Raw genomic sequence first — 111,732 nt, forward strand, 5'->3', positions numbered from 1 at the left:
AGGACGAGCTGGCGCTGGTGATGCCCGACAACTCCGAGCGTCGCCGCCGTCAGCAGGAGCTCGACATCCGCGTCATCATGGGCAACCCGCCCTATGCCGTGGCCCAGCACATCGACTATCCGCATCTCGACGGGCGCATCGCCGAGACCTATGCCGCCCGGTCCAGCGCAACCAACAAGAACGCGCTCTATGACAGCTACATCCGCGCTATCCGCTGGGGTGCCGACCGGTTGGGTGATAGCGGCGTGCTGGCTTATGTCAGCAACGGCGGCTGGGTCGATGCCAACACCGCCGACGGGATGCGCAAGTCGATGGCCGACGAGTTCTCATCGATTTACATCTTCCACCTGCGCGGCAACGCACGAACCTCGGGCGAACCCAGGCGCAAGGAAGGCGGCAACGTCTTCCAGGAGGGCAGCCGCGCCCCGATCGTCATCACCCTGTTCGTGAAGAACCCGCAGGCCGAGAAGCAGGGCCAGATCTTCTTCCACGACATCGGCGACTACCTGTCGCGCGAGGACAAGCTGAAGATCGTCAAGGACTTCCGCAGCATCCGCGGCATCACCGACAGGAAGGGCTGGCAGGAGGTCATCCCCGACGACCACGGCGACTGGCTCAAGCAGCGCGACGACAGCGTGTCGGGTTACATCAGCATCGGCGACAAGAAGGATAAGACCTCAGCGGTGCTGTTCGAGACCTACTCGCGCGGAGTGGCGACCGCACGCGACGCATGGTGCTTCAACTCGTCCCGCAAGGGGCTGGAGCGCAACATCGAGCGCACCATCGACTACTACAACGACCAGTTGGCGAAGTTTGAGGCATCGAGTCTGTCCGGTGCCACAGTTGCCGCCGACGAGTTCATGCAAGCCTCACGGAACAATATTTCATGGACGGCGGCGATCAAGACGCGGCTGGAGCGCCGTCGCTCGCTCGATGCGTCAGAGGGGGAGTTTGTTGGCGCGACGTATCGTCCTTTCATGCGTCAATGGCTTTACTACAGTGCCACCTTGAACGAACGGCGCTATCAGCTTCCTGCAATCTTCCCTGAAGACAAGATTGAAAATCGCGTCATAGCTGTCCCTGGTCTCAGTTCGAGAACCGAGTTTACGCCATTGATGGTGGCGAACATTATAGACCTGAACTCTGCCGACGGAGGTGTGCAATGCTTCCCGCTCTCCCTTTATGACCAAGAGGATGCGACCCCAGAGGGGGACCTCTTCGCGGTGATCGAGGACGACAAGCCGGCCTACCGCGCTCGCCACGGCATCACCGACGCCGGCCTCGCGTATTTCCATGCCGCCTATCCAGGCGAGGCGATCACCAAGGACGACATCTTCTACTACACCTACGGTCTGCTGCATTCCGAGGACTACCGCCGCCGCTTCGCCGACAACCTAAAAAAGGAGCTGCCGCGCATCCCTTGCGTGAAGAAGGCTGCCGACTTCCGGGCCTTCGTCGATGCCGGCCGCCGTCTGGGTGACCTTCACGTCAACTACGAAAGCGTCGAGCCCTATCCAGTGACGCTCAAGCAGGGCGACCTGTCCCTTGCCACCATCGACGATCCGGTCAAGTTTTTCCGCGTCGAGAAGATGGCCTTCGGCAAGGGCAAGGACCGCTCGACCATCGCCTACAACAGCAACATCACCCTGATCGACGTGCCGCTCGAAGCTTACGACTACATCGTGAACGGCAAGCCCGCGATCGACTGGGTGATGGAGCGCCAAGCCGTCAAGATCGACAAGGACAGCGGAATCGTCAACGATGCCAACGACTACGCAAACGAGACCTTCGGCGACCCACGCTACCCCTATGACCTGCTCCGCCGCGTCATTACCGTCAGCATCGAGACGATGAAGATCGTTCGCGCCCTGCCGCCCTTGGAGATCTAGAATTGAGCGAACTGAAAACTCTGTTCAAGCGCGTCGAGTATGATCTGGACGGTCTGCTTCACTTCATCGACCTCGGCGACATCGCGCTGCCCGATATCCAGCGTCCGTTCGTCTGGAGCAACGCCAAGGTGCGCGACCTTTTCGACTCGATGTATCGTGGCTTCCCGGTTGGATATTTCCTGTTCTGGGAGAACGCGTCCGAGGGCGCGACCAAGCAGATCGGTGTGGGTCTGAAGCAGTATAAGCAGGCATCTCGCCTCGTCGTGGACGGCCAGCAGCGGTTGACCTCGCTCTACGCAGTATTCCGCGGTCAGAAGGTGCTCGACGCGAACTACAAGGAACGTCAGGTCGAGATCGCGTTCCGGCCGCGCGACGGCAAGTTCGACGTGACCGACGCGGCTATCAGGAAGGATGTCGAGTGGATTCCTAACATCTCGGACCTGTGGGCCAGCGGCAAGTCCTCGTATTCCCTGGTCAACCACTACTTGAAGCAACTGCAAACCAAGATCGAGCTTTCCGAAGACGATCGTGAAGCCATTGCCCACAACCTCGACAGGCTGTTCGACCTTCGGAAATACCCGTTCACCGCGCTTGAGATCGCCTCGACCGTGGACGAGGAACAGGTCGCTGACATCTTCGTCAGGATCAATAGCAAGGGCGTGCCGCTGAACCAGGCGGACTTCATCCTGACGCTGCTCTCGGTGTTTTGGGAGCGGGGCCGACGAGATCTCGAAACCTTCTGTCAGGCGTCGCGAACGAAAGCCACGATCGGCGGCAAGGGATCACCCTTCAACCACCTGATCGACCCCGACCCGGACCAACTGCTTCGTGTGTCGATCGCCTACGGGTTCGGCCGTGGACGTCTTCAGAGCGTATATCAGATCCTGCGAGGCAAGGACGCCGAGACAGGAGAGTTTCTGCCCGAGAAGCGCGATGAGCAGTTCGAAGTCTTGAAGGCCGCGCAGGCCGAGGTGCTGAACCTGACAAACTGGCACCAGTTTCTCAGCGCGATCATCGGCGCCGGCTTCCGTAGCTCCGAGATGATTTCTTCCAACAACGCGCTGCTCTACGCCTACGCCTTCTACCTAATGGGCCGAAAGCGGTTTGCGGTGCCCGAGCATGTTCTCCAGAAGCTGATCGGTCGGTGGTTTTTCGCGACGTCGCTGACCGGGCGTTACACAAGTTCACCCGAGACCGTGATGGATGCCGATCTCGCCCGATTCAGGACGATCAGAACCGCCGACGATTTCTGTGCGACCCTTGACGACTTCATGGCGAGCAACCTGACGAACGACTACTGGACCATCACCCTTCCATCCAACCTCGACAGCTCCTCCGCACGCAACCCCGAGCTTTTCTGCTACATTGCGTCGCAGAACCTGCTGGGGGCACCGGTGCTCTTCTCGCACAAGTCGGTGCGAGACCTGATAGACCCGGCACTCCAGACGAAAAAGAAGCCGCTCGAACGGCACCACCTGTTCCCGAAGGCATATCTCAAGGGGATGGGTGTCGAGGACAGGCGCCTCGTCAACCAGATGGCGAACTACGCGCTGCTCGAGTGGCCGGACAATATCGACATCAGCGACGGTGCTCCTGCGACTTACTTTCCGCAAGTCGCGTCCCGGTTCGGCGAAGCGGCACTCAGCAGGATGATGCGCGACCACGCGATGCCCGAGGGTTGGGAGAACATGGCCTATGACAACTTCCTAGCATCGCGTCGACGGCTTATGGCTGCGATCATTCGTCAAGGATTCCTGCTTTTGGAGCAAGGCAAGGACAGCCATGCCCATACCTGACTATGAGACCTTGATGTTGCCTGTGCTCCAGCTATTCGGCGGAGGAGCGCGCAATGTCGCGGAATGTGTGCCTCGACTGAAGATGGAGTTCGCCATCACAGATGACGAAGCCGAGGAACTCCTGCCAAGTGGCCGGGTCACGGTCCTGCAGAGCCGAGCTCACTGGGCGCGCACATATCTGTCGAAGGCCGGACTGCTGGAAAGTCCGAAGCGCAACCAGCACGTGATTACAGAAAAAGGGCGGGAAGTGTTGGCATCGCAACCGACGCGGATCGACAACAATTTCCTCGACAGCTTTGAGGGCTTCCGCGACTGGCGGGCGAGAGCATCAGCCGCGGACGTCGCGTCGGATCAGCCGATCGAACCGGCAACCATAATCCGCCTGAACCCGGAGCCAACTCAGATCGAGAGCAGGCAGACGCCGGAGGATGCGATGGCCGCAGCCCACAAGGTCATGAACGCGGCGCTACGCGACGACCTGCTGGCGCTGCTGCAGACGATGGACCCGATCCGGTTCGAGCGCCTGATCCTCGATCTGCTCGGAGCGATGGGCTATGGCGGCGGCGATCTTGGCAATGGGCGCATGACCCGCGCATCTGGTGATGGTGGGATCGATGGCATCATCGACGAGGACGCGCTCGGCCTTGACGCCGTCTACATCCAAGCGAAGCGCTACGATCCGAGCTACAAGGTCGGACGACCAGACCTGCAGCGCTTCGTGGGCTCGCTCACGGGCGAGGGAGCGAGCAAGGGGGTGTTCGTCACCACCTCGGACTTCTCCCGTGACGCGGCCACATATGTCGATCGGGTCCAGCACCGCATCCGGCTGATCAATGGCCAGAAGCTGGCTGCGTTGATGATCCAGTATGGTGTCGGCGTCCGCGCGCGCAGCAGCTACACGATCCATACGGTCGATGAGGACTACTTCGCTGAAAGCTAGGCCTGTCCAACCGTCACCTCACTGCGATCGTAAATAAGCCGCCCAGTCTGTCATCATCTTTCTACGTTTCGCCAGCATGTCGCTTCGACGATAGGCACGTTCCACCGCGCTACCCACTTTATGTGCCAAGGCGAACTCCGCGAGATCGCCAGGGTAGTCGGTCTTCTCTGCGACCCAGTCTCGGAAGGTCGAACGCAGGCCATGTGGCACGGCAGGTCGCTTCGAGACCGGGTCGATCCAGCCGGGCTGTCCGTTCGCGGTCGCGCTTCCCTGCATGCGCTTCATGACAGCGGCTATTGTCATGTCAGACATGGGCTTGAGTTGGTTCGACGGAAAAATGAGCTCCGTTCCGACCATCTTGGGCAGGTCTTTCAGCAGCTCGAGCGCGGGCTGCGACAGGGGGACTCGGTGCTCACGCCTCGTCTTCATGTGGGCGGCCGGGACGATCCACATCTGCTCTTCGAAATGGATTTCTGACCACTCTGCCTTTCTGATCTCGCCCGACCTTGCTGCGGTCATAATGAGAAACTGTAGCGCACGAGCAGCAATGCCCTCGCGCTGTGTAAGCGCAGAATACCAAGCAGGGGTATCGCGGACCCGAAGCGCAGGCCGGTGGTCCTTGATGGCATTTACCTTGAAGGAAGGCATCAGCTCCTTGAGGTTGCCCTTCCAGCGCGCAGGGTTCTCGCCGCTGCGCATTTCGTTGACCGAGGCCCAGGAGAGCACAGCTTCTAAGCGGGATCGCACGCGAGTCGCAGTCTCGTGTTTCGACTGCCAGATCGGATCGAGAACCGCCTTTATGTCGGCCACATCGACCTCCACGAGCCGCTTTTTTCCGATAAGCGGGACCGCATAAGTTTCGAGCGTCGAGCGCCACTGCGCTTGGTGCTTGACGTTGCTCAGGGAGTCGAGTTTCCCGCTCATCAGATATTGCTCTATGGTCTCGGCCATTGTGAGCCCCATCTTCTGCTCAAGGACAAGTTGCCGACGGGCCTCCTTTCGCTCCTCAACTGGATCAACGCCACTTCTGATCTGCTCGCGCGTTCCCCTTGCCGCCTCTCTCGCGGCAGCAAGGGACACGTCGGGAAAGCCACCGAGCCCGATGTCGCGGCGCTTACCATTCACCGTCGACCGCAAGATCCAGGATCGACCATCGCCATCATTAATGCGAAGGTGAAGTCCGGGCACACCGCCAACCGCGTGAAACCCCGGCTCGACGAGGCGTTTCACCTCGATTGCTGACATCTCCTTGACCCGCCTCGGCATGCTCTACCAACATCCTTACCAACGAAAATGTTGCCATTGGATACGGTTCCGTGCAACGGGATGCAAGATGGAACGCAGTAAATGTTCACTAAAACAACAAGATACCTATGGAAAAACTTCAGGGTGCGGTCGGCTGCAACAGTCGGAAGGCGGACTTCGTCTCCGCCACCTTTCAACACCGCTAGCGCTTGATATTCCGGATGGGTCAGGCTTGCTCAAAATGGCGGTGGTCCGGTTACTTCCTGCCGGGATCAATCGGAGAATCTGTCTCGTGACTGGGCGCAATAGTCCCACATGAGCCTTCGCTATCCACTGACACTGTCGTCCCGAAAATTCAGATCGCTTGCATCGGTGCTTCGCCCGGTCGGATCGGCCCTCATGCCAGGGAGCGTCCTACCCTTGCGTACCGCGCCAGAGCGGGCTGTCGTGTCGCTTGGGACGCCCGTCCCGGCAGCGCCAAAAGGAAACCGGCCGCATGCTGTGGCATGCGACCGGCCGGGTTGGCGTCGGCGTGCAGACGCCGGTCGGAGGCCCGCGCCAAGGGCGCGGGCAGTTCCGGTCAGTTCTTGGCGCGGATCTCGGCCAGCGATTTCTGGACCGCGTCGACGACGTCGGCGCCGATCTCGGCCTTGTGCTTCTCGTAGACCACTTGCGACTTCTCAAGCATGCGGGCCTGTTCTTCGGGGGTGATCGTATTGAACTTCAGGCCGGCCGCCTCGACCTTCGCGAGCGAGGTCTTGTTCAGCTCCTGAATGACCGAGCGCTCTTCGTCACGGCCGACCGCGGCGCAGTCACGCAGGGCCTGCTGCTCTTCGGGCGCATAGGTGTTGAAGATCGCCTTCGAGAACAGGAACAGGAACGGCGTGTAGGCGTGCTTGGTCTCGCTGACGTAGTTCTGCACTTCGTAGAACTTCGAGGTGTCGAGGGTCACATAGGGGTTTTCCTGCGCGTCGATCGCCTTGGTTTCCAGCGCCGAGAAGACTTCGCCGAAAGCCATCGGGGTCGCGTTCGCACCGAAGTTCGAGAAGGTGTCGAGGAAGATGTTGTTCTGCATCACGCGCAGTTTCAGACCTTCGAAGTCTTCCCATTTGGTGATCGGCTGTTTCGAGTTCGAGACGTTGCGGAACCCGTTTTCCCAGTAGCCGAGGTTGACGAGGCCCGCCGCATCCAGCTTTTCGTTCAGAAAGTCGCCGAACTCGCCATCCATGACCTCATAGGCTTCCTCGTTGCTGCGGAACAGGAAGGGCAGATCGAAGACGCCAAGCGCCGGGACGATACCGACCAGCGGCGAGGAGGAGGTCACGACCGCTTCCTGCACGCCCGAGCGCAGGGCCTGCGTGGCCTGAAGGTCGCCGCCAAGCGCGCCGCCCCAGAAGCCGGTCATCTTCATCTTGCCGCCGGTCTTTTCGTCCAGGCAGACCTGCATGGCCTTCATGCCGTTGTTGACCGGGTGATCTTCGTTGATCCCGTTCGAGACGCGGAAGTTGCGGTCCTGAAAATCGGCCAGTGCCGGGGTTGCCGCCCCGAGCAGGGTCGAGACGAGAAGGGCGGCCTTGATTGCAGTGCTTTTCATTTGGTTTCCTCCCAGGAGATGGAAAAGCGAAGATGGAATGGTGTCAGTAGAGCCAGCTTGCCGGGACCGTCACGATCTGCGGGAACAGGACCAGCAGGAACAGGACGAGGGTTTCGGCGATCAGGAAGGGCCAGACACCGGTGATGACCTTGCCCAGAGGGATCTTGCCGACGCCGCTGACGACGTTCAGGACGACACCCACAGGCGGGGTCAAGAGACCGATGCAGCAGTTCATGATGAACATGACGCCGAAGTAGATCGGGTCGATCCCGGCCTTGACGACGATCGGCAGCAGCACCGGCGTCAGGATCAGGATGGTTGGCGTCAGGTCCAGTGCCGTGCCCACGATCAGGATCAGGACCATGATGGCGAACATCAGCAGTTTGGGGTTGTCGATCAGCGGCTCGATATAGCCCGTGATCTCGTTCGGGATATTCGCGGCGGTGATCAGCCAGGCCGACACCAGCGCGGCGCAGACGAGGAACATGATCGCGGCGGTGGTCTTGGCGGCCGAGAGCAGCACCTTGGGCAGCTCGGAGGGCTTCAGTTCGCGATAGACGAACATGCCGACGAACAGTGCGTAGAAGGCTGCGACGACGGCGGCTTCGGTGGGCGTGACGACGCCCATCTTGATGCCGCCCAGGATGATGACCGGCATGCCAAGCGCCCAGGCCGCGCGCGCCGCCGAGCGGCCGCGATCCGGCCAGCTGGCTTTCGGCAGGCTTTCGATCTTGTCCTTGCGAACGACCAGCAGCCAGGTGACGAGCAGCGACAGGCCCATCAGCACGCCCGGCACGATCCCGGCCATGAACAGCTTCGAGATCGAGACGTTCGCCGAGACGCCGAAGACGATGAAGGCCATCGAGGGCGGGATGACCGGCGCAATGACGCCGCCTGCAGCGATGAGGCCCGCTGAGCGCGGCACGTTATAGCCAGCGCGCGCCATCATCGGGATCAGGATCGCGGCCAGCGCCGCGGTATCGGCAGCAGCCGAACCCGAAATCGAGGCCATGATGATCGCGGCGACGATCGCCACGATGCCAAGGCCACCCCGGATATGTCCGACGCAGGCAATCGAGAAGTCGATGATGCGCTTGGAGAGTCCGCCCGCGTTCATCAGTTCGCCCGCCAGGACGAAGAAGGGGATGGCCAGCAGCGTGAACGTGTCTGCGCCGATCATCATGTTCTGGGCAATGATCTGGGTGTTGAACATGCCCATATAGGTCATGAGCATGACGCCGCAGAAGATCAGCGCAAAGGCGACCGGCACACCGATGGCCATGGCCCCGATCAGGGAAGCGATAAAGACGATCAGGGTCATACTGCGCGCTCCGCGAGCTCTTCGACGCTGTGGAATTCACCGGCGAAGGCGGCGATCTCGGCGTCGGTGATCTTGCCGGTCAGCAGCCGGACAAGGCGCTCAAGCGTGATCAGGATGATACAGGTGGCTGTGAAGATACCGGTTCCGTAGACCCAGGACATCGGGATGCCCGAGACTGGGGCAAGCATGCTGTTATTGATCGGAAGCTGTTTCCAGGTCCCGACAAACAGCACGCCCGAGCAGCCGATGATCATGAGGTCGGACAGCCCCATCATAAGCATGCGACCCTTGCGGCCGAGCATGGCGACAAAGGTTTCCATGCCCATGTGCAGGTTGTGGCGATGGGCGACGACGGCACCGATGAAGGTCAGCCAGACGAAGAAGAAGCGCGAGAGTTCTTCGGTGACAGGAATCCCCGAGTTCATCGCGTAGCGCATGACCACGTTGACAAAGACCATCAGCGCCATGCCCCCGATCAGGAGGATCAGCACACCGTCCAGAACGCGGTCGAAAAGCTTGATTGCGGTTTTCATCAGATCTTCCCTCCCAGTCCGCGCTTCACCAGGTTGCGCATCAGGTCACGGGTGCCGAAATCCCATTCCGGGCAGGCATCCGACCGGTCGACCCAGTTCACCAGGCTGCCAAGGCGCGGGGTCGAGATCTCGACACGGTCGCCGATCTCGTGGGTAAAGCCCTGGCCCTTGCCGCGGCGGTCCTTGACCGGGGCGAACATGGTGCCAAGGAACAGCACCGCGCCGTCGGGATACTGGTGCGAGCGGTTACGCATCTGCCCGACCAGATCGGCGGGCTTGCGGCTGATTGCTTCCAGCGGGCTTTCGCCGGTCATCTCGAAGCCGTCCTCGCCCTGAACCAGCAGGGTGACGACGACCTTTTCGACCACGTCCAGCGTAAATTCGCCGTCGAACAGGCGGATGAAGGGACCGATGGCGCAGGACGCGTTGTTGTCCTTGGCCTTGCCCAGCAGCAGAGCCGAACGACCCTCGACATCGCGCAGGTTCACGTCATTGCCCAGCGTCGCGCCAAGGATGGTGCCGTCCGAGCGTGTGACCAGCACCACTTCGGGTTCCGGGTTGTTCCATTCCGAGATCGGGTGCAGCCCGACCTTGTCGCCGCAGCCGACCGAGGACATGGGCTGGGCCTTGGTGAAGATCTCGGCATCGGGGCCAATGCCCACTTCCAGGTATTGCGACCACAGGTTCATTTCCTGCAGCAGCGACTTGACCTGACGGGCCTTGTCCGAGCCGGCCTGCACGCCACGCAGGTTTTCCCCGATGACGGGGGCCAGACGAGCGCGGATTTCCTGGGCGCGGCCACTGTCGCCGCGTGCCTGTTCCTCGATCACGCGTTCCAGCATGCTGTCGGCAAAGGTGACACCCGCGGCCTTGATCGCCTGCAGGTCCACCGGCGCCAGCAGCCGTCCGGCGCTGCCATCCAGGAATTCGTCAAGATGGCCAAGCCGGGGCAGATCCTCGGCGGCGACGCGCGCCAGAAGATCCGGGGTTTCCAGCAGCCCCGAGACGGTGGCGGAAATTCCGCTCAGATCGAAAACATCACCATTGCGCAGAATGACCGGGCAGGGGCCTTCGGCCGCCTGCGACCAGACCCGTCCGACCAGGACCGCGCGATCGGCGTCATCGGGCAATATCCCGACCGCCTTCAACGCTTGAGTTGAAGTCAAAGCAAACCTCCCTCCTACGCGGCGCCTCCGTGCCGCGTTGACACATGCGGTGTCAGACAACCTTATGACCGGATAACTAGCCGCCGAGCGACTTTCTGTCCACCGTCAAAGCAGAGTCGGGTAAAATTCGCTTAAAACTATGATTGTATTATGATTTAATTGTAAAACCGCAGGGCAAGGCCGACTCGTTGCGCCGATCCGGTCAGGTGAAATCGCATGGCCTGCCGTGCGGCAACCGGATCGCGGGCCCGGATCGCGTCGCGGATGGCGGTGTGTTCGGTGATGGTGATGGCCCGGATTTCATCAGGCATCGTCTGTTCCCGCGCCGCGATGATCACATGCCCGACCCGGTCCGCGATCGCGCCGATGAATTGAGGGAAATACTCGTTCCCGGTCGCCTGCGCGATGATGCGGTGGAAGTCCAGATCGGCGGCCACACCTTCGGTATTCCAGTCAAGCGGCAGGGCGATGCGGGCAAGCGAGTCGTCCAGCTGGATCAGGTGTTCGGCCCGGTGATGTGCCGCGGCGATCCCGGCGGCCTCGATCTCCAAGGGTACGCGAAGCTGGAAAAGGTCGCTGAAGGCGTGCTTGTCCATCCGCTGGCCATCCTCCAGCCGGATATGGCGGAACTGGCGCTCGACGACGAAGGCGCCGACGCCCTGGCGCGTCTCGACCAGTCCTTCGTTGCGCAGCTGCGCAATGGCCTCACGCACCACAGTCCGGCTGACGCCAAAGCTTTGCGCCATCGCATGCTCGGTCGGCAGCTTGTCGCCGGGCTTCAGCGCGCCGTCGTGGATCCGCTGCGCGAATTGCTTGGCAATCCGCGTCGGCAGATGCGTGTTGCGTTCGATCTGTTCCATTCCCTGCTGCATGTTTCGCCTCTCCCCCCTGCCTTGCCTTGTTCCCGTGACGGATCAGCGGGGATCAAGCTGGCAGCCGGGATTCATCCGGCCGTCCGGGTCGATCCCGCGCCGGATCGCCAGCAGAAGCTGGCGCTGCGCCTCGGGCAGGCGGGCTTCGAAATCGGGCTTCTTCAGGCGCCCGATGCCGTGCTCCGCACTGATCGACCCCTTATAGCCATCCAGAACCGTATTCACGATCTTCTTCGCCTGCTTGATCTGCGGATCGATGCTGTCCGCACCCAGCGAGGTGTCAGGCATCACGTTCAGGTGCACGTTTCCGTCGCCGACATGGCCGTAGGACACGCTGACGCAGCCGGGCATGTCTCTGGCGATCGCGGCTTCGGCCTCGGCCACGAAATCGGCCAGCTTCGACAGCGGGACCGAGACATCGGTGCGCAGGTGCTTGCCACGGCGGGCCTGACCCTCGTTCATGCCTTCGCGGATCAGCCACAGGTTCTGGGCCTGTTGGCGGGACTGGGCGACGACGCCGTCGATCACCAGCCCGTCCTCCATGGCGCCCTCCAGGAAGCGCGCCATCAGGTCGTCGATATCGACCAGACCGGAGCCCGAGATTTCGACCAGCGCATAGGCCGGGTGGCCGGTATCGATCGGGATCTGCAGGCCGGGAATCCCCTCCTGCGCCAGTTGGAAGGCCAGCGGCGGCAGGAATTCAAAGGCCGACATCAGGTCGCAGCATTGCTGCCGCGCGCGCCGATACAGCGTCATCACGTCCGGCAGGCTGCTCAGTGCCAGAAGCGCGGTTGCGACATGTTCGGGGCGGGGCAGTAGCTTGACCGAAACGGCGGTGATGACGCCCAAGGTGCCTTCGGCGCCGATGAACAGCTGCTTCAGGTCGATGCCGCGGTTGTCCTTGCGCAGTTGCGACAGCCCTTCGAAGACGGTGCCGTCGGGCAGTACCACCTCCAACCCCAGCACCAGTTCCCGGGTCATGCCATAGCGCAGCACGTTCACGCCGCCCGCATTGGTCGAGACATTGCCGCCGATCTGGCAGCTGCCCTGCGCGCCAAGCGCCAGCGGGAAAAACAATCCGGCTTCCGCGACGGCTTCCTTGAAAGCCTCAAGGACGACGCCAGCCTCGACCACGGCCGAGAAGTCCTCGGCGTCGATCTGGCGGATGCTTGTCATGCGCTCAAGGCTGAGAACCACCTGCCTTGCGGGTTGGTCGGGCACGCCGCCCAGGACAAGGCCGGTCCGGCCACCCTGCGGGACCACGTCCAGCCCCAGCGCAGCGGCGGCACGCATCACCGCCGAAACCTCGTCGGTGCTGCGGGGGCGCAGGACGGCTATCGCGTCGCTTTGCACATCGCCATGCCAGTCGCGGCAATATTCGTGCATCCCTTCGCCGGTCAGGACGATCTGCGGATCCAGCATTTCGGACAGGCGCTGCGCCAAATCCTTACGCCCGCCTTCGCCAGTGGCAAAGCCGGCCGCTTCCAATTGTCGATCCATCTCGCCTGACCCCTCCGGTCGTCCGTCGTGAAAACGACTTGCATCATACAGAGATCAGGTTATCAGACAACCAGATAAATCCGCCCCGGCATGTCGCCGCTGCGGTCTTCATTTTCGGGGGGAACCGGAATGCATATCCTGATCATTGGCGCAGCCGGCATGGTAGGGCGCAAACTCACGCAAAAGCTGGTCGCGGACGGCGCGCTGAACAATCGCCCGCTTGAGGCGCTGACCCTTGTCGACGTGTTCGAGCCGGAAGCACCCGCGGGCTTCACCGGCAAGGTGACCTGCCTGACCGCCGATCTGTCCGACGCGGGCATGGCCGAGCGCCTGATCGCGACCCGCCCCGACGTGATCTATCACCTTGCCGCGATCGTGTCGGGCGAAGCCGAGCTGGACTTCGAAAAGGGCTACCGCATCAACCTGGACGGCACCCGCGCGCTGTTCGAGGCTATCCGTCTGGCACAGAAGGAAGACGGCTACCGCCCGCGCGTGGTGTTTGCCTCGTCCATCGCCGTGGTCGGCGCGCCGCTGCCCTTCCCGATCCCGGACGATTTCCACACCACGCCCCTGACCAGCTATGGCACACAAAAGGCGATGAGCGAACTGCTGCTGGCCGATTATTCGCGCCGCGGCTTCTTTGACGGCATCGGCATCCGCCTTCCCACGATCTGCATCCGCCCCGGCAAGCCGAACGCGGCGGCCTCGGGCTTCTTCTCGAACATCCTGCGCGAGCCGCTGGTGGGGCAGGAAGCCGTGCTGCCGGTCCCGGAATCGATCCGCCACTGGCACACCTCGCCGCGTTCGGCGGTTGGCTTCATGCTGCACGCCGCCGGCATCGATGTCGATCTGGTCGGACCGCGCCGCAACCTGTCTATGCCAGGCCTGAGTGCCACGGTGGGCGAGCAGATCGAGGCGCTGCGCCGCGTCGCCGGGGACAAGGCCGTGAACCTGATCCGCCGCGAGCCGAACGAGATGATCATGCGCATGTGCGAGGGCTGGGCGCCTGGTTTCGAGGCGAAGCGCGCCCGCGAGCTGGGCTTCACCGCCGAGTCGAGCTTTGACGAGATCATCCGCGTCCATATCGACGAAGAACTGGGCGGCAAGCTGTGACCGACGGGAACATGAAACGCATCGCGTTTCTGGGAACCGGGCTGATGGGCGCACCGATGGTGCGCCGTCTGCTTGCGGCCGGTTTCCCGGTAACGGTCTGGAACCGTGCCCCTGAAAAGGCGCAGGCGCTGTCCGCCGATGGCGCGACGGTGGCCGAAAGCCCAGCCGAGGCCGTCGCCGGAGCCGAGGTCGTCTTCACCATGCTTTCGGACGGCCATGCCGTCCGCGACGTCCTGTTCGCGCGCGGCGTGGCCGAGGCGCTGGCACCGGCTGCGGTCATCATCGACACGTCCTCGATCGCACCGCAGATGGCGCGGGAACATGCCGGGCAATTGGCGGAGCTGGGCTTTGCCCATGTCGACAGCCCCGTCTCCGGCGGTGTCGTGGGCGCCGAGGCCGGGACGCTGGCGCTGATGGCGGGCGGTGATGCCGCAGTGATCGAGGGGCTGGCGGATGTCTTTGCCCCGCTGGGGCGCCTGACCCATGTCGGCCCTGTCGGTGCGGGGCAGGTCTGCAAGCTGGCGAACCAGCAGATCGTCGCCGTCACCATCGGTGCGGTGGCCGAAGCGATGATGCTGGTCGAAGCGGGCGGCGCGGATCGCGCAAAATTCCGCGATGCGATCCGTGGTGGCTTCGCCGAAAGCCGGATCCTTGAACTGCATGGCGGCCGCATGGTTACGCGGAACTTTGCCCCCGGTGGCCCGTCGCGCCTGCAACTGAAGGATCTGGATGCTGTCGCGGTGCTGGCCGAGGCGACGGGTTTGACGCTGCCCTTGACAGAGACCGTCCGCACCGAGTTCACCGAGTTCGTCGCCGCCGGAAATGGTGACGCGGATCACAGCGGCTTGCTGCTGCATCTGGAAACGATGAATGCGGGCGCCCCCGCACAGGAGAGCAAATGACGACCGGTCATCAGCCACCTCGCCGCCTGCGTTCGCAGGACTGGTTCGACAACCCCGACCATGCCGACATGACGGCGCTCTATCTTGAGCGGTTCATGAACTACGGCACCACCCCCGAGGAGCTACGCTCGGGCAAGCCCATCATCGGGATCGCGCAATCGGGCAGCGACCTGAACCCCTGCAACCGCCACCACCTGGATCTGGCCAAGCGCGTGCGCGACGGCATCCGCGATGCAGGCGGGATTCCGATCGAGTTCCCCTCGCATCCGCTGTTCGAGAACTGCAAGCGTCCGACCGCCGCGCTGGACCGCAACCTTGCCTATATGGGTCTGGTCGAGCTGCTTTACGGCTATCCCTTTGACGGCGTGGTGCTGACCACCGGCTGCGACAAGACCACGCCCTCGGCGCTGATGGCGGCGGCGACGGTGGATATTCCTGCTATTGTCCTGTCGGGCGGGCCGATGCTGGACGGCTGGCATGATGGCGAGCTGGTCGGTTCCGGCACCGTCATCTGGCGCTCGCGCCGGAAATACGCGGCAGGCGAGATCACGCGCGAGGAATTCCTTGAGGCGGCGCTGGATTCGGCCCCCTCGGTCGGCCATTGCAACACGATGGGCACGGCGAGCACGATGAACGCGATTGCCGAGGCGCTTGGCATGTCGCTGACCGGCTGCGCCGCCATTCCCGCCGCCTATCGCGCCCGTGGCCAGATGTCCTATCGCACCGGCCGCCGCGCCGTGGAACTGGTTCTGGAAGACATCCGCCCCTCGGACATCCTGACGCGCGAAGCGTTCCTGAACGCGATCCGGGTGAACTCGGCCATTGGCGGGTCGACCAACGCGCAGCCCCATATCATGGCGATGGCCAAGCACGCGGGCGTCGATCTGCGCCCCGAGGATTGGCAGGCGCATGGCTATGACATTCCGCTGCTGGCGAACGTCCAGCCAGCCGGTGCCTATCTGGGCGAGCGCTTCCACCGCGCCGGCGGCGTCCCCGCGATCATGTGGGAATTGCTGCAGGCCGGGAAACTGAATGGCGATTGCCCGACGGTCAGCGGCAAGACCATGGCCGAGAACCTTGAAGGCCTTGAGGCGACCGACCGCGAGGTCATCAAGCCCTATGCCGATCCGATGATGGAACGCGCGGGCTTCTTCGTCCTCAAGGGCAACCTGTTCGATTTCGCGATCATGAAGACCTCGGTGATTTCCGCCGACTTCCGTACCCGCTACCTGTCGGAACCGGGCCGTGAAGGGATCTTCGAGGGCAAGGCATTCGTCTTTGACGGCTCGGAAGACTACCATGCCCGCATCAACGACCCGGAACTGGGGATCGACGAGCGGTCCATTCTGGTCATCCGTGGCGCGGGTCCGCTGGGCTGGCCGGGCTCGGCCGAGGTGGTGAACATGCAGCCGCCGGATCATCTGATCAAGCGCGGCATCACCAGCCTGCCGACCTTGGGCGATGGGCGTCAATCCGGGACAGCCGACAGCCCCTCGATCCTGAACGCCTCGCCCGAAAGCGCGGCGGGTGGCGGTCTGGCATGGGTCCGCACCGGCGACGTGATACGTCTGGACCTGAACGCGGGCACCTGCGACATGCTGGTCGATGACGCCGAGATCACCCGCCGCAAGGCTGATGGCATCCCGGCCGTGCCGCCGTCGCGCACCCCGTGGCAGCGCATCTACCGCGAGACGGTGACGCAGCTTGAGGATGGCGCGACCATTCGCGGGGCCGAGGATTTCCAGCGCATCTCCTCGACGCCGCCGCGCCACAACCACTGAAACCGGCAACGACGCCGCCCCCTTCGGGCGGCGTCATGCCTTGCGCGGAAGATGCCGCCTCAGCGCCGGTCGCGGCCCAGGGCGAAGGCGCCGGGGCCGGTCGTGACCAGCATCAGGAAGACAAAGCAGAACAGGATGGCCGCATCGCCGCCATTGGCGACCGGGAAGAAGCTTTTGGGCGCGTGCACCATCCAATAGGCAAAGGCCATGTGACCGGCCAGGATGAAGGCCACGGGCCGCGTGAAAAGTCCCAGAACGATCAGAATCCCACCGCCGAATTCGAGAATGCCCGAAAGAAGGGTCAGGCCAGAAAGCGTCTCGGGTCCGGGAATGGGGAAGCTCAGAATTTTCTGCGTGCCGTGTTCAAGATAGAGCAGGCCGGCGATGATCCGCAGAAGTCCGATGGCATAGGATTGCAGGCTGTTCAAAGTGCTGACCATGAATGGTCCCCGCATGAGGTTGGCATCATAGCCAGTCAACCGCCCGATTCCGCAAAAATCAAGCGTCCCGCGTACAAGCGGGCACACGGAAGTCGATGGAATCCAAATGGAAACGCCGTGACAGAGGCCGCATCCGCGGGCCAGCACCTGTCGTTCCACCCTGTTCAAGCCCGCGCACGCCGGAACACGAGACCCTGCTCTGGGTGAAATCCGCATTGCGGCTGGCGTCCACAGGTCTAGGTCCGCAGCCCTGTTTTCTTGCAGAGCGCGAACATGACCACCCATGCCGAGGACCTGCCCGTCGTCGATTTCCTCGAAGGGCAGGGCTATGATCCTGACAAGGCCGAGGTTACCGTTTCGATCGACGACCGGTATATCGCCAATGACCAGGACTTGGATGGCGACGGGAATCCCGCTGCCTATATCACGTCCCGCCGCGCCTGACGCCCAGGATCAGGCAGGCGCGGCAGCGGTTTGTCATGCGGATCGCTTGCGCCCGCCGGGCAGGCCCCGGCAAGCCGCTGCGGATCAGGCGTTGAACAGGAAATGCAGGACGTCGCCGTCCTTCACCTCATAGGACTTGCCTTCGACCCGGAACTTTCCGGCTTCGCGTGCGCCCGCTTCGCCCTTGTAGGTGACGTAGTCGTCATAGGCGACGGTTTCGGCGCGGATGAAGCCGCGTTCGAAATCGCCGTGGATGACGCCCGCCGCCTGCGGGGCCAGCGTGCCCTGATGGATGGTCCAGGCGCGGGCTTCCTTGGGACCGACGGTGAAATAGGTCTCAAGCCCGAGCAGCTTGTAGCCCTCGCGGATCAGTCGGTCGAGCCCGGCCTCGTGCAGGCCCATTTCCTCAAGGAACATCGCGGCTTCGTCGGCGGGAAGCTGGCTGATTTCCTCTTCGATCTTGGCCGAGATCACGACATGGCCCGCGCCCTGCTCGGCGGCCATCTGCGCCACGCGCTCGGACTGGCTGTTCCCCTCGGCCGCCTTGTCTTCCTCGACGTTGCAGACGAACAGGACCGGCTTCGCGGTCAGGAGCTGCAGCATACCCCAGGCCTTCTGATCCTCGTCATCGACCTTGACCGTGCGGGCGGGCTTGCCGGCCTCAAGCGCGGACTGCGCCGCCTTCAGCAGCTTTTCCTGAGCCACGGCTTCCTTGTCGCCGCCTTTCAGCTTGCGCTGGATGTTGGCCAGCCGACGCTCGATGCTTTCGAGATCGGCGATCATCAGCTCGGTCTCGATGGTCTCGGCATCGGCGATGGGATCTACGCGGCCCTCGACATGGGTGACGTCACCATCCTCGAAGCAGCGAAGGACATGGGCGATGGCGTCCACCTCGCGGATATTGGCCAGGAACTGGTTGCCCAGGCCCTCGCCCTTGGACGCGCCCTTCACCAGCCCCGCGATGTCCACGAAGGTGATGCGGGTCGGGATGATCTGCTTGCTGCCCGCGATCGCGGCCAGCTTGTCCAGACGCGCGTCGGGTACCGCGACCTCGCCGACATTCGGCTCGATCGTGCAGAAGGGGAAGTTCGCGGCCTGCGCGGCTGCGGTTTTGGTCAGCGCGTTGAACAGCGTCGACTTGCCCACGTTCGGCAGCCCGACGATCCCCATACGAAAGCCCATGATGCACCCCTTTTCCCGGAAATCTCGCGCCTTTTATGGGCGGACGCGCCCCAAGTCCAGTGCGGGCCGTTGATCTTTACCGGGCGTTGGGGATAACGCTGGACGGCGGAACGAACTGGCTGACGGGGACCGGGGAAAAATGAGCAGAATCGACGACACCTTCGCACGGCTTGCCGAAACCGGCGGCAAGGCATTTGTCGCCTACATGATGGGCTGCGATCCCGATTTCGACACCTCGCTTGAGATCATGCGCGGCCTGCCGGATGCGGGCGTCGACGTGATCGAGCTGGGCATGCCCTTCACCGATCCGATGGCCGATGGCGCGACCATCCAGGCCGCCGGCCAACGCGCGCTGGAGGCGGGTGGCAGCGTCTCGCGCGTGTTCGACATGGTGCGGGCCTTCCGCGCGGGGGACGATCGCACGCCGATCGTGCTGATGGGTTACTACAACCCGATCTATGCCCGCGACGGCGGGGTTGACCGCTTCATCGCCGAGGCGGTCGAGGCGGGCGTCGACGGCCTGATCGTCGTCGATCTGCCCCCCGAGGAAGACAGCGAGCTTTGCCTTCCTGCCAACAAGGCCGGGATGAATTTCATTCGTCTTGCGACGCCGACGACCGATGACCAGCGCCTTCCCGCAGTCGTGCGGAACACCTCCGGCTTCGTCTACTACGTCTCGGTCACCGGCATCACCGGAGGTCCCGCCGCCAATGCGGCCGAGGTCGCACCCGAGGTTGCGCGCATCCGCGCCGCGGCCGGGCTGCCGGTCGTGGTCGGCTTCGGCATCTCGACCCCCGAGGCCGCGGCGGCGGTCGCAAGCGTCGCGGATGGCTGCGTCGTCGGCTCGGCGATCGTGCGCCTGATCGGCGAGCGCCGGTCGGTGCCCGAGATCCTGGGCTTTGTCTCGGATCTGGCCAAGGGCGCGCATTCCGCCGCCTGAGAACGGGTCGTTCGCGCCGACCAAACACCGGGTTGCGCGCGGGGGCCGTGGGCAAGTCCGTTCTTCGTGCTAAGTAACCTGCACAAGAAACGGAGATTGCCCATGCCTACCCTGTTCTTCCATGCGGGCGCCTGCTCGCTGGCGCCCCATATCGCGCTGGAGTGGATCGGCGCGCCCTATCAGGCGGTGCCGGTCGAATTCGGCTCTCCCGAGCTTCTGGCGGTGAACCCCGCCGGTGCCGTTCCCGCCCTGCGCGAAGACGATGGCTGGCTGCTGACGCAATGCGGCGCGATCCTGCATCACCTTGCCCGGATCCACCCCGAGGCGGGTTTGGGTGGCGGCGACGATCCGCGTGCACAGGCCGATCTGGACCGTTGGTCCAGCTTCTTCACCGGCGACCTTCACCCCGCCTTCTTCCCGCTGTTCATGCCGCAGCGCTACACGACCGGCCGCGAAAAGGCCGATCTTGAAGCCGTGCAGGAAGCGGGTCGCAAGCTGGTCCGGCGCAAGCTGGCGCTGCTTGATGACCACCTGAAAGGGCGGGAATGGGTGCTGGCGCAGCGATCTGTGATCGACGCCTATGCCTTCCCGATGATCCGCTGGGCGGCAAAGCTTCTGCCCGAAGGCATTTCCGGCTGGGCCAATGTCACGGCTCTGCATGACCGCATTGCCGCCGACCCGGCGGTTCAGAAAGTCCTGGCCCATGAGGAGGGCCCGAAAGGAGAATAAACCATGACAACCGGCATCCACCACGTCACCGGCATCACCCGCCGGGTCCAGGCCAATGTCGACTTCTATGCCGGCTTTCTGGGCCTGCGGCTGGTCAAGCGGACCGGCGGGTTCGAGGATGCCGAGCAGCTGCACCTGTTCTATGGCGATGCGCTGGCCTCGCCCGGTTCGCTGGTCACTTTCCTGGTGTGGGAAGACGGCGCGCCGGGCCGGGTCGGGCATGGTCAGGTCTCGGAAATCGCGCTGGCGGTTCCACCCGACAGCATCGGGACCTGGCTTGTCCGCGCGATGACCGCACACGTCCCGGTCGAAGGGCCGACCCGTGAATTCGGAGAGACGGTGCTGCGGCTGAAAGACCCTGACGGGGTGACCGTGAAGCTGGTCGGCATCGACCTGCCCGCGGCCGCGCCCCTGCCGGATCCGCTCGCGCCGACGCGCCTGCGTTCGGTCACGCTGATGACCGAGAAGCTCGCGGATTCAGCGGCGTTCCTGGGGCAGTTCGGATATCGTCCCGGCACGGTCGAGGGCGCGGTCCGGCGCATGGTTTCGGACACGGACGTGATCGACATCCGCGACGGCTCGGGCTTTTTCGCGGGCATTCCTGGGACCGGAATTCTTGACCATGTCGCATTGCGCGCCGTGGATGCGGATGCGGTCCGCCGGATGCGTCTGGCATTGAAGGACACCGACGTGACCAGCGTTCACGACCGGAAGTATTTCCTGTCGCTTTACGTCCGTGATCCCGCTTCGATCCTGCTGGAATATGCGACCGACGGTCCCGGCTTCACCCTGGACGAGGCGCCCGACCAGTTGGGCACCACGCTGTTCGTTCCCCCCCAAGACGCGGCCCGGGCCGAGGATCTGCGTGTCCTGCTGCCGCAATTCGCCCTGCCGGGCGAGGAAAGGAGTCCCATGCGCGACCTGCATTTCGTCCACCGCTTCCACCGACCGGAAAACCCGGATGGCAGCACCATCGTCCTGCTGCACGGGACCGGCGGGAACGAGACCGACCTGATGCCGCTGGCCCATCGGCTGGCCCCGAACGCCACGCTGCTGGGGGTTCGCGGACGGTCCACCGAAGAGGGGATCAACCGCTGGTTCCGTCGTTTCGATGCCGTGACCTATGACCAGGAAGACATCCGCGCCGAGGCCGAGGCCTTTGTCGCCTTCATCGAGGACGCAGTGCGGTCCTATGGCCTTGATCCCGCGCGGATGACCTATCTTGGCTATTCGAACGGTGCGAACCTGATCGGTGCGATCTTGCAGCTTCACCCGCAGGCGATCCGCAGCGCCATCCTGCTGCGGGCCGTTCAGGCGCTTGAAAACCCGCCGGAACCCGCCGAAGGGGCGCTTGCCGGGCATGGGGTGCTGATGCTGAACGGGGCGCGCGACATGTTCGGCCGGATGGCACCGGCCTTGGAACAGGCGCTGCGCCGTGGGGGTGCCGAGCTGGACAGCCGCACCCTTGCCGCGGGACATGAGCTGTCCCCCGACGACCTGACCCAGGCCAGCGCCTGGCTGGCCTGACCGGCCCGCGCCCGGATCCTTCCGGGCGCGCCACCCCGGACAGGATTCGGCAACCTTTCGCGTCGCCGGGGTGTTTCCAAAATCCGAACATGGCATGTCATTCGTGGCGACTTGCCGAAACGCGGCACCCGCAGCAATCTGCACCCCGGAAGTGGTTGACCTGCCATGAACCATGCTCAGGAAAAGAGGATTGGGAAGATGAAGAAACCGCATATCGCCGTCATCATCGGTTCGACCCGCGCGACGCGATTCGCCGACAAGCCCGCGGCCTGGCTGTTCGAGAATGTCTCGAAACGCGAGGACATGACTTTCGAACTGGTCGATCTTCGGGACTACGACCTGCCGTTCTTCAACGAGGTGGCGTCGAACGCCTGGGTTCCCTCGCAGGATCCCCGGGCCGTGAAATGGCAGCAGAAGCTGGCAGAGTTCGACGGGTATCTTTTCCTGACCTCGGAATATAACCGCTCGATCCCCGGCTCGCTCAAGAACGCGCTGGACCAGGCCTACAAGGAATGGAACCGCAAGCCCGCCGCCATCATGGCCTATGGCTCTCTGGGCGGTGCGCGCGCGGCCGAGCATCTGCGCACCATCGCGATCGAGCTTCAGATGGTCCCGGTCCGCAGCGGCGTGCATCTGGGCGGCACCGAGTTCTTCAAGGTCTCGCCCCTGGGCGCGAATGGCGAGATGTCCGAGGTCGACGGCGTCCTGCAGCCCTCGCTGAAAGCGACGCTGGACGATCTGCTGTGGTGGTCCGAGGCCACGATCGCGCAGCGCGCGAAATCCGCCTGAACGGGCCAGTTCGGGGCGGTGAATGAACCGCCCCGGAACCCGGCATCGATCGGCGCTAGTTGACGATGAATTCGGCGTGAAGCGCGCCTGCGGCATGGACCGCCTTCAGGATGTCAATCATGTCGCGCGGGCGGACGCCAAGGGCGTTCAGTCCGGCGACGACCTCGGACAGGGACGATTCCCCGCTGACCTCGGCGAAGCCGATTCCCGGTTCCTGGGTGATCTCGGCCTGGCTGCGCGGCACGACGACGGTGTCCCCCGGCGCAAAGGGATTGGGTTGCGAGACAATGGGGGCTTCGCGCACCCGCAGCGTCAGGTTCCCCTGAGACACCGCGACATGTGAAATGCGCACGTCCTCTCCCATCACGATCGTGCCCGAGCGATGGTCGATGACCACGCGCGCCGCGATTTCCGGCTCGACGGTGATGTTTTCGATCTGGCCGATCAGGCGCGCCGGATTGACCTTGCCCAGCACGGTGGAGTCGATCTCGATGGTGCCGGAATCCAGAAGGTTCGCCAGTCCGCTGCCCAGGTTGCGGTTGATCGCCGCCTCGACCCGCGCGGCGGTGGTGAAATCCGGGTTGCGCAGCGCAAGGCGCAGGCTGGTCATCTGCGAAAAGTCGAAGGCCACCTCGCGTTCAACGCGCGCGCCGGACGGCACGGTTCCCGTCGTCGGCACGCCCTGGACGACCGAGGCTGCCTCTCCGCTTGCCTCGGCGCCTCCGGCCAGAACCGAACCTTGCGCGACGGCATAGATCTCGCCATCGGCGGCGTTCAGGGGTGTCATGACCAGCGTGCCGCCCAGCAGGCTTTTCGCGTCCCCGATCGCGGCGACGTTGACGTCGATCTGCGATCCCGCACGGGCGAAGGGGGGCAGGGTGGCGGTGACGATCACTGCGGCCACGTTCTTGGGGCGAAAGGCATCCTCGGTGACGTTGACGCCCAACCGCTCCAGCAGGCTGGACATGATCTCCTCGGTGAAGGGGGCATTGCGCAGGCTGTCGCCCGACCCGCTCAGCCCGACGACCAGACCATAGCCGACCAGGTCGTTCCCGCGCACCCCGTCCACATTGGCCAGATCCTTGATGCGCACGGGCGCGGCCCCGGCAGCGCCGGCCCAAACCAGAAGCCCGATCAGAAGCCAGGCGAGCCGCATCACAGATAATCCGCCAGGCTGAGCTTCGACAGCCGCGCGGTAATCGCGTAAAGCGTCTCGATCTGGGCCTCGGCCTCCTGCAGGGCGGTCGCGGTCTCATAGGGATCGGCGGCGATCAGGCCATTGCGCGCGACCTGCAGCGCCGAGCGTTCGGCCTGGTTCGAGGTGATGGCCTGCGCGACCTTCTCCTCGCCGACGCCGGTCAATGTGCGGGCCTCGGTCAGGTCCATCTCTCCCTGCACCAGAAACCCGCCCGCCGCGCGGGACAGTTCGCGCCGGGTGCTGTGGTCCAGGCCGCCGGCTTCCGCGGCATAGGCCATGATCGCGAACCCTTTCAGCGCGGCCCGCAAATCCTGCGAACTGGCGGTGATCGGCGGCGCTATCCGTGTCTCGGGGCTGATGGCGATGGCGGCATTGCCCGTGTCATTGCCAAGATAGCCGGTGTCGGCAAATCCGCCGCCCCCCGCGGGGGCATCGAAATAGGCGTCGATGCCGGCCAGGATGTCAGCCGCCGTGGTCGCGCCGCCGACGGCAGCCGAAATCTGCGCCATCATCGCATCATAGCCGACGACCGGCGCCTGCTCGGTCCGGCTTCCGGCAAAGACATAGCGCCCCGCGACCGCCGAGTTCAGGGAGTCGATGACCGCCCGCAGGTCGCCCGGCGCCTTGTTCAGATAGACATTCAGCGAGGCTTCGGACGACACCAGCGCATCCGACAGCAGCACGGTGCCGGTGGCGCTGGCGCGCGACTGGATGTTTTCCAGCCCGGATTGCGCGGCGCCCAGAAAACTTTGCGCCTCGGCCAGGTTGCGGGCATGCGTATCCAGCAGCGTCAGCCGGGATTCGATCTGGGTGATCCGGCCAAGGTCGCCCCCCAGCGCCTTGGGAATGTCGGCCTTGACGCCGGTCGCGGATTCCTCGGACAGGGTCGCCACCCGCGCCTTCAGCGAGGACTGGCCAAGGCGCATCTGGAAGGCACGCGAAAGGTCGCTGATCGAATTGAAATTGGTCATCACAGCCTCAGGATCTGGTCGAGCATGTCGTTGACGGTCTGAAGCACCTTTGCGTTCGAGGCATAGGCGCGTTCCAGGGACAGCAGCCCCTCCATCTCGCTGTCGGTATCGACGCCCTCGGCCAGCAAGGTCGTGCGCAGGGTGTCGGAATGGGTCTTGTCCTGCAGGGCCGTCGCCTCGCTTCCCAGCCGGAAGGTCGAGGCGCGCGACACGATGTCCGTGGCCAGCGTCAGCATGGTGCGGGGCGTGGTCGACATCGCGGCCGAAGCTGGGGCGCGGTTTTCCGACAGCGCCGTCGACATGCGCAGCAACAGGCCGCTTTCGCCAAGGTCGCCCGGACCCGCCGCGTTTTGCCCGGCGCGAAGCCGCCACAATTCGCCGCCCCGGTCGGGGTCATAGGTGTCCGAAACCGCAATCCGCCCGGCAAACCCCGTTTCGTTCGCTGGGTCCAGATCCGCCTGCAGGTCGCTGAACAGACCGTGGCCCCCGCCCAGTGTCGCATCGACCGCCGGATCGGCAAAGCGGTCATAGAGTTCGCGCGCGAAGCCATCGATCTGCTTCTGGTACTCCGGGGCAAGCTGGTCGCGGATCTGGAAATTCGCCCCGATCGAGCCGCCGGCAAGGACCGCCATCTCGCTTTGCGAAAGCGCCTTGCCGTTGATCGTCAACGTCCCAAGCGCGCCGTTCTCGACGCTCATGTCGGCGGTGACGCGCCCGGCCGCTGCGAACCCGATCTGCGCCGGGGTCGTCCCGTCCAGCAGGGTCGCGCCCCCCTTGGTGAACAGTGCGACGCGGCCATTTTCTCGCGTGACCTCGACCAGGGGAACGATGCCGCTGATCTCGTCGATGGCCGCCTGTCGCGCATCCATCAGCGATGACGGATCGCCGCCCTGCGAACTGGTCACGGTGATCTGCCGGTTCAGCGCCGCGACGCGTTCCAGTGCGGTGTTCAGCTTGTCCACATCCGAGGCGATGGCCTTCTCAGCGCCTGTCCGGGCGTCCTCGATACCCTGAGACACGTCGCCGATCTTGGCGGCCAGGTTGCGCGCGCTGTCCAGCACATCCTGAAGCCGCACGTCGCTGTCCGGTCGAGATGTCGCCGCCGCGATGGCCGCGTCAAAGGCGGTCAGCTGGCTTGTCAGCGAGGATGCGTCATCCGCAGTGCCGAAGTTGGCCTCGACGCTGGCATGGAATGTCGCCAGCGTTTCCGACCCGGTGGCGCGGGCCAGCGCCAGGCGGTTTTCGGCCAGAAGCCCCGCATTGACCATGCGCTGGACGCCGTCGATGGCCACGCCGCCGCCATTCGCCGCGTAAAGGCGCGAGGACAGCTCCAGCTCTCGCCGGGCATAGCCCGAAACGGATTTGTTCGAGATATTGGTCGAGACGACCTCGGTCCCGCGCGATGTCGCGGCGAGGCCGGAAAGGGCGTTCGAGATCGCCGATGAAAGGCTCATGCCGTTGCTCCTGTGTCAGTCCGGCGGTAGTCAGCGCTTGATGTTGGTCGTCTCCTGCAGCATCTCGTCGACGGTCTGGATGATCTTGGCATTCGAGGAATAGGCGCGCTGGGTCTGGATCAAGTCGGTCAGCTCGGACGCGACATCGGTGGTCGAGCTTTCGCGCGCATATCCGGCGACCGAGCCGGTCGGACCGTCCCCCGCATTCCACAGGAAGAACGCGCCCGAATCCTTCGAGATCTTGTAGGTCTGGTTGTCCAGCGCGGTCAGGCCGTTCGGGTTGGGCACATCGACAAGCGGGACCTGGTACAGGATGCGGGTCACCCCGCTGTCATAGGTGCCGTGCAGATAGCCGTTCTCGTCGATTTCCACTGCCGTCAGCACCCCCGCCGCGGTGCCGTTCTTGGTGATGTTGGTGGGCGAGAAATCGGCGCTGATCTGGGTCAGCCCGCCGGTGCCGCCGGGCGCTCCGATATTGATGGTGATCGGGCCATGCGCGGCGTTGACGGTCAATTCGCCCGTGGTGGGGTCATAGGCGCCGCCACTGAGCGTCGTTACCGCCCCTAGGGGACCGCCGGGGGCGTCGTTGAAATCCAGCGTATAGGATGCGACCAGGGATTCGTCGGCCGGGGTAGCCGGGTCGTCGAAAGTCGCGGAATCTCGCACCTCCATCGTCCAGCTATTGGACCGCCCGGTACCCGAGGCGCCGACCGTCGGCACGAAGCTCATCGTCAGGGAACGCGAGGCGCCAAGGTTGTCGTAATATTCGATCGAGGTTGAAGAGGTTGTTCCCGCGCTTCCGCCCACCGTCGCCTCGGCGGGAAGGTTGAAGCCGACGCTGATCCGCGTCGTCGGCTCGGCATAGGTGTCGTTCACGTTCAGGACGATCGGTTGCAGCCCGGCGGTGGAATCGCGCGCCATCGTCGGGATGGTGCCGTCGCGGTTCGCGGGCCAACCCAGCAGCACCAGTCCCGAGGACGTGCGCAGGATCCCTTCGGCATCGGTGCGGAATGCGCCGGTGCGCGTCAGGGACAGCGGCACGTTCCCGGTCTGAAGCCCGTCCAGCTCGGACAGGTTCATGACCGGCAGCATCCCGCGACCGGTGATCGCGATGTCGAGGGGATTGCTCGTCCCGACCAGGCTGCCGCGCTGATCGACCACGCGGCTGGATTGCGACAACACGCCCCCCGCCGAATATTGTCCGCCACCATTCGAATTGCCGATCACGACGCTTTCGAATTCTGTCGTGACGCGGCGATAGCCATAGGTGCTGGAGTTGGCGATATTGTCCGAGATGCCCGCCAGCCGGGCCGAGTTTGCGGACAGGCCGGACACGCCGGCGGCGAGGGCGGAGGAAATCGACATTCTGGATCATCCTGTCTGAGTCGAACTGGTTCAGTCTGTCCGGCGGCGGGTTAAGATCGCCCTAATCGCCGGGAAAAGTGGCGGGTCATCTGAGTAAAATCACTTCGATGCGGTTGTTCTCGGGATCCATCGGATTGACCGAACGGTTGCGCCGGTCCGCCAGCGCGGTGACACGCTGGATCCGCCGCGCCTCGGTCCCCGCGCCTTCCAGAAGGTTGCGCACGGCATGGGCGCGGGCATCCGACAGCGCCCAGACCGGAGAGTGGATCAGCAATTCGGGATAGGACCGGACATGGCCCGAGATCGCCAGCTGGTTGCGGACGCGGCCCAGGACACCGGACAGGATTCCGGCCAGGTCGCGCAGGGCGGGACTGGGCTGGGCACTGTCATCGATAAAAAGCGGCTCGTCCAGCAGGTCGGTCAGCTCGATGACCAGCCCTTCGTCCGTCATCCGGGTGACGACGTGTTTCAGCAGGTTCTGGCGCTGCATGGATTCCGCGCCGCGCCCGGTCAGCTCGTCCTGGACGTGACGGGCCATCGCGTCGAAAGCGGTCTCGTTCGGGTTTCCGCCCTTGATGTCGCGGGACGAACCGATGCCCTTGCCCGAATTGGCATCGGCATCCTGCAGGTCGCCGCCAAAGGGACCATGAGCGCCGCCCTTGGTCGATTGCACGATGGTGGGGTTGAAATACTCGGCCAGACCCTGACGCTGCTTTTCCGTGGTCGCGTTCAGCAGCCACATCAGCAGGAAGAAGGCCATCATCGCCGTGACGAAATCGGCATAGGCGACCTTCCAGGCCCCGCCGTGATGGCTGCCGCCGCTGCCGCTGCGGTCGCGGATCTTCCGGATGATGATGGGTGCGCCGCGTTCTGCCATGGCCAGTCCCTTGCCGCTGTTCCCTGTTGGTCTAGGCGCGTGGGGCCTAAGATCGGGTTAACGGATCAAATGCCGCGCATTCGGGGCGGTGCCCGCTGCGCCTTGCAAGGCGCGGGGCATCCCCTATTCTGGGCGGATGCAGATCGAAGGCACATATGACCTGACAAGCGGACGCGGGCTGATTGCCTGTCCGCGTTGCGACGCGCTTCATGTGGAACATGACCTTCATGCCGGGGAAACCGCCCGCTGCGTGCGCTGCAATGCGGTTCTGGCCAGCCCGCGCGCCGGGGCCTTCACCCGGATCATCGCCCTGTCCTTCACCACCATCGTCCTGATGCTGGCGGCGGTGTTCTTTCCGTTCCTGCGCATCTCGCGTTCGGGGTTCGGGAACGAGACATCGCTTTTCGACGTGGCACTGGCCTTCTCGCACGGGCCGCTGATCCCGCTGACGGTAGGGCTGCTGGGGGCAATCGTCGGCCTGCCGGTGCTGCGGGCCTGCCTGCTGGTCTATACCCTGCTGCCGCTGTCGCGCGGGCGGCCCCCCCGCGCCCATGCCGTTGGGGCCTTTCGCTTGTCCGAAACGCTGCGGCCGTGGTCGATGGCCGAGATCTTCGTGATCGGGACCACGCTTGCCCTGGTCAAGGTCGGCGGGCTTGCGACCATCAGCTTCGGGCCGGCCTTCTGGGCATTCTGCGCGCTGATCCTGGTCAACGCGGCCAGCAACGTCTTTACCAGCGCCACCACGATCTGGGACGCGATCGAGGATGGCGGGGCGCATACCGACGGGCGCGAACTGCTGAGGGAGCGGCCGGAATGAACGACAGCCCGACGAATCCCGGCCATGACCACAATGCCGAACATGACGCGCCGATCCTGACGGCGCATCGCGCGGGGTTGATCGGATGCCGCGGCTGCGGTCGTGTCTGGCCCGCGGCCGAGGAAACCTGCCACCGCTGCGGCGCGGGGCTGGTGCCGCCCGATCGACGTTCGCTGAATGGGGTCTGGGCCTGGCTGATTGCGGGCTTCATCTTCTATATCCCCGCGAACCTGTTCCCGATGCTACGGACCTCGACCTTTGGAGGGCTGGCGGGAAGCAGTGAATCCACGATCTTCGGCGGCGTCCTGGAACTGCTGCATTACGGCAACTGGTTCGTCGCCGCCGTTGTCTTTACCGCCTCGATCATCGTGCCCATCGGCAAGTTCATCTCGATTGCCTGGCTTGCCCTTGTCGCGGGGCGCCCCGCCACGGTTCATGACGCGCATCGCCGCCTTGTTCTCTACGAGGTGGTCGAATTCATCGGGCGCTGGTCGATGATCGACGTCTTCGTCGTGGCGATCCTCTCGGCACTGGTCCAGCTGGGATTTGTCGCCTCGATCCATCCCGGACCGGCGGCGGTCGCCTTTGCGCTGTCTGTTGCTTTCACAATGCTTTCTGCGCAAAGCTTTGACCCAAGACTGATCTGGCGGGGGCTGCCGCTGCGAAGCCGCAAGGACCAAGACCACCTATGACCGACACACCCCCGCCCGCCGAGCCTGGCCCGGCGCTGAAACCGGCCGAGCCTGTGCGCAAGACCGCGGCCCGCGCCGTGCGTGCAGGATCGTCGCTGATCTGGCTGGTTCCGATCATCGCGCTGATCGTGACCCTGGGGGTGGGTTGGAACGCCATCGCCAGCCGCGGCACGCTGATATCGGTGAACTTCAAGGATGCGACCGGGATCACGCCCGGGGAAACCGCGCTGAAGTTCCGCGAAATCACGGTGGGCAAGGTCGAATCCGTCCGCTTCACCTCGGATCTGCAACAGGTCGAGGTGAATATCCGCGTCGACAAGGATCTGGCCCGCTTCATCGACAGCCAGTCCCAGTTCTGGATCGTGCGGCCACAGGTCTCGGCGCAGGGAATTTCGCGCCTGGACACCGTTCTGACCGGATCCTTCATCGAAGGATATTGGGACGGACAAGCCGATGAGCAGCAGACCGAGTTCCAAGGCCTGGAAAAGCCGCCCTTGACCAGCTTTGGCGCCAAGGGAACCTGGATCGTGCTGTCGGCCGAGCGGTCGCGGGGCATGACCGACGGCGCTCCCGTCACCTTCCGCGGCTTGCAGGTCGGGCGGATGCAGAACCTGCGGCTGGCCGAGAACAACGAAGGCGTGCTGGCCGATGTCTTTGTCGCCGCCCCGCATGACGCGCGGCTGACCAGCAACACGGTATTCTGGGATACGTCGGGATTCTCGATCTCGTTCGGGGCGCAAGGTCTGGCAGTCAACGTGAACTCGCTGGCCTCGTTGCTGCAGGGCGGGGCCGAATTCGCGACCCTGACATCAGGCGGTGAGCCGGTCGAGAATGGCCATGTCTTCGCGCTGCAACCCAGCGAGGCCTCGGCACGCGAGAACCTGTTCATCGACGCGGCCAACGTCCTGCGCCTGACCATGCTGATCGACGAATCCGTCAAGGGGCTCGAGACGGGCGCGAATGTCCAGTACATGGGCCTGACGGTCGGACGCGTCACCGACCTTGCGTCGCGCACCGTCGACGGCCCGAACGGCGAACGGATCCAGCAAGAGGTGACTCTGGCCATCACGCCCGAACGGCTGGGCCTGTCCGGCGATGTTACGCGCGAACGCGCACTGGACTTCGTGGCCGAGCAAGTGGGCAACGGGCTTCGCGCGCGCATTGCCAGCGCCGGGTTCTTTGGCACCTCGCTTGAAGTCGAACTGGTCTCGCTGTCCGACAGCGCGCCCGCGGAACTGGATCGCGACGCCAAGCCAAATCCGGTCATCCCGACCGCGCCGGGCGAGATCTCGGACTTCTCGGAAACGGCGCAGGGCTTCCTGTCGCGGGTTGGCAACCTGCCGATCGAGGAGGCGCTGAAATCCGTCACCGACATGATGAACTCGATCACCTCGCTGGCCAGCAGCGAAGACACACGGGCCATTCCGGGCGCCCTGCGCGGCACGCTGGACGACGCCCGGACCACCAGCGGCGAGATGCGCCAGATCGCGACCGAGCTGCGCGAATCCGGTGCGGCGGGTCAGCTTCGAAAGATGATCGACGAGGCTTCGGCCGCGGCCGAGGCGGTCAAGCTGGCCGCTGCCGATGTCCCCGCCATGGTCGAGGAAATCGACAAGGCCGCGACCTCCGTGGCCGAAGTCGATTTCGCCGCCCTTTCCACCGAGGCGCAGGGAATCCTGAAGGATGTCCGCGCCATGATCGGCTCGGAGGACGCCGCGCAGCTGCCGCGCAACCTGTCCGACACGCTCGAGGCGGCATCGGGGCTTCTCAATGACCTGCGCGACGGCAATGCCGCCGGCAGTCTGAACGAGGCGCTGAGTTCCGCCAAGCTGGCGGCGGACAGCATCTCGGACACCGCCCGGCAGCTTCCGCAGCTGACCGCGCGGCTGGAATCGCTGGCAGCGCGGGCGGAGAGCGTGATTGCGGCCTATGGTGACCGCTCTGCCTTCAACACCGAGACGATCAATTTGATGCGCGAGATGCGGCGCGCGGCCAATTCCTTCGCCAACCTGGCCCGCACCATCGAACGCAATCCACAAGCCTTCATCCTGGGACGATAAGATGCGCCACCTTTTGATCGCCTCTGCACTGCTGGCTGCGCTGGCCGGCTGCTCGAATGGCGAAAAGACCGCCCGCTACCTGATCGACCCGCCGGCTTCGGGCGAGCGGTTGCCGAACCGCCTTGGCACCGCCGAGCTGAGGGATGTGTCGCTGCCCGAATACGCCTCGGCGGGTGAGGTCAGCTGGCAGGGGGTGGATGGAGCGGTGCGTTCGAACACGCGCCAGCTTTGGGCGGACCAGCCGCAGCGCGCCTTTACGCTGACGCTGGCGCGGGCGATTTCGGACATGTCGGGCGCGACGGTCATCGCCGAGCCCTGGCCGCTGGCCGAGCCCCCGCGCCGCACCGTCGAGGTCCGGGTGGAAAAGGCTCTGGCCCAGTCCGATGGCAGCTTCCGGCTGAGCGGGCGCTATTACGTTGCCGACTCTGCGGCTGGTGGCGCGAACCACGCACGCAGCTTCGACATTTCGGTCCCGATGGGCGTGCAGGGCGACAAGGCGGGTCCCGCGACCATCGCGCGGGCGCAGTCGCAGGCCATCGCGCAGCTGGCGCGCCAGATCGCGACCTTGGGCGGGGCGGGAAATTCGCTGCGCACTTCGCAAGCGGCACCGGGGCGGATCGACGACATCTTCTCGCAACCGCTGCCGCCTCTGGACGGCAGCTGAGGGGTCAGCCCGCCGCCGGGTCGAACTGGCCAAAGCGGCCCGCGGCAAAGACCAGCGGGTGATCGCCGGGTCCGGCGACGGTGACCCGCAGGACGCGGCCGATCATCACCGTGTGGTCGCCCGCATCATGGGCGGCGTGGCTTTGGCAATCGAACCGCGCGGCGGCACCGGGGATCAGCGGCACGCCCTGTTCGCTCAGCCCGTGGGGGAGGCCCTGGAACTGAAGCCCGCCACGCGTGAAGCGCAGGCAGGTGTCAAGCTGTTCGGCCCCCAGGATATGCACCGACCAGAAGGGCGCATGCACGAAACCTTCGTGCCGGGCCGAGGCTTTGGCCGGGCACCACAGCAGCAATGGCGGCTCCAGCGAGACGCTGGTGAAGCTGTTCACCGTCATGCCCATCGGACCGGCATCGCCCGTGGCGGTGACTACCGTGACGCCGGTGGCAAAGCGCCCCAGCGCCTCGCGCAGCAGGCGCGCCTCGGCGGTCGCGGGATGAAAGGTGATTTCGTCCGCGAGCCGGTCGCGGGTCGCGGGAGGAATGCGGCTCATGCGCGGAACCCTGTCATCTGCGGTCGCCCATTCATAGCCGCGCCCCGGCAGGTCATCAAGCCGAGCCAGCCGGGCCGAGCCCCGCGATCATCTGGCGGTGCAGGCCGGGTGGCGCGACGACCAGCCCGTCGCACAGCGCACGGGCAGTGTTGAACCGCAACGGGCGTCCCGAAAGCTCTGTCGCAAGGCAGCCCGCGCGCTCGGCGATCAGGCTGCCCGCGGCGATGTCCCATTCCCACGCGGCCCGTGTCGACAACGCGGCGTTGAACTGGCCCTGCGCCACGAGGCACAGCCGCCATGCGAGCGAGGGGCGGAATTCCCGCCGCACCGGCGGAACCACTCCGCGCCAGAACACCGGGTCGAGGCTGGGTTTCCCGGTCAGCACGCGTGCCCCGTCAAGCGCACTGTCCGCCGGGGTCATCGGTTTGCCGTTCAGCAGGGCCGGTCCTTCGGAATGGGCCAGATAGGTCAGGCCGCGCGCAGGCAGATGGACCACCGCGGCCGTGATCCGGTTCCCGGTGGCGATGGCCAGCGAATGCGAAAACCCATCCTGCCCGGCCAGGAAGGCACGGGTCCCGTCGATCGGGTCTAGGATGAAGCAATGTTCGGCGTCCAGCCGGGCGGGTTCGTCCGCGGATTCCTCGCTGAGCCAGCCGTAATGTGGCCGGGCTGCGCGCAGCACCTGTTCCAGATGCGCATTGACGGCGAGGTCGGCCTCGCTGACGGGGCCGGCGCCGTCGCTTTTCTCCCAAGCCTGGGGATCCTTGCGCCAGAACCGCAGGGCGATTTCCCCTGCCTCGCGCGCGGCATCGGTCAGCAGGTCCAGGTCACTCGCCGGCAACGGTCATCCCTTCGATCAGCAGACTGGGCACCCGGGAGGCGCGCCAGTCGCGGACGTCATTGGCGGCGGTCAGGCGCATCAGCATGTCGCGCAGGTTGCCCGCGATGGTGCATTCGTTCACGGCATGGGTGATCTGGCCATTCTCGACCCAGAAGCCGCTGGCCCCGCGCGAGTAATCTCCGGTCGTCGAGTTGATCGAGGCCCCCAGCATCGACGTCACCAGAAGGCCGCGACCCATGTCCCGGATCAGGTCTTCGCGGCTTTTCTCTCCGGGTGTCAGCACCAGGTTGGTGATGCCGGGCGAAGGCGGGCTGCCCGCGCCACGCATTGCGTTCGCGGTTGATGGCATGCCCAGCTTGCGTCCGGTCGCAAGGTCAAGCGTCCAGCCCTGCAGGACACCGTCGCGGACGATGGCACGCGGGGCGGTGGCCAGCCCCTCGGCGTCGAAGATGCGCGATCCGCCCATGCGCGGCAGATGCGGATCTTCGATCAGGTCGAAACCCGGCGGCAGGACCGCTTCGCCCAGGGCATCGCGCAGCCAGCTTGCGCCGCGCGCGACGGCCGCACCATTCGCGGCCGAGACCAGATGTCCTATCAGGCCCGAGGCGATGCGTTCGTCATAAAGGATAGGAAATGCGCCGGTCGGAGGCTTGCGCGCGCCCCGCCGTTCGACCGTGCGTTCCCCCGCCTGCCGCCCGATATCCTCGGGCGAGGGCATGTCGGATCCGTGGACCCGGCTTTCTCCGGCCCAGTCCCGCTCCATCCCCGTGCCTTCGCCCGTGATCGCGATCGCCGACAGGCCATGCCCGCTGCGGGCGACACCGGCGGAAAAGCCGTTCGTCGCCGAAATCCACATCCTGCGATGCGAGAAAGAGGCACCGGCAGCCTCGATCTTGGAGATACCGTCCACGGCCAACGCTGCGGCTTCGGCCCGCAAGGCGGCGTCCTGCAGAAACGCGGGCTCGGGTTCGGGGCCGTGGTCGAACAGGTCCAGCCGCGTGCTGTCGGTGTCGCGGGTCAGCTCGTCCGGCTCGGCAAGGCCCAGCGTGTCATCGACCGGCGCTTCGCGCGCCATCGCGACTGCGCGCTGGGCCATGTCGCCGATGGTCCGCTCGGACCGGTCCGAGGCCGAGACGCAGGCCTGGCGTCCGCCCAGCAGCACGCGCAGCCCGATCTCGACACCCTCGGCGCGTTCGGCGTGTTCCAGTTTGCCCGCCCGCACGTCGACCGAAACCGCCGCGGCCTCGACCGCCACGGCATCGGCCTGATCCGCCCCAGCCCGGCGCGCGGCCGCCAGAAGCTGCTCTGTCAGGGACTGAAGGCGCGCGAATTCGGACATGGTCTCTCCTCGGGTCGACGGCGGCGGCGGAATGCCTTGCGCCCCGGACGGGCCGGGGCGCGGCAGGATGGCGTTGTGGCGCCGGACTTACTTGATCTGCTGCCCGTTGGCAAAGATCGCGCCGCCGTCCTTGAATTCAAGTTCGGTGGTCAGCTTGTCGTCGCTGCCCTCGACGGGTTTGGCGAACATGGCCAGCATCATGCGCACGCCCATCATCTGGTCCTGAGGGATCAGGCCGATGCTGCCCAGCTTGTCGAGCAGGCCGTTGATCCCCTGGAACTCGGCATGAACCTGGCCCACAGGGGCATCCATCGAACCGGATTCAGGCGTCTTCAGGCTGCCGGTGGCGGTTGCGCTGGCGCCGAGCAGGTTCAGCGCGATCTGGTTGATGTCCAGCTGGACGGGTTCGAAGCCCGAGGGTTCGGCGCTTGTTTCATCGTCCATTTCGTCCATCTGGGCCTGGGCTTCGGCGTCATCGGCGGGGGCGTCGGGCGACATGCTTTCGGCGGTGGCGTCGTCGGTCGCATCCGCCGGGGGCGTCTCGTCGCCGGTATCGGGCTCGGGCAGGGCGAAGAGATCCGTGGTGACCTTCATCAGCCCGCCCAGGTCGATTTCAAGCGAAGCCGGGTCGCGCGGCAGCTTGGCTTCGGGGTCGAACATGTTCCAGATCGCATCGCCCAGCGAAACGCCTTGCAGCGAATAGGCGAATTTGAACGGCTGCGGCGCGTCCTGCTGGGTGACCGGAAGCTGCATGTTGAAGCTGCCGCTGTTCACCGCATAGTTGATCGGGAAGGGCAGTTGCGGCGAGGTCATGTCGAACTGCATCGCGTCCGAACCAAGCTGATAGCCCATGCCCGCGCTGGACAGCGTGAAGCTGCCGTCGAAGCCCTTGCCGTCATATTTGCCCGCGCCGCTGCTGGGCTGGCCGCTTTCGTCAGTGCCCGAGAATTCGAAGGTGGCGTTGACCGCCCCCGCCTTCATCCGACCGTCCATCGCCAGGCCCGCCTTCAGCGCCTCGCTCATCTGCTCTTCCAGGTTGGCGATGCCCTCGGGCGCGGTCATGCTGCCATCGCCCTCGATCCCGTCCATGCTGCCCGCGAATTTCACGCTGCCTTCTTCTTCGTCGCTGACATCGCCGCTGAAGGTGACCTTTTCGGTCTTCAGGTCATAGTCGTATTTCGCCGGATTCCCCGACACGACGTGGAAGTTGCCGGTCGAGTTCTGCAGCGCGAAGTTCATCGGCAGCGGGCGTTCGTCGCCGTCGCTGGTCATCGTGGTCAATGCCAGCTCGATCGTCGGGTAGTTGAAGGCGTGGGTCATGTCCTCGGGCGCGCCCGAAGTCACCATGCCGTTCCCCGGCAGTGAGACTTTTACCGGGATCGTATAGGTCCCGCCTTCGGGCTCGGCGCCTTCCAGGGTCAGGTCCATGTTGTCCGAGAAGACGGTCTTGACCTTGCCGTCGCCCTGGCCGGTCAGCAGCGCCTGCGGCAGCTTGACCTCGACCCGGCCGGTTTCAGGACCGCCCGCGATCAGGATGTCGCGCACGGTCAGCGTGTCGCCGGACATGTCGCGCCCGCCCTCGGTCACGGTGTAGCCCATGGACTGATAATATTCGACCCAGGACTGCCAGACCTGTTCCGGGGTGACGTCGGCAAAGGCGGGCGTGCCGATGGCGGCAAGGGCCAGGGCAGAGCTTGTCAGTTTGCGGAACATTTCATTACCTTTCATGGGCGGAGCAAGTCATCGTCGAAGCAAGGAAAGAACATTTGCCTTGGGTTGTGCCATAGCATGCGCGGGGCTCCAAGGAGTGTTGGCATGATCTTGAGCGATTTCTCGGACGGTTTGGGGCGGATCACCATTTCGCGCCCGGACAAGGCGAACTCGTTGACCGGGGCAATGCTTGCCCAACTGACCGGGGCTTTTGCCGCAATGGCCGAACGGACCGATCTGCGCGCGGTGGTCCTGACCGGCGCGGGGCGGGTGTTTTCCGCGGGCGCCGATCTGGACGAGGCACGGGCGGGGCTGGCGCTTTCCCCGGAATGGGAACGGCTGTCGGCCCGCGTCGCCTCGATGCCCTGCCTGACCATCGCGGCCCTGAACGGCACGGTCGCGGGCGGTGCGATGGGAATGGTGCTGGCTTGCGACATCCGGCTTTGCGTGCCGGGGGCCAGCCTGTTCTATCCGGTCATGCGGCTGGGTTATCTGCCGCAGCCAAGCGATGCGCGCCGACTGTCGAAGTTGGTCGGACCGTCGCGGGCGCGGATGATCCTGCTGGCGGGACAGAAGATTTCGGCCGACGAGGCGCTGGCCTGGGGGCTGGTCGACCGGCTGGTCGCCCCCGAAACGCTGCTGCCCGCGGCCGAGGCGCTGACGGCTGATGCGCGTGTCGCACCAGCCGGTCATGTCGCTGCGATCAAGGCCCTGATGGCCTGACCCGTTGCCTGGCCGTTCAGGCGTAGGCCGACTGTCGCGAGAAATGCTGGCACAGCATGTAATAGACGACGGCGCGATACTTGTTACGGTTGGCGCTGCCGTATTTCGCGACGACCGCGTTGATCGCATCCATCAGCTCGGGGCTGTCGCCCAGTCCCAGCTTCTTGATCAGATAGTTCTGCTTGATGCGCTCCAGCTCGGCCGGATCCGAAGCCGCGACGGTTTCCGCATCGCTGTTATAGATCGATGGCCCGCATCCGACCACGACCTTGGTCAACAGGTCCATGTCCGGCGCGGTGCCCAGTTTGTCCTTCATATCGGCTGCGTATTTCGCGATCAGGTCGTCCCGTTTGCTCATGGTGCATCCCCCGAAATGTGAACTTCCGGGGGAAAGCCTAGCGGGACGGGGCGAAATATCAACCGCAAGCATGGGCTTGCCGGTCGGCGCGGCCCGTCAGTAGCGGTAATGCTCGGCCTTGAACGGCCCTTCGGGGGTGACGCCGATGTAATCGGCCTGCTCTTTCGACAGGGTCGTCAGTTTGACACCGATCCGGTCCAGATGCAGGCGTGCGACCTGCTCGTCCAGATGCTTGGGCAGGATATAGACGCCGGGCTGGTAGTCGTCGCCCTTGGTCCACAGCTCGATCTGCGCCAGCACCTGGTTGGTGAAGCTGGCCGACATCACGAAGCTGGGATGGCCGGTCGCATTGCCAAGGTTCAGCAGGCGGCCCTGCGACAGCAGGATGATGCGGTTGCCCGAGGGCATCTCGATCATGTCCACCTGGTCCTTGATATTGGTCCACTTGTGGTTGCGCAGCGCGGCGACCTGAATCTCGTTGTCGAAATGGCCGATATTGCCGACGATCGCCATGTCCTTCATCTCGCGCATATGCTCGATGCGGATGACGTCCTTGTTGCCGGTGGTGGTGACGAAGATGTCGGCCGATGCGACCACATCCTCAAGCAGCACGACCTCGAAACCGTCCATCGCGGCTTGCAGCGCGCAGATCGGGTCGACCTCGGTCACCTTCACGCGCGCACCGGCGCCGCGCAGGCTGGCCGAAGAGCCCTTGCCGACATCGCCATAGCCGCAGACCACGGCGACCTTGCCCGCCATCATCACGTCGGTGGCGCGGCGGATGCCGTCGACCAGCGACTCCTTGCAGCCATACTTGTTGTCGAATTTCGACTTGGTGACGCTGTCGTTCACGTTGATTGCCGGGAAGGGCAGCAGACCCTTCTTGTGCAGGTCGTAAAGACGGTGGACGCCCGTGGTGGTTTCCTCGGACACGCCCTGCAGGGCCTCGCGCTGCCGCGTGAACCAGCCCGGAGACTGCGCGAGGCGCTTCTTGATCTGGGCGAACAGGAATTCTTCCTCTTCCGAGGTAGGGACGGCGATCAGGTCGGTTTCACCGGCTTCGACACGAGCGCCCATCAGGACATACATGGTCGCATCGCCGCCATCGTCCAGGATCAGGTTCGCGGTGCCTTCGCCGAACTGAAAGATCTGGTCGGTATAGGACCAGTATTCCTCAAGCGTTTCGCCCTTGATGGCAAAGACAGGAACGCCGGACTTGGCGATCGCCGCCGCGGCGTGATCCTGGGTCGAATAGATGTTGCACGACGCCCAGCGGACCTCGGCGCCAAGCGCGGTCAGCGTCTCGATCAGCACGGCGGTCTGCACGGTCATGTGCAGCGACCCGGCGATGCGCGCACCCTTCAGCGGTTGGGTCGCGCCGAACTGGGCGCGAAGCGCCATCAGGCCCGGCATCTCGGTTTCGGCGATGTCCAGTTCCTTGCGGCCGAAATCGGCCAGGCTGATGTCTTTGATGATGTGATCGGTCACGGCAATGCCTCAAGAATGGGTGTTTGCCGCGCCATAGCATTTGCAGGCATTTCCTGCAAATGGCGGGTCAGCTGTTGAGCCCGACCTTGACGAAATAGGTCTGGGGACTTTCGCCCGAGTTGAATCCGATGCCCGAGGCGATGATGCAGCTGGTGGCGTCGGGACGCTCCAGCACCACGGTCCATGTGCCCATCAACTCGGATCCCCACAGCGCAGTGTCGCGGGAATTGGTTGCGACCTTGTGTTCGTCGAATTCGTCGCGCAGGGCGGACTCGATCTCGGCATTGCGGTCGCACCAGGGCTGGCCGGGACCGGCATCGGCCGAAACCGGCAGCGAGCGGGCCATTTCGCGCACGGCGCGCGGATCCATGCCCGCTACGGCGGACCAGCCGCGCGGGTTGCCGGCGTTTTCTTCGCGCGGGGTGATGGTGGCGCCAGCCTGACCGGCGGGCAGCGCGACAAGCGCGGCAAGAGTTGCGGCAAGCAGGCTGCTGGTCATGGAGTTCGGCATGGTTTCAACCTTTCGATTTCGCGGCGATCCCAAGGAAGAAACACGACGGAAGCGAGCCGGGTTCCGGTCTTTCCGCATGGTCCCGGTGTTGTGAGCGCTAGCACCACCGGCGGCGATCTTCTAAAAGGACCGGGACAACAGGGGGAAAGGAATCCGCGATGGCGATCTTGCTGGCAGATGTGGGCGGCACCAATGCAAGGCTGGCGCTGGCGCGTGCCGAAGGCATCATGACCGGCAGCATCTCGCGTTTTCGCGGCGAGGATCATGCCGATTTCGACCAGGTCGTGCGCCTGTTCCTGGAACGGCAGGGCAATCCCCGGATCGAGGCCGTATGCGTCGCGGTGGCCGGTCCCGTCTCGCAGGGGCAGGCGCGGTTGACCAACCGCGACTGGGACTTCAGCGAAGAGCGGTTGCTGGCGCTGACCGGCGCAGGACGGGCACGACTGATCAACGACCTGACCGCCCTGGGGTATGCCACGCCCGCGCTGTCGGGCGACGCGGCGGGCTTCTTGCGGCAGGCGCCCACGGATGGCGCGCGCAATGGCCAGCGGCTGGTCGTCAACGCGGGCACCGGCTTCAATGTCTGCGCGGTCAAGGTTCTGCCCGGCGGCGGCATCGCCTGCCTTGAGGCGGAAGAGGGACATACCCGGCTGCCCGTCTCGGTCGCCGTTCCGCTGGCCGAGGCGCTGGGCGACAAGGCCCGCGCCTTTGATTCCGTCGAGGAACTGTTTGCAGGCCGCGGCCTTGCGCGGCTGCATGCCGTTCTGCACGACCTTGCCCCCCAGCGCGCCGAAGAGGTCGTCACCGCCGCCGAGTCCGGGGATGCCGCGGCGGTCGCGACCTGCGATCTTTACGCCAGGCTGTTCGGGCTGATCTGCCGCGAGCTGGCGCTGCGCTTCATGCCGATGGACGGGATGTTCCTGGCAGGCAGCGTGGCCCGCAGCGCGACGCGGCGCATGCCGCTGTTCGAGGCCGCGTTCCTGTCCGATCCGCTGATGGCGCAGATCCCCGCCGCGGTTCCGATCGGCGTGATCCTGGATGACATGGCGGCCCTGCATGGCTGTCTTGCCGCAGTTGGGTGAACATCCGCCGATCACGGGTGCTTGACACTGGCTTTTGAGGGCTCCTCCTGCAAGACTGCCACGAAAGCCAGAGCAGGGCAGGTGGAATGGGACGGATTTTGAAGGCTGGCGCTGCCGCGGCAATCATGCTGGGGGTGGCAACGGGGGCTGTGCTGGCCCAATCCGGCAGTTCTTCATCCGCATCCTCATCACCCTTCTCGGGCTTGTTCGGCCGCAAGGACAATAACGAAGGCTCGGCCGTTGACCTGAGCTTCCAGATCGGTGGCCGCGACGACGACATCCTGCCCGCGGTGCGCAATACCTCGCTGCTGCTTGGCGCGCAAAAGGACGGGCGCGTCACGGGACAGGACATGCTGGCGGCGGCGCGTGGTGATTACGCGCGCATTTTGGGCGTCCTTTACGACGAAGGGTATTTCTCCGGGATCATCAATATCCGGCTGGACGGGGTCGAGGCTGCCTCGATCGCTCCGCTTGATGCACCGCGGAGCGTGCGCAAGGTCGAGGTCGTGGTCGATCCGGGACCGCGATTCCGCTATAGCCGCGCCGATATCGGTCCGGTTGCGCCGGGGACCAATATTCCCCACCAATATCGGACGGGCGAAGTCGCGCGCACCGGAGACATGAAATCAGCCGCAACCACGGCCGTCGATGGTTGGCGCAATGTCGGCCATGCCAAGGCTGCTGTCGCGCAGACCGATATCGTTGCCGATCACGCGACGAATCTGGTCGACAGCCGCATCATGCTGGCCCCCGGCCCGTCGCTGCGATTCGGCCAGCTTAGTATCCGCGGCTATCAGCGCATGGATCCGCGCCGCCTGCGCAAGATCGCGGGCTTTCCCGAGGGCGAGCGCTACGATCCCGAAGAGCTGGAGGACGTGCGCAAGCGTCTGCGGCGTTCGGGTGTCTTTTCCGCGATCACGCTGACCGAGTCCGATTACATCGGCCCGAACGACACGCTGGATGTCGACCTGCTTGTGGTCGAACAGAAGCTGCGCCGTTTCGGGGGTGGTTTCGAATATTCCAGCGTCGAGGGCTTCTCGCTGACCGGCTACTGGCTGCACCGCAACCTGATGGGCGGGGGCGAGAGACTGCGCATCGACGCCAGCATCGAGGATGTCGGCTCCAGCACCTCGGGCACGGATTATCGGCTGGGCGCGCGGATCGACCGTCCGGCGACCCTGCATCCGGATATCACCGGCTATGTCATGGCCGAGGTCAGCAGCGAGCAGGAAGAGGATTACGACCAGCAGGCCGGTACCTTTGGCCTTGGCTTCACCTATCAGCCCAGTGACGAGCTGACGGCGGATATCGCGCTGCAATTCCGCGCGCTGCGGGTCGATGACGATTCCGGACGCACGAACTTTCGCCTGTTCGCATTCCCGATGTCGGTCACATGGGACAAGCGGGACGAGCCGACAGATGCCAAGCGCGGATACTGGCTTTACGGCTCGGCCACTCCCTTTGTCGGGTTGCAGGACGAAACCGGGTCGGGCGCGCAGCTGATCGGGGAAAGCCGCGGCTATTACAGTTTCGGCACCGATGATCGGGTGACGCTGGCGGGGCGGGCGCGGCTTGGCACGGTGCTTGGGCCCGAAATCGACGAAGTGCCGCGCGACTACCTGTTCTATTCGGGCGGTGGCGGCACGGTGCGCGGCCATTCCTTTGAATCGCTGGGCGTGAACGTGATCCGCGGACCCGGCGGCACGGTCAAGACCGGCGGTATGAGCGTTGTGACCCTGACGGCCGAGACCCGCTATCAGATCCGCGAAAAGATCGGTCTTGCCGTCTTTACCGATGCCGGTCGCGTGTGGGAGGAAAGCGGCTTTTCGGGAAGCAGCGACTGGCAGGCCGGGGCAGGGGCGGGCATCCGTTATCGCACCCCGATCGGGCCGCTGCGTTTCGACATCGCAGTGCCCGTCGGCGGCGGCTTCGAGGACGACGACGACGATGGCGGCGTTCAGGTCTATATCGGGCTGGGGCAGGCATTCTGATGAAATTGCATGATCTGACCTTTCGCATCCTGCTTGGCATCTGGCTGGCCACGACGGTTCCGCTTTGGGGCACCGCGCAGGAGGCCGAGCCCGACAGCGCCGCCGAGATTTCCGAACAGGTCGAGGATGACCGCGGCTTCATCACGCGCTTCCTTGAGGAAAAGCTTTCCGGCGCTGGTCGCCAGGTGGTGCTTGAAGGGTTCCGCGGTGCGCTGTCGTCCAGGGCGACCTTTACCCGCCTGACCATCGCCGATGACCAGGGCGTCTGGATCACGCTGGAAAACGGGGCGCTGCAATGGCAGCGCTCGGCCCTGCTGGGCCGTCGCGTCCAGATCGAGGAGCTTTCGGCAGAACGCGTGATCCTGCCGCGCCGGCCGGGCGGCGGCCCTGCGGGCGCGCCGCAGGCCGAGACGCGTGAATTCTCGCTGCCGCAGTTGCCGGTGTCGGTCAATATCGACAAGATCTCGGTCGGACGGGTGGAACTGGGTGCGCCAGTCATGGGACTAGAGGCGGTGCTGGCCGTGCAGGGCTCGATGAACCTTGCCAATGGCGAGGGCGCGACGAACCTGACCATCAACCGCGTCGACGGGCCGCGCGGGCAATTTGGGCTGGTCACGTCCTTTTCGAACGAAAGCCGCGTCCTGAATCTGGACCTGAATCTGGACGAGGATAAGAACGGCCTGTTCTCGAACCTCGTCAACATGAACGGGCGCCCCGCCGTCAAGGCCGAGATCAAGGGCAATGGTCCGCTTTCGGATTTCGCGGCCGAGATCCAGCTTGCGACCGACGGCCAGCCGCGCGTCAAGGGCAAGGTCGAAGTGATGGCCCAGGCCCAGGACGGTGCGCCGGGGACAGCTTTCCGCATGGATCTTGACGGAGACATCGCCCCGCTTATCAAGCCGGACCGGCAGGAATTCTTTGCCGGTCAGTCCAGGATCCGCGCGAATGGCTGGCGCGGGCAGGACGGCCGGCTGGACGTCCCCGAACTGAAGGTCACGACCGGCGGTCTGGACCTGCAGGGCGCGGTCAAGGTGAACGCCAAGGGCGCGCCCGAAAGCGCGAACCTGACCCTGCTTCTGGGGCAGGACGCGGGGGCGACCCAATTGCCGGTCGCGGTCCCCTTCGGCAAGATACCGACAACCGTGCGCTCGGGCAGCGTCCTGCTGACCTATGACGCCGCGCAGGATTCCGGCTGGCGGCTGACGGGCCGCATCGGCGATCTGTCCCGCCCCGATATCAGCCTGTCCGAAGTTAGGCTGGACGGCCGCGGCCGGGTTGTCCTGACCCCTGAACAGGCCCTGTCCGAAGTGCGCGGCTGGGTCGCATTCGGCATGGACGATCTGGAACCCAGCGGTCCCGGCCTGGCCGAGGCGCTGGGGGACACGCTGAACGGCGGTCTGAACTTTGCCTTCACCCCCGGCAATGCCCTGAAGCTGTGGGGCATGAACATCAATGGCGACGATTTCCGCGTGACCGGCGACATGGACGTTTCCGGCCTGCAAAGCGGGATCGCGCTGGCGGGCGACCTGAATGCCGAGCATCGCAACCTGTCGCGCTTTTCGGTCCTTGCGCAGCGGAAGCTGGGGGGAAGCGCGACTGCGGCGATCAAGGGGCGCTATGTCCTGCTCAGCAAGGCCTTTGACGTCGACACCCGGATCGAGGGGCAGGATATCAGCATCGGGCAGGTGAATGCCGACCGCATGCTGGCAGGCGCTTCGCGCATCGAGCTTAGCGCCCGGCGGGACACGACCGGGATCGATCTGCGGCGGCTGTTCGTCAATGCGCAGAACCTGACGGCCGAGGCGCAGGGCAAGCTCAGCAGCGCCGACAGCAATGTCTCGGCCAAGATCACAATGCCGGACCTGTCGGTCGCCGATCCGAAGTACTCGGGGCTGCTCAGCGCAGATGCCCGCCTGACCGGTCCGGCCGGGTCGCGCCGGCTGGTGGTCAAGGGCGATGCGCAGGACCTTATTCTTGGCATCCCCGAGATTGACGGCGCCTTCAAGGGCGAGACCGGCCTGACGGTCGAGCTGATGCAGTCCAAGGACAGCTATGAATTGCAGCGCTTCCAGTTGGTGAACCCCCAGCTTGACGCGCAGGGTCTGGGGCATTTCACCCCGCAGGAACTGAACGGCGAGCTTTCGGTGTCGATGCCCGACCTGGCCGTGCTGGGGCGCGGCTTCTCGGGCGGGCTGACGGCGCAGGCGACCGCGACCCAAAAGGACGGCGCGCGCCAGATCCGCATGACCGGGCGCGGGACCGATCTGCGCCTTGGGCAGCAGGACGTGGACGGCGCGCTGACCGGCATCACCGAGCTGAAGCTGTTCGCCGAACAGCGCGGGGAAGAGATCACGGTCCACGAATTCGACCTGAAGAACCAGCAGATGCAGGCCAATGCGCAGGGCACCTTGGGCAGGGCCAAAACCGACATGAGCGGCCAGCTTCAGGTACGTTCGCTGTCCAGCTTCGGGCGCGGCTGGCGCGGGTCGCTGGATGCGCAGGGCAGCTTCCGCGACGATGGCACCGGCGCCCGGCGGCTGGACGTGACCGGCACCGGCAACAACCTGTCCTTTGGCCAGGCGCAGGTCGATGGTGCGCTTAGCGGGGCGACAAGGCTTTCCGTCCGCGGCGTCGAACGCGATGGCGTTTTTTCGATCGAGACGGCGCAGGTCGACAATCCACGCCTGAACGTCACGGCCGAGGGGCGTGTGGGGGCCGGGGCGACGGATCTGCGCGCGAACCTGCGCGCCGACGACCTGCGCTTTCTGGGCAATGGGTTCCGGGGGGCGGTGCAGGCGCAGGCGCGTGTCATCGACCAGCAGGGCGGTAGCCGCGCGATCACGGCGCAGGGCACGGCGCGCGGTCTGGCCATCGGCAAGCCGCAGGCCGATGCGGTGCTTGCCGGCGAAACCCGAATCGACCTTGCCGCCACCCAGCGCGCGGATGGCAGCCTGACCGTCAGCCGGCTTGAGGCCGGGAACGGGCAGTTCCGCCTGACCGGCAATGGCAGTCCGGCCGAGGGGTTGAACCTGGACGGGCGGCTGAACGATCTTGCGCTGGTGGTTCCGGGCTTTCCCGGCCCGGCCGAATTGCGCGGTCGCATCCGCAATACGGGTGCTGCCTATGACGTGAACCTGACCGCGACGGCGCCGGGTGAGACCAGCGCAACCATCGTCGGACAGGCACGCACCGACTTTGCCAGCATGGATATCCGGGTCCAGGGCCGCAGCAATGCGGCCGCTGCGAACCCCTTCCTGCGGACCCGCAGCGTCGAGGGGCCGCTCAGCTTCGATATCCGCATGAATGGCGCGCCCTCGCTTGAATCGCTGAACGGCCGGGTCGAACTGTCGAACGGACGGTTGGCCGAACCGAAGCTGGGGCTCAGCATTGCATCGCTGAATGCGCGCGCCGATCTGAATGCCGGGCGCATCGCGGTGGATGTCAGCGGCGCGGTGGAATCGGGCGGCACCATCACCGTGCGCGGGCCGATCACGCTGACCGGCGACCGGCCCATGGACTTGGACGTGCGCATCCAGAATGTCGTGCTGCGCGATCCCACGCTTTACGAGACGCGGGCGAATGGCAACGTGCGCATCTCGGGGTCGCAGGCGGCGGGGCCGCTGGTAACGGGCCGCATCGACCTGGGCACAACCGAGATCCGCATCCCTTCGACCGGGCTTGGGGGCGCGCGTGCCATTCCCGACATTACCCATCTGAACGAACGCCCACCGCAGCGGCAGACGCGGGCCAAGGCCGGCCTGCTGGAATTCCCAAGCGAGGATTCGCGCGCGGCCGGCATGACCACACCACCGGCCACGCCTCCGGCCGTCCCGGCCCGGTTCGATCTGGTCATCTCGGCCCCCGATCAGGTTTTCATCCGCGGGCGCGGCGTCGATGCCGAACTGGGCGGCGAGATCAGGCTGACCGGCAATGCCCGCCAGCCGATCCCCATCGGCAGGCTGGAACTGATCCGCGGTCGCGTCGACCTGCTGGGCAAGCGCTTCGACCTGACCGAAGGGATCATCGAACTTCAGGGCAGCCTGATCCCGGTGATCCGCCTTGTGGCCGAAGCGGTGCAGGATTCCGTCACCACGCGCATCATCATCGACGGCGAGGCGCGGGACCCCGACATCACCTTCGAATCCTCGCCGGAAATGCCGGAAGAAGAGGTGCTGTCCCAGCTTCTGTTCGGTCGTGGCCTGGACAATATCAGCGGTCTTCAGGCAGCCCAGCTTGCGACCGCCATCGCGACCCTGGCCGGCCGGGGCGGGGACGGCATCATCGGCCGCCTGCGCGCCTCGACCGGGCTGGATGATCTGGACCTGACCACGGACGATCAGGGCCGTGTGTCGGTCCGCGCGGGCAAGTACCTGTCCGAGAACCTTTATACCGACGTTCAGGTCGGGGATGAGGGGACGACCAAGCTGCAGCTGAACCTTGACGTCTCGAACAGCCTGACGGCGCGGGGATCGGTCGCCAGCGACGGGGAAAGCACGCTGGGCCTGTTCTACGAACGCGATTACTGATCCCGCACGTCCCTTGGAATCCTGCAACAGGCCCCGTTGTCGATGACAGCGGGGCTTGAAAATTTAGCCGACTTTCATTAGCTAGCTAACATTATCATTAGCAAGCTAACGTGTCCTCATGGCAGATCGCCCGCTTACCCTTTTCGATGAGCTACTGACGCTGACCCGCACGGTCCGGCAGGGGTTCGAACTGCGCGTGCGCCAGCTTGGTCTGACCTATGCCAGGGCGCGCCTGCTGACGACGATCGGTCGAAATCCGGGGGCGAGCCAGGCCGAACTGGCCGCTGCGCTGGAAATCGAGACGCCGACGCTGAAACGCCTGCTGGACGCGGTCGAGGCACAGGGCCTGGCCGAGCGCCGCCCGCTGCCTGAAGACGGGCGCAAGCACGCTGTGCACCTGACCGACACCTGCCGCATCGATCCGTTGCTGCGGTTCCGCGACGAGGTCGATGCCGCGCTGGTCGACGGTATCACGGCCGAGGATCTGGAGGCCGCGCGCCGCGTGCTGACGCGGATGACCTCGAATGCGGAAAGGTTGCGCCGGGAATGAGCGACGCGGCATCCCCAACGTCGCAGGGGGCCGAGCAGGCCCCGACCCCGGCCGCCCCCCAGCCGCCGGTTTTCCAGCCGATGCCCTTGCCGCGCGCATTGGGATACATGTCGGCCTCGATCGTGATCGCGCTGACGCAGGGCATGGCGCAGGGCTTTGTCAGCACCAACATTCCCCAGATCGCAGGGGATCTTGGCGCCACGACCACCCAGGCAAGCTGGCTTATGGCGGCCTTCCTGATCCCGCGCGCCTCGATGCCGCTTTTGCTGATCAAGCTGCGCGCGCAATACGGCCTGCGCCGCTTTGCCGAAGTCGCGATCGTCATCTACGTTGTCGTGGCGCTGCTGTCCTTTGCGGCGCTTGACCTGCGTTCGGCCATTACCACGCAGTTTTTCGCGGGCATGGCCTCGGCCCCGCTGTCGACGCTGGCCTTTCTTTACGCGCTGGAACCTCTGCCCCCGGCCTGGAAGATGCGGCTGGGTCTGCCCGTCTCGCTCAGCATGATCGCGGTCGGGCCGCATCTGGCGCGGGTGATCTCGCCCGCGCTGATGAACGACCAGGGCTGGGGCGCGCTGCACCTGATGACGCTGGGCATGGCGGGGATCTCGCTGGCGCTGGTCTATCTGCTGCCGCTGAAGTCGCCGCCCCGCGTCAAGGCCATTGCGCCGCTTGACCTGGTCAGCTGGCTGCTGATCGCCTGCGGCTTTGGTGGGCTTATCACCGGCTTCGTCATGGGCCCCACGCTGTGGTGGACCGAGGCCCCGTGGCTGGGCAAGGTCGTGGCCGCATCGGTCGTGTGCCTGACCCTGGCGGTGGTGATCGAATTGCATCGCAAGGCGCCGCTTCTGGATATCCGCTGGCTGGCAAGCCCCGCAATGCTGCACCTGACCGTGACGCTGCTGGTCTTTCGCCTGATCCTGTCCGAGCAAAGCGCGGGCGCGCCGCGCATGTTCCAGATGCTCAGCATTACGCAAAGCCAGCTAGTGCCGTTGTTCGCCGTGATCTCGGTCGCGACGGTGCTGGGCGGACTGGCGCTGATTCCCTGGCTGAAGCCCGAGCGCGTGCCGGTCATCCACCTGATCGCGCTGGTGCTGATCGCGGCGGGGGCCTTTCTCGACAGCCGCTCGACCCTTGACACAAGGCCGGTCCAGATGATGTTCAGCCAGGGTCTGATCGCGTTCGCCGGATCGCTTTTCATGGCGCCCGCGATGATGCGCGGGCTGATGGCGGCGTTGGCGCGGGGTCCGAACTATCTGCTGTCCTTCGTCATCGTGTTCCTGTCGACGCAAAGCATCGGCGGGGCGGCGGGGTCGGGGATGTTCACGACCTTCATCAACCACGGCCAGGCGCTGCACCTGCAGGTCCTGCGTGAAGAGCTGATGACCGTCGATCCGCTCGTCGCGCGTGAACTGGCGGCCCGCGTCGCCCAGCTTGCCCCGCAGATCGCCGACCCTGCCCAAAGCCGTGCGCAGGCCGCCGCGCTGATCGCGCAGGAGGCGTCGAACCTGGCCTATGTCCTGGCCTATAACGATGCCTATTTCCTGACCTTCCTGGCCGCGATTGCCGCGGCGTCGGCGCTGGTCCTGCACATGGGCCGCGATTGGCTGGCGGCGCATTGGCCGCGCGGCCGCAACCCTTCCCCCTCTGCCGAGTCCCTGCAATGACCAAGACGCATATCCTTCCCACCGTGATCGCCATCCTTGTCGGAATCGCCGGCCTGTTGATCGTGCTGTTCGCCTGGCACCTGCCACCGTTCAGCTCGACCCATCCCCGGACCGAGAACGCCTATGTCCGCGGCCGCATGACCACGCTTGCCCCGCAACTGTCGGGCTATGTCGCCGCGGTCGAGGTGCAGGACTTTCAGCAGGTGACCAAGGGCCAGGTCATCGCCCGCATCGACGACCGCCAGTATCGCCAGAAGCTGGCCCAGGCCGAGACCTCGCTTCAGGGCGCGCAGGCGAGCTTGCAGATCCAAGAGCAGACCGTCCATTCCGCCGAGGCCCGCGTCAAATCGGCCGAAGCAGCGTCGAAATCAGCCGAGGCGCAGCGTGACAATGCCCAGCTTGGCTGGCAGCGCGCCAGCCAGCTGCGCCAGCGCGGCGCGACCGCTCAAAGCGCGGCCGAGGAAAGCGAACTGGCCCTGCGTCAGGCCGAGGCGCAGGTCGTGCAGGCCGAAAGTGCCATCGATGTCGCGCGCGAGGATCTGAACGGCGCCCGGGTCGGGATTGCCGCCAGCAAGGCCGACATCGCCTCGGCCGAGGCGGCGGTGGAACTTGCACGCATCGACCTGTCCAATACCGAAATCCGCGCCCCCTCGGACGGGCGGCTTGGTCAGGTCGGCGTGCGCGAGGGCCAATATGTCACCGCCGGGACCGCATTGGTCAGCCATGTCGGTCCCGATGTCTGGATCATCGCGAACTTCAAGGAAACCCAGCTTCACGGGATGCGGCTTGGCGACCGCGCGGTCTTTACCGTTGACGCGATGCAGCACCGGGAATTCACCGGCCGGATCGAGTCCTTCTCGCCCGCCACGGCGTCCGAGTTCAGCCTGCTTTCGGCCAGCAACGCGACTGGCAACTTCACTAAGGTGGCGCAGCGCCTGCCCGTGCGCATCTCGATCGACCCAGGGCAAGAGTTGGCCGGTTATCTTGCGCCTGGCCTATCGGTTGTCGTGACCGTCGATCAGGGCACGGGCGAGGGCGCGACCGAAGACGCGACCACGCAACCTGCCAAGGGATCGCCAGTCGTCGCGGCAGAGTGATACGGCCCGATTCCCGTCAGCAGCTTGTGCGCCGGCACCCCTTTCAGCCGCGCCAGTGAAAAAGGCCGAGGCTTGATGCCCCGGCCTTTTTTCCGCGCCCGCTTCCCGAAACTCAGACCTCGGGGACCAGAACCTCGCGCTTGCCGACGTGGTTCGCGGCGCTGACGACGCCCTGATCCTCCATCTGTTCGACCAGACGAGCGGCCTTGTTGTAGCCGATCGCCAGTTTCCGCTGGATATAGCTCGTCGAGCATTTGCGATCCTTGGCCACGATCGCGACCGCCAGGTCGTAAAGCTCGGCGTCGCCACCCTCTCCGGTGGAAAGCCCCAGCACCTGGTCGATGCTGTCCGCGCGTTCCTCGTCCGGCCCCTCGACGACGCCCGACATATAGGTCGGCGGGCCGAAGCTCTTCAGGTGATTGACGATCTCCTCGACCTCCTCGTCGCTGACGAAGGGACCGTGGACGCGGGTGATCTTGGACCCGCCCGCCATGTAAAGCATGTCGCCCATGCCCAGAAGCTGTTCGGCACCCTGTTCGCCCAGGATGGTGCGGCTGTCGATCTTCGACGTCACCTGGAAGCTGATCCGGGTCGGGAAGTTCGCCTTGATCGTGCCGGTAATGACATCGACCGAGGGGCGCTGCGTGGCCATGATGATATGGATGCCCGAGGCCCGCGCCATCTGTGCAAGCCGCTGGATGCAGGCCTCGATCTCTTTCCCCGCGACCATCATCAGGTCGGCCATCTCGTCGACGATGACGACGATATAGGGGAAGGTTTCGGGCTGGAACTCCTCGGTCTCGAAGATCGGCTCGCCAGTATCCTCGTCGAAGCCGGTCTGGACGGTGCGCTTGAACATCTCGTCCTTGGCCAGCGCCTCGCGGACGCGGCCGTTATAGCCCTCGATGTTGCGGACGCCCATCTTGGACATCTTGCGATAGCGCTCCTCCATCTCGCCCACCACCCATTTCAGGGCGACGACCGCCTTCTTGGGATCGGTGACAACGGGGGAAAGCAGATGGGGAATGCCGTCATAGACCGACAGTTCCAGCATCTTCGGGTCGATCATGATCAGCCGGCATTCCTCGGGCGTCAGCTTGTAAAGCAGGCTGAGGATCATGGTGTTGATCGCGACGGACTTGCCTGAACCGGTGGTCCCCGCGATCAGCAGGTGCGGCATCTTCGCCAGGTTCGCGACGACCGGGCCGCCACCGATGTCCTTGCCAAGCGCCAGCGGCAAGGGCTGGGTGCCGTCGGCATAGGCGGGGGCGGCCAGGATTTCGCGCAGGACGACCTTTTCGCGGCGGGCATTCGGCAATTCGATCCCGATGACCGAGCGGCCCGGCACGGTCGAGACACGTGCCGACAGCGCCGACATCGACCGCGCGATGTCGTCGGCCAGCCCGATCACCCGGCTGGCCTTCAGCCCCGGCGCGGGTTCCAGTTCGTAAAGCGTAACGACGGGACCGGGCCGGACATCCGTGATCTGGCCCTTGACGCCGTAATCGTCCAGCACCGCCTCAAGCATCCGGGCGTTTTCCATCAGCGCCTCGGGCGGCAGTTGATGGCGGTCCGAGGTCGAGGGCGCGGTCAGAAGCGACAGCGGCGGACGTTCGTAATGGCCGAAGGATTCGGCCGCCGCACCGCGCCCCGACCCCGACACGGGGGCCGGAATGCGCGGCGCGACGTGAACCTGCCGGGCCGCGACCGCGGGGCCGCGGCCGGCGGGCAGGTCGTCCTCATCCTCGTCATCCTCGTCGGCAAATTCGGGTTCGATCCGGGGGGCGGCACGGCCCCCGGTCAGCTTGGCGGTCACCGCCGACAGGACCGAGCCCTTGTCGCCCGGGCGATCCGTGCGGTGATGGATGGCCTGGTTGATCCGGGCCGAGATCTCGACATCCGAGGGGCCCTCGTCATCCTCGTCGTAATGCGTCTCGGGTTCGACCAGTTCGGGCTGGGGAGAGAAGGCTTCCCCCGGTCTGGGGGCGGTCGGCACATAGCGGCGGGGCGTCGCGCTGCCCGGTGCGTGGATGCGCGGCTCGGGCAGGGCGGCAGAGCCGGCACGGGCGACGCGTTCGCGTCGCGCATCGGCCCGCGTCTTCAACTCGCGCGCCGCGCCCGAGGACATGCGCGCGCTTTTGTCGACCGCATGCAGCAGCATCAGCCGCGCCGTCGCCAGCCCGCGGCGCAGGAAGCCGCCGATCGCCGAAAGCTCGACCCGGTCGAAGCCCAGAACGAAGGACAGGAAGGCCAGCGCACCGGCGGCGGTCAGCAGCGCCAGGACCTTGATCGCAATCGAGGCCTTGATCGGCATGATGGACAGCATCGCGCCCATCAGCATGTCGCCCAGATGCCCGCCCAGCCCGAAGCTTTGCGTCCAACCCGGAGGCGGTGTCATCGAGGTCGCGTAGATCGAGACAAGGACCATCGCGATGGGCAGGAAGATGCCCCGCATGATCCGTTCCTCGCCCCGGTGCAGCATCAGGCGCAGGCCCCAGACCGCCCCGCCGATCACCAGCACCCAGCTGCCGTGGCCGGTTATCATGTAAAGCGCCGAGGCGACATAGGCGCCGATCCGGCCCAGGTAGTTCTGGGCCGGCTGGTCGGTCGCCGACATGAAGCTGGGGTCTTCGGGGGCATAGCTGGCCAGCATCATCGCGATCAGGACCCCCAGAACCACCAGGCTGGCGCCCAGCACCTCCTTGCCGCGCCGTTCCAGCGCGGCCTGGGTGGACTGATCGAACAGCGGATCGCGGTGTTTGGCTTGCCAGCTCGCCATGCTTTAGCCCCCTTCGTACAAGCAGTTCTTCAGGCGGATCAGCGCCGCCTCGGTCGGTCCGGCCGGATCGACCAGGGCGACCCGGATATAGTCCCGCCCTGGATTTCCCTGGGCGGTGTCGCGCGACAGATAGGCCCCGGGCAGGACCTGGATGCCCGCTTCGGACCACAGCTTTTTCGCCGCATCCTCGCCGGTGCCCAGATGTGCAGGCACGCGCAGCCACAGGAAGAAGCCGCCCTGGGGCGAACGATAACCGGGCGTATTCCCCAGGATCCGGTCGGCCACGGCGTATTTCTGGTGATAAAGCGCGCGGTTTTCGTCCACATGTGCCTCGTCCGCCCAAGCGGCGGCGCTGACGCGCTGCGCGGGCAGGGACAGGGGCGCGCCGGAATAGCTGCGCAGCCGGCGCAGTTGCGCGATCTGCGCCTTGCCCCCCGCCGCGAAGCCAGAGCGCAGCCCGGGCAGGTTCGAGCGTTTCGAAAGCGAATTGAACATCACCACCCGATCGGCCAGCCCCATGCGGGTCGCAACCGCAAGCGCGCCGGGAGGCGGGGCATCGCGCCAGATCTCGGAATAGCATTCGTCCGAAAAGATCAGGAAATCATGGCGATCGGCCAGAGCGATCAGCTCTTCCAGATAGGCTTCGGGGGCGACCGATCCCTGCGGGTTCGCGGGCGAACACAGATAGGCGATGGCCACCCGGTCCAGCAATTCGGGCGCAAGTTCCGAGAAGCGGGGCAGGAAGCCCGATTCCTCGGTCGCGGGCACGAAGACCGGCTCGGCACCGACGGCTGCGGCGGCGACCGCATAGACCTGATAGAACGGGTTCGGGATCAGGATCGCCGGCCGCCCGCCAGCCTTGGTTTCGGGGCAAAGCGCCAGTGCGGCGTTGAACAGCCCCTCTCGCGTGCCGTTGAGCGAGGTGATGCGCGCGGGCTCGACCTCGATCCCATGGCGGCGCCCGATCCAGCCCGAGATCGCGGCCAGCAATTCCGGGGTGCCCTCGTTCGGGGGGTATTTCCCGAACTCGGCGATGCTTTCCGCCATGATGCGACCGGTGAATTCGGGAACCGCGTGGCGCGGCTCTCCGATGGTCATCACGACGGGATCTGCCGCGGGGGAAATGCCCGCAAGCAGCGTCCGCAGGCGCGGGAACGCATATTCCGGCAGGTTCGAGAACCGCTCGGGTATTGCCATGACTGCCTCTCAATCGGGGTCGTGCCGCCCCGTTTCCGGGAAGGATACCGGCAAACCCCCTTTGCGTCCAGAGTTTCGGGCCGCAGCCCATTGGTATCGCGGGATTGTCCCGCGGATTCAGGGGCTAGCGCAGTGCGGCTTCGGCCGTGGCGGCGGCGACCAGAAGCGCCAGGTCCTGGCCCGCCTGACCCATCATCATCAGGCCGCAGCCGGGATGCCCGGTCGGCAGGCTGATGGCGGGCAGGCCCAGAAGATTCGCGATCCGGGTATTGCGCAGGGTCAGCAGGTTCTCGGTCGCGAAATAGTCGGCATCGTTCAAAAGCCGCTGGGCGTCCGGGGGCAGGATCGGAGAGGTTGGCAGGATCACCGCGTCGTGGCCCGCGACCAGCCGTGCCCAGTCGGCGCGCAGGCGATTCAGCTTTTCCCAGCCGGCGATGTAATCCGCCGCCCCAACCTCGCGTCCACCCCGGAACCGCTCGAGGATGGCCGGATACATCAGTTCGGGCGCGTCCTCGATCTGGTCACGCCAGATGCCATAGGCCTCGGGAGCAAACAGGATCGGGGCCAGCGCCATCGCCTCGGCCACGCAGGGCAGGTCGGCATGGGTGATGCGGACATTCGCCTCCGACAGGCGGCGGACCGCATCCTCGAAGGCCGCGACGGGCGCGTCGCGCGCGGCGTCAAACGGGACCCCGTCCAGCACCATCAGCCGCAGCGGACGGTTCGCGGCATCCCCAAGGTCGGGGGCCGGGGCGCCGCGCAGCACCGCGAACAATTCGGCGCAATCCTCGACCGTGCGGGCGATGGGGCCGGCGATGTCAAAGCGACGGCACAGCGGCAAAAGCCCGGCATCGGGCAGCGCCCCGTGGGTGGGTTTGAAGCCGACCAGCCCGTTCCAGGCGGCAGGAACACGGATCGAGCCGCCGGTATCCGACCCGATCGCGGCCGCGGCCAGTCCCAGCGCGACCGAGACCGCGGCGCCAGAGCTCGACCCGCCGGGTGCCAGCGCCGGGTCGATGCTGTTCGGAGGGGTCCGGGTCATCGGGTTCAGGCCCAGCCCCGAAAATGCCAGTTCGGTCAGGTGGGTCTTGCCCAGACAGACCAGACCCTGAAGCGTCGCGCGGGACAGGATTTCGGCATCCTGTTCGGGCGTGCGGCCAGCCAGCAGGCGCGATCCACCCTCGGTCGGGATGCCGGCGCTGTCGATATTGTCCTTCCAACTGATCGCGACCCCGTCCAGCAGCCCGCGCCGCAGCCCGGCGCGCGCGCGGTCATGCGCCGCGATCGACTCGGCCCGCGCCCGGTCGTGGGTAAGACGGGCATAGATGTGACCGCCATAGGGATGGCGCGAGGCGGCCTCGATATAGGCCTCGGTCTGTTCGGCGGGGCTGATCAGCCCGGCCAGAATCGCCCGCCCCTGTTCCGCGGCCGATGCCTTGAGCCAGTCCATCCCGGATTCCTTCCTGTTTCGTCTTGGGGCACAGGCTAATCACCCGACCCCGTCGCCGCAATGGCGTGCGACGGCGAAGCGCATGGACATTGATGCCCGGGGCAGCATAGTGCTGGCCCATGGACAAGGAATTCGACATCGTGATCGCCGGCGGCGGCCTGAATGGGCCGACGCTGGCGCTGGCACTTGCGGATGCGGGCATGAGGGTCGCGGTCGTCGATGACCGCCCCGCCACGGCCCGCGCTGGCGACAGTTTCGACGGACGTGCCTATGCGCTGGCGCTTGCGTCGCAGCGGCTGCTTGCGGCGCTGGGATTGTGGTCCGGGTTGTCCGGGCAGGCCCAACCGATCCTGAAGGTCGAGGCGACGCAGGGCGACGCGGGCGAAGGAGCGGGGCCGTTTGGCCTGCATTTCGACAGCGCCGAGATCGAGGAAGGCCGCCTTGGCTTTATGCTTGAGGACCGCTTCCTGTATCGCGCCCTGCTTGAGGCGATGCGGGACCGCGTGACCCATCTGCCGGGGTTGTCGGTGACAGGTCAGATGCCGGGCCCGACGGGGGTCGAGGTTGCGCTGTCCGATGGCCGCAGCCTGTCGGCGCGGGTGCTGGTCGGGGCCGACGGGCGGCGCTCAGGCGTGGCGGCGCGGGCCGGGATCCGGCGCATTGGTCATGATTATGGTCAGATCGCACTGGTCGCTGCCGTGGATCACGACCTGCCGCATCAGGGCACCGCGCATCAGTTCTTCATGCCGGGCGGGCCGCTGGCGATCCTGCCATTGCCTGGCAACCGCAGCTCGATCGTCTGGTCCGAGCCGCGGGACGAGGCGCAGGCGATCCTTCAGCTGGATGACGAGGCCTTCCTGCAGGTGCTGCGCCCGCGATTTGGCGACTTCCTGGGCGAGATCCGCCTTGCCGGGCCGCGATTCTCGTACCCCCTGAACCTGACGCTGGCCGAAAGCTATGTCGCGCCGCGGGTCGCGCTGGTGGGGGATGCGGCGCATGGCGTCCATCCCGTCGCGGGGCAGGGGCTGAACCTGGGACTGCGAGACGTGGCCGCCCTTGCCGAAGTTCTGATCCTGGCCCGCCGCCGGGGCGAGGATATCGGGACCTCCCCGGTTCTTGCCCGCTATCAGGAATGGCGGCGACCGGACGCGACCTTCCTTGCGCTTGGAATGGACAGTGTGAACGCGCTGTTTTCCAACGGTAATCCGCTTCTGCGGGCGGCTCGGGAACTGGGTATGGGACTGGTCGACGCGCTGCCGCCACTTCGGCGCGGCTTCATGCGTCAGGCCGCGGGGCTAAGACTGGACCCGATGCCGCGGCTGCTGACCGGCCAGCGGCCCTGATCCGGGCCAAGCGAGGAACGGTCACGGTGTTGCGAGCGTTGGTTCCTGCACATCCAAGCGAACGTGAATGTGCAAGCAACCGCAGACCGGATACATTCGCCGCATGAACATCAGATCGCTCGCCCTTGCACCCGTCCTCGCTTTGGCCCTGGCCTTTCCGGCCCTGGCTGACAAGATCCCGTTGAACGACATCTCGCGCTACCTGAACGGTCTGAGGACCGCGCAGGCCGAGTTCACGCAGGTGAACGCCGACGGCACCATCTCGACCGGGGTGCTTTACATCCATCGTCCGAACCGGGTGCGCTTCGAATACAAGGGCAACAAGTCGCTGGTCCTGGCCTCGGCGGGGCAGGTTGCGGTCTATGACGGCAAGACGCGCGGCGGCCCGCAGCAATATCCGCTGTCGAAGACGCCCCTGTCGCTGATCCTGGCACCGAACATCAACCTTGGGCAGGCCAAGATGGTGACGGGCTATGCCGAGAAGAAGAACACGACCGTGGTGACGGCGCAGGATCCGCAGCATCCCGAATACGGCAATATCCAGATGGTCTTTACCGCGAACCCGACCCAGTTGCGGCAATGGGTGGTGACGGATGACGCCGGCAAACGGACGACCGTGATCCTGGGCGACATGAAGACGGGGGTGTCTATTCCGCCTTCGAAATTCGCGATCCGTTGATTCCGCGCGCGACCGGCGTGCCTGTCACCTGCGACAGGACGCCAGTTGCAGGCGGTAAAGTTCGGACCGTGCGCTGACCTTGCCGGCGACGTCCATCAGCCAGCCCTTGCTGCGATGCGAGCCATTGGCAAAGCCCGAGCGGCCTTCGTGATAGGCAAGATATTGCGAGGCCGCGTCCTGTTTTGAAATTCCCAGGATGCGGGTGGAATCGTTCATGTACCAGCCCATGAAGTCGGTGGCGTCGGCGATGTCGTCGCGCTGGGCGCGGCGGTTTCCGGTTTCCTGCCGATAATCGTCCCAGGTCCCATCCAGCGCCTGACTGTAGCCATAGGCCGAGCTTTGGCGCCCCATCGGGATGATCCCCAGCGCATAGCGGTGCGGGGTGCGGGCGTCGCCGATGAATTTCGACTCTTGGTGGATGACAGCCATCTGCACGTTGACCGGGACGCCCCAGCGCCGTTCGGTCGCCTTCATCGCGCGCATATAGGTCGGGCGTTCGGCCGCGATCGCGCAGGCATTTTCCAGATTCCGGGGCGCCTTGTAACTCCCGCCGCCGCCGCAAGAGGCCACCAGCCCGACTATGGCGAGCTTCAGAAACCTGTTCATACTGCCCCTCATGCTCTTTTTTGGGCGAAGCATAGGAGAGTTGGCCCCTGCTGCGCAAATGACAAAGGCACGATTTCATTCTAGCTGGGCAGAATGGACACGGATTTGATGATGGCAAAGCAGCTGTTTCCTGCTTTCAGATCAAGGCTTTGAATGGATCTTGGCGTGACTTGCGCAAGCATCCGCTCATCCCCCACCCGCAATTGCACCAGCCCGTCGCGGATCGCGACAACCGTCGCGGGCAGCACGTTCAATGCCGAAAGCCCGACCGGCGGGTCACGGGACAGGATCACCTCATGCGCCAGAACGCGCAGGCGCAGCACCTCGCCGGGGCGGGCGGTCCCGCCTTGCAGCAGCATCGGCCCCGAACCCGTGGAGACGCGCAGCATTCCGTCCTGCTCGACCGCCTCGACCCGGGCGCGGATCAGGGCGCCGGCTTCGCGCGAGCCAAGAGCGGGGGCAAGTTCCGGATCGGCAAGGATGTCGCTCAGCGTGCCGGAATGGGTGACGCGACCGCGTTCCATCAGCACGACCGTGGTGGCAAGGCGCACGATTTCGGGGACGGAATGGCTGACATACAGGATCGGCAGGCGGACCTCGTCGCGCAGGCGTTCCAGCCAGGGCATGATCTCGGCCTTGCGGGCATCGTCCAGTGCGGCAAGCGGTTCGTCCATTACCAGAAGATCGGGGTCCGACAGCAGGGCACGGCCGATCGCGGTGCGCTGCTTTTCCCCGCCCGACAGGCTGTGGGGATGGCGTGCCAGCAGCGGACCCAGCGCCAGCATCGCGGTGATACGGTCGAAATCGCGTGCCGCGCCCCGACGCCAGCGCGAGGGATAGCGCAGGTTTGCCTCGACCGTCATGTGGGGAAACAGGCGGGCATCCTGGAAGACGCAGCCGATCCGCCTTGCCTGCGGGGGCAGGTGGGTGCGCCCGTCCAGAAGCACGCGGCCCGACAGCTGCACGCGCCCCGAGGCGGGGCGCATCAGCCCGGTGATGACGTTGATTGTAGTGCTTTTGCCGCAACCCGAGGGGCCGAACAACGCCGTCACCCCCTCTGGCGCGTCGAAGGCGACGTCGAGATCCAGGCCGGGGAACGGGTGGCGGAAGGAAACGGACAGCGTCATCTGTGCCGCGCGGCCCTGCGGGCAAGGGCTTCGGACAGGAAGACGGCGGCCATTGCGATCACGATCGAGACCAGCACCAGCCGCATCGCCGGGCCTTCGCCTCCCGGCGTTTCCAGAAAGGCATAGATGGCCGACGGCAGGGTCTGCGTCTGGCCGGGAATGTTGGATACAAAGGTGATGGTGGCCCCGAACTCTCCCATCGCCTTTGCGAACCCCAGGGTTGCGCCAGCCAGCAGGGCGGGACCGATCAGGGGTAGCGTCACGGTGAAAAAGATCCAGAATCGCGGCGCGCCCAGGGTTGCAGCGGCCTGTTCAAGCCGGGGATCGACAGCCTCGAACCCCAGCCGGATCGCGCGGACGGTCAGGGGAAAGCTCATGATCGCGGCGGCAAGCGCGGCACCGGTCCAGCGGAACGCAAAGACGATGCCCAGCGGTTGCAGTAGCGATCCGACCGGACCCTTCGTCCCGAAGGTGATAAGAAGAAGGTAGCCGGTCACGACCGGCGGCAGGATCAGCGGCAGGTGGACGATGCCGCTGATCAATCCGTGGCCCGGAAAGCTGCGCCGGGCCAAAAGCCATGCGACCGCGATCGCAAAGGGCAGGCTGGCCAGCGTGGCGACCAGCGAGACCCGCAGGGACAGGGTAACGGCCTGCCATTCCTGCGGGCCAAGCCAGTCGGAAACACTCATGGCAGGACGGTGAATCCTTGCCCCTCGAAGACCGATTTGGCCGGATCCTGCTTCAGGCCTTGCAGGAAGGCCGCGGCCTGGGGCGTGTCGGCGGTCTTGGTGACAGCGCCCGGATAGATGATCGCGTCATGGCTGTCGGCAGGGAAGGTACCGACGACGCCGACGCCGGGTTCGGCCACCGCGTCAGAGCCATAGACGATGCCCAGCGGCGCCTCGCCGGTGGCGACCAGCTGCAGCGCGGCGCGCACGTTGTCTGCCTGGGCGACCTGCGGTTCCACCTTGCTCCACAATCCAAGCTTTTCCAGCGATTGCTTGCCATATTGCCCGGCGGGGACCGAGTTGACCAGCGCCATCGCCAGCTTGCCGTCCTTCAGCAGGTCAGGCAGCGTCGTGACGTCGGCCGCGGCGGGCTTGCCTGTGCCGACGAGGACCAGCGTGTTGCCCAGAAGGTCGGTCCGGGTCGCCGGGTCGATGTCGCCCGACTTCGCCACTTCGTCCATCCAGTCGGTCGAGGCCGAGATGAAGATATCCGCCGGTGCCCCCGCCTGGATCTGCTGGGCCACCTTCGAGCTGCCCGCGTAGGAGATGACGACCTTGTCGTCATGTCCCTTCATCCACTCGGCCGCGATCTCGTCCAGCGCGGTCTTGAGGCTGGCGGCGGCGAAGATGGTGATCTCGTCGGCATGGGCGGCGGGGGCCTGTGCCACGGGCAGCAGGGCGATGACGGCGGCAGTAAGCCAAGGCAGGCGCATCGTTAAGGATCCTCCGTTATGTCCCGGCAGACATAACCCTCGGCGTGGCGGGGCATCAAGCGTTATTTCTGTTCGGATATATCGCCTTCAAGCGCCATGCGCAGGGTTGCGATCTGCGGGGCGTCGCGCAGCATCGCCTCAAGCGCGCGATAATCGGCCAGTACGCTCTGCCCCAGTTCCGTGACGCTTGCCCCGCCGCCCTTGGCGCCCCCGCGGCTGCTGTCGACCAGCGGCGCGTGGAAATGGCCGTTCATATCCTCGACCAGCGCCCAGGCGCGGCGATAGCTCATCCCAAGGCGTCGGCCCGCGGCCGAGATCGAGCCTTCTTCGGCAATGGCCTGAAGCAGGTCGGCCTTGCCGCGACCAAAGGTCAGGCCCTTGTTGAAGTGCAGGCGAAGGCTCAGGCGAGGGTCGTTTTCCATGCCCCCATTCTTCGCAAGTAACGCGGCGTAGGCAAGTCGATGCGGGGCTTTCGTCACCGACGGTCGGGGGATAGCGTCAATCCCGAACCTGAAAATTGGGGGTATACCATGTCCGAGAACGAGATCGTCATCCTGTCCGGCGCGCGTACGGCCATTGGCGGCTTTGGCGGCAGCCTTGCGGCCATCGCGCCGATCGACCTGGCCGCAATCGTCACCCGTGCCGCGATCGAGCGGGCGGGGATCCCCGCCGACCGCATCGGCAGCGTGGTCTTTGGCCATGTCCTGAACACCGAGCCGCGCGACATGTATCTGTCGCGGGTGGCGATGCTGAACGCGGGCGTTCCGCATACGACCCCGGCGATGAACGTGAACCGGCTTTGCGGATCCGGGGCGCAGGCCATCGTTTCGGTCGCGCAGGCCCTGATGCTTGGAGATGCGGATTTTGCGGTCGCAGGCGGCGCGGAATCGATGAGCCGCGCCCCCTATGCGGTTCCGGCCGCGCGTTTCGGTGCGAAGATGGGCGATGTCCAGATGATGGACATGATGGTTGGCGCCCTGACCTGCCCCATGGGCACCGGGCATATGGGGATCACGGCGGAAAACGTCGCCCGCGAACATGACATCAGCCGCGAGGCGCAGGATGCCTTCGCGCTGGAAAGCCAGCGGCGCGCTGCCGAGGCGATTTCCGCAGGCCGCTTCACCGACCAGATCGTCCCGGTCGAGATCAAGACCCGCAAGGGAATGGTCGCCTTCGACACGGACGAGCATCCGAAGGAAACCGACCTGCAGAAGCTGTCCGGGCTGAAACCGGTGTTCCAGAAGGACGGCTCGGTCACGGCGGGCAATGCCTCCGGGATCAATGACGGCGCGGGGGCGCTGGTGCTGGCCCGTGCCGATGCAGCAAAGGCCGCGGGCGCGACGCCGCTGTTCCGGCTGCTCGACTATGCCGTTGCGGGTGTCCGCCCCGAGGTCATGGGCATCGGACCCATTCCCGCGGTCGAGGCGCTTTTGAAACGCACCGGCCTGAAGGCAGCAGATTTTGACGTCATCGAGTCGAACGAGGCCTTTGCCGCGCAGGCGCTTGCCGTGAACAAGGCGCTTGGCCTTGATCCCGCCAAGGTGAACCCGAATGGCGGCGCAATCGCGCTGGGCCACCCGGTCGGGGCGACCGGCGCCATCATCACCATTAAGGCGATGTATGAGTTGATGCGCACCGGCGGCCGCAGGGGCCTGATCACCATGTGCATCGGTGGCGGTCAGGGGATCGCGCTGGCGATCGAGCGGATCTGATCCGCAATCCCCGAAATGACAAAGGGCGGTCCCCAAGGACCGCCCTTTTTTGCATTCCGCCGCGACGGATTTCATCATTGCGGCGAAAATTTGGAACGGGCCGCTTCCGAAGAAACGACCCGCGAGATCCACGGAGATGGTCCGGTTAGGGTTGGTGCCCACCGTCCCAGTCAGGGTTTACGACCCTTGGGGCTGCCCTTAGGCCACGGCCCCCCTGACTGTCCCGACACCTCTCTCCAATATCACTCTCGACACTGGACCACCTCCTTTCAATGTGTTGCCGTATGATCTTAGCGTGACACAGATCGAAGATCAGTCAATGAATTTGCGCACGTCGCTGGATCAAATTTCCGACGATGATCCTGAACGGAATGAGAGCGACAAGCGCCTGCGCCATTTTGACTGTCCAGTCGGCAACTGCCAAAGAAACCCACAACGGCTGCACGGGACCGTGTCCCAGCAGGGGAAGCATCTCGTTTGCCCAGGAAACATCGTCGCCCGGAAACAGCGGAGTCAGTGTGGCCGAAAAGGCGATGCTGAAGAAAACGACGGTATCGAAAATCGACCCGGCAACGCTGGCCGCCAGCGGCGGCAACCACCAGTTGTATTTCCGCAACGAGTTGAAGACCGAAATGTCCATCAGCTGCGCGGACAGGAACGCCGCGCCCGAGGCGATGGCGATGCGCAGCGTGGTCTTGTCCATGCCCGCCGCGATGAGCGAGCAGACAACGCCGGTCACGAAGCCCGCGTAGACAACCCGGCGCGCGGCCGAGGGACCATAGATCCGGTTCATGATATCGGTGACAAGGAAGGCGACCGGATAGGTCAGGGCCCCCCAGGTCAGCCAGCTGCCCAGCAGATGCTGGACCAGGATGTTCGAGGCCACGACAACAGTGGCCATGGCGATGACGCCAGGAAGAATGCGTGGCATGTCTGGTTCCGTTTTGACAAGGTAGCGGCGACTCGGCCCCGGATCACGGGGCATGGCCGCATAATCCCGCAACTGCAACCTGTCAATCCGATTGCAGGGCCGTCTTGTCCGACTGGGCCGGGGGCGTGGGGTCCGGCTGCTGCTCGACCACGCGGAATTCGACGAATTCGGTGCGCTGGAAGCGGCTGAAATTGTCGTCTGATATCAGGGTCAGCATGATGCCCTGCGGGCCTTGCCAGACGGACATCCCCTCAAGATTGTCATATTGCAGCGGCAGGCTGACCAGAAGTTCCTGTTCGTTCGTGACCCCATCGGGGGTCAGGTCGAAGCGCCGGACCCGGCTGCGAAAGCCCAGCAACCCCATGAAGTCGCGTTCCAGCAGGTAAAGCCGGCCATCCGGGCCGATATCGGCATCGACCGCCAGGAAATCGCCCCGGCGCGGGATCGAAAAGGGCTGGTCCCAGGCACCGTCGCGAAAGCGCCAGACCGGAAAGGGGCGGTTCATCCCGCCCGAGCGTTCGGGGATGGTGAGCAATGTGCCATCCGGCAGGATTGCCAGAGATTCCAGCGAAGAATTGCGCTGCATCTGCTTGAACGCCTCGGGGCGGGGCAGGACATGGGCAGGGGACTCGGGCGTGTCATGGCTGACAACGCGGGTCAGCCCTTCGTAGCTGATCCACAACTTGCCGTCCTTGCCGACCGCCAGCCCCTCGCTGTCGCCGCGCCAGCCGGGCCGCAGGGGGCGGCCTTCGCTGTCCTTGATGCGGGTATCGCCCTCGGACAGGACGCGCAGGATGCGCCCGTCCGGGTCGCGTTCGATCCGGCCCCAGCGCAGCGTGGCCCGGTCCGAAAGCGCGATGAAACGGGTGCCACCCTCGGACAGGTGCAACCCGGAATAGCCGCCGAAATCGGGCTCGTCGATCGACCAGACATGGGTATCCACGCGCTCGACCAGGGGGGCGACATCACGCGACTGCGTCGCCGGATCGGCGGCGCAGGAATGGGACAGCGTGGCCAGGACCGTCAGGAATGCCAGCGCGATCCCGCCAAGGGGGCGGCGGAATCCGTCGTCATGTCCTGTCGCCAGACCGCTCAGCGCGCGACGGCGACGGCTTGGCATTGTCTTGGCATCTCGCTGAGCCGGAAGCTGCGGGGATGGCGATAGTTCGGATCGGGCGGCACCGGCTTCACGCGGCTCGGGTCGATGCGGTTGCGGATCCATTCGGCCGCCTCCTCGCACCCGTCGCCCCGCGGAGGTGCGTCCTGCTGCTGGCAGGCCGACCCGGCCGGGCAGCTCAGCCGGACGTGGAAGTGATAGTCATGCCCGTTCAGCGGCCTGACCTTGCGAAGCCAGGCGCGGTTCCCCGTCTCCATCTGGCACATGGCGACCTTGGCCACCGGGTCGATGAAGATGCGCTCGACCCTGGGATCGCGGGCGGCGGCGCGGATGATCGCCATATGCGAGGGCGACCAGTTCCCCGAGGGCGCCGTCCCCGCGCGGTTCACCACCGAAACCGCCGAGATGTTTTCCCGCTGCTTGCGCGACAGTTGCAGGCTGGGCGGCGGCAGCAGCCAGATATCGGCATCCAGCCCCATCTGGTGGCTGGCATGGCCGGTCACCATCGGGCCGCCGCGCGGCTGGCTCATGTCGCCGATATAAAGCCCCTGCCAACCGGCTTGACGTGCTGCCTGCGAAAGGCCGACCAGAAAGCCCACCAGTTCGGGATGGCCCCAGTTGCGGTTGCGCGACAGGCGCATGACCTGCCAGGTCGGGCCGGATTCCGGCAACTGCGCCGCGCCGGTGACGCAGCCCTTGGAGTAAAAGCCGATCGCCGCCGCGCCGCCGCCGGTCGGGCCGGGAACGCCGCCGAAGACATCCTTCGCCAGCGGGTCCGCCACGCCCGGCATCGCGGTCGCAAGGGACAGGATCATTGCGCCCAGAATTTTTCGGATCACTGCTCGGGTTCCCCTTTTGGTTGGACCCAGATTAGCAAAATCAGCGAAAGAAGGAACATGCCGATCAGTGGCGTGATGCCCAGCCGCAAGTTCCCGCTTAAACCGGTGGTCAGCGCGATCAGGAACGGGGCCAGGAAGGTCGTGGCCTTCCCCGACAACGCGTAAAGGCCAAAGACCTCGGTCGCGCGTTCGGCCGAGGTATGCAGCACGACCAGCGTCCGCCCGGCGGCCTGGATGACACCACCCGCGCCGCCGATCAGCGCCCCGCAGATGAAATAGATCGCATCCGGCAGGTGCGAGCCTTCGGCCAGCGGAATGCCCATGATGGCGCTGCGCTTCATGCCCACGATAATGGTGCAGACAAGGATCAGGACCACAGTGCAGACGATCGTGACCGGCTTCGGACCCCAGCGGCGGTCAGCGCGTCCACCGAACCAGCAGATGATCGTCGCCGACAGAGCCGCCACGATGCCGAAGATCCCCGACAGGATGACCGGCCAGCCCAGCACCGCGCCGGCATAGATCCCGCCAAAGGCATAAAGCCCGTTCAAAGCATCGCGCGAGAACATCGAGGAGAGCAGGAAGGCCGTCAGCGAGCGCCGGTGCCGCAGGCTTTTCAGCAGGGTCCACAGGTCCGCCATCGCGGCGCGGATGCGGACGGGGCGCCGGGGGCCGGGGGTCTCGGGCACCCAAAGCGCAAAGGGGATCATGAAAACCAGATACCACAGCGCGGTCAGCGGCCCCGCGGCGCGCGTCCCCTCGCGCAGCGCCGGGTCAAGGCCCAGGACCGGCTGTATCCCCAGAAGCGTGCGCCCGGTCTGAGAGTTCTCGGCCAGAAACATCAGCATCAGGAACAGTGCGATCACCCCGCCAAGATAGCCAAAGGCGAAGCCCGAGCCAGAGACGCGCCCGACGTCATCCCGGCTGGTCAGGCCGGGCAGCATGGCATTGGTGAAGATGGTGGCGAATTCCATGCCGATCAGCCCGATCCCGAAACAGGCGATCGCAGTCACCAGATGGGGCTGTTCGGGCATCAGGAACCACAGGCCCCAGGCACCCGCCATGTAAAGGGCCGAGAACACCCAGACCCAGACCAGTCGACGCCCGCTGTTATCGGCGATTGCGCCCAGAACCGGGGCCAGTACCGCGATGATGAACCCGGAAATCGCCAGGCCGTAACCCCAAAGCGACTGGGCGGCGGCGCTGGCGGCCTCGGGGGTCATGCCTTGGGCGACGTAATGGTTGCGCGCGACTTCGGCGTAATAGACCGGGAAAATGAAGGTCGTCAGCAGCGTCGCATAAGGCTGGCTCGCCCAATCGAAGAACCACCAGCCCCAGATCCGTTTGCGCTCCATGCCGGTTTCCTTGCTGGCCGTATCTTTCGCGGCCATAAGGCCAAACCCCGCTCAGACTGGCAAGTCGTCTTTCGGGTCGGCAGGGGCAAGGGGCGGCAGCACCGGCGGCCAGGGGCGGCGCGCGTCGGCCTCGATCCAGGCCTGCACCCAGCCGGGCAATTCGGGGCCCTGCGGGTCGCTTCCGGCGGCGGCCATCAGGCGGGCCGGGGCGACGATGCCCTGGTCCGAGGTGATCGCGGCGCGCAGCAGCATGTGGTTGCAGCATTCGCCTTTGCGCCAGATGCTTTGCTCCATGTAAAGGAAGCGTGCGTCCCATCCCAGCGTGCGCGACACCATCGTGAACCGGTCGAAACCCCGCACCCGGCGACGATAGCGGACCGAATTTCCGGCGACGGTGATGCCCCAGCCGTTCTGCCGCATCGTGTCGATGATCCCGGTCCGCACGGCCATCGGCACGCGGCCCAGGTCGTAAAGCGTCAGGGTGCGGCCGTTGTTCAGCTCGATCCAGGGGTCGAGATCCCAAGGCCAGCAGCGATGCGTCGTGACATGGGCTTCAAGAACACCGATCCGCGGCGCGTTTCGGTATTTCAGCATCTCGGTCGCGAAGCGCAGGATGGGATACATCGGTCCTCCTTGTATGGAACCCCGGCTAGCGGGCAGGGCCGGGTCCGTCAATCGGGACGCTGCGGCGGTCAGGGTTGCGAAACGGCCGGGGCTGGCTTACCTGTCGCTGACATGCGCAAGGCGAGGATCTGATGGGCACGCTGTTCGAAGCACTGATGCTGATACTTGACGTCATCTGGTTCGTGATGATCGCCCATATCATCATGTCCTGGCTTATCAACTTTCAGGTGCTGAACCTGCGCCAGCCGCTGGTCTGGCAGATCTGGAACGGGCTCAGCCGGATGCTTGAGCCGATCTATGCCCCGGTCCGCAGCATCCTGCCGAATACCGGAGGGCTGGATCTTGCCCCGCTGGTCGTCTTCATCATCATCATCATCGCGCAGCGCGCGCTCGCCAACAACGCCGGCTGGTTCTACGGGTTCTAGGGGATGTCGGCAGCACCGCTGCTCCGGCAGGTCTTCGGTTTCGACGGATTCCGTCCCGGCCAGGAAGAGATCGTCGACGCTGTGGCTGCTGGCCGCGACGTGCTGGCGATCATGCCGACAGGCGGGGGCAAGTCGCTGTGCTTTCAGCTTCCCGCCCTGATGCGGGATGGGCTGACGGTGGTCATCTCGCCGCTGATCGCCCTGATGCGGGATCAGGTTCGCGCCCTGACCGAGGCGGGCGTCGCCGCCGCCGCCCTGACCAGCGGCAATTCCGAGGATGAGAATGCCGAGGTCATCCGGGCGCTGAACGCGCGCGAATTGCGGCTTCTGTACATCGCGCCGGAACGCCTGGCCTCGGGGGCGACCGTCCCGATGCTGAGACGCGCGGGCGTGCAGGCCATCGCCGTGGACGAGGCGCATTGCGTCAGCCAGTGGGGCCATGACTTTCGTCCCGATTACCTGCGCGTGGGCGAATTGCGTCAGGCGCTTGCGGTTCCGCTGGCGGCCTTTACCGCGACCGCCGATGCCGAGACGCGGGACGAGATCGTGGCCCGGCTGTTCCAGGGCGGTGATCCCCAAATTTTCCTGCGCGGTTTCGACCGGCCGAACATCCACTTGGCCTTTCAGCCAAAGGACGGGCCGCGCCGCCAGATCCTGGACTTCGCGGCCGCGCGCCGCGGACAGTCCGGCATCGTCTATTGCGGCACCCGCGCCAAGACCGAGACATTGGCCCAGGCGCTGAACCAGGCGGCCCTTCCCGCCGTCGCCTATCACGGCGGCATGGAGGCCGAGAGCCGCCGCGCCGTCGAGACGCGCTTTCAGCGCGAGGACGGTTTGATCGTCACCGCGACCGTGGCTTTCGGCATGGGGATCGACAAACCCGACATCCGCTGGGTTGCCCATGCCGACCTGCCGAAATCCATCGAGGCCTATTATCAGGAAATCGGCCGCGGCGGGCGCGACGGCGCCCCGGCCGAGACGCTGACGCTTTACGGTCCCGACGACATCCGCCTGCGCCGCAGCCAGATCGATGAGGGACTGGCCCCGGCCGATCGCAAGACCGCCGACCATGCCCGGCTGAACGCGCTGCTGGGTCTTGCCGAATCCCCGACCTGCCGCCGGGTGGCCCTGCTGGGCTATTTCGGGGAAGACGCCGGACCTTGCGGCAACTGCGATATCTGCGCGGATCCTCCTGAAACGTTCGACGGCACCTCGGCGGCGCGCAAGGTGCTGTCGGCGGTGCTGCGCACGGGCGAGACCTATGGCGCGGGTCATATCATCGACGTGCTGATCGGGAACGCGACCGACCGTATCCGGCAGCGCGGCCATGACCAGTTGCCGACCTTTGGCGTCGGGGGTGACATCTCGCGCCAGCAATGGCAGGCGATCATGCGCCAGATGCTGGGCCGCGACCTGATCCGCCCCGATCCGGAACGCCACGGGGGGCTGGCGATCACGCTGGCCGCGCATCCCGTCCTGCGCGGAGAGGAGACGGTGATCCTGCGCCGCGATCTGATCAACCGCGCGCGTCCCGCCGTGGTGGTGCGCACGCAAGTGGATGAGGAGGACGCGCCGCTGCTGTCGGCACTCAAGGCCAAGCGCCGCGCCTTGGCCGAGGCGGCGCGCGTGCCCGCCTATGTCATCTTCCCGGACCGCACCCTGATCGAAATGGCCCAGTCACGTCCGGCGACGCTGGACGACATGGCCCGCGTGAACGGTGTGGGTGCGAAGAAGCTGGAAAGCTATGGCGAGGAATTCCTGCGCGTGATCGCGGGCGAGGTCGCGCCCATGCATCCTGCGCGGAGGGCGCTTGCCGGACGCGCTTCGGGCGATCTTTATGATCGGCTGGCCGAGGTGCAAAGCCGGCTTGGACGGGGCGAAGACGGCACCGGCAAGCCACTTTCCGTCGGAACCTCAACCCTGCGCCGCATTGCCGAGGATCGGCCGGCGGATCTGGCGCGCTATCTTGACCCCGCGCGGATGGAGCGCTTCGGCGAAGCCTTCCGGGCCGAGATCGACGCCCCGGCGGATCACTGATCGGCGGCGGCGCGGGCTCGGTCCTCGGGGGTGGGCAGGCCGTCGCCCTCGGGTGCCTTGACGCCGAAGACCGCACAGTAAAGCGCCGGGACGAAGATCAGCGTGACCAGCGTTCCCGCGATGATCCCCCCCATCATGGCATAGGCCATGGGTCCCCAGAACACCTGCCGCGAGATCGGAATCAGGGCAAGGCTAGCCGCGGCGGCCGTCAGCAGGATCGGGCGCGCGCGGCTGTCCGAGGCCTCGAACACCGCGTCCCATTTGCCGTGGCCCTTGGCGATCAGGACCTGGATCTCGTGTGCCAAAATCACCGAGTTGCGGATCAGGATCCCGATCAGCGCCAGTACCCCAAGGATGGCGACAAAGCCCATCGGCACGCCAAAGGGCAGCAGCGCCGCGACCACGCCGATCAGCCCCAGCGGCGCCGCGGCAAAGACGATCAAGGACAGGCGGAAGCTTTGCATCTGGATCATCACCAGAAGCGCCATAAGCAGCAGCATCACCGGCACCACCGCCGCGATCGGCTGCTGGCTTTCGCCAGAAGTTTCGACCGTGCCGCCAACCACGATGCGGACCTGAGCGGGCAGAGACTTCTGGAAATCCGCGACCCGGTCCGCCAAAGCCGCGACCAGCGTGGCGGGCTGATCCTTCGTTGCGATATCGGCCTTGACCGTCACCGTGGGCAACCCGTCGCGCTGCATGATCAGCGGCTGTTCGGTCCCGTATTGCAGCTGCGCCAGCGAAGCCAGCGGGATCGGCGTCCCGGTCTGGGTCGCAAGCTGCAGGTTCTGGATCGAGGCCAAGGACTGGCGGTCGCTTTCCGATCCGCGCGCCAGCACGTCGATCAGGAAGATGCCGTCGCGCAACTGGGTGATCTGTCGCCCGGTGAACGTGCCCTCCAGCGCGCCGGCGATATCCTCGTTGGTGATCCCGACCTGACGGGCCTGGTCCTGGTTCACTTGCAGCGTGATGACTCGGGCAGGTTCGTTCCAGTCCAGCGAGATGTCGCGCAACCGCGGTTCGGTCGCGAGCACTGCGGCAAGATCGCGCGCCGTGTCCCGCGCCTGGTCGATATCCGGGGACGAGACGCGATACTGGACCGGCTTGCCGACGGGTGGGCCGATCTCAAGGTTCTTGACGTAAAGGTCGGTCCCGGCCAGCTCGGTCTTGCCGAATTCGACCAGCCGCGCCTTCAGCCTGTCGCGCGCCGCAAGGTCGGGGGTCTGGATCAGGATCTGGCCCATATAGGGGCCGGGGGTCGGCACGTCCATCGACAGGACAAAGCGTGGCGCGCCGCGACCGACATAGGCGGTGTGAAACAGCGCCTCGTCCTGGCTGTTCAGGAATGCCTCGATCCTGGCGATGTCGGCATCGGTCTTGGCGATCGAGGCATTGGCACGTTCGGTCACGTCCAGGATGATCTCTGTCCGGTCCGAGGTGGGGAAGAACTGCTGCTCGACATAGCGCATTCCAAGGACCGACAGCGCGAAGGCCGCGACGGTGATCCCGATCGTCACCCAGCGGAAACGCATTCCCAGGATCAGCACGCGATGGAAACTTCGCCGCAGCCTGCCCGGCGCGCGGTCGTGATGGGGCAGGGATTTCGCCAGAAGGGTCACGCCCAGCAGCGGGGCGAACAGGACGGCAACGATCCAGCTGACGATCAGCGACACCGCGATCACCACGAACAGCGAAAAGGTGAATTCGCCCGCCGCCGAGTTGTTCAGCCCGATCGGGATGAAGCCCGCGACCGTGACCAGCGTGCCGGTCAGCATCGGAAAGGCGATGGACGTCCAGGCGTGGCTGGCCGCGCGTTCCAGCGTGTCCCCGATCTCAAGCCGCGAGATCATGGTCTCGATCGCGATCATGGCGTCGTCGACCAGAAGCCCAAGCGCGATGATGAGCGCCCCCAGCGAGATGCGTTGCAGGGTGATCCCGAAGACGTCGAGGATGACGAAGGTGATCGCCAGCACCAAGGGGATCGTCAGGGTCACGACAAATCCCGCGCGCAGGCCAAGACTGATGAAGCTGACGATCAGGACGATCGCCACCGCCTCGGCCAGGGCGCGGACGAAATGGCCCACCGCATCGTTGACGACATGGGGCTGGTCAGCGAATTTCGCCATCTCGATCCCGATGGGCAGGTCGCGCGCGACCCCGGCCATCAGGGCGTCGACCTGCTTGCCGAATTCAAGGATGTTCTCGCCCTCGCGCATTCCGATCTGCAGGCCGATGGCTTCCTTGCCGTTGAAGCGGAACAGCTCGCTTGGCGGATCCTGATAGCCACGGCGGACGGTCGCGACATCGCCGATATTGAAGAAGCGATCCCCGATCCGCAGGTTCACCGCGGCAATGGCGGCGGCGTCGTCGAATTTGCCGCCCACCCGCAGGAGCACCTGTTCGGGACCGGCCTGAACGATGCCCGAGGGTGCGATCGAGTTCTGCGTCGCCAGAGTCTGCACGACCTGCGTGTGATTGAGGCCAAGGGCCGCCAGCCGGGCTGACGAAAACTCGATATAGACCTCTTCCTTGCGGACGCCCAGAAGCGCGGTCTTGCCCGCCATCGGCAGGACCTGCACCTGCTTGCGGATATCCTCGACCCGGTCGCGCAGCTCTCGCGGGCTGAAGCCGTCTGCGGTGAAGGCATAGATGTTGCCAAAGACGTCGCCGAAATCGTCGTTGAAGTGGAAGCCTTGGAATTCCTGCGGAAAGTCCGGACGGATATCCGACATCATGTTGCGCACGCGCTTCCAGACCTCGGGCACCTGGGCGCCGCGGATGGTGGGATCAAGCTCCAGATAGACGATGGACTGGCCCGGCATCGTGACCGAGCGGGTGTATTTCAGCTCGTCCAGCTCTTCCAGCTTGGTTTCGATCCGGGTCGTCACCTGGTTCAGCGTGTTCTCGATATTCGCGCCCGGCAGCGAGGCGCTGATGACCATGATCTTGATGGTGAAGTTCGGGTCTTCCTCGCGGCCCAGCCGCAGATAGCTGAGCGTGCCCGCGATCATCGAGACGATCAGCAGGAACCACACCAGCGAACGGTGATGCAGGGCCCAGTCGGACAGGTTGAAGCTGCGGTCCTTCATGGTGTGACGCTGGCCCCCACGGCCTGACCTTCCCTGAGCGAATGGATGCCGCGGATGACGACCTCGTCACCGGGACGCAAGCCGGCGGCGACGAAGAACATCCCCTCGATCTCGGGGCCGGTGGTCTGGACCCTGCGGGCCGAGACGGTCGCGGCCTTGCCCTGGCGCGTGACGATCCAGACCCGGCTTTCTCCGTCCTTCTGGAAGATCGCCGCCGCCGGGACGGTCAGGCGGTTCGCATCGGCAAACACCGGTCTTGCCCGGACCAGCGCGCCCAAAAGGAACCCTTGGGGATCGTCCAGCGACAGGCGGACACGGCGGCTGCGGGTCGCGGCATCGGCCACCGGCTCGATCCGCGCCAGCGTGGCCTGACGGCGCAACTCGGGGTGGTTCGGGGACCAGACCTCGAACCGGTCATGGGATTCAAGCCGGGCGACCAGCGCCGCCTGGGCGTCGATCACGACCTCAAGCTCGTCCTGCCCGGATAGGTCCACGATTGGCTCGCCGGCTGCGACGACCGCGCCCGGCGTGGCATGAACCGCGCTGATCACGCCGTCGAAGGGGGCCCGCATCTCGGCATAGCTTTCTGTGTCCCTGGCGCGGATCAGTTCCGATTGCGCCTGCTGGTCGGCTGCGATGGCGGCGGCAAGGGACTGTTCCGCCTGTTCAAGCTGCGCCGTGGTCGCGACGTCGCGTTCGACCAGAGCGCGTGTCCGGTCCGCCGCCGATTGCGCGGTCTGAAGCTGCACCTTCGCGGCCTCTGCCGCGGCCTCGGCCGAACGGACCTTGCCTTGCAAGTCGTCGGGGTCCAGCGTCGCCAGCACATCCCCCCGATGCACCACGTCGCCCAGATCGACATTGCGCGCTGTCAGCCGCCCCAGCGTCTGGAATCCCAGCGCGACATCGACGCGGGCCCGCACGACACCGGGAAACGAACGATCGCGGGTCTGCGCCTCGCCCAGAACTACGCTGACGATCGGGCGCGGGGCATCGGTCGGTGCCTGCGCCGCAGCCATGCCGGGCGGCAGAGCCAGCGCAAGGGCGGCAAAGATCATGCGCAGCCGCCTCATTGCGTCGACTCCGCGTTTTCGGCGCGGATGACTTCGCGTCCCGGATAGAGCGCCTGCGACCCCTTGCCGACGACGACCTGGCCGGGCGTCACGCCACCTGTCAGGATCACCGCGCCCTCGGCGAAGCGTTCGATCTCGACCTGCGCCAGCGAGACGCGGCCGTCCTTGTCCACGACCCAGACGGCGGGTGCGCCGCCGCTGGCGGTCAGCGCCGTCCAGGGAACCGAGATGCCGCGCCCGATGGGGAAATGCACCGCGCCGCGCACGGCCGAACCCAGCAACTCGAACCCCGGAGGCGGGTGCGCGATCCGGGCACGGACCAGGACCGAGCTTGTCGCGGCATCCACCAGGGGCGCGATCTCGGTAACGGTCGCCTGCATCCTCAGGTCGGGGAAGTCGATCCCGGTCAAGCTGACGGGCGCCCCCAGCGCGTCCTTGAGGAAGGGAGATTCCGGCGTCTGGAACACGACCTCGCGTCCCGAGGCCGAGGCAAGGGTGATGACCGATTGCGCCGCCCCGACGATCTGACCCGGCTCGAGATTGCGCGCGGTGACGATGGCATCGGCGGGGGCGCGGATCGTGGTGTCATCCAGAGCCCTCTGCGCCTGATCGCGGGTCGAAACCGCCTGCGTCAACGCCCCTTGTGCCGAGGACAGCGTCTGGTTCGCATTGTCCAGCCCCGCGCGGGTGCCGACGCCGCGATTCAGCAGGGCCTGCGCGCGTTCCTGCGCCTGCCGGGCCTGTTCCTCGCTTGCCTTGGCCGAGGCGACCGAAGCCTCGGCCACGCGCAGGGCCTGTTCAGTTTGCAGCGGATCGGTTCGGGCCAGCGCCTGCCCCCGCGTGACGGTATCGCCTTCGCTGACCAGCACCTCGACGACGCGGCCGCCATTGCGAAACCCGATCTCGATCGTGTCTGTGGCCCGGACGGTGCCGGTCAGGGCGGCGTCGAAGGTCAGGGGCGCGTCCTCGACCGCTACGAATTCCACGGCCAGCCTGTCCTCGGCCAGCGCGGGCTGGGCAAGAACGGGCTGGGCAAGCAGCGGCAAGACAAGGGTCGTGGGCAGCAGTCGGCGCATTCCAGTCCCGTTCCGGTTTGGACTTTTATTGCCAATCCAACGGGCGGTTGAAAGTCCCGATCTGCAATGTTGACGCGAAGAGAGCCGGTGCGGGGGACCTGGCCCGCCCGCCTGCTTTATTGATAGCTGCGCACAAGCGCGGCGGCGATCAGCCCCCAGCCATCCACCACGACGAAGAAGGCCAGCTTGAAGGGCAGGGCGACGACTGCCGGCGGCACCATCATCATCCCCATCGACATCAGCACCGCCGAGACCACCAGATCAATGATCAGGAAGGGCAGCGAGACGAGGAAGCCGATCTCGAAGGCGCGCTGGATCTCGCTCAGCATGAAGGCGGGGACCAGCACCGACAGCCGGTCGGGGGCGGCCTGCGGATCGGGCGCAATCCCGGCCAGTGTCTGGATCATCTCGGGGTCGGTCCGCGCCTCCATGAAACCCCGGAACGGGACCATGCCGCGGTCGAAGGCTTCCTCGATGGTGATCGTGCCGTCGCGCAGGGGGGCGCCGGCAGTAGTCCATGCCTCGGTCAGGACGGGGTTCATCACGAACCAGGTCAGGAACATGGATAGGCTGACGATCAGCATGTTCGGCGGTGATTGCTGCAGTCCGATCGCCTGGCGCAGGATGGACAGGACGGTGACGATGAAGGGAAAGCAGGTGACCATGATCGCGATGCCGGGGGCAAGCGACAGTGCCGTCATCACCGCCAACAGGGTGATCGCGTGACGCCCGACGCCGTTCGCGACCTGGTCGGTCAGCGCCGGGACGCCCGCCAAACCCGAGCCATCCTGCGCCAGCGCGAAATGCGGGACCAGGATGAGCGCCAGTAGAAGCAGCGCCTTCACGATGCGTCGGCCGGACCAAGAATGCGCACGCAAAGCCTGCTGTCGTCATCGCCCGCGGCGACGAGTTCGCCATGCGCGATGACCTTGTCGCCGACGCAGATCTCGACCCCGTCCGAGATTTCCTGGTCCAGCGTCAGGATCTCGTCATTGCGCAGGCGCGACAGTTCGGCGACGGTCAACCGGGTTCGGCCCAGACGAATTGTGACCTCGACCTGGATCTGGTCGGTGGCGATAAGGCTGGCAAGCGGGTCCATGTTCATTCCTCCTGAAAGATGTCCGCGATGACGGCGCCGAGTTCGTCCAGCATCCGGGCCGGATCGAGGCAGGTCCGCCCGGCCCCGCTGCGCAGTTCGACAAGGGGCGCGTCCCCGGCACCGTCGACGATCGAGGCGTTCCGCAGCCCGCTGCGGGCAAGGCAGTCGCGGATGTCCTCGGCCATATCGGGCGGGCAGCGGATCTGCAGCGATGTCTCGGGATCGGTCCCGGCCAGCTTGGCCAGCTGCGCCTCGACCGCCACCATCAGCCGGTCCGTGGCCGAGGCTCGGCCCAGCAGTGCCACCAACCCGGTCAGAACCGGCCTGAGATCGGCCATGGTTTCGCGGCGGATGCGCGCGGCTTCGGCATCCCGGCCATCGCGATGCTGGCCAAGCCGCGCGAGTTCTGCGCAAAGCGCGTCGAGGCTGGCCTCGCGCCCGTGGTTCAGGCCACGCTCATAGCCGTCCTGATAGGCGCGCTCGGCCAAGGTGTCGGTCGGCGACGGCTCGGGATCGGCGGCGCGTGTCCCAAAGGATTCCAATCGCAGGGCGATGGCGTTCATATCGCGTCCTCACGTTTCTCGATCCAGCCGGACAGCAGTTTCAGGCTTTCCTCTTTCCGGGCCTTCATCAGCTCGCGCAGGCGTGCCACGGGATCGCCGTCCGGCAGGGGTGCGAAGTCGATTTCGGGCACCGCGGTCGACAGGGGTGGCATGGTTGCCGGTCCCGCGATTTCCTCGACCGGCAGTGCCGCCGGTTCGGTCGGGCGGCTGGCGTCCAGCAGCGCGCGTGCCGCCGATCCCTCGGGCCGGCCGCGCAGCAGGGGGCGCAGCAGGAATGCGGCAAGCGCCAGCGCGAAGAATCCGATCAGCGCGATCTTCATCAGAGCGTTCAGGTCAAGCCGCGCCAGAAGTCCGCCCTCGCTGGCCAAGGTTCCGCTTTCGGACAGGTTGGCGAAGGGCAGGGACTTCACCGTGATCGCGTCGCCCCGCGCCTCGTCGAAGCCCACGGCCGAGGCGACGAGTTCGCGGATCGTCTGCAGATCTCCCTCTTCGCGCGGGACAAGCTGCGGGTTGCCGTTCGCGTCGGGCTTTTCGATCCCGTTGACCAGCACCGCGACGGTCAGGCGGCGGGTGGTGCCGGGCTGGCGGTTGACCTCGCGCGTGACCTTGCTCACCTCGTAATTCTGGCGCTGGCGCGTTTCCGAGCGCGAGGCACGGCTTTGATCGCCCTTGTCATCCTGCCCCTCGGGCAGGTTCGAGGCGGCCGTGACCGTTCCCGGCTGATTGTTCTGGCTTTGATCCGCCAGTTCCTCGCTTTCCTGCGAGATCAGCGCCCGGTTCTGGGGGTCGAAGCGCTGTTCCGTCAACAGCTCGGATTCGGTGACGAGATCCATGTTGACCTCGACGATGGCGTTTCCGTTGCCGACATGGGCCTCAAGGATGCGTTCAACATTCCTTTGCATCTCGGCGGAGCGGTCCTCTCCGGCCAGATCGTCGCTGGTCGAGATGACGCCCCTTTCGCTGTCGATCACGGTGACACGCTCGGGCTTCATTCCAGGAACGCCGGAGGAGATGAGGAATTTCAGTGCCTTGGCCTGCGCGTGGCTGATCGGGCTGGCCGCGGTCGTCAACGTGACCGAGGCGCTGGGCTCGGCCTCGCGGCGATAACCGCGGGCTGACGGGACCGCCAGATGGACGCGGGCCGCCTTGACGTTCGGCAGGGCCAGTGCGGTGCGCGCAAGCTCTCCTTCCTTGGCGCGCCAATAGGCCGCGTCGAACATTTGCGAGGTGGTGCCAAAGCCGGACATTCCGTCCAGGATTTCGTATCCCGTGCCGCCTGCGGCTGGCAGACCCTGTCCCGCCAGCGTCATCCGAAGCGCGTCGCGGCGGCTTTCCTCGACCCAGATCGTGTCGCCGCGGATTTCGAACGGGACGCCCGAGGCCTCAACCGCGGCCATGACTTCGCCCGATTGCTGGGCCTCCAGACCAGAATACAGCAGCGCCATGCCGGGCCGCCCGGCAAGCCAGGACAGGCCCGTCACAAGCGCGAATGTGACCAGAAAGGCCGCAACCAGAAGGGCTTGTTGTTTCGCGCTTCGGGCGCGCCAGTAGTCCTGCAGCTTCAGCAAAACCGTCCCCTTTCGAATCGTCTGGCTTGTCTGTCTCGATCCTGATGGCATGGGGGCGCTTAAGAATTGGTTAAGCGCTGTAAACCGCATAAACGGTTGTATATCAGACAATTAAGTAGATGAGTGCTGTAGATACTTGCATCAAAGGCGCATGAGCGCAGAAGGCAGGCGCGGCCAACCTAGCACAGCGAAGGTTAACCGACAGTTGCCGGGTCGTTATGCGACTAAAGTATGATTCACAAGGACAGGTTTCCGCTAGACAGGATTCCGCGACTGCGGCTAGGCTGGTCTTGTTTATCGCCGCATTCCGTGGATGCGGTTGACGCGCAGCTAGCCTGCGAGACGACCACACAAGGCCATCGCTAAACTGAACGCAGCGCCCATTCGCTGACCGATCTCTCATGCGCTTCTGCGTGGCGATCGGACTGCCGGGCGACCGATGAAACATGGGAGGAGGCAAGCATGACCAAAATGACAACGCTCGAAGAGGAGATGCTCATGGAGGAAGTTCGCAGTCTGATCCTGAACGAACTCGAATACATCTCTGAGATGAAAACGTTGCTCGCAATGCTTGTCGCCATCAACGATGAGCATAATCGGCTTCACGGGTCGCCCTAAGCGAAAAGGGCGGCGGCGTGTCGCACGGGGATAAGGAAGCCCTGCACGCCGCCGCCCAGCGGCCCCAGCGCTGAACTCTTCCGACCGACCAGCACGGTCAGAGGATCAAGCGTGTTCCGAAATTCGACGGGATACCGGTTTCGATATTCGGAGCAATAGGGCCTGAATTAAGTATAGCGTCAGAAAGTTAATCCGCTACGGCTCATTTAGTTGGGACGGTGGAGGAATATAAAATGATGGAATATTGGCTCGCTGCCTGAAAGCAAAATCTTTGCTTTATGGGCGCAAATGTAGGGTCTAATATTAAAGAACATGCCCGGCGTTTTGGAGCCGCCGGGCATGGAAAACAATAGCACCTATAGCTCCATTATAATTAGGTCCGATAAACACCGCAAGCGCGAATATGCGTTTTGCAAAGGGAAATCGCTTTGGGTGAAAGCTGCCGCATCCTCAGAAATGAAATGACCCGTCGCACGGTGAATGCGACGGGTCTACGGCTGAAACAAGGAGAAAGGTCTGCCAACCTGAAACTCCGAGAGGTAAATGATGGAAAGCGAAAACCATCTCAATATGTTTATACGGCTATTCGCAGGAAACCCAAAGACATATTATCGGGCTGATCCCACGCTTGTTACGAGAAGCAGCGACGGAAAAGTCGAAGCCCGGTATCTTTGCATCGGTGGGAAATTGCCCGATGAATATTTCCGCGAACACCTAGAAGGTGGACTGGGGCTTTCTATTGTCCTGAACAAGCCCGGACCTGATGGCGCACTTGACCATGTGACACGGGCGGCGGTCGATATTGACGACTACAGCGTTGACCCCGCTGACGTCGCCGCCAAGCTGGACGCCGCCAAGGTTCCCCATGTCCTGACGCTGAGCAAGAGCGGTGGCGTTCACGTGCACCTGTTCTTTGCCGATCTGATCCCGGCGAAGCTGGCGCAAGGGCTTGGTGCGCAGGTCAAAGCGTTGCTCGGCCTCGACCCAAAGAAGGTTGAGGTCTTCCCCAAGCAGGCCATTGTGGAAGAAAGTGACAGCGGAAGCGGCCTGAATCTCTGCTACCACGGCGCGAACCGCCGGGGCTGGTCGCCTGAGGGTCCGCTCGCACTTGGCGACTTCCTGCAGAGGTGCGAGGCCGCGCATATCAGCCGCGATCAGCTGGCCTCGCTGATGGGAGCCCTACCGAACCCGCCGAAGCCGCAGGCGCGCTTTGTCCCTTTGGCTGAGATGGCCCCCAACAAGGAGGATGCGCCGTTCTATGGCGGCCCGCCATGTATGCAAAAGCTGGTCGCGGAAGGTCCGGTCGGGGATCACCGCAATAACTTTCTCTACAACGTCGCCGTGTTCGAGAAGAAGGCGGGCGCTGATGGCTTTGACGAGATCCACGCGGCCCTAATCACTGCCAATGCCCGCTGGTGCTCGCCGCCGCTCGATCCGAAAGAGGTCAAGGGCGTCGCGAAGTCCGTCGCCAAAACGGCCGGGGCGCATTTCAAATGCAACGATGAGCCGATCTGCGGTTTGTGTAACAAGGACCGCTGCAAGAGCCGTCCGTATGGCATCGGCGGTGGTGGCGGAATCCCGTTCTACGATGAGATCGTGGAAAAGGTCAGCGGGCATTACCATGTCGTGAGCCTCGGCGGTAAGCCAGTGGTCATGTCGAGTGAGCTTGTCCCGAGCCAGTTCCATACACGCCGTGCCTGGGTGGTTCAGACCTATGGCGACTTCCGTGGCACGTTAATCAATCGCAGCGTGAAGATACCCACGAAAGACGGCTACCGGGTGCAGAAGCTGGCTGACACCTATCTCACCGATCCTGAGAGGCCGACCTATGCGGGCGTGGTTCTCGATGATCGCAACAGGTGGCCCGACTTCCTCAACCTCTGGCAGGGGTTCGCCGTCGAGCCTGCGCCCGGCGACTGGTCGCTGTTCAAAGAGCATCTGCGCAAGGTGATCTGTGCGGGCAACAAGGGTCTCTACGACTACGTTCTCGGCTGGATGGCTTGGAAGGTCCAGAACCCCTGCGCCGTGCCCGGCGTGGCGCTGGTGCTGCGCGGCGGGCGCGGAACCGGCAAGAACACCTTTGCCGAGGGATATGGGAAAATCTTCGGCCAGCACCTCTACATCACCGCACACAGCGATCAGGTCATGGGGCGCTTCAATGCCCACCTGATGGATTGCTGCCTGCTGATCGCCGACGAAGCGTTCTGGGCCGGGGACAAGAGGCATGAAGGTGCTTTGAAGTCCATGATTACCGGAGAGCAGATCGGGTTCGAGGGCAAGGGGCTGAAGGCCGTTCAGGCCGACAACCACATCGGCATGGTGGTGCTGTCGAACAACGACTATGTGGTCCCGGCGGGCCTCGATGAGCGCCGGTTCTGCGTCCTCGACGTGAGCGAGGAGCATAAGCAGGACAGCACCTATTTCGCCGCGCTGCGCGCCCAGATGGATGCGGGCGGACGCGAGGCCTTGCTGCACGATCTCCAGCAGATGGACCTGACGGGCTTCGATATCCGCAAGGTGCCGCAGACCAAGGGCCTGATCTACCAGAAGCTTGAGTCCGCCGAACCGTTCCTGAAATGGATGATTGAGGCACTGACGGTCGGCAAGATCACTTTTCCGCACAAGACGCAAGCGGGTATGGACAGCGAAAACTGGACGCGTGGTGCCAAGTTCAGCGTCGAGAAGGATGAATTTTTCGCGGCCTATCATGAATGGTGCAAGAACAATACACGCAAAGGTAGCGTGGCGAGCATTCAGAAGATTGGTCGCGATGTCGGCAAGTATCTGTTCGGCGGTGACAAAGTGAAGCAGCACCGTGAAGGAAGAAACGGGCCTTGGTCCTATGACCTGCCGTCTCTGGAAGAAAGTCGCCACATGATTGAAAAGGCATTTGGCGGCGAAATTGACTGGGGCGAGGACAACGTGATCGAATTGCCCGAAAAGAAGCCAAGCGGCGGGGTATCCGAACAGGACCGGAGGGGATACATGGGCGATGACTACGACGACTTAGAATTCATCGAGCCACGGAAGCACTGACGCTGCGCTCATGATGCCCCTTTGCGCCCATGATGTTTTCTGCATGGGCGCAGTTTTCCGCAATGAAATCAAGGCGCGCGCTCATGTTGCCCATGTTGCCCATGTTAAACAGGCAATTTGCTGACGCGAAGCTTGGGGTAACTGATCTGAATTTCGGGTTGCATTCTAGGATGCGAATGCAACCCGAGGCGACCCTTTAAAGCGCTTGTGCTAAGCAAATTGATATACATGAGCTAACATGGGTAACATGAGCGCAGCATTTGATAATAAACAACTTTTTTGCACCCATGATGTAGCTCATGTATGCGTTTTGCGCCCATGTTATAAAAAAGGTCATCCTATCTTGTTGTCGAGGTCGAAGTTTGGAAATCTATCGCCAAACTTCGTCCTCGCTGCTTTTTGGAATTCCTCAGTCGCTCTCCATGTAAATGGAATATCAGCATCAAGCATTTCCCTGATGTTGCTTATCAACAAATTTAACCTGCCTCCTTGGATGGAGATTTGCTGGGTAACCCTTTGTGAAAACTCGCCGCCCATGACCCCGCCTTCTATGACGAGGCCTTTTTCCATGCTGGTTTCGAGCAATTTATGCAAGTCTGCTCGATGAGCGTTATACGCTTGCATCACCGCAACGGTATTTGCCACACGCGTGCTAATAAGATGAACGTCGTTTAGTAAATCTGCCTTTCGCAAAGAAATTAAAAAAGCCGTTTCAGAGGGATCAATCTCTTTCGGCGCGCGATGCTCTCCTACAGTTTGGGTAAGCACCTTCCAAGGCTCGGCATCTCCCATGCCTTCTTCTTTTGCTAATGCAAACTGCTTATCAATATGTAGCTTAAGATTTGCGAGCAAGTTATATGAGTCTAATAATTTGAAAAAGGCTGAATATGCCTTCTCCGCTGAGTTCTGTGTCACCTCCTCTTCCCTTGCTCGTCTTTGACCTTTCAAGCTTGCACTGGTAGCCCAATATGACGCCCCGACAGCGAGCGCGCCGCCGATTATGGCTGATATCAATGGAACCCAAATGCTCTCGCCAATATGCAAATCGCTGAAACCCAGCGCGGCCGCCGCCTCCGTGCCTACACAATATCGAATTTCTCCGAAAGCAGACGCCGCAGTGATATCGCAATTTAAGTTCATCGCATTCCTCAGCGTTGCCCCATTTCCACGGTCACCTTAAACTGTTTCTTGCCAGTGTCATGGAGGAACCGCGATGCCTTATTGCCTCGTTCTGACCCAGCGGTTGAGCAATCCGCGGGACCGAAACGGCATCTTCTATCTGTCGGCGCAGTTTGTTCCGCTGAGCAGCGCTTGGGACATGCAGCCGCCAGACGACGCTGAGCTAGAGCGCCTGCGGACACAGGGCCACCATTTCGTGTCCAACATCGTCAGCGAACACGCGACAATGCCTGCGGCACTGAAAGCCCTCAGAGAAACCGCCGAGGCACAGGGCATCTACGACGACCCGACCTATCTCAACGAACGCCCCGATCAGCCGAAGACCAAGCCGCGTCCTAGGATTGATGACCCAGACAGGCGCAAGCGTATCCCGACCGGCCATGTGAAATACTATGAGCCAATGACCGGGCGGTCTGGCTTCTTTGCAAGAGACGATGCCCCGGCTGGATGGGTGCGGCGCAGCCGTGCGGATAGCCACAGCCTGCTATGCGTGGCCGGCGATGGCCGTCTGTCTTACTATCCGTTTAACGCAGTGCCGTATGGGCATGGCAAGCTGGTTGCGCGGGTCGTGCGCGGCAGCAAGGTCCACCATGCTCTGACCCTCCTGGACAGCGACATAGGCGCCACCAAGGAGGATTTGCGGGAGGTGCTTGGGCCAAGCTGGGGCTGGCATGAGGCCAAGCGATACTTGCAGACGCAGAAGGGTTATCGGCTGTTCGAGGTGGAGCCAGGTATCTATCACATCTACCAGCCGATCTGGTTTGTCGGAGAGCCGCTGCCTGCCTTCTACACGGCGCATATGGACCGGACCTATGGCCCGCACCGCAGGACTGGATGAGGGCGTATGAGGGCGGGGCTCACCCACCGGGGGGGGCGGTGTAGAAGAAGCCGCTGGGGGCGCGACAGCGTGCGGGGTCGTCCAATTCTACAACGAGCCGAAAATTCAGCATACAATCGCATACTGAACGCCATTTGCGCCTGGCACAATTGACACTATTCGATGTGATGCCTACGTTCACGCCTGTGTGAGAGGGAGGAATGAAGCCTTGGCTGCGTAGCGGCCTTTGTAAGTAATCAGCGCAAGCTGGGTCTCCGGACCATCTTCCGCAAGAAGATCCAAGCCATGAACTAATCCTCTCACACGCCTTTCGATTTAGAGGTTAAGTTGTCAAGCGAACTCGATCAATTGCCCGAGCGTATTTGGATTACCGAAAAGTGCCACATGAACGCGGAGCGCCGAAACCGCTTTTTAGAGATTTACTTTCATCTCCTTCTCGCGTTTTACTCCGTAACCGCCATTGGGAACGGAATTATTGGCAGCGCGAACAAGTCCGAAGTTGATGGTTCAGTGCTTCTGTATGTCTCGATCATAACGCTATGCATAAGCCTTCTTATTTTCGGGTTCAAGTTCGGCGAGACTGCTGCCCAGCACCGCACATGCTACCTCATGCTTCAAAAAATCAGGATATCATACAAAGGACACTACCTAAACGAAAAATACATTGATGCGATATCTGACTTGCCGAACCATAAGCAGATAGATTTTTTAAGACTTGCGATTGACGATCCATTTTCTCTTCAACAGAAGCTCAAACAACCAAATGGTAATTGCTACCAATTTTCCCCTCTGGAGCTTGCCGACTACGTAATTAGACGTGTTGCCACTTGGGTCTTTCTAATACTACTGGTCATGCCGGCAGTCTTAGTTACTATTTGGAACTTTAGGAACTTTACCCAATGAGTTCCACTACGTCTCGGCAGGTGTTTGAGCGGCGCTTTTCATCGGCAGCGATAGGCGAAGTAGCTGCTGAACACACTTCGGCGCACACGGCTCGTGGGGTTGATGGTATCGGATTCGACAACTTTAATGCACATCTTGCAGGCAATATAGAGCTGATCTTCAGGAAGGCGAACTCCGGAAATTACAAGTTTTCGCCGTACCGTGAGAAACTTATTCTTAAGGGCGCTGACAGCAAGCCGCGACGGATTTCCATTCCAACCATCAGAGATCGGGTCGTCCTGCGGTGTCTCAATAACTTTCTCTGCGAGATTTTCGCGGACTGCAAGCCCCCACATGCTCATCCAATTGTTTCTGCCGCAATACGAACATTCGAGAACGCCACCGATGCCGATAGTTTTGTAAAACTTGACGTTAAGAGTTTTTACGACTGTATTGACCATAAAATTCTTGAAGCGCAAGTTAGGAAGCGGGTCAAGCACGAAGCAGCAGTTTCTCTGATAGTTTCGGCAATAAAAACTCCGACCGGCGTGAAGGCTACTGACGGGAAATTCAACCAAATCGGCGTTCCGCAAGGGTTAAGTATTTCGAATGTTCTGGCGTCAATTTATATGCAGAATTTTGATAACGAATTTAAATCAAAGTTGGGAATTTCCTATCATCGCTATGTAGATGACATACTGATCAGAACGCCATCTAACGAAGCTTCAGTCTTTGCTGAGCTTGCTTCAAAGAGGTTGAAAAGATCAAGGAAGCTGACGGTTCACCCTCTCGGAAGTGGCAAGTCAGAGATTATACCGCACAATAAAACTTTATCGTATCTTGGATATAGTTTTCTTGGTAAATCAGTATCAGTTCGCGAGGCAAGTGTAAAGAGGATGATGACCAGCCTGATGAGGATTATCGGCGGAATTAACGATAACAACGTTGAAAAGTCGATATGGCGTCTCAATATTCGAATTTCAGGTTGTCGCATCGATGGGGGGAACATTGGGTGGCTGTTCTACTTCTCCCAGATCAACGATCGTAAGGTTTTGAAGCGACTTGATCGACAAGTCCAGTCGCGACTGGCAAGCATAGGTAGGCCGGAGCTGTATTCGCGCTGCAAAACTTTTATCAAGGCGCACAGGGAAATTAAGCACAATCACGACGCTACCGATTACGTCTTCGATTTCGACAAGTTCGATCGAGACGGAATGCTGAATGCTATTTATCTTATCAAACCTGACTCTGCCGGAAAGCTAGGAAACCGGACTGACGAGCAGATCAAGTCTATTTTCTTTAAAACCATGTATCGAGAGGCCCGTGAGATGGAGCGAGACACGCTAGGCTCATTTTCTTGATGCACAGTCTTGGCTATGGGGCATCACGCTAAGGGTCTAAAATAACTGCAAATATCGCCAATCTATAGGATCGGACGAAAAAATGCAGCGGGTCGATCTCTTTGACATGCCTACATCGACACCAATCAACCCCGTCGATGAGCCATTGCCACCGCTTGACCTGGCTGAGATCAGCTACGCCGATTGCCGCCGTCTGTGGTTGTCGGTCCTGCATTCATCTGTCCAAGCGGCTATGGTCGGATCACCGGCATCATCAGGCATGGCGCTGGAACGGCTGCGCGACATTTCTCATGCCCGCATGGAATTGCTCGACTTTGCCACCAACCCAGATCGCCGCGACAATCACACCGGCTTCGTGGTCGATTGTGCTGGCTTTGACCGGATGTCTGAGGTGCATGGCGTCCTACGCCTGTATCGCCGCAACTGGGACGCAGTCAGCCACAGCCTGTCGCTTAAGCAGCAGGGCAACGAGCTTTACCGCTATGTCGCCGCAGATGGCCGCAGCTTCTTTTGCCCCAAGCCGCTGCGCACCGTGACGATGACCAAGTTCATGGAGATGCATCCAAATCCGGGTGAACGGCAACGGTGGTAGCGGTCCACGATTTTCGTGGACCGCTTTGGCGATGCCAGCAAAATTTTGCTGCCATCACCGATAGGGCTCCTTTGAAAATCAAAGCAACCCTAAGTCTCTCCATAAAATTCATGGACACCCCAGCGGTCATTCATTCTCGTTGCCCGCCGTGTCCGGCTTCTGCCTAACGTCTTTACTCGGCCGATATTTACCCAATGCAATCTCCCATGAATTAAGCGCCATCCACTTTATATAGCGCTTTGCCACCTCATATTCTGTGCTAAACTACTAGATATAGCAAAGAGAGAGGCGCGCGATCATGCCGCATTCCGACAAATCATCCAATGTAACATCGCTTGCCGAAGCACGTTATCAGCGGCTAATAGGTAAAATATCCAGTGATGACTCGGTGAACAACCTCTCATGCTATTCGCTGGGTGTTTGCGACCACCCGCTGACCGCAATTCTGTTCGATCTGGTGAACTTGCAGCATCTCACTGGAAAGCCTTGCACCGGCAAATTCTGCGAACAAGATGTCGGTCGCGTCTTGCTCAGCTTGAATTCCGTCAACAGCATTGAGCACTCTGTTCCCTATATCAGCCGCATTCAGGGCTTTGCGCTGCACCGCCTATTTGGCCTGTCGAATACGCTGCGCTACATCATCCTAGATGACCGCCGCATTTGGACCGAAGCCATTGGCACCGACTTCGATCGAAAAACCGAAAACGACCGCAGGCTCGATATGCTCGATGGCGCAATCTATGCCGAAATGATTACCTATCGCGCGGTTCCCGCTGCGCAAGACATGCTTGATGGAGCCAGCCCTGAAGCGCCGGTCGAGATAACCAGTCAGTTCGCGCTCGATCATCTGATGTCGCCTATTCCGTTTGCACCGATGCAATGGCAACTGCGGCGCATTGCGAAAAACAACATCGCGTCGGATCGCAAGCGCATAAAGGATACGCAGGTCGTCGCCAACCTTCTGTCCAAGGCTGCGCGCCTGCCTTATCCCCTGAACGCCGATTTGAAGGTCAGTTGAAATGCCGCAGCTCACGGTGAAGATGACTGCGGTTAACTATACCCGTGTAGCTATACAGACGATTAATGAGGCCAAGGCAAACTCGCTGTTGATGGCGAAAGACTACATGCAGTCTTTCCAGCGCAAAGGCGAGTTTCCAACTGACCCTAAAGATTATCAACTTCTCCTGCGCAACCGTGGAAGTGAGACGCGCAGAAGGTTCGATACCATCCAGCCGCAATATCTCATTTTGCCATTCAGCCTAAAATGGCAGAACACTGGCACCGCCAATATGGATGCCGTGGTTGAAGCGTCCAAATATGCATTGCACCAGATGGAGAAGCGCTCTCCATATCGTTCCGGCAAATATCTCGACAGTCTGACCATCTATGTGAATGGCGTTGCGCAGCATAGTGGCTATCTCAACGCCGATATGCTGGATGCCGGTGACGAGATCATCATCGGGCCAAATGTCAAATACGCTAGCACCATCGAACGCGGCTTTGCCAAGGGCTACTACGAAACCGAGACCATAAGCGGTGGCGTTATTCGGCCAATCGCAAAGATGGTGCGCGCCAAGTTCTCCGGTAAAGTCGCTTGCCGGTTCATCTATGTCGTTTTTAAAGGCACCGGCCACAAAATGGCTTGTCCCGTCATCCAGATTGGGCCAGCCGGGTCTTTTGCCCAGAACGACACCACCAACACCTCGACCAAGAAACGCAGACGCGGAGCTAGGTAATGGCCGACACAAAGGTCAAAGAGATAATCGAGGTAGGCGTTGTCGGCACCGACGAACTCAAGCAGTTCGCGCAAATGTCCGAGCGCCTGACCAAGCAGGTCGCCAACACCAACAAGGCGCTGCAATCGCAGGCCAACGCTGCGAAGCAGATGTCGTCTGGCGTGAAGGCCAGCGGCGATGCCGCCAAGGGGGCGGGCATCAACCTGGCAAACATGGGCTATCAGGTTCAGGACATGGCGGTCCAGTTCCAGATGGGCACCAGTGCTATGGTCATCTTTGCCCAGCAGGTGCCGCAGATGCTGGTGGGCATGGGCAACCTCGTCACTCTGCTTGCCACCGTCGCAGCCGTGGCCGCAGTTGCTTGGACGGCGCTTTCCAAGTCCAAAGACCCGTTGAAGCAGGCCGCTGACAACGCGGGAAAGCTGGCCGACAGCATGGACCGCATGAAAAGCTCGCTCGACAAGGCTCAGCTTCCGCTGGGAGAGCTTGGCCCGAAGTCCATTGCTGCGGCGCAGGGTCTGCAAAAGCTCTACGTGGTATCGGCGTCGTTTGAGAAGCTGCAACTGGAAAAGACCCTCGCGGAGTCGACCAAAGCCATTGCCGCCATGTCCAGCACTTTGCAGGAGGACGCATCTAATCTGCGCAGCGCGCAAGCCTTCGCTGCTAAGTATCGAAAAGAGGTCGAGGCGGGCGGAGACAATGCCTCGATAGCTACCCGCCATCTCAAGCTGCTCGACCAGCAGGTAGATGCGATCGGCAAGCGCTACGGGGCATCGACCAAAGAGATCATCGCCGCCGGGAACGCGGTCGACGCATATCAAAAGGCCGTTGCTGATGGTGCGCCAACAGATGTGGTCGGCGACCTTGGGGTTAAGGCAGTTCAGGCGCTGACCCCGTTGAAACTCATTAGCAACGAACTGCTTGAGCAACTGCGCTTGACCACGGACAGCGCGGCGCAGCGGGCGTTGATCGACCAGTATCTCAAAGATGCCGACGCTCAGCTTAAGAGCATGACGGACGAGACCGGTCAGCAGGTGACGGACACCCGAAACTTTGCCAAGAACCTTGAGGACGCAAAGGGGTCGCTGGCGTCGATGGTGGAATCCGCCAAGACCATGCGAAGCAATATCGCGGCGATGCAGGCCAAGACAGACGCTCTATTCAGCGGGGCGACTGAGGATGCAGCAGACCTCGCTGGACGAATTTCCGAGATTAACTCGCAATTCGATCAGATGATTGCCGACATTATCCCCGGCCCCGAAACCGCACAGATTATTGACGATCTTGAGGCTGGACGCCAACAGGCTATTGCCGATGAAACTCGCCTATACCAGTTGCAGCAGAATCAGAATTCGGTTTTGAAGCAAAGGCTGGATATTCAAGCCGCGCTCAATAAGGATTGGGAAATCTACAACAGCGGCATGGCAGAATCCATCGACGCTGTGGACAGGCTTTGGCAGAAAGCTGAGGACTTCTTCAACGCCACCAATGCTCTTAGGGATCAGAATCTCATAAGCGACGATCAGGTGAAGGCGGCTCAGATCGCATACGATCAGATGGTGCAGGACTTCTGGGAAGCCAAGTCGAGCATTGACGACCTCATCGGCATCATGGGCTACAGCTTTACCGATGTCTTCGGCGAACTCATCGACGGTTCGAAGTCGGCCAGTGAAGCCTTCAATGACATGATCGACTCCATGCTCAAAGACATGGCGAAGTTCCTGTTCAGCCAGCAGGTAAACCAGTTCGTCAAACTCCTGACGGATTGGGCGCTGAGTGGCTACGGCTCCCCTGACCCTGCATCTGCCCCAGCAGCGCTGACGTCGCCGCGCTACATCGTCCAGGCACCTGCGATGCCGGGCATGAGCACCGGCTTGCAGGCGGTCTCAGCCAGTGTCGCGGGCCGCAGCGTTGCACCAATGCCGACGCTAGGCTCCACCGCCAGCAGCGGCGGCGACAAGCTGGTCGGGGATACTTATGTCAACGTCTACAACCAGAACGGCAGTCAGGTTGAGACCAAGGAAACCACCGACCAGAGCGGCAACAAGCAGATTGACATCTATCTGACCGACGCGGTGCGCTCGATGCTGACCTCCGGCAAGCTAGACCGCCAGCTTCAGACGAACTACGGGATACGTCGCAGGCCGGTCTAGGGTTCCAGCGTGTCAAGTGCTGCTTGCCAAAGGCCGTGTATATTTATGACGCTATCGCGAAAGCCATCCCAGTCGCCTTGTGGAGGCTCACATGTGCGAAGCAGCTTCGGCGCGTGGTGGCGGAATTTTACAATGTCGCCTCCCGGGCCAGTGTCGATGAAACCCGTGATGCAAAGCATGGTAATATGACTGAGGTTGGCATGCCAAAGCGGAGTTCGATCACGTTCCCACCCTTCCGGGCCAATTTCGGTATCCCAGTTGGGTGCGATTGCCTCAAGTCCGTCCCATAGGCGGACCAGTGCCTTCAGCTTCGGATGATCCTGAGGGTCGACGGTTTCGGGTGGTAATAAGGTATTGATGTCCATGATGTATGCCTTGCACCTGTAGGGGCAAGCATTGCAGCGCGAGATCGCGCAGGCCGCAAGCTATCGTTAAGGAGAGTTTTTTGCTGATCCAGCAAATGCCCTGCGATAGAACGGCCCTAGCTGCTTCGGCTATAGAGATAGCGGGGCATTGCGTTGTTGCCATCATCACGTGGCTGCGCACGGCAATCAGCGCATTTGATGCACCACCGCAGCTAGCTTTGCCTGCAAGATAACGTCCTCAGCAGCGCGGCGGTCGAACATGCGCGGCAGGTCGGCGACGGCCTCAGGGGCCACGGAAAAGACGGACGGGCGCAGCGCGACAGCATCGACCTTCGGGGGCGGCACGGAAGCAGTTTGCCGGTGGATGTTGCGCAGGCGGGCATAGGCCGCGTCCAGTGCCTCGAACTTGTCGAAGCTGAACACCACGACTCCGGATGCATCATGCGCCTGACCCACCATCTGCATGTCGATATCTTGCGCGTCGATGAAGCCCGCGAGAAGAAATGCCTCATGCATATCCGCATGGCCGCCGGGCGCATTGAGGGCGTCTCCGAGACCGAGCATCACCAGTTGCTCGGCTTCGTCCTGTGCCGTCATGGACATTTCCCCATTGCGGATCTGGTTCAGCGACAGGACGGTGTAGAGGGCGAAATGGCAGATCGGCACCGCCTGCCGGTAATAGCCCTCGGTGGTGACGACCGTGGCCACCCGCGCGCCACCAGTGTCACCACGGCGGCGCTGGTCGTAATAGTAGCCAAGGGCAAGCTGCGCGGCGTGCAAAACGCGGACCTGGCTAAAACGTCCAGGCATTGAGGCCCCCATTCACGTTGGCTTTCAGTGCAGCGTCCCGTGGCACCAGAAGCGGCGCAAGAATATGAATCTCGCCGTCTGCTTCCAGCATTTCACCGACACGCTTGATCTGCTTTTTATGCCGGATGAGGAAGTCGGCGGTTGCATAAACCGCCGTCTTGTATTCGTGCCTTGTCAATGCCGCATCACTTAGCCGCAAGAAGTCGGCTTCGGATAGGAGGCTCAAATCCTCAAGGCTTTGACGCTTCATTGCGAGCCGCATTTCCTCTTGCGGCAGCAGCGCAAGCGGGCCGATTGCTGTCAAGGAATGCACCCGATCTCGCAAGTCCTTGGGCACCTCGGCTTCAAACCGGAGATTCATGCTTCTCGGCCAGAGATTGACCATCATGCTGCTATAGTGCTTGGCATCAAAACGGAGCAGCGACAGGCAGGCGGTGACGCCGTGCGCCAGCTCATGTGTCGGGCCGTGGCTGAGGTCAAACATGCTGATCCCCGTTGATTGCAGTAGACAGCGCTTTGCCCGCTGGGCCGTCCAGCGATGCCCGCTGCCGCAGGAAACTGACCGCATAGCTCGACATGCCCGCCTTCAGGGCCTTGAGACGTTCCACGGTAACGCTGGCGTAAAGCGCATCTGGCGCATGTGCCCCGACATGCTTGATGGCGGTGCTGAGGTCGGACAGTTGCGACTTGAGGCCGTCTAGCTCCCGCTGCATCTCGGTCAGAGCGCCGATCTTCTCTTGGAGTTCGTCGCGGACTGCTTTGATGCTGGCGGCAGAACGCTCGCGCTCGCTTTGCAGCAGCTTGGTCAGACCGGTGATGACTTCGGCGTTGGTGAACGGGCGGGCTTCTCTCGCGGCGGCGGCCTTCAAGCGGTCGCGGCGAACCCAGGCCGCCTCGGTCTTGGCTTGGACAATCTCAGTCATTTCCCAGCCCTTCCTCTACTTCTGCCATCAGGTGTTTGATCATGTCGGGATCCGCCGAATTGGTGTTAACCGGGGCCGCTGGTGCCGACGGCGCTGACTGCACCATGTCGATCTGCGACAGCGGCACGACCTGAGCCTGCAAACGCGGCTCATCGCCATAGGGCACAGACGGCAAGCCCTCTTTGTTGCGGGCCTCGTTCGGCGAATACAGACCGCCTGTGATGCCTTTAGTCAGTGCGTCTACCCGTGCTTGGAAGTCGGTGCGCAGCAGACCATCAACGTCAAACTGGATTGATTCATCACGCGGCAATTCGAAAAAGCGAGCAATGCAGGCTTCCAGATGTTCAACATGAAAGCCAAGGCCCATCGCCAACCAGTTGCTAATCAGTTGTTCGACATTGTTGTAAGAGGCATAGCGAATGTCGCCGATCATCGGCAGCGGCACCCGGAAAGCCCGTGCAATTTCCTCGACGCCAAGCCGGAAAGCCTCAACTAGCTGACTGTCCTGTGAGCTAATCACCATCGGCTCCCATTTTGCCCCGTAGGCAAGAATTGGAACTCCGCCGCTATTGAGTTGCTGTGATTGTGCATACCAAGCTTCGCGAAGCGTCTGCATCTGATCGCGATTGAGCTTATCAGGAACGGAAATGATACCGCTGGGGCGGCTCATATTGGTGAAGAATAGCGCCTGATGCGACATGATCGCATTGTTTGCCATAATATCGAGCGCAAGATTCTCAATCGGACTGACGCCAATCAAAGGGTGTCTCGGCGTGTAAAGGCGCACATGCAACATATCCCTTGCCGGGATCACATATGAGCTATCCCACTCCATTAGGTCCGAATAGAAGCCAGCGTAGTAAACCGTCTGACTTTCCCAGTCCACCAATGGGCGGGTGGTGTTTGGATGCAGAATGTGGACCGCTTTAATCTGATTGCGATCATCACGCATTGCAGCGCCATAGGCGTTGCCGGTGTAGAGCAGCGACTTGATGAAATTGAGCATGAAGTCCGAGCGGGTCTGATAACCGTTCGGGGTCCGCAAGAACCTGGCGGCTGGAGAGTCACGAATTACTTGACGGCCACCGTTCGGAAGCTGGCGGACATGGTGGGCTTTCAAGGAAGCAATCGTATGGGCATAGGCATCAGTGCAAGCTGCAACGGTCGGGTTGTTCGTGGCGCTGATCGGGTCACGGCCTTGTTGCCAGAAGTTCCACGGCCAAGAGGCTGGCACATTGCCGCCTGAATAGGGCAAGGGGAAAGCAGCGGAACCCGCCGCCCCCATGCCGACTGCATAGGCGTTCTTGATCCGGGTCGCCAAGCTGCGAGCGCGTTCGATGAGAGCCATGCTCAGCCCTCCCGCATGATCTTGGCGACAGCTTCGGCGGTGTTCTTGCTGTCGCGTTTCTCGTGCCGTGCCATCTGGCGCTGAGACACAGCGTCTTTGACAAGCTGCGCCGCGCCCTGAGCCGTGATGCCCTTGGGCCAGTCCCTCGGCAGCATGTCCTTGAGGCCAAGCTCGGTGAAACGCTTCAGCGCCTCTGCATGGCCCGCCGAGGCCGCATATGCGGCACCAGCGCAGCGCCGGGCCTCAGTCTCTGCGGCCGCAATGCGCTTCTCAGCCGTGGCAATGTCGCCGGTCAGTTGCGTCTCTACCTGCCTGAGACCGTCGATGATCGGCCCTAGCTCGGCTTCGGCGGCTTGGGGATCGAAGGCGCGCAGGCAGTCGGCTGTGGCGCGCATCTCAAGCGCCGCCGCTACGATTGGCTTACTGGCAAGAATGGCCGGATAGCTGATGCTGGTGCCTGTGAGGATGTCTATGCCGACGCGCAGGGCGTTCAGGTGGCGCTTGGCACCGTCCAGCACGGCAGCGGCCTCGCGGCAGGTCTGAACCGACTCTGCGGCGGCGCTGACATAGGCTGTTGGGGAGTCGCCGAACTTGCGGTCTTCGAGACTGCGGCCAATCTCTGCGTTAGTGTCTCTGGCGACACGCGGCACATGTTGAGTTGCACCGGACGCGAGTTTTAGGCGGGAGCCATTCGGCAGAATGACGGTCGGTTCAATAATCGGAATTGGTTGCGGGCGCATTAGGAACGATCTCGCTATAATGTTGCGCTGTTGCAAACATTATAGCGCGACGAGGTCGTTTATATAGCAAAGAGTTAGATAGGCCGCATTATTCCATATATGAGATAATGCGGCTGTTATCTGATTAATTTGAGTATTCGCCGCGCAAAACGGCTTCCAAGACGCTTTCGCGGTAATGCAGCCGCGGGCCAAGTTTGACGCAAGGTGGTTTCGGAAGGTCGCGTTTCCTCGGATTTGTTCGCATCCAAGACAGCGTTTGTGCAAGGCCCTCAACGCCACGCGCTTTGCCCCATGCATCTATGTGGGCAGTTGAGATGAGTAGGTCGATTTGTTCGGACATGGGTTCACCAGCCGCATAAAGCGGGAAACAAGGTTGCGTGGCCTTTCTCCTTGTTTCCCCGGTCATACGCGCCCGGTTAATTGCATCCTAGCAAAGCTATATAAGGGTCCGCAAGCTTCAAAAGCCGTCGGCAATTACCTGCATTGAGGTAAGGGGTTGCCCGGCAATTAACTCGTCCAGCTTGTCGCTAATTCTCTGCTGATCTGGCGCGATGAATGTCCACATTTGCAGAAGATAGGCTTCGGACTGCTCCGGCGCATTGCCTTCCTCATCGGTTTTCCAATGTCCGAGTAGGCGAACATGGTGGTCGCTGACACCCGCCAGCTTTGCCACCGTGCGCCAGATGCGCCGCATGTCATGGATGGTGCATGGCAACCAAGTCGCGGTTTTGTTTTCCGCGTGTCCGCTTGCGCTGTTGGGCGACGGAAAGCACCATTCGGAACTGGTGCGGGGCAACAGTTTGAAGAACTCGACCAACTGACGGCTGAGAGGCAGCTTGAACACCTCGCGGCGCTTGCTCTCGCGGATGGTCAAGATCGCATTGTCGAGGTCCACGTCAGACCATTTCACATTGGTCAGACTAGGGATGCGCAGGCCGGTGTAGAGCTTGATGGCGAAGAACACCGAAGACAGCCGGTCATTGCGCTTGAGGATGGCGTCCCAGATCGCTGCTAGGCCTTCGGGTGTGGCAGGATACTCCCGCTTCTTGGGCGTAGTGTCGTGGAACTCGAACTTGTAGAAGATCGCCGGGTTCAGACCAGCATTCGGGTAGTCAATGAGAGCGCGACTATAGGCGGCTTGCAGATACTTGATGGCTTGCTTGGCCGCTGACGCCGTTGGCTGTGTTCCGCGCTGCTTCGGCCCAACACCGCGCGGCAAGCCTTTCTTGCTGTAAATGGCTTCATAGCGGTCTTCCAGCATTGGCCGGGTGATCGAGGCCAGAGGAATGTCGAACCAGTCGCTGAAATAGAGGTTGATGGTGTTGTTCGACTGCCGGATCGAGCGTTCGCGCATCTCCTTCCGGTTCATCTGCCTCTCACGGCTGGCGAGGGCATTGCGCAGCGTGGCTTCTTCGCGCTTCGCGTCAGGCCAGGTGCCGTGCTTGCTGAAATGGGACCGATATGCCCGCGCTAGTTCTAGAGCCTCGTCAGGAAGCATGGCAGGGAAGTGCCCCAGCGTCGTGTATCGCGGTAGGCCCTTGTAGGAGCTTTTGACGATGAAGGCTTTGGTGTCCTTGCCGACCGTCATCCTTAACTCGCTGTTAACGGTGTCCTGATACTCCTGTTGCCCAGCGGTAGTGAACTTGATGTCGGCGATGCCCGTCTTCGTGAGGCGTTTTTTGATAATAGGCAAGTAGAGCCTCCATCCTAGATACGTTACTTGCATCATAATTGCATGAGCACATTAACACGGGCAAGCGCGGACAGCGCTGCGCAAGGATGATCTATGGTTAACATATTGATACATCTGCATACGCACCACTACGCAGACTTTGGCAATGGTGAACCTTGTTAAGAATTGGTTAGCCCGTGGATGGTATCCGATCGACATATCGACGGAGAATCACATGGCCCATGCAGTCCCTGCGACATCGCAGAATCCGCCCCAGCGCGGCGGCGTGAAACGGGTCCTGCCCCTTCTGCTGGTCGCTGCACTGCTGGGGGCGGGCTTCATCTCGACTTATCAAGGCTACTGGGCGCCCCTGTCCCTGTTGAAACCGCACGAGGCGACCGCGAAAGCCGAGCCGGTGCCGCAGGTCCAGTTCGTCGCGCTGCCGCAGATCGCGCTGACCCTTTCCGGGCCGCAGTTCCGTACTCTGGTCATGTCGGTCCAGATCGAGACCGATGCGACCCATCGCGACGAGGTCCAGCATTTGCTGCCGCGCCTCTCGGATGCCTGCAACAGTTTCCTTGCCGGGATCGAACCCGCCGCGTTCGAGCGGCGCGGCATTCTGGACATCATCCGCGACGAACTGGCCACGCGCGCCGTCTATGTCCTCGGGCGCGAGGCATTCAGCGACATCCTGATCACGGAGTTCCGCATCCAATGAACCTGTCGCAGATCCTGCAATGTGCGCTGCTGACCTTTTCGCTGGGGGTCGGGTTCTTCTGCTTCGTCCTGGCACGGCGGTTACGACGGCTGAACGACCTGGAAACCGGGCTGGGTGGCGCGATCGCCGTCATGGCAAGCGAGATCGCCCGGCTGGAACGCGCGATCCATGCCGCCAAGACCGAAGCCACGGTCGCGACCGAGGGACTGGCCAACGAGGTCGAGCGCGCGAAGGAAGAGCGTGCCTTTTGGGTGCTGCAGAAGAAGTTCTCCGAGGCGGCGCCTGCCGCCGCGCGCCTGCGCCGCCGTCGTCGTGCCCCTGCCGCGGAGATGCTGGATGCCTAGGCCCTTGCTTCAGCTTGCCGGTGGCGTGATGGCGCTGGCCGCCGCGGTCCAGGCCGTCTCGCTGGCGGGGGGGCTGTCTCGGCTCAGTGCCCATGCCGAGCCTGCGGCCCTTCTGGAAGGGTGCAGCGACGTGCCCGAGGCGGTGGCGCTGGCCCAGACGCTGCATCAGCGCGGACAGCGAATCGAGCGTTACCTGCAGGATATCGAACGTCGCAAGGCCGAGTTGGCCAGCGCAGAGAGCCAGCTGACGCAGAAGCTGGTCGAGCTGCGCCGCATCCGCCAGCAATTGCGCGACCAGGATCAGACCGCCGGGCAGGTGCAGACCGACGACATCGCCCGCATTATCGCGCTTTACGACCAGATGAAGCCCGAGCAGGCGGCGATGGTGCTGTCGAACCTGCCGCCCGATTTCGCCGCGCAGATCCTTGTCCGGGTCGAACCGCAGACAGGGGCGCGGATCATGGCCTCGGTCGAGCCGGGGCAGGCGGCGGTGCTGACCTCATACATGGGCGCGCTGCGCGCCAAGGGAAACTAGGAGCCGCTCATGTTTGGAATGCTTGGCATCGTCCTGACCTTCGCCATGGTCTTCGGCGGCTATATCCTGGCGGGGGGCAAGCTGGCGGTCATCCTGCATTCGCTGCCCTATGAGCTGATGATGATCGGGGGCGCCGCGCTGGGATCGTTCCTGCTGGCGAACGAAACCGCGGTGATCAAAAGCGCTCTTGGCGGGGTCGGTCGGTCGCTGAAGGGACCGAAATGGCAGGAATCCGACATTCAGGACGTGTTGTGTCTGCTGTTCCAGCTGCTGCGCACGGCACGGGCCAGCCCCGTCGATCTGGAAAGCCATATCGAGGATCCCGACAATTCTCCCCTGTTCCAGTCCTTTCCGCGCATCCTGCAGGACAAGCAGGCGGTCTCGCTGATCTCGGACGCGCTGCGCTCGGCCAGCCTGAATTATGACGATCCCTATCAGGTCGAGGAGATGCTGTCCCAGCGCATCCGGCTGATCGAGGACGAGGCGATGCACGCCCCCCACGCCTTGCAGAACATGGCCGATGCGCTGCCGGCACTGGGTATCGTCGCGGCGGTGCTTGGGGTCATCAAGACGATGAGCGCCATAGACCAGCCGCCCGAGGTGCTGGGCAAGATGATCGGGGGCGCGTTGGTCGGCACCTTCCTGGGGGTCTTTCTTGCCTATGCGCTGGTCGCGCCCTTTGCCCACAGGTTGCAGGCCGTGATGCGTCAGGACCAGTCCTTCTACGATGTCATCAAGTCGGTGCTGATCGCGGGGCTGCATCAGCACGCGACGAACCTGTGCGTCGAGGTCGGGCGCCAGGCCGCGCCGGAACATGTCCGCCCCACCTTCGGCGATCTTGAAAACGCCTTGCGCGATCTGAAGAGGGCGTCGTGATCGCCGCCGCGCTTGTCGCCGCGGCGCTGGCTGCCCCTCCTCTCGTCGATACCGGGCGGGACCGTGCCGAGGCGCTGATCGCGGCCGCCACGCAGGACCTGCTGGACGGCAAGCCACTGGATCCCGGCATCGACGTGGATCTGCGTCGGCTCGACCCGGCGGGACGGCTGCGGGTGCTGATCTTCCTGCGGCGTTCGGGGATGCTTGACGGGCCGGGCTGGACGGCAGACATGCTGCTGGCCCCCGCGGACGCCGACGGAGCCGGGCAATGAGCATCGCCGAAGCCGTTCCCCAGGCCCGCCTGCCGCTGCGGCCGATGATCATCACCGGGGGGCTGGTCATCATCGTGCTGTCGATGGTCCTGCCGCTGCCCGCGCCGGTGCTGGATGTCGGGATCGCGCTTTCGATCGCCGTGGCGACGCTGATCCTTGTCATGGCCGCCCTGGTCGAGAAGCCTACGGATTTCCAGGCCTTCCCGGTGCTGCTGCTGGTATCGCTGCTGATGCGGCTGTCGCTTAACGTCTCCTCGACCCGGCTGATCCTGACCAACGGGCAGAATGGGCCGATGGCGGCGGGCCATGTCATCAACGGCTTCGCCGAATTCGTCGCCGGGGGTTCGCTGCTGGTCGGGCTGACCGTCTTTGCTGTCATCTCGATCGTGAACTTCATGGTCATCACCAAGGGTTCGGGGCGCATGGCCGAGGTTTCGGCCCGCTTCGCGCTGGATTCGCTGCCGGGCAAGCAGCTGGCCATCGACGGCGACCTGAACTCGGGCGCGATCGACCATGACGAAGCCAAGCGCCGCCGCATCCAGGAACAGCGCGAGATCAGCTTCTTCGGCTCGCTCGACGGGGCGTCGAAATTCGTCAAGGGCGACGCGATTGCCGGGCTGGTCATCACGCTGATCAACCTGTTCGTCGGACTGGCGGCGGGCATTCTGGTTCATTCCATGCCCGTGACCGAGGCGCTGGCGACCTATTCCCGACTGACCATCGGCGACGGTCTGGTCACGCAGATCCCGGCGCTGATCACCTCGATGGCAGCGGCGCTGCTGCTGTCGCGCGGGGGCGCAACGGACACGACCGCGGATCTGCTGTCAAAGCAGCTCGTCTCGAACTGGCAGGTACCGGCAGTGGTCGCCGGGGGGATGGCGGTGGTTGGCATGGTCCCCGGAATGCCCACGCTGGTCTTTGTGACGCTGGCCACGGGGCTGGGCGCCGCCGCCTGGTTCATCCGCCGGCGCGAGATCACGGCCGCCCACGCTCCCCCCACCGCGGTCGAGCCCGCACCCGCAGCCCCCGCCCAGACCCGCATCGGCGACGTTCTGGATACCGAGGAGATCAGCGTCGAGATCGGAGCCGGGCTGATTGTCAGCGCCCTTGACCAGGGCAGGGGGCTTGGCCAGCGGATCACCAATCTTCGCCTGCATGTCGCGCGCAGCTATGGCGTCATTCTGCCCGATGTGCGCATCACCGACGGCACCGGCTTTGATGACGGCGAATATGTCATCCGCTTGCAAGGCGTGGTGCGCGGACGGGGACGACTGCGTCCGCAGGGTGTGCTGGCGCTGGGTCCCGAACAGGTCCTGGCGGGCATCCGCGGCGACGAGGTGCGCGAGCCGGTCTATTCCAGTCCCGCACGCTGGATCGCCCCCGAACAGCAGGACGATGCCGCGATGGCGGGGGCCACCGTGGTCGCCCCGATGGAGGTGCTGTCGACACACTTGATGGAGGTGGTGAAGTCCAACCTTCCGGCGCTGCTGACCATGACCTCGATGCAGCGCATGATCCGCGAGCTGGGGAACCTGTCGGACGAACACCGCGCCCAGCTGAACCAGCGCTTCTTCGATGCGATGATCCCCGAAAAGGTCTCGCCGGAGCTGCTGCTGGCCGTCCTGCGCGGAATGCTGGAGGAGCGGCTGTCGATCCGCAACCTCGTCCTGATCACCGACGCGGTGCACGAGGCCCGGGCCGCGACCACGCCCGAGGCGGCCTATGAACTGGTCCGCCGCCGGATGCGAGGGCAGATCTGCGAGCAGTTTGCCGGTGCGGACGGTCATCTCGACATCCTTCAGCTTCACCCGCAATGGGAAGCCGAGCTGACCCGCGCAGAAGCCGAGGCCGGGCGCGGCGGCAATGCCGCCCTGCCGCAGCTGCAGGAACGCCTGGCCGAGGCGCTGCGCAAGCTTGTTGCCACCCTGCCCGCACCGACCGAGGCGGTCCTTGCGGTTCCAGACCATCGCCGCAGGCTGGTGCGGATGATGCTGGCCTCGGCCAGCGTTGCGCTGCCGGTGATCGGACTGGACGAAATCGATCCAGCCGCGCGTGTCCGGCTGTGCGGCACGGTGACGGCATGACCGCACTTCTGGCCGATGCGCGGCTTCAGGCAATGCTGCCGGTGCTGCTTCTGACCTATTGCCGGGTCCAGTCCTGCCTGCTGGCGATGCCGGGATTTTCACTGCGCATCCTGCCCGTCCGGCTGCGGGTCGCGATCGCCATGTCGATGACGCCCCTGCTGGCCGAACACGCGGGCCTTGCCCCCCCGATCAGGACGATGACCGGCCTTGCGCTGCTTGCCGGCGCCGAAATCGTGACCGGCCTGGTACTGGGAGGATTGGTGCGGCTGATGGCGCTGTCGCTTGACATCGCGGCGGCGGCGATTGCGGCCACGACTTCGCTGTCGCAACTGGTGGGGGGCGTCAACGAATTCGCCCCGCACCCGATCGGCAACCTTCTGTCGCTGGCAGGGCTCGCGCTGCTGATGGCGCTGGGAATGCCGGCATTGCTTTGCGATCTGCTGCGGGAAAGCCTGGTCCTTCGTCCGGTCGGGTCATGGCCGCAGGTGGCCGAGCTACTGCCGACCGCGCTGGGGCTGATCGGGCGTAGCTTTGTCCTGGCGCTGGTTCTGGCCGGGCCCTTCATCCTTGGCGGCTACCTGTTCCAGATCCTGACCGGGATGGCGAGCAAGGCGATGCCCGCCCTGCCGATGATGCTGATCGCTGCCCCTGCCGCAATCCTGCTGGCGCTGGTGGCGCTGACCCTGCTGACCCCGGCGATCCTGTCGGGCTGGGCGCGCGCGGTTCTGGATGTCATGCAAAGCGACCTGCCATGAGCGAAGAGGACGACGACAAGCAATACGTCGCCTCGGAACAGAAGCTGCGGCGCGCGCGCGAAGAAGGCGACATTCCGCGTTCGGCCGAGCTGGGCAGTGCGCTGATGTATCTGGGCTTCTGGGCGGCGATGGCGCTGGCCGCGACCTCGCTCGCGCCCGCCTGGACGCGCATGGCGGCGCGGGCACTGGGGGCCGAGCCCTGGCCGGATGGGCGTGGCAAATCCGTCATGGATCTGGCGCGGGCGCTGACCGGAAACGCGATGCTGGCGGTGCTGGGTTTCGTTGCGGTCATCGCGGTTCCGGTGCTGGCCGGCCTGATCCTGCAGCGTGCCTTCACCTTCACGCCGAAAAAGCTGCTGCCGGATCCGGGGCGGATCGACCCCATGCGCAATGCCGGGCAGAAGCTGGGCCGCGCGGGCCTGTCCGCCTTTGGCATATCGGTCGCCAAGGTCGGTTTGCTGGGGGCGGGCGGTGTCCTTCTGTTCCGCTCTTTGCTGGGCGGGATGCTGAGCGCGGGGGGCATGTCGGATCTGCAATGGGTGGACGGGCTCAGGCTGGTCACGACGCGCGCCATTCACCTGGCGCTGGCGATCGGGGTGGGCTTCGCGCTGATCGACCTTCTGTGGAAGCATCTGGATTATCAGCGTCGCCACCGCATGTCCCGGCAAGAGATGCAGGACGAGCACAAGGACAGCGAGGGCGATCCCCATCTGAAGGCCGCGCGGCGGCAGAAAGGGATCGACATCGCTCTGAACTCGATGCTGGCGGATGTCGAGCGCGCCGATGTGGTCATCGTCAACCCGACCCATTACGCCGTCGCGTTGGAGTGGAAGCGCGGCAGCGGACGCGCCCCGGTCTGCCTTGCCAAAGGGGTGGACGAGATTGCGCGCCAGATCCGCGAGCGCGCTAGCCGCCATCAGGTCCCGATCTGGTCCGATCCACCCTGCGCCCGCGCGCTGCATGCGACCGTCGAGATCGGGCAGGAAATCCGCTCGGAGCATTTCGCCCCCGTCGCCGCCGCAATCCGTTTTGCCGAGGCGATGCGCAGAAAGGTCCGCCAGGGCTGGGGTGGATCGCCTGCAGCTCGGCCGCGGGCATCGAGATGAGCCACATCGGGGAATCCATCGCCCGTCTGGCCGATCTCGCGCGCTTGAAATCCGATCTGGAGATGCGGCGCTTCGCGGCCTATCGCGCCCATGTCGAGGCCGCCCGCGCCCGCATCACCACGCTGACCGAGGAGCTGCAGGCCCTTTACGACAGCGAGGCCGCGCATTCCCTGTCGGGCGCGCGGCTTGCCAATGCGCTGGCCGGGGACCGCAGCCGCGCACTTGGCCGGGCCGAGGTGGAGCTTGAGCAGATGATGCCCGGCTATCAGGCCGCGCGGGGCGCGGCACTGCGCGAATTCGGCCGCGTCCAGGCGCTGGAAGACCTGCACGCAAGGGAAACGGATGCGCGTCGGTTGAAGGTGCAGCGCAAGCAGTCGGACGGCACATGAGAAGGGGGTCTTCTTGGCTGAACGGGCGAGAGGTTCAGCACTGTTCGGGGCAGTTCGGCCCCGCGCGGCAAGACCGTCCCGCTGCGGCCCTGTGGGCACGATCCTGCGGGAACCGGCAGGCGCGGCTTCAATTCTTCTTTGGTCGCCCCTATGATGCCGGCGTATTTTTTCCTTGCACGCTGGATGACCTTGCGATGATCCGACCACTTCTCGTCCTTGCCGCCCTTGCCCCGCTGGCCGCCTGCGCGCCTGCGACGGCGCCGGAAACTGCGCCCGTCGTCGCCCCCGTGCCGGTGGCGCCGGTTGCAGGGGTGACCGGCCTCGAATCGCGCGAACCCGATGCGTGCCACGCCAAAAGCTACATCTCGGCGCTTGGCCAGCCGGGCACCGTGATCCCCGGCCTGGGCATCACCCGCGAATACCGCGTTGTCGAATATCGCGGGATCGAGCCGCAGGAATACGACCCGCTGCGCATCGTCTTCCGTCTTGATGCGTCGGGCAACATCTACAACATCGATTGCGGTTGATCGCCATGCGCATGATCCTGGTGGCCATTTCGCTTTCGGTGCTTGCAGGTTGCACAGAGCCGCAGGCGCCCGACGCGCCCGCGACCCTTCCGGGCGAGGATGCCTGCGGCGCGTCGCGCTTTCAGAACCTTGTCGGACAGCCGAAATCCGTGCTCGACGGTTTGACCCTGCCCGAAGGGAACCGCGTGATCGGCCCGAACCAGCCGGTGACGATGGACTTCCGTCCGACCCGGCTGAACGTCGAGATCGGCAAGGACGGCCGCATCGCACGCGTCGGCTGCTACTGAAAACGCCTGAAGAAACAAGAGCAGGGCGCGGAACATGTTGTCCGCGCCCTTTTTCATGCGGCATGGGCCAGAGGCGACCGCGCGGACGGACGCGAACACGCCGCGATCGGCCAAAGGCGCAGTCATGTCGATTGTCAGGGAAAATGGAGGCGGGTACCGGAATCGAACCGGTCTTCACGGATTTGCAATCCGCTGCGTAACCTCTCCGCCAACCCGCCGTTGTCGGTGTATCGGTGCGGGTTTAGCCGCTTCGGTCGCGGGGTGCAAGACGCCGTTTTGCGCGTGAAGCGCCTTCAAGGCTACCGGGGTTCATAGATATAATCTCGCCGGAAAGGATAAGAGGATCCGGTGCCTGGCAGGTCGGATGCGGCCCCCGTGTCGTCGGGGCGGGTCAACAGGATCTGATAAAGCGCGGTCCAGCCTTCCTCGAAGGCCAGCGCGCAGCCGGCAAGGTACAGGCGGAAGGCGCGCAGGACCTCGGCCGCGCGATCGACTGAAAGAGTCTTGCGCAGCACGGCCTCGGCCTCGGTCAGGCGGGATTCCAGGCGGTCGGACCAGCACCACAGCGTCCGGGCGTAATGCGGGCGCAGGTTCTCGGTATCGACCATCTCCAGCCCGGCCAGCGAGAGTTGCCGGATGGCCTGGCTGACATGGATCAACTCGCCGCCGGGGAAGATGTATTTCTCGATGAAATCGCCCATGCCGCCGCCGACAATGGCCTCGTCCACGCCGGTCACGCTGATCCCGTGGTTCAGCGCCATTCCGCCGGGCCGCAGCAGGTCGTGGATGCGCTTGCAATAGGTCGCCATGTTGGCGCGCCCCACATGTTCGAACATCCCGACCGAGGCGAGCTTGTCGAAAGGCTGCTCGGGCGAAAGATCGCGATAGTCGCAAAGCAGGATCCTGACGCGGTCGCCCAGCCCCCGTTCCTGGATCTGGCGCGTGACATGATCGAACTGGTTCTGGGACAGGGTGATGCCGGTCGCGTCGACGCCGTAAGTCTCGGCCGCGTGGAACAGCAGCGCGCCCCAGCCCGCGCCGATATCGACGAAGCGTTCACCTGGCCGCAGGTCCAGCTTGCGGCAGATATGGTCCAGTTTCGCGACCTGCGCCTGAGAAAGATCCATGTTCGGGTCGCGGAAATAGGCGCAGGAATAGACCTGCAACGGGTCCAGCCAGATCCGGTAGAAATCGTCCGAGACATCATAGTGAAAGCGGATCTGCGCCGCGTCGCGGTCGCGGCTGTGGCGCATGATCGAGGCAAGGTTCCACCATGCCCGCTGCCAGGGCCGGGGACGCTGCGGCTGGCCTTCGTCCGGGACCAGTGCTGCCACCACATGCATCAGATCGCGCATCCCGCCCTGGACCGAAACCTTGCCCGAGACGATATCCGAGCCGAGCGCGCCAAGGTTTCCGGTGGCAAGCGGCCCAAGCGCCGCCGAATCGTGAAAGACGATCTCGACCGCCGCATCGTTGCGGCCGAGCTTTGCGCCGGATGGCAACTGCACGCGCAGCGGCACCCCCAAGTGGTCAAGCTTGGATTGAATCACGCGATCTACGGCTGACATGGCGCACCCCGCTTTGCGAAACACGGGCCAAGACGCCCGATCCTGCCATACGAGTATAAAATAAGCGCAGGGAAGCCGGTTTGGTCAACCCTTTGTGTCGGTTGCGCCTGCCAGCCAGCCGGTTGAGATATGCTGGAAAAAACAAAAGCGGCCCGAAGGCCGCTTTTCGTTTTCTTCCTTCCGGAAGATTTTGGAGCGGGCGATGAGATTCGAACTCACGACCCTAACCTTGGCAAGGTTATGCTCTACCCCTGAGCTACGCCCGCACTCCATCCCGTTGGCTCGTCGCCTTCGGTGAGCGGTGATTTATGGGACCGCGCGGGGAGGCGCAAGGGGAAAAAACCGCTTTCCACAAAAAATCTGCAAACTTTCTTTTGCACAGGTCAGGCGGTCTCGAACCGCGGAAGAAGGCTTGCGATCGCGCGGTTCGCGGCACCGGCCCGCAGGGCGTCGCGCAGGAATTGCGGCAGCGAACGCCGATGCCGGGCGAAATCCGCGGGCGGGGTCAGGGTCGGATCGGCGCCCAGAAGAAGCTGCATCCCGCCCGCGGCCGAATCCGCGCGGATGGTGATGTTGAACCCATCGCCCGGCCCGTTCGACAGGACGTGGCGCTGCGTCGTGCAACCGGGAAAATTGGCCGGATCGAAGGGCAGGATGTTGATCAGCGGCGAAAAGAAGAACCGCTCGGACTGTCCAAGCCCGTGATCGGCGGCGATCTGCTCGATGCGGTAGCGCCCGTGACGGCGCAGCTTGCGCAGCTCGCCACACAGGCGGGTGACGGCGGGGCCCAACGGTTCCGCCGGTTCCAGCGCCGCGCGGAAGGGCAGGATATTCACGACCAGCGCCGGCACACCGATCGCGACGCTGCCCATCCGGCTGAGATAGGGCAGCCAGACCGGCATCACGATCTGACCCGCATCGTCGCGGCGCTCGGCCGAGGCGTCCTGCAGGTGAAGCGCGGCCCAGGCGGCGCACAGCACGGTCAGCAGGTCCGGCCAGCCCATGCCCCATTCCGCGCTTCGCGCGAGCAGGTCGGCCTGCAGGTCCTCCAGCGACTGTTCATGGGACAGGTCTTCGGCGGGATAATTCTCTGACCCCTTGGTCAGCACGCGTGGCGGTGGGCAGGCGGTCAGCACGGCCTGCCAATGCCGGCCATCCGCGACATGGCGCGACGAGGCGCGATAGCCTGCCTCCTCTGCCAGGTAATCGGCAAAGCGGCCCAGCGGCTGGCCGGGATCGCCCGAGCCCGTCTCGAAGGCGTAAAGGCGGGCGGCACGAGCCTCGATCATGCCCATCGCATAGCCGTCCAGCACGATGTGATGGCCGCGGTTGAACCAGATCAGGTGCTCGGGACCAAGACGGAGCAGCCATTGCGCCGAAAGCGGCTGGCGGGCCAGATCCAGCGGCGCCGCGACGTCGGCCTGCATCATCGCAAAGGCATGCTCGCGCGGCTGGCGGTGGCCGGACAGGTCGATCAGGCGCAGCGCGGGCCGTCGCGCCAGGTCCAGGCCCTGTCTGGGGCCATTCGGCCCGTCATCGAAGCGCAGGGCCAGAACGTCGGTTTCGGCGATGGTACGGCCAATGGCGCGCGCCAGTGCGTCGGGATCGGTCGGTCCGGTGAATTCGATCGCATGGGCGACGGTCGACACCGCCTCGCCCGGATGCAGGCGGAATTCTTCCCAGAAATCCAGCTGCGCAAGGGTCAGCTGCTGGGTGGGGGAAATGGTTTGTTGCGTCATGGAAAAGCGTCCCGTCCGCGGGCTTGCGAAATGTGATGCAAGTTAGGGGGAAGAGGCTGGCTGGCCCGCGACGTTGTCGCGGGCCGGCTTGCTTCGAGAGAGAAAGCCGGATAAAAATACTCGACTATTTTGCGCCGTCAAGCGGGCTTTGACGGTTGCGCGCATTTGTGTCGCAGCCGCCCGCGGATTTTCAGAACAGGATTCTCGTCATGATTGAATTCACCCGCTGGCCCAAGGATCAGGCGCGGCATTACCGCGATGCCGGATACTGGATCGACCAGCCCCTGACTCAGATCCTCGACGCTCAGCTTTCCGCCCAGCCCGAGGCTGTTGCGATCGTCTGCGGCGACCGGCGCGTCACCTATGCCAAGCTGGACCGGATGTCGCGCAACCTGGCGGCCCGACTGGCCGAGGCGGGGCTGTCGCAGGGCGACCGGGCGCTGGTCCAATTGCCGAACGTGGCCGAGTTCTATGTCGTCTTCTTCGCCCTGCTGCGCATCGGGGTCGCCCCGGTCAATGCGCTGTTCAGCCACAGACGGATGGAGATGGCCGAATATGCCCGCCAGATCCAGCCAGCGGTGGTCATCGGATCGCGCGGGCACGAGCTTTTCCGCGACGATGCCTTTGCCGCCGAGCTGCGAGAAGCGGGGGCGCGGCATGTCCTGCTGCTGGGCGAGGATGCGCCCGAAAGCAGCCTTGCCCACTGGCTGACCGCTGGCCCGGAGTTGCCTGCCGGTGCAGGGCCAAGCCCCGCGGACGAGGTCGCCTTCTTCCAGCTTTCGGGTGGCAGCACGGGAACGCCCAAGTTGATTCCGCGGACCCATAATGACTATGATTACAGCGTCCGGGCCAGCGCCGAGATCTGCGGCGTGACCTCTGCCACGCGCTTCCTGTGCGCTTTGCCGGCGGCGCATAACTTTCCGCTCAGTTCGCCCGGCGCGCTTGGCGTCTTTCATGCCGGGGGCACCGTCATCCTTGCCGCCAGCCCCGAGCCTCTGGCCTGTTTCGATCTGATCGAGGCCGAGGGCGTCACGATGGTCCCGCTGGTTCCACCCGCCGTCGCGCTGTGGCTGCGCGCCGTCGAAGAATCGCCCGAACGCCGGGCGGGGTTGGCGACTCTGGACCTGATGCTGGTCGGTGGCGCCAGCTTTGCCGAGGCGACGGCGCGGCGCGTGCCCGAGATTTTGGGCTGCCGCCTGCAGCAGGTCTTTGGCATGGCCGAAGGGCTGGTGAACTATACCCGGCTGGACGATCCCGACGGGATCGTGTTCGCGATGCAGGGCCGGCCCATCAGCCCCGATGACGAAATCCGCGTACTGGACGACCAGGGCCATCCGGTGCCGGATGGTGTGCCGGGCGCGCTGGCGACGCGCGGTCCCTATACCTTCCGGGGCTATTACCGCAGCCCCGAACACAATGCGCAGGCCTTTGACGCGGACGGTTTCTATCACTCGGGTGACGTCGTCGTGCGCGAAGGCGGCTATCTGCGCGTGGTCGGGCGGATCAAGGACCAAATCAACCGGGGCGGAGAGAAGATCGCGTCGGAAGAGGTCGAGAACCTGCTGATGCGCCATCCCGACATCACCCATGCCGCGCTGGTCGCCACGCCCGACGCCCACCTGGGCGAAAAAAGCTGCGCCTTTCTTGTCCTGCGCGACGGGACAGGCAGGCTAAGCCCGCCTGCCTTGCGCCGCCACCTGCTTGATGCGGGCGTGGCGGAATACAAGCTGCCCGACCGCTTCCGCATCCTGCCTGAACTGCCGCTGACCGCCGTGGGCAAGATCGACAAGCGCCGCCTGCGTGACAGCCTTATTGCCGAGACCGCCTGAAAGGAAACCCGATGGATATTGCCGAAAAGACCGAAATCAGCGCCGAATGGCTGGCCGCCCGCGTCGCCGGGATGATCGAGGACGATTGCGAGATCGACCCGTCCGAGAACCTTGTCCTTTACGGGCTGGATTCCATTGCCGTCATGACTTTCTCGGCCGAACTGAAGCGGATGGGGGTCGAGGCCAGCTTTGACGAACTGGCCCGCGACCCCACGCTGGACGCCTGGTGGACGCTGATCGCGTCGCGGCTTTAGCGCGGTCTCAGGCGCGCAGTGTCGCGCCGCCGTCGACGTAAAGGTCGGCCATGGTCACATGGCCCGCCTGGTCCGACAAAAGGAACAGGACGGCCCCCGCGATATCCTCGGGGGTCGCCAGCTTTTTCAGGGGAATCCCGGTGCGGAAATGCTCCAGATTGCCCTCGATCACCGCGCGTTCACCCGCGCCGCCGTCCTCGGTCCACATGCCGGTCTGCATCGGCGTCAGGGTCGAACCCGGGGCGACGATGTTGCAGCGCACGCCCTCGGCGGCAAGCTCCAGCCCAAGGCAGCGGATCAGCATCGTCGCCGCCGCTTTCGACGCCGCATAGGCCCCCATGTTGCGCCGCGGAATCCCCGCCGCGTTGGAACTGACCGCGACCAGCGCGCCGCCCCCGTTTCGCGCGATCGCCCGGCCAAGCGCGCGGGTCGCGTGGAACGTGCCGGTGGCGTTGACGCCGATCACGCGGTCCCATTCCTCGGACGAAAGCTCCAACAGCGGGCCGATCGACAGCACGCCTGCGGCATGGACGCCCAGTGTCACCGGGCCATGCGCGGCCTCGACCCCTGCCACCAGGGCCTCGACCGCGGCGCCGTCGCGGATGTCGAGCGCATGGGCGATCGCGCCTGCAGGCGGCGGGCTTGCCGTCAGCGCCGTGCCTAGGTCGGTCGCGACGACACGTGCACCGGCCTCCAGCAGGGAGCGGGTGATGGCTTGGCCAATGCCACCTGCGGCACCGGTGACGATGGCGGTTTTCCCCTCGAACCCGGTCAGGCGCATGATGTCGCCCCGGCCGTGTCGAACAATGCCACGGCATCCGCTGTCAGCATCGGCACC

The 111,732-nt window shown here is 63.9% G+C and carries 102 protein-coding genes and 2 tRNA genes (2 of these 104 only partly in view); 49 read left to right on the forward strand and 55 right to left on the reverse strand.

The window, feature by feature from the left end; all coding sequences use genetic code 11:
- The 3 genes in view from ACO2Q4_RS00275 to ACO2Q4_RS00285 are tightly spaced (at most 2 nt apart) and all read left to right on the forward strand, a layout consistent with a single transcriptional unit that may run on beyond the window.
- Positions 1-1,889 carry the end of a DEAD/DEAH box helicase gene (locus tag ACO2Q4_RS00275; protein WP_423316496.1) on the forward strand. Its footprint begins 2,995 nt before the window's first position, so only the last 1,889 of its 4,884 coding nucleotides appear in the window; the start codon falls outside the window, past its left edge; the stop codon is at positions 1,887-1,889.
- A 2-nt stretch (positions 1,890-1,891) separates the two neighbouring features.
- Complete coding sequence (locus ACO2Q4_RS00280; protein ID WP_423316498.1) at positions 1,892-3,685, forward strand: GmrSD restriction endonuclease domain-containing protein; 1,794 nt, start codon at positions 1,892-1,894, stop codon at positions 3,683-3,685.
- On the forward strand, positions 3,672-4,625 hold the full coding sequence (locus ACO2Q4_RS00285) for a restriction endonuclease (RefSeq protein WP_423316500.1): 954 nt from the start codon (positions 3,672-3,674) through the stop codon (positions 4,623-4,625). The genes ACO2Q4_RS00280 and ACO2Q4_RS00285 overlap by 14 nt, the downstream gene beginning before the upstream one ends.
- 18 nt (positions 4,626-4,643) lie before the next feature.
- Here the strand turns inward: ACO2Q4_RS00285 and ACO2Q4_RS00290 are convergent, their stop codons facing one another.
- The 7 genes from ACO2Q4_RS00290 to ACO2Q4_RS00320 form a co-directional block, all read right to left on the reverse strand.
- A complete protein-coding gene (locus tag ACO2Q4_RS00290) occupies positions 4,644-5,870 on the reverse strand; it encodes a tyrosine-type recombinase/integrase (protein ID WP_423316502.1) in 1,227 nt (408 codons plus the stop codon).
- Between the two features lie 580 nt (positions 5,871-6,450).
- Positions 6,451-7,464: a TRAP transporter substrate-binding protein gene (locus ACO2Q4_RS00295; RefSeq protein WP_311760175.1), complete on the reverse strand. Its 1,014-nt coding sequence runs from the start codon at positions 7,462-7,464 to the stop codon at positions 6,451-6,453.
- A 43-nt stretch (positions 7,465-7,507) separates the two neighbouring features.
- Complete coding sequence (locus ACO2Q4_RS00300) at positions 7,508-8,785, reverse strand: TRAP transporter large permease (RefSeq protein WP_311760176.1); 1,278 nt, start codon at positions 8,783-8,785, stop codon at positions 7,508-7,510.
- A complete protein-coding gene (locus ACO2Q4_RS00305; RefSeq protein WP_311760177.1) occupies positions 8,782-9,318 on the reverse strand; it encodes a TRAP transporter small permease in 537 nt (178 codons plus the stop codon). Before ACO2Q4_RS00305 ends, ACO2Q4_RS00300 begins: the two co-directional genes overlap by 4 nt.
- Positions 9,318-10,484, reverse strand: coding sequence for a fumarylacetoacetate hydrolase family protein (locus ACO2Q4_RS00310; protein ID WP_423316506.1), 1,167 nt, complete (start codon positions 10,482-10,484; stop codon positions 9,318-9,320). Before ACO2Q4_RS00310 ends, ACO2Q4_RS00305 begins: the two co-directional genes overlap by 1 nt.
- A 155-nt stretch (positions 10,485-10,639) precedes the next feature.
- Entirely contained in the window at positions 10,640-11,344 is a 705-nt protein-coding gene (locus ACO2Q4_RS00315) for a FadR/GntR family transcriptional regulator (protein ID WP_423316509.1), read from the reverse strand.
- Positions 11,345-11,398: 54 nt separating this feature from the next.
- Positions 11,399-12,856, reverse strand: a complete 1,458-nt coding sequence (locus ACO2Q4_RS00320; protein ID WP_423316511.1) for an FAD-binding oxidoreductase — start codon at positions 12,854-12,856, stop codon at positions 11,399-11,401.
- A gap of 129 nt (positions 12,857-12,985) precedes the next feature.
- On the opposite strand from ACO2Q4_RS00320, the gene denD reads away from it, so the two are divergent.
- Genes denD through ACO2Q4_RS00335 form a run of 3 tightly spaced genes read left to right on the forward strand, consistent with a single transcriptional unit; the run spans position 12,986 to position 16,652 of the window.
- Complete coding sequence (gene denD / locus ACO2Q4_RS00325; protein ID WP_423316513.1) at positions 12,986-13,969, forward strand: D-erythronate dehydrogenase; 984 nt, start codon at positions 12,986-12,988, stop codon at positions 13,967-13,969.
- An 11-nt stretch (positions 13,970-13,980) separates the two neighbouring features.
- Positions 13,981-14,871, forward strand: a complete 891-nt coding sequence (locus ACO2Q4_RS00330) for an NAD(P)-dependent oxidoreductase (RefSeq protein ID WP_423316515.1) — start codon at positions 13,981-13,983, stop codon at positions 14,869-14,871.
- On the forward strand, positions 14,868-16,652 hold the full coding sequence (locus ACO2Q4_RS00335) for an IlvD/Edd family dehydratase (RefSeq protein ID WP_311760183.1): 1,785 nt from the start codon (positions 14,868-14,870) through the stop codon (positions 16,650-16,652). Before ACO2Q4_RS00330 ends, ACO2Q4_RS00335 begins: the two co-directional genes overlap by 4 nt.
- A gap of 59 nt (positions 16,653-16,711) precedes the next feature.
- On the opposite strand, the gene ACO2Q4_RS00340 is transcribed toward ACO2Q4_RS00335, so the two are convergent.
- A complete protein-coding gene (locus ACO2Q4_RS00340; RefSeq protein ID WP_311760184.1) occupies positions 16,712-17,092 on the reverse strand; it encodes a DoxX family protein in 381 nt (126 codons plus the stop codon).
- Between the two features lie 273 nt (positions 17,093-17,365).
- On the opposite strand from ACO2Q4_RS00340, the gene ACO2Q4_RS00345 reads away from it, so the two are divergent.
- Positions 17,366-17,536 (forward strand): hypothetical protein, encoded by a 171-nt coding sequence (locus tag ACO2Q4_RS00345; RefSeq protein ID WP_423316517.1) that lies wholly within the window; start codon positions 17,366-17,368, stop codon positions 17,534-17,536.
- 84 nt (positions 17,537-17,620) lie between these two features.
- Here the strand turns inward: ACO2Q4_RS00345 and ychF are convergent, their stop codons facing one another.
- Positions 17,621-18,718, reverse strand: coding sequence for a redox-regulated ATPase YchF (gene ychF, locus ACO2Q4_RS00350; protein WP_423316519.1), 1,098 nt, complete (start codon positions 18,716-18,718; stop codon positions 17,621-17,623).
- 139 nt (positions 18,719-18,857) lie between these two features.
- Between ychF and trpA the strand changes: the two genes are divergently transcribed.
- The 4 genes from trpA (at position 18,858) to ACO2Q4_RS00370 (ending at position 22,703) form a co-directional block, all read left to right on the forward strand.
- A complete protein-coding gene (gene trpA, locus ACO2Q4_RS00355; RefSeq protein ID WP_311760187.1) occupies positions 18,858-19,658 on the forward strand; it encodes a tryptophan synthase subunit alpha in 801 nt (266 codons plus the stop codon).
- 102 nt (positions 19,659-19,760) lie between these two features.
- Positions 19,761-20,387, forward strand: coding sequence for a glutathione S-transferase family protein (locus ACO2Q4_RS00360; RefSeq protein ID WP_423316521.1), 627 nt, complete (start codon positions 19,761-19,763; stop codon positions 20,385-20,387).
- A 3-nt stretch (positions 20,388-20,390) separates the two neighbouring features.
- Positions 20,391-21,914, forward strand: a complete 1,524-nt coding sequence (locus ACO2Q4_RS00365) for a VOC family protein (RefSeq protein WP_423316523.1) — start codon at positions 20,391-20,393, stop codon at positions 21,912-21,914.
- 198 nt (positions 21,915-22,112) lie between these two features.
- Positions 22,113-22,703, forward strand: coding sequence for an NADPH-dependent FMN reductase (locus ACO2Q4_RS00370; RefSeq protein WP_311760190.1), 591 nt, complete (start codon positions 22,113-22,115; stop codon positions 22,701-22,703).
- A 55-nt stretch (positions 22,704-22,758) separates the two neighbouring features.
- On the opposite strand, the gene ACO2Q4_RS00375 is transcribed toward ACO2Q4_RS00370, so the two are convergent.
- The 5 genes from ACO2Q4_RS00375 to ACO2Q4_RS00395 form a co-directional block, all read right to left on the reverse strand.
- Positions 22,759-23,859: a flagellar basal body P-ring protein FlgI gene (locus ACO2Q4_RS00375; protein ID WP_311760191.1), complete on the reverse strand. Its 1,101-nt coding sequence runs from the start codon at positions 23,857-23,859 to the stop codon at positions 22,759-22,761.
- A complete protein-coding gene (locus ACO2Q4_RS00380) occupies positions 23,859-24,872 on the reverse strand; it encodes a flagellin (protein ID WP_311760192.1) in 1,014 nt (337 codons plus the stop codon). Before ACO2Q4_RS00380 ends, ACO2Q4_RS00375 begins: the two co-directional genes overlap by 1 nt.
- A complete protein-coding gene (flgK, locus tag ACO2Q4_RS00385) occupies positions 24,872-26,326 on the reverse strand; it encodes a flagellar hook-associated protein FlgK (protein ID WP_423316527.1) in 1,455 nt (484 codons plus the stop codon). Before flgK ends, ACO2Q4_RS00380 begins: the two co-directional genes overlap by 1 nt.
- Positions 26,327-26,356: 30 nt before the next feature.
- Positions 26,357-27,691 (reverse strand): flagellar hook protein FlgE, encoded by a 1,335-nt coding sequence (locus tag ACO2Q4_RS00390; protein ID WP_423316529.1) that lies wholly within the window; start codon positions 27,689-27,691, stop codon positions 26,357-26,359.
- 85 nt (positions 27,692-27,776) lie between these two features.
- Positions 27,777-28,568: a flagellar motor protein MotB gene (locus ACO2Q4_RS00395; RefSeq protein WP_423316531.1), complete on the reverse strand. Its 792-nt coding sequence runs from the start codon at positions 28,566-28,568 to the stop codon at positions 27,777-27,779.
- A 211-nt stretch (positions 28,569-28,779) separates the two neighbouring features.
- Between ACO2Q4_RS00395 and ACO2Q4_RS00400 the strand changes: the two genes are divergently transcribed.
- From ACO2Q4_RS00400 to ACO2Q4_RS00415, 4 genes are read left to right on the forward strand one after another with little or no spacing between them, the layout of a single operon-like run.
- Complete coding sequence (locus ACO2Q4_RS00400) at positions 28,780-29,385, forward strand: paraquat-inducible protein A (RefSeq protein ID WP_395134611.1); 606 nt, start codon at positions 28,780-28,782, stop codon at positions 29,383-29,385.
- The gene (locus ACO2Q4_RS00405) at positions 29,382-30,077 is read left to right on the forward strand and encodes a paraquat-inducible protein A (RefSeq protein WP_423316533.1); all 696 of its coding nucleotides are present in this window, start codon (positions 29,382-29,384) and stop codon (positions 30,075-30,077) included. Before ACO2Q4_RS00400 ends, ACO2Q4_RS00405 begins: the two co-directional genes overlap by 4 nt.
- Positions 30,074-32,137, forward strand: a complete 2,064-nt coding sequence (locus ACO2Q4_RS00410) for an intermembrane transport protein PqiB (RefSeq protein WP_395134608.1) — start codon at positions 30,074-30,076, stop codon at positions 32,135-32,137. The genes ACO2Q4_RS00405 and ACO2Q4_RS00410 overlap by 4 nt, the downstream gene beginning before the upstream one ends.
- Before the next feature lies 1 nt (position 32,138).
- Complete coding sequence (locus ACO2Q4_RS00415) at positions 32,139-32,801, forward strand: PqiC family protein (protein ID WP_395134606.1); 663 nt, start codon at positions 32,139-32,141, stop codon at positions 32,799-32,801.
- 4 nt (positions 32,802-32,805) lie between these two features.
- On the opposite strand, the gene ACO2Q4_RS00420 is transcribed toward ACO2Q4_RS00415, so the two are convergent.
- The 4 genes from ACO2Q4_RS00420 to ACO2Q4_RS00435 all read right to left on the reverse strand — a co-directional run bounded on the left by ACO2Q4_RS00420 (position 32,806) and on the right by ACO2Q4_RS00435 (position 37,244).
- Positions 32,806-33,351 carry a flavin reductase family protein gene (locus tag ACO2Q4_RS00420; protein ID WP_311760200.1) on the reverse strand — a complete coding sequence of 182 codons (546 nt, stop codon included), beginning with the start codon at positions 33,349-33,351 and terminating at the stop codon, positions 32,806-32,808.
- A gap of 55 nt (positions 33,352-33,406) precedes the next feature.
- Positions 33,407-34,192, reverse strand: coding sequence for an inositol monophosphatase family protein (locus ACO2Q4_RS00425; RefSeq protein ID WP_311760201.1), 786 nt, complete (start codon positions 34,190-34,192; stop codon positions 33,407-33,409).
- A complete protein-coding gene (locus ACO2Q4_RS00430; RefSeq protein ID WP_423316537.1) occupies positions 34,179-35,531 on the reverse strand; it encodes a TldD/PmbA family protein in 1,353 nt (450 codons plus the stop codon). Before ACO2Q4_RS00430 ends, ACO2Q4_RS00425 begins: the two co-directional genes overlap by 14 nt.
- An 87-nt stretch (positions 35,532-35,618) precedes the next feature.
- Complete coding sequence (locus tag ACO2Q4_RS00435) at positions 35,619-37,244, reverse strand: DUF2125 domain-containing protein (protein ID WP_423316539.1); 1,626 nt, start codon at positions 37,242-37,244, stop codon at positions 35,619-35,621.
- Between the two features lie 102 nt (positions 37,245-37,346).
- On the opposite strand from ACO2Q4_RS00435, the gene ACO2Q4_RS00440 reads away from it, so the two are divergent.
- The gene (locus ACO2Q4_RS00440; protein WP_423316541.1) at positions 37,347-37,964 is read left to right on the forward strand and encodes an enoyl-CoA hydratase/isomerase family protein; all 618 of its coding nucleotides are present in this window, start codon (positions 37,347-37,349) and stop codon (positions 37,962-37,964) included.
- Positions 37,965-37,980: 16 nt separating this feature from the next.
- Here ACO2Q4_RS00440 and ACO2Q4_RS00445 read toward each other — a convergent pair whose 3' ends face one another.
- The 3 genes from ACO2Q4_RS00445 to ACO2Q4_RS00455 form a co-directional block, all read right to left on the reverse strand.
- On the reverse strand, positions 37,981-38,322 hold the full coding sequence (locus ACO2Q4_RS00445; RefSeq protein WP_311760205.1) for a DUF2853 family protein: 342 nt from the start codon (positions 38,320-38,322) through the stop codon (positions 37,981-37,983).
- A 96-nt stretch (positions 38,323-38,418) separates the two neighbouring features.
- Positions 38,419-39,810: an adenosylhomocysteinase gene (ahcY, locus tag ACO2Q4_RS00450; protein ID WP_395134598.1), complete on the reverse strand. Its 1,392-nt coding sequence runs from the start codon at positions 39,808-39,810 to the stop codon at positions 38,419-38,421.
- Positions 39,811-39,877: 67 nt separating this feature from the next.
- Positions 39,878-40,321 (reverse strand): hypothetical protein, encoded by a 444-nt coding sequence (locus tag ACO2Q4_RS00455; protein WP_423316543.1) that lies wholly within the window; start codon positions 40,319-40,321, stop codon positions 39,878-39,880.
- A 158-nt stretch (positions 40,322-40,479) separates the two neighbouring features.
- Between ACO2Q4_RS00455 and ACO2Q4_RS00460 the strand changes: the two genes are divergently transcribed.
- The 6 genes from ACO2Q4_RS00460 to ACO2Q4_RS00485 all read left to right on the forward strand — a co-directional run bounded on the left by ACO2Q4_RS00460 (position 40,480) and on the right by ACO2Q4_RS00485 (position 51,231).
- Entirely contained in the window at positions 40,480-41,403 is a 924-nt protein-coding gene (locus tag ACO2Q4_RS00460; RefSeq protein WP_395134595.1) for a glucokinase, read from the forward strand.
- A gap of 86 nt (positions 41,404-41,489) precedes the next feature.
- Positions 41,490-43,394, forward strand: coding sequence for an autotransporter assembly complex protein TamA (locus ACO2Q4_RS00465; protein WP_311760209.1), 1,905 nt, complete (start codon positions 41,490-41,492; stop codon positions 43,392-43,394).
- Complete coding sequence (locus ACO2Q4_RS00470) at positions 43,394-47,920, forward strand: translocation/assembly module TamB domain-containing protein (protein ID WP_423316546.1); 4,527 nt, start codon at positions 43,394-43,396, stop codon at positions 47,918-47,920. The genes ACO2Q4_RS00465 and ACO2Q4_RS00470 overlap by 1 nt, the downstream gene beginning before the upstream one ends.
- 118 nt (positions 47,921-48,038) lie before the next feature.
- A complete protein-coding gene (locus ACO2Q4_RS00475; protein ID WP_395134591.1) occupies positions 48,039-48,470 on the forward strand; it encodes a MarR family winged helix-turn-helix transcriptional regulator in 432 nt (143 codons plus the stop codon).
- Positions 48,467-50,134 carry an MFS transporter gene (locus ACO2Q4_RS00480; RefSeq protein ID WP_423316548.1) on the forward strand — a complete coding sequence of 556 codons (1,668 nt, stop codon included), beginning with the start codon at positions 48,467-48,469 and terminating at the stop codon, positions 50,132-50,134. The genes ACO2Q4_RS00475 and ACO2Q4_RS00480 overlap by 4 nt, the downstream gene beginning before the upstream one ends.
- A complete protein-coding gene (locus tag ACO2Q4_RS00485) occupies positions 50,131-51,231 on the forward strand; it encodes an HlyD family secretion protein (RefSeq protein ID WP_423316550.1) in 1,101 nt (366 codons plus the stop codon). Before ACO2Q4_RS00480 ends, ACO2Q4_RS00485 begins: the two co-directional genes overlap by 4 nt.
- A gap of 112 nt (positions 51,232-51,343) precedes the next feature.
- Here ACO2Q4_RS00485 and ACO2Q4_RS00490 read toward each other — a convergent pair whose 3' ends face one another.
- From ACO2Q4_RS00490 to ACO2Q4_RS00500, 3 genes are all read right to left on the reverse strand, one after another.
- Positions 51,344-54,010, reverse strand: coding sequence for a DNA translocase FtsK (locus ACO2Q4_RS00490; RefSeq protein ID WP_423316552.1), 2,667 nt, complete (start codon positions 54,008-54,010; stop codon positions 51,344-51,346).
- A gap of 3 nt (positions 54,011-54,013) precedes the next feature.
- Positions 54,014-55,207, reverse strand: coding sequence for an aminotransferase class I/II-fold pyridoxal phosphate-dependent enzyme (locus ACO2Q4_RS00495; protein WP_423316554.1), 1,194 nt, complete (start codon positions 55,205-55,207; stop codon positions 54,014-54,016).
- A gap of 124 nt (positions 55,208-55,331) precedes the next feature.
- Complete coding sequence (locus ACO2Q4_RS00500; RefSeq protein WP_311760216.1) at positions 55,332-56,657, reverse strand: amidase; 1,326 nt, start codon at positions 56,655-56,657, stop codon at positions 55,332-55,334.
- 119 nt (positions 56,658-56,776) lie between these two features.
- Here ACO2Q4_RS00500 and ACO2Q4_RS00505 point away from each other — a divergent pair, with 119 nt between their 5' ends.
- Positions 56,777-58,000 carry a UbiH/UbiF/VisC/COQ6 family ubiquinone biosynthesis hydroxylase gene (locus ACO2Q4_RS00505; RefSeq protein WP_423316557.1) on the forward strand — a complete coding sequence of 408 codons (1,224 nt, stop codon included), beginning with the start codon at positions 56,777-56,779 and terminating at the stop codon, positions 57,998-58,000.
- 103 nt (positions 58,001-58,103) lie between these two features.
- Positions 58,104-58,679, forward strand: coding sequence for a LolA family protein (locus tag ACO2Q4_RS00510; RefSeq protein ID WP_423316559.1), 576 nt, complete (start codon positions 58,104-58,106; stop codon positions 58,677-58,679).
- 24 nt (positions 58,680-58,703) lie between these two features.
- On the opposite strand, the gene ACO2Q4_RS00515 is transcribed toward ACO2Q4_RS00510, so the two are convergent.
- From ACO2Q4_RS00515 to ACO2Q4_RS00535, 5 genes are all read right to left on the reverse strand, one after another.
- Positions 58,704-59,285 carry a lytic transglycosylase gene (locus ACO2Q4_RS00515; RefSeq protein WP_311760219.1) on the reverse strand — a complete coding sequence of 194 codons (582 nt, stop codon included), beginning with the start codon at positions 59,283-59,285 and terminating at the stop codon, positions 58,704-58,706.
- Between the two features lie 80 nt (positions 59,286-59,365).
- On the reverse strand, positions 59,366-60,412 hold the full coding sequence (gene modC / locus ACO2Q4_RS00520) for a molybdenum ABC transporter ATP-binding protein (RefSeq protein ID WP_423316561.1): 1,047 nt from the start codon (positions 60,410-60,412) through the stop codon (positions 59,366-59,368).
- Complete coding sequence (gene modB / locus ACO2Q4_RS00525) at positions 60,409-61,101, reverse strand: molybdate ABC transporter permease subunit (protein WP_423316563.1); 693 nt, start codon at positions 61,099-61,101, stop codon at positions 60,409-60,411. Before modB ends, modC begins: the two co-directional genes overlap by 4 nt.
- Positions 61,098-61,853, reverse strand: a complete 756-nt coding sequence (modA, locus tag ACO2Q4_RS00530) for a molybdate ABC transporter substrate-binding protein (RefSeq protein ID WP_423316565.1) — start codon at positions 61,851-61,853, stop codon at positions 61,098-61,100. Before modA ends, modB begins: the two co-directional genes overlap by 4 nt.
- Positions 61,854-61,915: 62 nt before the next feature.
- Positions 61,916-62,275 carry a winged helix-turn-helix domain-containing protein gene (locus ACO2Q4_RS00535; RefSeq protein ID WP_311760223.1) on the reverse strand — a complete coding sequence of 120 codons (360 nt, stop codon included), beginning with the start codon at positions 62,273-62,275 and terminating at the stop codon, positions 61,916-61,918.
- A 108-nt stretch (positions 62,276-62,383) separates the two neighbouring features.
- Here ACO2Q4_RS00535 and ACO2Q4_RS00540 point away from each other — a divergent pair, with 108 nt between their 5' ends.
- Complete coding sequence (locus tag ACO2Q4_RS00540; protein ID WP_423316567.1) at positions 62,384-63,565, forward strand: acetyl-CoA C-acyltransferase family protein; 1,182 nt, start codon at positions 62,384-62,386, stop codon at positions 63,563-63,565.
- Between the two features lie 316 nt (positions 63,566-63,881).
- On the opposite strand, the gene ACO2Q4_RS00545 is transcribed toward ACO2Q4_RS00540, so the two are convergent.
- The 5 genes from ACO2Q4_RS00545 to ACO2Q4_RS00565 all read right to left on the reverse strand — a co-directional run bounded on the left by ACO2Q4_RS00545 (position 63,882) and on the right by ACO2Q4_RS00565 (position 68,431).
- Complete coding sequence (locus ACO2Q4_RS00545; protein ID WP_395134581.1) at positions 63,882-64,496, reverse strand: queuosine precursor transporter; 615 nt, start codon at positions 64,494-64,496, stop codon at positions 63,882-63,884.
- Between the two features lie 82 nt (positions 64,497-64,578).
- Complete coding sequence (locus ACO2Q4_RS00550) at positions 64,579-65,616, reverse strand: esterase-like activity of phytase family protein (protein ID WP_423316569.1); 1,038 nt, start codon at positions 65,614-65,616, stop codon at positions 64,579-64,581.
- Positions 65,589-66,452, reverse strand: coding sequence for a penicillin-insensitive murein endopeptidase (gene mepA / locus ACO2Q4_RS00555; RefSeq protein WP_390908462.1), 864 nt, complete (start codon positions 66,450-66,452; stop codon positions 65,589-65,591). Before mepA ends, ACO2Q4_RS00550 begins: the two co-directional genes overlap by 28 nt.
- A complete protein-coding gene (locus tag ACO2Q4_RS00560; protein ID WP_423316571.1) occupies positions 66,449-67,807 on the reverse strand; it encodes an MFS transporter in 1,359 nt (452 codons plus the stop codon). Before ACO2Q4_RS00560 ends, mepA begins: the two co-directional genes overlap by 4 nt.
- A gap of 51 nt (positions 67,808-67,858) precedes the next feature.
- Positions 67,859-68,431, reverse strand: coding sequence for an acyl-CoA thioesterase (locus ACO2Q4_RS00565; protein WP_311760228.1), 573 nt, complete (start codon positions 68,429-68,431; stop codon positions 67,859-67,861).
- Between the two features lie 131 nt (positions 68,432-68,562).
- Here ACO2Q4_RS00565 and ACO2Q4_RS00570 point away from each other — a divergent pair, with 131 nt between their 5' ends.
- The gene (locus ACO2Q4_RS00570; RefSeq protein WP_311760229.1) at positions 68,563-68,856 is read left to right on the forward strand and encodes a YggT family protein; all 294 of its coding nucleotides are present in this window, start codon (positions 68,563-68,565) and stop codon (positions 68,854-68,856) included.
- Between the two features lie 3 nt (positions 68,857-68,859).
- Entirely contained in the window at positions 68,860-70,893 is a 2,034-nt protein-coding gene (recQ, locus tag ACO2Q4_RS00575; protein WP_311760230.1) for a DNA helicase RecQ, read from the forward strand.
- Here recQ and ACO2Q4_RS00580 read toward each other — a convergent pair.
- From ACO2Q4_RS00580 to fliF, 7 genes are all read right to left on the reverse strand, one after another.
- The gene (locus ACO2Q4_RS00580; RefSeq protein ID WP_423316574.1) at positions 70,887-73,982 is read right to left on the reverse strand and encodes an efflux RND transporter permease subunit; all 3,096 of its coding nucleotides are present in this window, start codon (positions 73,980-73,982) and stop codon (positions 70,887-70,889) included. The two genes, recQ and ACO2Q4_RS00580, sit on opposite strands and share 7 nt — an antisense overlap.
- Positions 73,979-75,052 (reverse strand): efflux RND transporter periplasmic adaptor subunit, encoded by a 1,074-nt coding sequence (locus tag ACO2Q4_RS00585; protein WP_423316576.1) that lies wholly within the window; start codon positions 75,050-75,052, stop codon positions 73,979-73,981. Before ACO2Q4_RS00585 ends, ACO2Q4_RS00580 begins: the two co-directional genes overlap by 4 nt.
- The gene (locus ACO2Q4_RS00590) at positions 75,049-76,128 is read right to left on the reverse strand and encodes an efflux RND transporter periplasmic adaptor subunit (protein ID WP_311760233.1); all 1,080 of its coding nucleotides are present in this window, start codon (positions 76,126-76,128) and stop codon (positions 75,049-75,051) included. Before ACO2Q4_RS00590 ends, ACO2Q4_RS00585 begins: the two co-directional genes overlap by 4 nt.
- 116 nt (positions 76,129-76,244) lie before the next feature.
- Positions 76,245-76,973 (reverse strand): flagellar type III secretion system pore protein FliP, encoded by a 729-nt coding sequence (gene fliP, locus ACO2Q4_RS00595; protein ID WP_423316578.1) that lies wholly within the window; start codon positions 76,971-76,973, stop codon positions 76,245-76,247.
- The gene (locus ACO2Q4_RS00600; RefSeq protein ID WP_395134570.1) at positions 76,970-77,227 is read right to left on the reverse strand and encodes a FliM/FliN family flagellar motor switch protein; all 258 of its coding nucleotides are present in this window, start codon (positions 77,225-77,227) and stop codon (positions 76,970-76,972) included. The genes fliP and ACO2Q4_RS00600 overlap by 4 nt, the downstream gene beginning before the upstream one ends.
- 2 nt (positions 77,228-77,229) lie before the next feature.
- Complete coding sequence (locus tag ACO2Q4_RS00605; protein ID WP_423316580.1) at positions 77,230-77,790, reverse strand: hypothetical protein; 561 nt, start codon at positions 77,788-77,790, stop codon at positions 77,230-77,232.
- On the reverse strand, positions 77,787-79,358 hold the full coding sequence (gene fliF, locus ACO2Q4_RS00610) for a flagellar basal-body MS-ring/collar protein FliF (protein WP_423316582.1): 1,572 nt from the start codon (positions 79,356-79,358) through the stop codon (positions 77,787-77,789). The genes ACO2Q4_RS00605 and fliF overlap by 4 nt, the downstream gene beginning before the upstream one ends.
- A gap of 462 nt (positions 79,359-79,820) precedes the next feature.
- Between fliF and ACO2Q4_RS00615 the strand changes: the two genes are divergently transcribed.
- Both ACO2Q4_RS00615 and ACO2Q4_RS00620 read left to right on the forward strand, forming a co-directional pair.
- The gene (locus tag ACO2Q4_RS00615; RefSeq protein WP_423316584.1) at positions 79,821-79,976 is read left to right on the forward strand and encodes a hypothetical protein; all 156 of its coding nucleotides are present in this window, start codon (positions 79,821-79,823) and stop codon (positions 79,974-79,976) included.
- Positions 79,977-80,522: 546 nt separating this feature from the next.
- A complete protein-coding gene (locus tag ACO2Q4_RS00620; protein ID WP_423316586.1) occupies positions 80,523-83,012 on the forward strand; it encodes a DUF5906 domain-containing protein in 2,490 nt (829 codons plus the stop codon).
- A 333-nt stretch (positions 83,013-83,345) separates the two neighbouring features.
- On the opposite strand, the gene ACO2Q4_RS00625 is transcribed toward ACO2Q4_RS00620, so the two are convergent.
- On the reverse strand, positions 83,346-84,152 hold the full coding sequence (locus ACO2Q4_RS00625) for a hypothetical protein (protein ID WP_423316588.1): 807 nt from the start codon (positions 84,150-84,152) through the stop codon (positions 83,346-83,348).
- 73 nt (positions 84,153-84,225) lie between these two features.
- Here ACO2Q4_RS00625 and ACO2Q4_RS00630 point away from each other — a divergent pair, with 73 nt between their 5' ends.
- The 7 genes from ACO2Q4_RS00630 to ACO2Q4_RS00660 all read left to right on the forward strand — a co-directional run bounded on the left by ACO2Q4_RS00630 (position 84,226) and on the right by ACO2Q4_RS00660 (position 91,753).
- Positions 84,226-85,029 carry a hypothetical protein gene (locus ACO2Q4_RS00630; protein WP_423316590.1) on the forward strand — a complete coding sequence of 268 codons (804 nt, stop codon included), beginning with the start codon at positions 84,226-84,228 and terminating at the stop codon, positions 85,027-85,029.
- 327 nt (positions 85,030-85,356) lie between these two features.
- Positions 85,357-85,932, forward strand: a complete 576-nt coding sequence (locus ACO2Q4_RS00635) for an SLATT domain-containing protein (protein WP_423316592.1) — start codon at positions 85,357-85,359, stop codon at positions 85,930-85,932.
- Positions 85,929-87,272, forward strand: coding sequence for a reverse transcriptase domain-containing protein (locus ACO2Q4_RS00640; protein ID WP_423316594.1), 1,344 nt, complete (start codon positions 85,929-85,931; stop codon positions 87,270-87,272). The genes ACO2Q4_RS00635 and ACO2Q4_RS00640 overlap by 4 nt, the downstream gene beginning before the upstream one ends.
- A gap of 82 nt (positions 87,273-87,354) precedes the next feature.
- Positions 87,355-87,864, forward strand: a complete 510-nt coding sequence (locus ACO2Q4_RS00645; protein WP_423316595.1) for a hypothetical protein — start codon at positions 87,355-87,357, stop codon at positions 87,862-87,864.
- A gap of 298 nt (positions 87,865-88,162) precedes the next feature.
- A complete protein-coding gene (locus ACO2Q4_RS00650; protein ID WP_423316597.1) occupies positions 88,163-88,882 on the forward strand; it encodes a hypothetical protein in 720 nt (239 codons plus the stop codon).
- 1 nt (position 88,883) lies between these two features.
- Positions 88,884-89,600, forward strand: coding sequence for a hypothetical protein (locus tag ACO2Q4_RS00655; RefSeq protein WP_423316599.1), 717 nt, complete (start codon positions 88,884-88,886; stop codon positions 89,598-89,600).
- Positions 89,600-91,753 (forward strand): hypothetical protein, encoded by a 2,154-nt coding sequence (locus tag ACO2Q4_RS00660; RefSeq protein WP_423316601.1) that lies wholly within the window; start codon positions 89,600-89,602, stop codon positions 91,751-91,753. The genes ACO2Q4_RS00655 and ACO2Q4_RS00660 overlap by 1 nt, the downstream gene beginning before the upstream one ends.
- Here the strand turns inward: ACO2Q4_RS00660 and ACO2Q4_RS00665 are convergent.
- The 7 genes from ACO2Q4_RS00665 to ACO2Q4_RS00695 form a co-directional block, all read right to left on the reverse strand.
- On the reverse strand, positions 91,750-92,118 hold the full coding sequence (locus tag ACO2Q4_RS00665; RefSeq protein ID WP_423316603.1) for a hypothetical protein: 369 nt from the start codon (positions 92,116-92,118) through the stop codon (positions 91,750-91,752). The genes ACO2Q4_RS00660 and ACO2Q4_RS00665 overlap by 4 nt on opposite strands.
- 186 nt (positions 92,119-92,304) lie before the next feature.
- Entirely contained in the window at positions 92,305-92,928 is a 624-nt protein-coding gene (locus ACO2Q4_RS00670) for a hypothetical protein (protein ID WP_423316605.1), read from the reverse strand.
- Positions 92,912-93,412: a hypothetical protein gene (locus ACO2Q4_RS00675; RefSeq protein ID WP_423316607.1), complete on the reverse strand. Its 501-nt coding sequence runs from the start codon at positions 93,410-93,412 to the stop codon at positions 92,912-92,914. The genes ACO2Q4_RS00670 and ACO2Q4_RS00675 overlap by 17 nt, the downstream gene beginning before the upstream one ends.
- Positions 93,405-93,851 carry a hypothetical protein gene (locus ACO2Q4_RS00680; RefSeq protein WP_423316609.1) on the reverse strand — a complete coding sequence of 149 codons (447 nt, stop codon included), beginning with the start codon at positions 93,849-93,851 and terminating at the stop codon, positions 93,405-93,407. The genes ACO2Q4_RS00675 and ACO2Q4_RS00680 overlap by 8 nt, the downstream gene beginning before the upstream one ends.
- On the reverse strand, positions 93,844-95,199 hold the full coding sequence (locus ACO2Q4_RS00685) for a phage portal protein (protein WP_423316611.1): 1,356 nt from the start codon (positions 95,197-95,199) through the stop codon (positions 93,844-93,846). Before ACO2Q4_RS00685 ends, ACO2Q4_RS00680 begins: the two co-directional genes overlap by 8 nt.
- Before the next feature lie 2 nt (positions 95,200-95,201).
- A complete protein-coding gene (locus ACO2Q4_RS00690; RefSeq protein WP_423316613.1) occupies positions 95,202-95,939 on the reverse strand; it encodes a hypothetical protein in 738 nt (245 codons plus the stop codon).
- A 457-nt stretch (positions 95,940-96,396) separates the two neighbouring features.
- The gene (locus ACO2Q4_RS00695) at positions 96,397-97,632 is read right to left on the reverse strand and encodes a tyrosine-type recombinase/integrase (RefSeq protein WP_423316615.1); all 1,236 of its coding nucleotides are present in this window, start codon (positions 97,630-97,632) and stop codon (positions 96,397-96,399) included.
- 214 nt (positions 97,633-97,846) lie between these two features.
- On the opposite strand from ACO2Q4_RS00695, the gene ACO2Q4_RS00700 reads away from it, so the two are divergent.
- The 11 genes from ACO2Q4_RS00700 (at position 97,847) to ACO2Q4_RS00750 (ending at position 105,504) form a co-directional block, all read left to right on the forward strand.
- On the forward strand, positions 97,847-98,329 hold the full coding sequence (locus ACO2Q4_RS00700) for a flagellar basal body-associated FliL family protein (protein ID WP_311760237.1): 483 nt from the start codon (positions 97,847-97,849) through the stop codon (positions 98,327-98,329).
- The gene (locus ACO2Q4_RS00705) at positions 98,326-98,673 is read left to right on the forward strand and encodes a hypothetical protein (protein ID WP_311760238.1); all 348 of its coding nucleotides are present in this window, start codon (positions 98,326-98,328) and stop codon (positions 98,671-98,673) included. The genes ACO2Q4_RS00700 and ACO2Q4_RS00705 overlap by 4 nt, the downstream gene beginning before the upstream one ends.
- Positions 98,666-99,208, forward strand: coding sequence for a MotE family protein (locus tag ACO2Q4_RS00710; protein WP_311760239.1), 543 nt, complete (start codon positions 98,666-98,668; stop codon positions 99,206-99,208). The genes ACO2Q4_RS00705 and ACO2Q4_RS00710 overlap by 8 nt, the downstream gene beginning before the upstream one ends.
- 9 nt (positions 99,209-99,217) lie before the next feature.
- Positions 99,218-100,084 carry a flagellar motor stator protein MotA gene (motA, locus tag ACO2Q4_RS00715; protein ID WP_311760240.1) on the forward strand — a complete coding sequence of 289 codons (867 nt, stop codon included), beginning with the start codon at positions 99,218-99,220 and terminating at the stop codon, positions 100,082-100,084.
- Positions 100,081-100,356: a hypothetical protein gene (locus ACO2Q4_RS00720; RefSeq protein WP_395134562.1), complete on the forward strand. Its 276-nt coding sequence runs from the start codon at positions 100,081-100,083 to the stop codon at positions 100,354-100,356. The genes motA and ACO2Q4_RS00720 overlap by 4 nt, the downstream gene beginning before the upstream one ends.
- Positions 100,353-102,440: a flagellar biosynthesis protein FlhA gene (locus ACO2Q4_RS00725; protein ID WP_423316619.1), complete on the forward strand. Its 2,088-nt coding sequence runs from the start codon at positions 100,353-100,355 to the stop codon at positions 102,438-102,440. The genes ACO2Q4_RS00720 and ACO2Q4_RS00725 overlap by 4 nt, the downstream gene beginning before the upstream one ends.
- Positions 102,437-103,195, forward strand: a complete 759-nt coding sequence (locus ACO2Q4_RS00730; RefSeq protein ID WP_423316621.1) for a flagellar biosynthetic protein FliR — start codon at positions 102,437-102,439, stop codon at positions 103,193-103,195. The genes ACO2Q4_RS00725 and ACO2Q4_RS00730 overlap by 4 nt, the downstream gene beginning before the upstream one ends.
- The gene (gene flhB, locus ACO2Q4_RS00735) at positions 103,192-104,301 is read left to right on the forward strand and encodes a flagellar type III secretion system protein FlhB (protein ID WP_423316623.1); all 1,110 of its coding nucleotides are present in this window, start codon (positions 103,192-103,194) and stop codon (positions 104,299-104,301) included. Before ACO2Q4_RS00730 ends, flhB begins: the two co-directional genes overlap by 4 nt.
- The gene (locus tag ACO2Q4_RS00740; protein WP_423316625.1) at positions 104,298-104,690 is read left to right on the forward strand and encodes a hypothetical protein; all 393 of its coding nucleotides are present in this window, start codon (positions 104,298-104,300) and stop codon (positions 104,688-104,690) included. Before flhB ends, ACO2Q4_RS00740 begins: the two co-directional genes overlap by 4 nt.
- 194 nt (positions 104,691-104,884) lie before the next feature.
- The gene (locus tag ACO2Q4_RS00745) at positions 104,885-105,217 is read left to right on the forward strand and encodes a hypothetical protein (RefSeq protein ID WP_311760246.1); all 333 of its coding nucleotides are present in this window, start codon (positions 104,885-104,887) and stop codon (positions 105,215-105,217) included.
- A gap of 5 nt (positions 105,218-105,222) precedes the next feature.
- Positions 105,223-105,504 (forward strand): I78 family peptidase inhibitor, encoded by a 282-nt coding sequence (locus tag ACO2Q4_RS00750; protein ID WP_423316627.1) that lies wholly within the window; start codon positions 105,223-105,225, stop codon positions 105,502-105,504.
- A 144-nt stretch (positions 105,505-105,648) separates the two neighbouring features.
- Here the strand turns inward: ACO2Q4_RS00750 and ACO2Q4_RS00755 are convergent.
- The 4 genes from ACO2Q4_RS00755 to ACO2Q4_RS00770 form a co-directional block, all read right to left on the reverse strand.
- Positions 105,649-105,722: transfer RNA gene (locus tag ACO2Q4_RS00755), tRNA-Cys, on the reverse strand.
- Between the two features lie 81 nt (positions 105,723-105,803).
- Positions 105,804-107,072, reverse strand: coding sequence for a class I SAM-dependent methyltransferase (locus ACO2Q4_RS00760; protein ID WP_423316629.1), 1,269 nt, complete (start codon positions 107,070-107,072; stop codon positions 105,804-105,806).
- Between the two features lie 191 nt (positions 107,073-107,263).
- Positions 107,264-107,338, reverse strand: a tRNA-Gly gene (locus ACO2Q4_RS00765).
- Between the two features lie 117 nt (positions 107,339-107,455).
- Positions 107,456-108,811: a condensation domain-containing protein gene (locus tag ACO2Q4_RS00770; protein WP_423316631.1), complete on the reverse strand. Its 1,356-nt coding sequence runs from the start codon at positions 108,809-108,811 to the stop codon at positions 107,456-107,458.
- Between the two features lie 209 nt (positions 108,812-109,020).
- Between ACO2Q4_RS00770 and ACO2Q4_RS00775 the strand changes: the two genes are divergently transcribed.
- Complete coding sequence (locus ACO2Q4_RS00775) at positions 109,021-110,640, forward strand: (2,3-dihydroxybenzoyl)adenylate synthase (RefSeq protein ID WP_423316633.1); 1,620 nt, start codon at positions 109,021-109,023, stop codon at positions 110,638-110,640.
- Between the two features lie 11 nt (positions 110,641-110,651).
- On the forward strand, positions 110,652-110,894 hold the full coding sequence (locus ACO2Q4_RS00780) for a phosphopantetheine-binding protein (RefSeq protein ID WP_311760251.1): 243 nt from the start codon (positions 110,652-110,654) through the stop codon (positions 110,892-110,894).
- A 7-nt stretch (positions 110,895-110,901) separates the two neighbouring features.
- Here ACO2Q4_RS00780 and ACO2Q4_RS00785 read toward each other — a convergent pair whose 3' ends face one another.
- Positions 110,902-111,675, reverse strand: a complete 774-nt coding sequence (locus ACO2Q4_RS00785) for an SDR family oxidoreductase (RefSeq protein ID WP_423316635.1) — start codon at positions 111,673-111,675, stop codon at positions 110,902-110,904.
- Positions 111,666-111,732 carry the 3' end of an isochorismatase family protein gene (locus ACO2Q4_RS00790; RefSeq protein WP_395134551.1) on the reverse strand. The gene runs 590 nt beyond the window's last position, so the window shows 67 of its 657 coding nt (coding positions 591-657); its start codon lies beyond the right edge, outside the window; its stop codon occupies positions 111,666-111,668. The genes ACO2Q4_RS00785 and ACO2Q4_RS00790 overlap by 10 nt, the downstream gene beginning before the upstream one ends.

The sequence above is a fragment of the Paracoccus sp. KR1-242 genome (genome assembly GCF_049446195.1).
GTDB classification, from domain to species: Bacteria; Pseudomonadota; Alphaproteobacteria; order Rhodobacterales; family Rhodobacteraceae; genus Paracoccus; species Paracoccus broussonetiae.

What these genes read in the sequence shown, in the direction of transcription:
- ACO2Q4_RS00285 (WP_423316500.1), top strand. Translation starts at nt 3,672, where the DNA reads ATGCCCATACCTGACTATGAGACCTTGATGTTGCCTGTGCTCCAGCTA.
- ACO2Q4_RS00290 (WP_423316502.1), bottom strand. Translation starts at nt 5,870, where the DNA reads ATGTCAGCAATCGAGGTGAAACGCCTCGTCGAGCCGGGGTTTCACGCG.
- ACO2Q4_RS00295 (WP_311760175.1), bottom strand. Translation starts at nt 7,464, where the DNA reads ATGAAAAGCACTGCAATCAAGGCCGCCCTTCTCGTCTCGACCCTGCTC.
- ACO2Q4_RS00300 (WP_311760176.1), bottom strand. Translation starts at nt 8,785, where the DNA reads ATGACCCTGATCGTCTTTATCGCTTCCCTGATCGGGGCCATGGCCATC.
- ACO2Q4_RS00305 (WP_311760177.1), bottom strand. Translation starts at nt 9,318, where the DNA reads ATGAAAACCGCAATCAAGCTTTTCGACCGCGTTCTGGACGGTGTGCTG.
- ACO2Q4_RS00315 (WP_423316509.1), bottom strand. Translation starts at nt 11,344, where the DNA reads ATGGAACAGATCGAACGCAACACGCATCTGCCGACGCGGATTGCCAAG.
- ACO2Q4_RS00320 (WP_423316511.1), bottom strand. Translation starts at nt 12,856, where the DNA reads ATGGATCGACAATTGGAAGCGGCCGGCTTTGCCACTGGCGAAGGCGGG.
- denD (WP_423316513.1), top strand. Translation starts at nt 12,986, where the DNA reads ATGCATATCCTGATCATTGGCGCAGCCGGCATGGTAGGGCGCAAACTC.
- ACO2Q4_RS00330 (WP_423316515.1), top strand. Translation starts at nt 13,981, where the DNA reads ATGAAACGCATCGCGTTTCTGGGAACCGGGCTGATGGGCGCACCGATG.
- ACO2Q4_RS00335 (WP_311760183.1), top strand. Translation starts at nt 14,868, where the DNA reads ATGACGACCGGTCATCAGCCACCTCGCCGCCTGCGTTCGCAGGACTGG.
- ACO2Q4_RS00340 (WP_311760184.1), bottom strand. Translation starts at nt 17,092, where the DNA reads ATGGTCAGCACTTTGAACAGCCTGCAATCCTATGCCATCGGACTTCTG.
- ACO2Q4_RS00345 (WP_423316517.1), top strand. Translation starts at nt 17,366, where the DNA reads ATGACCACCCATGCCGAGGACCTGCCCGTCGTCGATTTCCTCGAAGGG.
- ychF (WP_423316519.1), bottom strand. Translation starts at nt 18,718, where the DNA reads ATGGGCTTTCGTATGGGGATCGTCGGGCTGCCGAACGTGGGCAAGTCG.
- trpA (WP_311760187.1), top strand. Translation starts at nt 18,858, where the DNA reads ATGAGCAGAATCGACGACACCTTCGCACGGCTTGCCGAAACCGGCGGC.
- ACO2Q4_RS00360 (WP_423316521.1), top strand. Translation starts at nt 19,761, where the DNA reads ATGCCTACCCTGTTCTTCCATGCGGGCGCCTGCTCGCTGGCGCCCCAT.
- ACO2Q4_RS00365 (WP_423316523.1), top strand. Translation starts at nt 20,391, where the DNA reads ATGACAACCGGCATCCACCACGTCACCGGCATCACCCGCCGGGTCCAG.
- ACO2Q4_RS00370 (WP_311760190.1), top strand. Translation starts at nt 22,113, where the DNA reads ATGAAGAAACCGCATATCGCCGTCATCATCGGTTCGACCCGCGCGACG.
- ACO2Q4_RS00375 (WP_311760191.1), bottom strand. Translation starts at nt 23,859, where the DNA reads ATGCGGCTCGCCTGGCTTCTGATCGGGCTTCTGGTTTGGGCCGGCGCT.
- ACO2Q4_RS00380 (WP_311760192.1), bottom strand. Translation starts at nt 24,872, where the DNA reads ATGACCAATTTCAATTCGATCAGCGACCTTTCGCGTGCCTTCCAGATG.
- flgK (WP_423316527.1), bottom strand. Translation starts at nt 26,326, where the DNA reads ATGAGCCTTTCATCGGCGATCTCGAACGCCCTTTCCGGCCTCGCCGCG.
- ACO2Q4_RS00390 (WP_423316529.1), bottom strand. Translation starts at nt 27,691, where the DNA reads ATGTCGATTTCCTCCGCCCTCGCCGCCGGCGTGTCCGGCCTGTCCGCA.
- ACO2Q4_RS00395 (WP_423316531.1), bottom strand. Translation starts at nt 28,568, where the DNA reads ATGGCAGAACGCGGCGCACCCATCATCATCCGGAAGATCCGCGACCGC.
- ACO2Q4_RS00405 (WP_423316533.1), top strand. Translation starts at nt 29,382, where the DNA reads ATGAACGACAGCCCGACGAATCCCGGCCATGACCACAATGCCGAACAT.
- ACO2Q4_RS00410 (WP_395134608.1), top strand. Translation starts at nt 30,074, where the DNA reads ATGACCGACACACCCCCGCCCGCCGAGCCTGGCCCGGCGCTGAAACCG.
- ACO2Q4_RS00415 (WP_395134606.1), top strand. Translation starts at nt 32,139, where the DNA reads ATGCGCCACCTTTTGATCGCCTCTGCACTGCTGGCTGCGCTGGCCGGC.
- ACO2Q4_RS00420 (WP_311760200.1), bottom strand. Translation starts at nt 33,351, where the DNA reads ATGAGCCGCATTCCTCCCGCGACCCGCGACCGGCTCGCGGACGAAATC.
- ACO2Q4_RS00430 (WP_423316537.1), bottom strand. Translation starts at nt 35,531, where the DNA reads ATGTCCGAATTCGCGCGCCTTCAGTCCCTGACAGAGCAGCTTCTGGCG.
- ACO2Q4_RS00435 (WP_423316539.1), bottom strand. Translation starts at nt 37,244, where the DNA reads ATGTTCCGCAAACTGACAAGCTCTGCCCTGGCCCTTGCCGCCATCGGC.
- ACO2Q4_RS00440 (WP_423316541.1), top strand. Translation starts at nt 37,347, where the DNA reads ATGATCTTGAGCGATTTCTCGGACGGTTTGGGGCGGATCACCATTTCG.
- ACO2Q4_RS00445 (WP_311760205.1), bottom strand. Translation starts at nt 38,322, where the DNA reads ATGAGCAAACGGGACGACCTGATCGCGAAATACGCAGCCGATATGAAG.
- ACO2Q4_RS00455 (WP_423316543.1), bottom strand. Translation starts at nt 40,321, where the DNA reads ATGCCGAACTCCATGACCAGCAGCCTGCTTGCCGCAACTCTTGCCGCG.
- ACO2Q4_RS00460 (WP_395134595.1), top strand. Translation starts at nt 40,480, where the DNA reads ATGGCGATCTTGCTGGCAGATGTGGGCGGCACCAATGCAAGGCTGGCG.
- ACO2Q4_RS00465 (WP_311760209.1), top strand. Translation starts at nt 41,490, where the DNA reads ATGGGACGGATTTTGAAGGCTGGCGCTGCCGCGGCAATCATGCTGGGG.
- ACO2Q4_RS00470 (WP_423316546.1), top strand. Translation starts at nt 43,394, where the DNA reads ATGAAATTGCATGATCTGACCTTTCGCATCCTGCTTGGCATCTGGCTG.
- ACO2Q4_RS00475 (WP_395134591.1), top strand. Translation starts at nt 48,039, where the DNA reads ATGGCAGATCGCCCGCTTACCCTTTTCGATGAGCTACTGACGCTGACC.
- ACO2Q4_RS00480 (WP_423316548.1), top strand. Translation starts at nt 48,467, where the DNA reads ATGAGCGACGCGGCATCCCCAACGTCGCAGGGGGCCGAGCAGGCCCCG.
- ACO2Q4_RS00485 (WP_423316550.1), top strand. Translation starts at nt 50,131, where the DNA reads ATGACCAAGACGCATATCCTTCCCACCGTGATCGCCATCCTTGTCGGA.
- ACO2Q4_RS00490 (WP_423316552.1), bottom strand. Translation starts at nt 54,010, where the DNA reads ATGGCGAGCTGGCAAGCCAAACACCGCGATCCGCTGTTCGATCAGTCC.
- ACO2Q4_RS00495 (WP_423316554.1), bottom strand. Translation starts at nt 55,207, where the DNA reads ATGGCAATACCCGAGCGGTTCTCGAACCTGCCGGAATATGCGTTCCCG.
- ACO2Q4_RS00500 (WP_311760216.1), bottom strand. Translation starts at nt 56,657, where the DNA reads ATGGACTGGCTCAAGGCATCGGCCGCGGAACAGGGGCGGGCGATTCTG.
- ACO2Q4_RS00505 (WP_423316557.1), top strand. Translation starts at nt 56,777, where the DNA reads ATGGACAAGGAATTCGACATCGTGATCGCCGGCGGCGGCCTGAATGGG.
- ACO2Q4_RS00510 (WP_423316559.1), top strand. Translation starts at nt 58,104, where the DNA reads ATGAACATCAGATCGCTCGCCCTTGCACCCGTCCTCGCTTTGGCCCTG.
- ACO2Q4_RS00515 (WP_311760219.1), bottom strand. Translation starts at nt 59,285, where the DNA reads ATGAACAGGTTTCTGAAGCTCGCCATAGTCGGGCTGGTGGCCTCTTGC.
- modC (WP_423316561.1), bottom strand. Translation starts at nt 60,412, where the DNA reads ATGACGCTGTCCGTTTCCTTCCGCCACCCGTTCCCCGGCCTGGATCTC.
- modB (WP_423316563.1), bottom strand. Translation starts at nt 61,101, where the DNA reads ATGAGTGTTTCCGACTGGCTTGGCCCGCAGGAATGGCAGGCCGTTACC.
- modA (WP_423316565.1), bottom strand. Translation starts at nt 61,853, where the DNA reads ATGCGCCTGCCTTGGCTTACTGCCGCCGTCATCGCCCTGCTGCCCGTG.
- ACO2Q4_RS00535 (WP_311760223.1), bottom strand. Translation starts at nt 62,275, where the DNA reads ATGGAAAACGACCCTCGCCTGAGCCTTCGCCTGCACTTCAACAAGGGC.
- ACO2Q4_RS00540 (WP_423316567.1), top strand. Translation starts at nt 62,384, where the DNA reads ATGTCCGAGAACGAGATCGTCATCCTGTCCGGCGCGCGTACGGCCATT.
- ACO2Q4_RS00545 (WP_395134581.1), bottom strand. Translation starts at nt 64,496, where the DNA reads ATGCCACGCATTCTTCCTGGCGTCATCGCCATGGCCACTGTTGTCGTG.
- ACO2Q4_RS00550 (WP_423316569.1), bottom strand. Translation starts at nt 65,616, where the DNA reads ATGCCAAGCCGTCGCCGTCGCGCGCTGAGCGGTCTGGCGACAGGACAT.
- ACO2Q4_RS00560 (WP_423316571.1), bottom strand. Translation starts at nt 67,807, where the DNA reads ATGGAGCGCAAACGGATCTGGGGCTGGTGGTTCTTCGATTGGGCGAGC.
- ACO2Q4_RS00565 (WP_311760228.1), bottom strand. Translation starts at nt 68,431, where the DNA reads ATGTATCCCATCCTGCGCTTCGCGACCGAGATGCTGAAATACCGAAAC.
- ACO2Q4_RS00570 (WP_311760229.1), top strand. Translation starts at nt 68,563, where the DNA reads ATGGGCACGCTGTTCGAAGCACTGATGCTGATACTTGACGTCATCTGG.
- recQ (WP_311760230.1), top strand. Translation starts at nt 68,860, where the DNA reads ATGTCGGCAGCACCGCTGCTCCGGCAGGTCTTCGGTTTCGACGGATTC.
- ACO2Q4_RS00580 (WP_423316574.1), bottom strand. Translation starts at nt 73,982, where the DNA reads ATGAAGGACCGCAGCTTCAACCTGTCCGACTGGGCCCTGCATCACCGT.
- ACO2Q4_RS00585 (WP_423316576.1), bottom strand. Translation starts at nt 75,052, where the DNA reads ATGAGGCGGCTGCGCATGATCTTTGCCGCCCTTGCGCTGGCTCTGCCG.
- ACO2Q4_RS00590 (WP_311760233.1), bottom strand. Translation starts at nt 76,128, where the DNA reads ATGCGCCGACTGCTGCCCACGACCCTTGTCTTGCCGCTGCTTGCCCAG.
- ACO2Q4_RS00600 (WP_395134570.1), bottom strand. Translation starts at nt 77,227, where the DNA reads ATGGACCCGCTTGCCAGCCTTATCGCCACCGACCAGATCCAGGTCGAG.
- ACO2Q4_RS00605 (WP_423316580.1), bottom strand. Translation starts at nt 77,790, where the DNA reads ATGAACGCCATCGCCCTGCGATTGGAATCCTTTGGGACACGCGCCGCC.
- ACO2Q4_RS00615 (WP_423316584.1), top strand. Translation starts at nt 79,821, where the DNA reads ATGACCAAAATGACAACGCTCGAAGAGGAGATGCTCATGGAGGAAGTT.
- ACO2Q4_RS00620 (WP_423316586.1), top strand. Translation starts at nt 80,523, where the DNA reads ATGGAAAGCGAAAACCATCTCAATATGTTTATACGGCTATTCGCAGGA.
- ACO2Q4_RS00625 (WP_423316588.1), bottom strand. Translation starts at nt 84,152, where the DNA reads ATGAACTTAAATTGCGATATCACTGCGGCGTCTGCTTTCGGAGAAATT.
- ACO2Q4_RS00630 (WP_423316590.1), top strand. Translation starts at nt 84,226, where the DNA reads ATGCCTTATTGCCTCGTTCTGACCCAGCGGTTGAGCAATCCGCGGGAC.
- ACO2Q4_RS00640 (WP_423316594.1), top strand. Translation starts at nt 85,929, where the DNA reads ATGAGTTCCACTACGTCTCGGCAGGTGTTTGAGCGGCGCTTTTCATCG.
- ACO2Q4_RS00645 (WP_423316595.1), top strand. Translation starts at nt 87,355, where the DNA reads ATGCAGCGGGTCGATCTCTTTGACATGCCTACATCGACACCAATCAAC.
- ACO2Q4_RS00650 (WP_423316597.1), top strand. Translation starts at nt 88,163, where the DNA reads ATGCCGCATTCCGACAAATCATCCAATGTAACATCGCTTGCCGAAGCA.
- ACO2Q4_RS00655 (WP_423316599.1), top strand. Translation starts at nt 88,884, where the DNA reads ATGCCGCAGCTCACGGTGAAGATGACTGCGGTTAACTATACCCGTGTA.
- ACO2Q4_RS00660 (WP_423316601.1), top strand. Translation starts at nt 89,600, where the DNA reads ATGGCCGACACAAAGGTCAAAGAGATAATCGAGGTAGGCGTTGTCGGC.
- ACO2Q4_RS00665 (WP_423316603.1), bottom strand. Translation starts at nt 92,118, where the DNA reads ATGGACATCAATACCTTATTACCACCCGAAACCGTCGACCCTCAGGAT.
- ACO2Q4_RS00670 (WP_423316605.1), bottom strand. Translation starts at nt 92,928, where the DNA reads ATGCCTGGACGTTTTAGCCAGGTCCGCGTTTTGCACGCCGCGCAGCTT.
- ACO2Q4_RS00675 (WP_423316607.1), bottom strand. Translation starts at nt 93,412, where the DNA reads ATGTTTGACCTCAGCCACGGCCCGACACATGAGCTGGCGCACGGCGTC.
- ACO2Q4_RS00680 (WP_423316609.1), bottom strand. Translation starts at nt 93,851, where the DNA reads ATGACTGAGATTGTCCAAGCCAAGACCGAGGCGGCCTGGGTTCGCCGC.
- ACO2Q4_RS00685 (WP_423316611.1), bottom strand. Translation starts at nt 95,199, where the DNA reads ATGGCTCTCATCGAACGCGCTCGCAGCTTGGCGACCCGGATCAAGAAC.
- ACO2Q4_RS00690 (WP_423316613.1), bottom strand. Translation starts at nt 95,939, where the DNA reads ATGCGCCCGCAACCAATTCCGATTATTGAACCGACCGTCATTCTGCCG.
- ACO2Q4_RS00700 (WP_311760237.1), top strand. Translation starts at nt 97,847, where the DNA reads ATGGCCCATGCAGTCCCTGCGACATCGCAGAATCCGCCCCAGCGCGGC.
- ACO2Q4_RS00705 (WP_311760238.1), top strand. Translation starts at nt 98,326, where the DNA reads ATGAACCTGTCGCAGATCCTGCAATGTGCGCTGCTGACCTTTTCGCTG.
- ACO2Q4_RS00710 (WP_311760239.1), top strand. Translation starts at nt 98,666, where the DNA reads ATGCCTAGGCCCTTGCTTCAGCTTGCCGGTGGCGTGATGGCGCTGGCC.
- motA (WP_311760240.1), top strand. Translation starts at nt 99,218, where the DNA reads ATGTTTGGAATGCTTGGCATCGTCCTGACCTTCGCCATGGTCTTCGGC.
- ACO2Q4_RS00725 (WP_423316619.1), top strand. Translation starts at nt 100,353, where the DNA reads ATGAGCATCGCCGAAGCCGTTCCCCAGGCCCGCCTGCCGCTGCGGCCG.
- ACO2Q4_RS00730 (WP_423316621.1), top strand. Translation starts at nt 102,437, where the DNA reads ATGACCGCACTTCTGGCCGATGCGCGGCTTCAGGCAATGCTGCCGGTG.
- flhB (WP_423316623.1), top strand. Translation starts at nt 103,192, where the DNA reads ATGAGCGAAGAGGACGACGACAAGCAATACGTCGCCTCGGAACAGAAG.
- ACO2Q4_RS00740 (WP_423316625.1), top strand. Translation starts at nt 104,298, where the DNA reads ATGAGCCACATCGGGGAATCCATCGCCCGTCTGGCCGATCTCGCGCGC.
- ACO2Q4_RS00745 (WP_311760246.1), top strand. Translation starts at nt 104,885, where the DNA reads ATGATCCGACCACTTCTCGTCCTTGCCGCCCTTGCCCCGCTGGCCGCC.
- ACO2Q4_RS00750 (WP_423316627.1), top strand. Translation starts at nt 105,223, where the DNA reads ATGCGCATGATCCTGGTGGCCATTTCGCTTTCGGTGCTTGCAGGTTGC.
- ACO2Q4_RS00760 (WP_423316629.1), bottom strand. Translation starts at nt 107,072, where the DNA reads ATGTCAGCCGTAGATCGCGTGATTCAATCCAAGCTTGACCACTTGGGG.
- ACO2Q4_RS00770 (WP_423316631.1), bottom strand. Translation starts at nt 108,811, where the DNA reads ATGACGCAACAAACCATTTCCCCCACCCAGCAGCTGACCCTTGCGCAG.
- ACO2Q4_RS00775 (WP_423316633.1), top strand. Translation starts at nt 109,021, where the DNA reads ATGATTGAATTCACCCGCTGGCCCAAGGATCAGGCGCGGCATTACCGC.
- ACO2Q4_RS00780 (WP_311760251.1), top strand. Translation starts at nt 110,652, where the DNA reads ATGGATATTGCCGAAAAGACCGAAATCAGCGCCGAATGGCTGGCCGCC.
- ACO2Q4_RS00785 (WP_423316635.1), bottom strand. Translation starts at nt 111,675, where the DNA reads ATGCGCCTGACCGGGTTCGAGGGGAAAACCGCCATCGTCACCGGTGCC.